Annotated in this window: 122 protein-coding genes and 3 pseudogenes (1 of these 125 cut by a window edge); 78 read left to right on the forward strand and 47 right to left on the reverse strand. The window is 50.7% G+C overall.

Annotation, left to right across the window (positions count from 1 at the left end; translation table 11 throughout):
- Positions 1-611: 611 nt before the first annotated feature.
- A complete protein-coding gene (locus FHW71_RS20910; protein ID WP_008101740.1) occupies positions 612-809 on the forward strand; it encodes a hypothetical protein in 198 nt (65 codons plus the stop codon).
- A 37-nt stretch (positions 810-846) separates the two neighbouring features.
- On the opposite strand, the gene FHW71_RS20915 is transcribed toward FHW71_RS20910, so the two are convergent.
- On the reverse strand, positions 847-1,116 hold the full coding sequence (locus tag FHW71_RS20915; RefSeq protein WP_008101739.1) for a hypothetical protein: 270 nt from the start codon (positions 1,114-1,116) through the stop codon (positions 847-849).
- Between the two features lie 402 nt (positions 1,117-1,518).
- Here FHW71_RS20915 and FHW71_RS20920 point away from each other — a divergent pair, with 402 nt between their 5' ends.
- The 3 genes from FHW71_RS20920 to umuC all read left to right on the forward strand — a co-directional run bounded on the left by FHW71_RS20920 (position 1,519) and on the right by umuC (position 3,502).
- Entirely contained in the window at positions 1,519-1,752 is a 234-nt protein-coding gene (locus tag FHW71_RS20920; RefSeq protein WP_008101736.1) for a hypothetical protein, read from the forward strand.
- 65 nt (positions 1,753-1,817) lie between these two features.
- On the forward strand, positions 1,818-2,240 hold the full coding sequence (gene umuD / locus FHW71_RS20925) for a translesion error-prone DNA polymerase V autoproteolytic subunit (RefSeq protein WP_008101733.1): 423 nt from the start codon (positions 1,818-1,820) through the stop codon (positions 2,238-2,240).
- The gene (gene umuC, locus FHW71_RS20930; RefSeq protein ID WP_008101732.1) at positions 2,240-3,502 is read left to right on the forward strand and encodes a translesion error-prone DNA polymerase V subunit UmuC; all 1,263 of its coding nucleotides are present in this window, start codon (positions 2,240-2,242) and stop codon (positions 3,500-3,502) included. Before umuD ends, umuC begins: the two co-directional genes overlap by 1 nt.
- A 119-nt stretch (positions 3,503-3,621) precedes the next feature.
- Here the strand turns inward: umuC and FHW71_RS20935 are convergent, their stop codons facing one another.
- The 3 genes from FHW71_RS20935 to FHW71_RS20945 all read right to left on the reverse strand — a co-directional run bounded on the left by FHW71_RS20935 (position 3,622) and on the right by FHW71_RS20945 (position 6,247).
- The gene (locus FHW71_RS20935; protein WP_008101731.1) at positions 3,622-4,980 is read right to left on the reverse strand and encodes an MFS transporter; all 1,359 of its coding nucleotides are present in this window, start codon (positions 4,978-4,980) and stop codon (positions 3,622-3,624) included.
- A 192-nt stretch (positions 4,981-5,172) separates the two neighbouring features.
- Entirely contained in the window at positions 5,173-5,352 is a 180-nt protein-coding gene (locus FHW71_RS20940; RefSeq protein ID WP_008101727.1) for a hypothetical protein, read from the reverse strand.
- 616 nt (positions 5,353-5,968) lie between these two features.
- On the reverse strand, positions 5,969-6,247 hold the full coding sequence (locus FHW71_RS20945) for a hypothetical protein (RefSeq protein WP_036647553.1): 279 nt from the start codon (positions 6,245-6,247) through the stop codon (positions 5,969-5,971).
- Between the two features lie 321 nt (positions 6,248-6,568).
- On the opposite strand from FHW71_RS20945, the gene FHW71_RS24165 reads away from it, so the two are divergent.
- The 8 genes from FHW71_RS24165 to FHW71_RS20985 all read left to right on the forward strand — a co-directional run bounded on the left by FHW71_RS24165 (position 6,569) and on the right by FHW71_RS20985 (position 10,396).
- A complete protein-coding gene (locus tag FHW71_RS24165) occupies positions 6,569-7,165 on the forward strand; it encodes a LuxR C-terminal-related transcriptional regulator (protein ID WP_008101725.1) in 597 nt (198 codons plus the stop codon).
- Between the two features lie 74 nt (positions 7,166-7,239).
- On the forward strand, positions 7,240-7,524 hold the full coding sequence (locus FHW71_RS20955; protein WP_052025980.1) for a hypothetical protein: 285 nt from the start codon (positions 7,240-7,242) through the stop codon (positions 7,522-7,524).
- Between the two features lie 66 nt (positions 7,525-7,590).
- Complete coding sequence (locus FHW71_RS20960; RefSeq protein ID WP_008101723.1) at positions 7,591-8,292, forward strand: antitermination protein; 702 nt, start codon at positions 7,591-7,593, stop codon at positions 8,290-8,292.
- 324 nt (positions 8,293-8,616) lie between these two features.
- Positions 8,617-8,859, forward strand: coding sequence for a phage holin (locus FHW71_RS20965; protein ID WP_008101721.1), 243 nt, complete (start codon positions 8,617-8,619; stop codon positions 8,857-8,859).
- Positions 8,860-8,862: 3 nt separating this feature from the next.
- Positions 8,863-9,366, forward strand: coding sequence for a lysozyme (locus FHW71_RS20970; RefSeq protein WP_008101719.1), 504 nt, complete (start codon positions 8,863-8,865; stop codon positions 9,364-9,366).
- Positions 9,356-9,820, forward strand: coding sequence for a lysis protein (locus tag FHW71_RS20975; RefSeq protein ID WP_008101716.1), 465 nt, complete (start codon positions 9,356-9,358; stop codon positions 9,818-9,820). The genes FHW71_RS20970 and FHW71_RS20975 overlap by 11 nt, the downstream gene beginning before the upstream one ends.
- A 38-nt stretch (positions 9,821-9,858) precedes the next feature.
- On the forward strand, positions 9,859-10,110 hold the full coding sequence (locus FHW71_RS20980) for a bacteriocin immunity protein (protein WP_008101714.1): 252 nt from the start codon (positions 9,859-9,861) through the stop codon (positions 10,108-10,110).
- Positions 10,111-10,237: 127 nt separating this feature from the next.
- Complete coding sequence (locus tag FHW71_RS20985) at positions 10,238-10,396, forward strand: hypothetical protein (protein ID WP_157179230.1); 159 nt, start codon at positions 10,238-10,240, stop codon at positions 10,394-10,396.
- A 292-nt stretch (positions 10,397-10,688) separates the two neighbouring features.
- On the opposite strand, the gene FHW71_RS20990 is transcribed toward FHW71_RS20985, so the two are convergent.
- The gene (locus FHW71_RS20990) at positions 10,689-11,135 is read right to left on the reverse strand and encodes a hypothetical protein (RefSeq protein WP_101761623.1); all 447 of its coding nucleotides are present in this window, start codon (positions 11,133-11,135) and stop codon (positions 10,689-10,691) included.
- A gap of 60 nt (positions 11,136-11,195) precedes the next feature.
- On the reverse strand, positions 11,196-12,095 hold the full coding sequence (locus FHW71_RS20995; protein WP_179452924.1) for an EcsC family protein: 900 nt from the start codon (positions 12,093-12,095) through the stop codon (positions 11,196-11,198).
- 168 nt (positions 12,096-12,263) lie between these two features.
- On the opposite strand from FHW71_RS20995, the gene FHW71_RS21000 reads away from it, so the two are divergent.
- The 18 genes from FHW71_RS21000 (at position 12,264) to FHW71_RS21085 (ending at position 28,859) form a co-directional block, all read left to right on the forward strand.
- On the forward strand, positions 12,264-12,836 hold the full coding sequence (locus FHW71_RS21000) for a terminase small subunit (protein ID WP_179452925.1): 573 nt from the start codon (positions 12,264-12,266) through the stop codon (positions 12,834-12,836).
- Positions 12,823-14,295, forward strand: coding sequence for a DNA-packaging protein (locus FHW71_RS21005; protein ID WP_179452926.1), 1,473 nt, complete (start codon positions 12,823-12,825; stop codon positions 14,293-14,295). Before FHW71_RS21000 ends, FHW71_RS21005 begins: the two co-directional genes overlap by 14 nt.
- Before the next feature lie 72 nt (positions 14,296-14,367).
- A complete protein-coding gene (locus FHW71_RS21010) occupies positions 14,368-15,708 on the forward strand; it encodes a DUF4055 domain-containing protein (protein ID WP_179452927.1) in 1,341 nt (446 codons plus the stop codon).
- Positions 15,709-15,812: 104 nt separating this feature from the next.
- A complete protein-coding gene (locus FHW71_RS21015; RefSeq protein WP_179452928.1) occupies positions 15,813-16,565 on the forward strand; it encodes a DUF6651 domain-containing protein in 753 nt (250 codons plus the stop codon).
- A 13-nt stretch (positions 16,566-16,578) separates the two neighbouring features.
- On the forward strand, positions 16,579-17,727 hold the full coding sequence (locus tag FHW71_RS21020) for a P22 phage major capsid protein family protein (RefSeq protein WP_179452929.1): 1,149 nt from the start codon (positions 16,579-16,581) through the stop codon (positions 17,725-17,727).
- 46 nt (positions 17,728-17,773) lie between these two features.
- Positions 17,774-18,166: a hypothetical protein gene (locus FHW71_RS21025; protein WP_179452930.1), complete on the forward strand. Its 393-nt coding sequence runs from the start codon at positions 17,774-17,776 to the stop codon at positions 18,164-18,166.
- Between the two features lies 1 nt (position 18,167).
- Positions 18,168-18,812, forward strand: a complete 645-nt coding sequence (locus FHW71_RS21030; protein ID WP_179452931.1) for a hypothetical protein — start codon at positions 18,168-18,170, stop codon at positions 18,810-18,812.
- A gap of 1 nt (position 18,813) precedes the next feature.
- A complete protein-coding gene (locus FHW71_RS21035) occupies positions 18,814-19,617 on the forward strand; it encodes a hypothetical protein (protein WP_179452932.1) in 804 nt (267 codons plus the stop codon).
- 67 nt (positions 19,618-19,684) lie between these two features.
- Positions 19,685-21,238 carry a phage tail protein gene (locus FHW71_RS21040; RefSeq protein WP_179452933.1) on the forward strand — a complete coding sequence of 518 codons (1,554 nt, stop codon included), beginning with the start codon at positions 19,685-19,687 and terminating at the stop codon, positions 21,236-21,238.
- Between the two features lie 31 nt (positions 21,239-21,269).
- Entirely contained in the window at positions 21,270-21,701 is a 432-nt protein-coding gene (locus FHW71_RS21045; protein ID WP_179452934.1) for a hypothetical protein, read from the forward strand.
- Positions 21,702-21,710: 9 nt separating this feature from the next.
- Positions 21,711-22,088 carry a hypothetical protein gene (locus FHW71_RS21050; protein WP_179452935.1) on the forward strand — a complete coding sequence of 126 codons (378 nt, stop codon included), beginning with the start codon at positions 21,711-21,713 and terminating at the stop codon, positions 22,086-22,088.
- Positions 22,089-22,257: 169 nt separating this feature from the next.
- Positions 22,258-22,746: a hypothetical protein gene (locus FHW71_RS21055; protein ID WP_179452936.1), complete on the forward strand. Its 489-nt coding sequence runs from the start codon at positions 22,258-22,260 to the stop codon at positions 22,744-22,746.
- A gap of 114 nt (positions 22,747-22,860) precedes the next feature.
- Complete coding sequence (locus FHW71_RS21060) at positions 22,861-23,520, forward strand: thioredoxin domain-containing protein (RefSeq protein WP_179452937.1); 660 nt, start codon at positions 22,861-22,863, stop codon at positions 23,518-23,520.
- A gap of 90 nt (positions 23,521-23,610) precedes the next feature.
- The gene (locus tag FHW71_RS21065) at positions 23,611-23,982 is read left to right on the forward strand and encodes a hypothetical protein (RefSeq protein ID WP_008101689.1); all 372 of its coding nucleotides are present in this window, start codon (positions 23,611-23,613) and stop codon (positions 23,980-23,982) included.
- A 296-nt stretch (positions 23,983-24,278) separates the two neighbouring features.
- Entirely contained in the window at positions 24,279-25,088 is an 810-nt protein-coding gene (locus FHW71_RS21070; RefSeq protein ID WP_179452938.1) for a TIGR04255 family protein, read from the forward strand.
- A gap of 19 nt (positions 25,089-25,107) precedes the next feature.
- Positions 25,108-25,794 (forward strand): helix-turn-helix transcriptional regulator, encoded by a 687-nt coding sequence (locus FHW71_RS21075; protein ID WP_179452939.1) that lies wholly within the window; start codon positions 25,108-25,110, stop codon positions 25,792-25,794.
- 9 nt (positions 25,795-25,803) lie between these two features.
- Positions 25,804-26,652, forward strand: coding sequence for a hypothetical protein (locus FHW71_RS21080; RefSeq protein ID WP_179452940.1), 849 nt, complete (start codon positions 25,804-25,806; stop codon positions 26,650-26,652).
- Between the two features lie 56 nt (positions 26,653-26,708).
- Positions 26,709-28,859: a hypothetical protein gene (locus FHW71_RS21085; RefSeq protein WP_179452941.1), complete on the forward strand. Its 2,151-nt coding sequence runs from the start codon at positions 26,709-26,711 to the stop codon at positions 28,857-28,859.
- A gap of 256 nt (positions 28,860-29,115) precedes the next feature.
- On the opposite strand, the gene FHW71_RS21090 is transcribed toward FHW71_RS21085, so the two are convergent.
- Complete coding sequence (locus FHW71_RS21090; protein WP_071531635.1) at positions 29,116-29,301, reverse strand: general stress protein; 186 nt, start codon at positions 29,299-29,301, stop codon at positions 29,116-29,118.
- 724 nt (positions 29,302-30,025) lie between these two features.
- Between FHW71_RS21090 and FHW71_RS21095 the strand changes: the two genes are divergently transcribed.
- The gene (locus FHW71_RS21095) at positions 30,026-30,241 is read left to right on the forward strand and encodes a DUF2767 family protein (RefSeq protein ID WP_175501707.1); all 216 of its coding nucleotides are present in this window, start codon (positions 30,026-30,028) and stop codon (positions 30,239-30,241) included.
- Positions 30,242-30,399: 158 nt separating this feature from the next.
- Here the strand turns inward: FHW71_RS21095 and FHW71_RS21100 are convergent, their stop codons facing one another.
- A complete protein-coding gene (locus FHW71_RS21100) occupies positions 30,400-30,942 on the reverse strand; it encodes an ATP-dependent Clp protease proteolytic subunit (RefSeq protein ID WP_179452942.1) in 543 nt (180 codons plus the stop codon).
- 84 nt (positions 30,943-31,026) lie between these two features.
- Here FHW71_RS21100 and FHW71_RS21105 point away from each other — a divergent pair, with 84 nt between their 5' ends.
- From FHW71_RS21105 to FHW71_RS21140, 8 genes are all read left to right on the forward strand, one after another.
- Positions 31,027-32,016 carry a hypothetical protein gene (locus FHW71_RS21105; protein ID WP_179452943.1) on the forward strand — a complete coding sequence of 330 codons (990 nt, stop codon included), beginning with the start codon at positions 31,027-31,029 and terminating at the stop codon, positions 32,014-32,016.
- A 2-nt stretch (positions 32,017-32,018) separates the two neighbouring features.
- Positions 32,019-33,134: a type IV secretion protein Rhs gene (locus FHW71_RS21110; RefSeq protein WP_179452944.1), complete on the forward strand. Its 1,116-nt coding sequence runs from the start codon at positions 32,019-32,021 to the stop codon at positions 33,132-33,134.
- The gene (locus FHW71_RS21115) at positions 33,131-33,742 is read left to right on the forward strand and encodes a phage baseplate assembly protein V (protein ID WP_179452945.1); all 612 of its coding nucleotides are present in this window, start codon (positions 33,131-33,133) and stop codon (positions 33,740-33,742) included. Before FHW71_RS21110 ends, FHW71_RS21115 begins: the two co-directional genes overlap by 4 nt.
- 3 nt (positions 33,743-33,745) lie before the next feature.
- Complete coding sequence (locus FHW71_RS21120) at positions 33,746-34,111, forward strand: phage tail protein (protein ID WP_179452946.1); 366 nt, start codon at positions 33,746-33,748, stop codon at positions 34,109-34,111.
- Positions 34,080-35,243: a baseplate J/gp47 family protein gene (locus tag FHW71_RS21125; protein ID WP_286176387.1), complete on the forward strand. Its 1,164-nt coding sequence runs from the start codon at positions 34,080-34,082 to the stop codon at positions 35,241-35,243. Before FHW71_RS21120 ends, FHW71_RS21125 begins: the two co-directional genes overlap by 32 nt.
- Positions 35,244-35,906 (forward strand): hypothetical protein, encoded by a 663-nt coding sequence (locus tag FHW71_RS21130; protein WP_179452947.1) that lies wholly within the window; start codon positions 35,244-35,246, stop codon positions 35,904-35,906.
- Positions 35,907-35,972: 66 nt separating this feature from the next.
- Positions 35,973-37,388 (forward strand): hypothetical protein, encoded by a 1,416-nt coding sequence (locus FHW71_RS21135; RefSeq protein WP_179452948.1) that lies wholly within the window; start codon positions 35,973-35,975, stop codon positions 37,386-37,388.
- A 17-nt stretch (positions 37,389-37,405) separates the two neighbouring features.
- Entirely contained in the window at positions 37,406-37,828 is a 423-nt protein-coding gene (locus FHW71_RS21140; RefSeq protein WP_179452949.1) for a tail fiber assembly protein, read from the forward strand.
- 74 nt (positions 37,829-37,902) lie between these two features.
- Here the strand turns inward: FHW71_RS21140 and FHW71_RS21145 are convergent, their stop codons facing one another.
- Together FHW71_RS21145 and FHW71_RS21150 are read right to left on the reverse strand one after the other, a co-directional pair.
- Positions 37,903-38,511 carry an Ail/Lom family outer membrane beta-barrel protein gene (locus FHW71_RS21145; RefSeq protein WP_179452950.1) on the reverse strand — a complete coding sequence of 203 codons (609 nt, stop codon included), beginning with the start codon at positions 38,509-38,511 and terminating at the stop codon, positions 37,903-37,905.
- A 76-nt stretch (positions 38,512-38,587) separates the two neighbouring features.
- Complete coding sequence (locus FHW71_RS21150) at positions 38,588-39,187, reverse strand: Ail/Lom family outer membrane beta-barrel protein (protein ID WP_179452951.1); 600 nt, start codon at positions 39,185-39,187, stop codon at positions 38,588-38,590.
- 388 nt (positions 39,188-39,575) lie between these two features.
- On the opposite strand from FHW71_RS21150, the gene FHW71_RS21155 reads away from it, so the two are divergent.
- The gene (locus tag FHW71_RS21155) at positions 39,576-41,096 is read left to right on the forward strand and encodes a recombinase family protein (RefSeq protein ID WP_179452952.1); all 1,521 of its coding nucleotides are present in this window, start codon (positions 39,576-39,578) and stop codon (positions 41,094-41,096) included.
- A 660-nt stretch (positions 41,097-41,756) separates the two neighbouring features.
- Here the strand turns inward: FHW71_RS21155 and FHW71_RS21160 are convergent.
- The 3 genes from FHW71_RS21160 to FHW71_RS21170 form a co-directional block, all read right to left on the reverse strand.
- Positions 41,757-42,359, reverse strand: coding sequence for a LysE family translocator (locus tag FHW71_RS21160; RefSeq protein WP_179452953.1), 603 nt, complete (start codon positions 42,357-42,359; stop codon positions 41,757-41,759).
- A 366-nt stretch (positions 42,360-42,725) separates the two neighbouring features.
- A complete protein-coding gene (locus FHW71_RS21165; RefSeq protein WP_179452954.1) occupies positions 42,726-43,178 on the reverse strand; it encodes a GNAT family N-acetyltransferase in 453 nt (150 codons plus the stop codon).
- A 138-nt stretch (positions 43,179-43,316) separates the two neighbouring features.
- A complete protein-coding gene (locus tag FHW71_RS21170) occupies positions 43,317-43,769 on the reverse strand; it encodes a GNAT family N-acetyltransferase (protein ID WP_179452955.1) in 453 nt (150 codons plus the stop codon).
- A 321-nt stretch (positions 43,770-44,090) separates the two neighbouring features.
- On the opposite strand from FHW71_RS21170, the pseudogene FHW71_RS21175 reads away from it, so the two are divergent.
- Both FHW71_RS21175 and FHW71_RS21180 read left to right on the forward strand, forming a co-directional pair.
- Positions 44,091-44,575 (forward strand): annotated as a pseudogene (locus FHW71_RS21175) (DUF1203 domain-containing protein).
- A gap of 77 nt (positions 44,576-44,652) precedes the next feature.
- Positions 44,653-45,009 (forward strand): DUF4440 domain-containing protein, encoded by a 357-nt coding sequence (locus tag FHW71_RS21180; RefSeq protein ID WP_179452956.1) that lies wholly within the window; start codon positions 44,653-44,655, stop codon positions 45,007-45,009.
- A gap of 105 nt (positions 45,010-45,114) precedes the next feature.
- On the opposite strand, the gene FHW71_RS21185 is transcribed toward FHW71_RS21180, so the two are convergent.
- The 3 genes from FHW71_RS21185 to FHW71_RS24095 form a co-directional block, all read right to left on the reverse strand.
- Positions 45,115-45,330: a YdgH/BhsA/McbA-like domain containing protein gene (locus tag FHW71_RS21185; protein ID WP_008102115.1), complete on the reverse strand. Its 216-nt coding sequence runs from the start codon at positions 45,328-45,330 to the stop codon at positions 45,115-45,117.
- Between the two features lie 288 nt (positions 45,331-45,618).
- Positions 45,619-45,966: a cupin domain-containing protein gene (locus FHW71_RS21190; RefSeq protein WP_179452957.1), complete on the reverse strand. Its 348-nt coding sequence runs from the start codon at positions 45,964-45,966 to the stop codon at positions 45,619-45,621.
- Positions 45,967-46,089: 123 nt separating this feature from the next.
- Positions 46,090-46,212 carry a hypothetical protein gene (locus tag FHW71_RS24095; protein ID WP_286176388.1) on the reverse strand — a complete coding sequence of 41 codons (123 nt, stop codon included), beginning with the start codon at positions 46,210-46,212 and terminating at the stop codon, positions 46,090-46,092.
- Between the two features lie 108 nt (positions 46,213-46,320).
- Between FHW71_RS24095 and FHW71_RS21195 the strand changes: the two genes are divergently transcribed.
- Positions 46,321-46,695 carry a VOC family protein gene (locus FHW71_RS21195; protein ID WP_154182749.1) on the forward strand — a complete coding sequence of 125 codons (375 nt, stop codon included), beginning with the start codon at positions 46,321-46,323 and terminating at the stop codon, positions 46,693-46,695.
- Between the two features lie 133 nt (positions 46,696-46,828).
- Here the strand turns inward: FHW71_RS21195 and FHW71_RS21200 are convergent, their stop codons facing one another.
- A complete protein-coding gene (locus tag FHW71_RS21200) occupies positions 46,829-47,269 on the reverse strand; it encodes a GNAT family N-acetyltransferase (protein WP_179452958.1) in 441 nt (146 codons plus the stop codon).
- A 242-nt stretch (positions 47,270-47,511) separates the two neighbouring features.
- A complete protein-coding gene (locus FHW71_RS21205) occupies positions 47,512-48,534 on the reverse strand; it encodes an AraC family transcriptional regulator (RefSeq protein WP_179452959.1) in 1,023 nt (340 codons plus the stop codon).
- Between the two features lie 64 nt (positions 48,535-48,598).
- Here FHW71_RS21205 and FHW71_RS21210 point away from each other — a divergent pair, with 64 nt between their 5' ends.
- Positions 48,599-49,801 (forward strand): MFS transporter, encoded by a 1,203-nt coding sequence (locus tag FHW71_RS21210; RefSeq protein ID WP_179452960.1) that lies wholly within the window; start codon positions 48,599-48,601, stop codon positions 49,799-49,801.
- Between the two features lie 45 nt (positions 49,802-49,846).
- Here the strand turns inward: FHW71_RS21210 and FHW71_RS21215 are convergent, their stop codons facing one another.
- Positions 49,847-50,752, reverse strand: a complete 906-nt coding sequence (locus tag FHW71_RS21215; RefSeq protein WP_179453064.1) for an alpha/beta hydrolase — start codon at positions 50,750-50,752, stop codon at positions 49,847-49,849.
- A gap of 209 nt (positions 50,753-50,961) precedes the next feature.
- On the reverse strand, positions 50,962-52,137 hold the full coding sequence (locus tag FHW71_RS21220; protein WP_179452961.1) for a glycosyltransferase family 4 protein: 1,176 nt from the start codon (positions 52,135-52,137) through the stop codon (positions 50,962-50,964).
- A gap of 294 nt (positions 52,138-52,431) precedes the next feature.
- Between FHW71_RS21220 and FHW71_RS24170 the strand changes: the two genes are divergently transcribed.
- Positions 52,432-52,563, forward strand: a complete 132-nt coding sequence (locus FHW71_RS24170) for an ATP-binding protein (protein ID WP_154182757.1) — start codon at positions 52,432-52,434, stop codon at positions 52,561-52,563.
- A gap of 66 nt (positions 52,564-52,629) precedes the next feature.
- Here FHW71_RS24170 and FHW71_RS21230 read toward each other — a convergent pair.
- Positions 52,630-52,722: pseudogene (locus FHW71_RS21230) on the reverse strand (LysR family transcriptional regulator); the annotation flags it as partial.
- Here FHW71_RS21230 and FHW71_RS21235 point away from each other — a divergent pair.
- A pseudogene (locus FHW71_RS21235) lies at positions 52,720-52,954 on the forward strand (hypothetical protein); the annotation flags it as partial. The pseudogenes FHW71_RS21230 and FHW71_RS21235 sit on opposite strands and share 3 nt — an antisense overlap.
- Positions 52,955-53,003: 49 nt before the next feature.
- Here FHW71_RS21235 and FHW71_RS21240 read toward each other — a convergent pair.
- On the reverse strand, positions 53,004-53,939 hold the full coding sequence (locus FHW71_RS21240) for a LysR family transcriptional regulator (protein ID WP_179452962.1): 936 nt from the start codon (positions 53,937-53,939) through the stop codon (positions 53,004-53,006).
- Between the two features lie 99 nt (positions 53,940-54,038).
- Here FHW71_RS21240 and FHW71_RS21245 point away from each other — a divergent pair, with 99 nt between their 5' ends.
- A complete protein-coding gene (locus tag FHW71_RS21245; RefSeq protein ID WP_154182761.1) occupies positions 54,039-54,473 on the forward strand; it encodes a DMT family transporter in 435 nt (144 codons plus the stop codon).
- Positions 54,474-54,482: 9 nt separating this feature from the next.
- Entirely contained in the window at positions 54,483-54,974 is a 492-nt protein-coding gene (locus FHW71_RS21250) for a DMT family transporter (protein ID WP_154182763.1), read from the forward strand.
- A gap of 159 nt (positions 54,975-55,133) precedes the next feature.
- On the opposite strand, the gene FHW71_RS21255 is transcribed toward FHW71_RS21250, so the two are convergent.
- A complete protein-coding gene (locus tag FHW71_RS21255; RefSeq protein WP_179452963.1) occupies positions 55,134-56,276 on the reverse strand; it encodes a phytanoyl-CoA dioxygenase family protein in 1,143 nt (380 codons plus the stop codon).
- 9 nt (positions 56,277-56,285) lie between these two features.
- Positions 56,286-57,116, reverse strand: coding sequence for an SDR family oxidoreductase (locus FHW71_RS21260; RefSeq protein ID WP_179452964.1), 831 nt, complete (start codon positions 57,114-57,116; stop codon positions 56,286-56,288).
- A gap of 114 nt (positions 57,117-57,230) precedes the next feature.
- On the opposite strand from FHW71_RS21260, the gene FHW71_RS21265 reads away from it, so the two are divergent.
- From FHW71_RS21265 to FHW71_RS21285, 5 genes are all read left to right on the forward strand, one after another.
- Positions 57,231-58,244 (forward strand): LacI family DNA-binding transcriptional regulator, encoded by a 1,014-nt coding sequence (locus FHW71_RS21265; protein ID WP_179452965.1) that lies wholly within the window; start codon positions 57,231-57,233, stop codon positions 58,242-58,244.
- A 63-nt stretch (positions 58,245-58,307) separates the two neighbouring features.
- Entirely contained in the window at positions 58,308-58,790 is a 483-nt protein-coding gene (locus FHW71_RS21270; RefSeq protein ID WP_179452966.1) for a glutathione peroxidase, read from the forward strand.
- Between the two features lie 158 nt (positions 58,791-58,948).
- Entirely contained in the window at positions 58,949-59,707 is a 759-nt protein-coding gene (locus FHW71_RS21275) for a MurR/RpiR family transcriptional regulator (RefSeq protein ID WP_179452967.1), read from the forward strand.
- A 117-nt stretch (positions 59,708-59,824) separates the two neighbouring features.
- Positions 59,825-61,333, forward strand: coding sequence for a PTS transporter subunit EIIC (locus tag FHW71_RS21280; protein ID WP_179452968.1), 1,509 nt, complete (start codon positions 59,825-59,827; stop codon positions 61,331-61,333).
- Between the two features lie 13 nt (positions 61,334-61,346).
- On the forward strand, positions 61,347-62,783 hold the full coding sequence (locus FHW71_RS21285) for a 6-phospho-beta-glucosidase (RefSeq protein WP_353621013.1): 1,437 nt from the start codon (positions 61,347-61,349) through the stop codon (positions 62,781-62,783).
- Between the two features lie 40 nt (positions 62,784-62,823).
- On the opposite strand, the gene FHW71_RS21290 is transcribed toward FHW71_RS21285, so the two are convergent.
- Entirely contained in the window at positions 62,824-63,510 is a 687-nt protein-coding gene (locus FHW71_RS21290; protein ID WP_154157189.1) for a hypothetical protein, read from the reverse strand.
- Positions 63,511-63,688: 178 nt separating this feature from the next.
- Between FHW71_RS21290 and FHW71_RS21295 the strand changes: the two genes are divergently transcribed.
- The 3 genes from FHW71_RS21295 to FHW71_RS21305 all read left to right on the forward strand — a co-directional run bounded on the left by FHW71_RS21295 (position 63,689) and on the right by FHW71_RS21305 (position 65,492).
- Complete coding sequence (locus FHW71_RS21295) at positions 63,689-64,042, forward strand: DUF1428 domain-containing protein (protein ID WP_008102079.1); 354 nt, start codon at positions 63,689-63,691, stop codon at positions 64,040-64,042.
- Between the two features lie 205 nt (positions 64,043-64,247).
- Positions 64,248-65,111 carry a substrate-binding domain-containing protein gene (locus tag FHW71_RS21300; RefSeq protein ID WP_179452970.1) on the forward strand — a complete coding sequence of 288 codons (864 nt, stop codon included), beginning with the start codon at positions 64,248-64,250 and terminating at the stop codon, positions 65,109-65,111.
- Positions 65,112-65,141: 30 nt separating this feature from the next.
- Positions 65,142-65,492 carry a DUF3147 family protein gene (locus FHW71_RS21305; RefSeq protein WP_008102074.1) on the forward strand — a complete coding sequence of 117 codons (351 nt, stop codon included), beginning with the start codon at positions 65,142-65,144 and terminating at the stop codon, positions 65,490-65,492.
- A gap of 44 nt (positions 65,493-65,536) precedes the next feature.
- Here FHW71_RS21305 and FHW71_RS21310 read toward each other — a convergent pair whose 3' ends face one another.
- The 4 genes from FHW71_RS21310 to FHW71_RS21325 form a co-directional block, all read right to left on the reverse strand.
- Positions 65,537-66,073 (reverse strand): cysteine hydrolase family protein, encoded by a 537-nt coding sequence (locus tag FHW71_RS21310; RefSeq protein ID WP_179452971.1) that lies wholly within the window; start codon positions 66,071-66,073, stop codon positions 65,537-65,539.
- Positions 66,074-66,361: 288 nt separating this feature from the next.
- Positions 66,362-66,652, reverse strand: a complete 291-nt coding sequence (locus FHW71_RS21315; RefSeq protein WP_179452972.1) for a hypothetical protein — start codon at positions 66,650-66,652, stop codon at positions 66,362-66,364.
- Positions 66,653-66,769: 117 nt separating this feature from the next.
- Positions 66,770-67,021 carry a regulatory protein YcgZ gene (gene ycgZ / locus FHW71_RS21320; RefSeq protein ID WP_008102068.1) on the reverse strand — a complete coding sequence of 84 codons (252 nt, stop codon included), beginning with the start codon at positions 67,019-67,021 and terminating at the stop codon, positions 66,770-66,772.
- 286 nt (positions 67,022-67,307) lie between these two features.
- The gene (locus FHW71_RS21325; RefSeq protein ID WP_179452973.1) at positions 67,308-68,141 is read right to left on the reverse strand and encodes an oxidoreductase; all 834 of its coding nucleotides are present in this window, start codon (positions 68,139-68,141) and stop codon (positions 67,308-67,310) included.
- 111 nt (positions 68,142-68,252) lie between these two features.
- Here FHW71_RS21325 and FHW71_RS21330 point away from each other — a divergent pair, with 111 nt between their 5' ends.
- Both FHW71_RS21330 and FHW71_RS21335 read left to right on the forward strand, forming a co-directional pair.
- Entirely contained in the window at positions 68,253-69,188 is a 936-nt protein-coding gene (locus tag FHW71_RS21330) for an AraC family transcriptional regulator (RefSeq protein WP_179452974.1), read from the forward strand.
- A 54-nt stretch (positions 69,189-69,242) separates the two neighbouring features.
- Positions 69,243-70,445 (forward strand): FAD-dependent oxidoreductase, encoded by a 1,203-nt coding sequence (locus FHW71_RS21335; protein ID WP_179452975.1) that lies wholly within the window; start codon positions 69,243-69,245, stop codon positions 70,443-70,445.
- 158 nt (positions 70,446-70,603) lie between these two features.
- On the opposite strand, the gene yddG is transcribed toward FHW71_RS21335, so the two are convergent.
- Together yddG and FHW71_RS21345 are read right to left on the reverse strand one after the other, a co-directional pair.
- Positions 70,604-71,491, reverse strand: a complete 888-nt coding sequence (gene yddG, locus FHW71_RS21340) for an aromatic amino acid DMT transporter YddG (RefSeq protein WP_179452976.1) — start codon at positions 71,489-71,491, stop codon at positions 70,604-70,606.
- A 178-nt stretch (positions 71,492-71,669) separates the two neighbouring features.
- Positions 71,670-72,521, reverse strand: a complete 852-nt coding sequence (locus FHW71_RS21345) for a Vmh family MBL fold metallo-hydrolase (RefSeq protein ID WP_179452977.1) — start codon at positions 72,519-72,521, stop codon at positions 71,670-71,672.
- 122 nt (positions 72,522-72,643) lie between these two features.
- On the opposite strand from FHW71_RS21345, the gene FHW71_RS21350 reads away from it, so the two are divergent.
- Entirely contained in the window at positions 72,644-73,522 is an 879-nt protein-coding gene (locus FHW71_RS21350) for a LysR family transcriptional regulator (RefSeq protein ID WP_179452978.1), read from the forward strand.
- Between the two features lie 121 nt (positions 73,523-73,643).
- Here the strand turns inward: FHW71_RS21350 and FHW71_RS21355 are convergent, their stop codons facing one another.
- On the reverse strand, positions 73,644-74,408 hold the full coding sequence (locus tag FHW71_RS21355; RefSeq protein WP_179452979.1) for a helix-turn-helix transcriptional regulator: 765 nt from the start codon (positions 74,406-74,408) through the stop codon (positions 73,644-73,646).
- 117 nt (positions 74,409-74,525) lie between these two features.
- Here FHW71_RS21355 and FHW71_RS21360 point away from each other — a divergent pair, with 117 nt between their 5' ends.
- Positions 74,526-75,314: a sulfite exporter TauE/SafE family protein gene (locus FHW71_RS21360; RefSeq protein WP_179452980.1), complete on the forward strand. Its 789-nt coding sequence runs from the start codon at positions 74,526-74,528 to the stop codon at positions 75,312-75,314.
- Positions 75,315-75,482: 168 nt separating this feature from the next.
- Entirely contained in the window at positions 75,483-76,808 is a 1,326-nt protein-coding gene (locus tag FHW71_RS21365; RefSeq protein ID WP_286176392.1) for a hypothetical protein, read from the forward strand.
- On the opposite strand, the gene FHW71_RS21370 is transcribed toward FHW71_RS21365, so the two are convergent.
- From FHW71_RS21370 to FHW71_RS21380, 3 genes are all read right to left on the reverse strand, one after another.
- Entirely contained in the window at positions 76,795-77,523 is a 729-nt protein-coding gene (locus tag FHW71_RS21370) for a substrate-binding domain-containing protein (RefSeq protein WP_179452982.1), read from the reverse strand. The two genes, FHW71_RS21365 and FHW71_RS21370, sit on opposite strands and share 14 nt — an antisense overlap.
- Entirely contained in the window at positions 77,492-78,562 is a 1,071-nt protein-coding gene (locus tag FHW71_RS21375) for an ABC transporter substrate-binding protein (protein WP_218889495.1), read from the reverse strand. The genes FHW71_RS21370 and FHW71_RS21375 overlap by 32 nt, the downstream gene beginning before the upstream one ends.
- Positions 78,563-78,649: 87 nt before the next feature.
- Positions 78,650-79,258: a TetR/AcrR family transcriptional regulator gene (locus FHW71_RS21380; RefSeq protein ID WP_179452983.1), complete on the reverse strand. Its 609-nt coding sequence runs from the start codon at positions 79,256-79,258 to the stop codon at positions 78,650-78,652.
- A 133-nt stretch (positions 79,259-79,391) separates the two neighbouring features.
- On the opposite strand from FHW71_RS21380, the gene FHW71_RS21385 reads away from it, so the two are divergent.
- From FHW71_RS21385 to FHW71_RS21395, 3 genes are all read left to right on the forward strand, one after another.
- The gene (locus tag FHW71_RS21385) at positions 79,392-79,649 is read left to right on the forward strand and encodes a YdgH/BhsA/McbA-like domain containing protein (protein WP_008106912.1); all 258 of its coding nucleotides are present in this window, start codon (positions 79,392-79,394) and stop codon (positions 79,647-79,649) included.
- Positions 79,650-79,725: 76 nt separating this feature from the next.
- A complete protein-coding gene (locus FHW71_RS21390; protein ID WP_179452984.1) occupies positions 79,726-80,169 on the forward strand; it encodes a DUF417 family protein in 444 nt (147 codons plus the stop codon).
- Positions 80,170-80,217: 48 nt separating this feature from the next.
- Positions 80,218-80,553, forward strand: coding sequence for an SMR family transporter (locus tag FHW71_RS21395; protein ID WP_008106908.1), 336 nt, complete (start codon positions 80,218-80,220; stop codon positions 80,551-80,553).
- A gap of 38 nt (positions 80,554-80,591) precedes the next feature.
- On the opposite strand, the gene FHW71_RS21400 is transcribed toward FHW71_RS21395, so the two are convergent.
- The gene (locus FHW71_RS21400) at positions 80,592-81,644 is read right to left on the reverse strand and encodes an SDR family oxidoreductase (RefSeq protein WP_179452985.1); all 1,053 of its coding nucleotides are present in this window, start codon (positions 81,642-81,644) and stop codon (positions 80,592-80,594) included.
- A gap of 97 nt (positions 81,645-81,741) precedes the next feature.
- On the opposite strand from FHW71_RS21400, the gene FHW71_RS21405 reads away from it, so the two are divergent.
- The 4 genes from FHW71_RS21405 (at position 81,742) to FHW71_RS21420 (ending at position 86,292) form a co-directional block, all read left to right on the forward strand.
- Positions 81,742-82,641, forward strand: coding sequence for a LysR family transcriptional regulator (locus tag FHW71_RS21405; protein ID WP_179452986.1), 900 nt, complete (start codon positions 81,742-81,744; stop codon positions 82,639-82,641).
- A gap of 199 nt (positions 82,642-82,840) precedes the next feature.
- The gene (locus FHW71_RS21410) at positions 82,841-84,289 is read left to right on the forward strand and encodes an amidase (RefSeq protein ID WP_179452987.1); all 1,449 of its coding nucleotides are present in this window, start codon (positions 82,841-82,843) and stop codon (positions 84,287-84,289) included.
- Positions 84,282-85,592, forward strand: a complete 1,311-nt coding sequence (locus FHW71_RS21415; protein ID WP_179452988.1) for a cytosine permease — start codon at positions 84,282-84,284, stop codon at positions 85,590-85,592. Before FHW71_RS21410 ends, FHW71_RS21415 begins: the two co-directional genes overlap by 8 nt.
- Positions 85,585-86,292, forward strand: a complete 708-nt coding sequence (locus FHW71_RS21420) for an isochorismatase family cysteine hydrolase (protein ID WP_008106898.1) — start codon at positions 85,585-85,587, stop codon at positions 86,290-86,292. Before FHW71_RS21415 ends, FHW71_RS21420 begins: the two co-directional genes overlap by 8 nt.
- On the opposite strand, the gene FHW71_RS21425 is transcribed toward FHW71_RS21420, so the two are convergent.
- Positions 86,289-87,191: an alpha/beta hydrolase gene (locus FHW71_RS21425; RefSeq protein WP_179452989.1), complete on the reverse strand. Its 903-nt coding sequence runs from the start codon at positions 87,189-87,191 to the stop codon at positions 86,289-86,291. The genes FHW71_RS21420 and FHW71_RS21425 overlap by 4 nt on opposite strands.
- A 287-nt stretch (positions 87,192-87,478) precedes the next feature.
- Between FHW71_RS21425 and vapB the strand changes: the two genes are divergently transcribed.
- Positions 87,479-87,709 carry a type II toxin-antitoxin system VapB family antitoxin gene (vapB, locus tag FHW71_RS21430; RefSeq protein ID WP_179452990.1) on the forward strand — a complete coding sequence of 77 codons (231 nt, stop codon included), beginning with the start codon at positions 87,479-87,481 and terminating at the stop codon, positions 87,707-87,709.
- A 236-nt stretch (positions 87,710-87,945) separates the two neighbouring features.
- Here the strand turns inward: vapB and betA are convergent, their stop codons facing one another.
- Genes betA through betI form a run of 3 tightly spaced genes read right to left on the reverse strand, consistent with a single transcriptional unit; the run spans position 87,946 to position 91,733 of the window.
- Entirely contained in the window at positions 87,946-89,625 is a 1,680-nt protein-coding gene (betA, locus tag FHW71_RS21435) for a choline dehydrogenase (RefSeq protein WP_008106893.1), read from the reverse strand.
- Between the two features lie 28 nt (positions 89,626-89,653).
- Positions 89,654-91,126 (reverse strand): betaine-aldehyde dehydrogenase, encoded by a 1,473-nt coding sequence (gene betB / locus FHW71_RS21440; protein ID WP_179452991.1) that lies wholly within the window; start codon positions 91,124-91,126, stop codon positions 89,654-89,656.
- Between the two features lie 13 nt (positions 91,127-91,139).
- Positions 91,140-91,733 (reverse strand): transcriptional regulator BetI, encoded by a 594-nt coding sequence (gene betI, locus FHW71_RS21445; protein ID WP_008106889.1) that lies wholly within the window; start codon positions 91,731-91,733, stop codon positions 91,140-91,142.
- A 256-nt stretch (positions 91,734-91,989) separates the two neighbouring features.
- Here betI and FHW71_RS21450 point away from each other — a divergent pair, with 256 nt between their 5' ends.
- Together FHW71_RS21450 and uvsE are read left to right on the forward strand one after the other, a co-directional pair.
- Complete coding sequence (locus FHW71_RS21450; protein ID WP_008106887.1) at positions 91,990-94,020, forward strand: choline transporter; 2,031 nt, start codon at positions 91,990-91,992, stop codon at positions 94,018-94,020.
- A 218-nt stretch (positions 94,021-94,238) separates the two neighbouring features.
- Positions 94,239-95,213 (forward strand): UV DNA damage repair endonuclease UvsE, encoded by a 975-nt coding sequence (uvsE, locus tag FHW71_RS21455; protein ID WP_179452992.1) that lies wholly within the window; start codon positions 94,239-94,241, stop codon positions 95,211-95,213.
- Here the strand turns inward: uvsE and FHW71_RS21460 are convergent.
- From FHW71_RS21460 to FHW71_RS21470, 3 genes are read right to left on the reverse strand one after another with little or no spacing between them, the layout of a single operon-like run.
- Positions 95,200-95,673 (reverse strand): OmpA family protein, encoded by a 474-nt coding sequence (locus FHW71_RS21460; RefSeq protein WP_179452993.1) that lies wholly within the window; start codon positions 95,671-95,673, stop codon positions 95,200-95,202. The two genes, uvsE and FHW71_RS21460, sit on opposite strands and share 14 nt — an antisense overlap.
- Entirely contained in the window at positions 95,670-96,884 is a 1,215-nt protein-coding gene (locus FHW71_RS21465; protein WP_008106879.1) for a diguanylate cyclase, read from the reverse strand. The genes FHW71_RS21460 and FHW71_RS21465 overlap by 4 nt, the downstream gene beginning before the upstream one ends.
- 1 nt (position 96,885) lies before the next feature.
- Positions 96,886-97,446, reverse strand: coding sequence for a YfiR family protein (locus FHW71_RS21470; RefSeq protein ID WP_179452994.1), 561 nt, complete (start codon positions 97,444-97,446; stop codon positions 96,886-96,888).
- Positions 97,447-97,918: 472 nt separating this feature from the next.
- Between FHW71_RS21470 and FHW71_RS21475 the strand changes: the two genes are divergently transcribed.
- Positions 97,919-99,979 carry an FUSC family protein gene (locus FHW71_RS21475; protein WP_179452995.1) on the forward strand — a complete coding sequence of 687 codons (2,061 nt, stop codon included), beginning with the start codon at positions 97,919-97,921 and terminating at the stop codon, positions 99,977-99,979.
- 29 nt (positions 99,980-100,008) lie between these two features.
- Here the strand turns inward: FHW71_RS21475 and FHW71_RS21480 are convergent, their stop codons facing one another.
- Both FHW71_RS21480 and ascF read right to left on the reverse strand, forming a co-directional pair.
- Entirely contained in the window at positions 100,009-101,445 is a 1,437-nt protein-coding gene (locus FHW71_RS21480; RefSeq protein ID WP_179452996.1) for a 6-phospho-beta-glucosidase, read from the reverse strand.
- An 11-nt stretch (positions 101,446-101,456) separates the two neighbouring features.
- The gene (gene ascF, locus FHW71_RS21485; protein WP_179452997.1) at positions 101,457-102,908 is read right to left on the reverse strand and encodes a PTS cellobiose/arbutin/salicin transporter subunit IIBC; all 1,452 of its coding nucleotides are present in this window, start codon (positions 102,906-102,908) and stop codon (positions 101,457-101,459) included.
- 251 nt (positions 102,909-103,159) lie between these two features.
- On the opposite strand from ascF, the gene FHW71_RS21490 reads away from it, so the two are divergent.
- The 3 genes from FHW71_RS21490 (at position 103,160) to FHW71_RS21500 (ending at position 107,330) form a co-directional block, all read left to right on the forward strand.
- Positions 103,160-104,179: a LacI family DNA-binding transcriptional regulator gene (locus tag FHW71_RS21490; RefSeq protein WP_179452998.1), complete on the forward strand. Its 1,020-nt coding sequence runs from the start codon at positions 103,160-103,162 to the stop codon at positions 104,177-104,179.
- Positions 104,180-104,382: 203 nt separating this feature from the next.
- Complete coding sequence (locus tag FHW71_RS21495) at positions 104,383-105,453, forward strand: acyltransferase (RefSeq protein ID WP_179452999.1); 1,071 nt, start codon at positions 104,383-104,385, stop codon at positions 105,451-105,453.
- 515 nt (positions 105,454-105,968) lie between these two features.
- Entirely contained in the window at positions 105,969-107,330 is a 1,362-nt protein-coding gene (locus tag FHW71_RS21500; RefSeq protein WP_179453000.1) for a GntP family transporter, read from the forward strand.
- Positions 107,331-107,443: 113 nt separating this feature from the next.
- Here FHW71_RS21500 and FHW71_RS24175 read toward each other — a convergent pair whose 3' ends face one another.
- Complete coding sequence (locus tag FHW71_RS24175; protein ID WP_179453001.1) at positions 107,444-107,725, reverse strand: zinc ribbon domain-containing protein; 282 nt, start codon at positions 107,723-107,725, stop codon at positions 107,444-107,446.
- A gap of 12 nt (positions 107,726-107,737) precedes the next feature.
- Entirely contained in the window at positions 107,738-108,055 is a 318-nt protein-coding gene (locus FHW71_RS21510) for a DUF1471 domain-containing protein (RefSeq protein ID WP_008106864.1), read from the reverse strand.
- Between the two features lie 297 nt (positions 108,056-108,352).
- On the opposite strand from FHW71_RS21510, the gene FHW71_RS21515 reads away from it, so the two are divergent.
- The 3 genes in view from FHW71_RS21515 to FHW71_RS21525 are tightly spaced (each overlapping or abutting the next) and all read left to right on the forward strand, a layout consistent with a single transcriptional unit that may run on beyond the window.
- Entirely contained in the window at positions 108,353-110,260 is a 1,908-nt protein-coding gene (locus FHW71_RS21515) for a heavy metal translocating P-type ATPase (protein WP_353621006.1), read from the forward strand.
- The gene (locus FHW71_RS21520) at positions 110,260-110,895 is read left to right on the forward strand and encodes a carbonic anhydrase (RefSeq protein WP_179453003.1); all 636 of its coding nucleotides are present in this window, start codon (positions 110,260-110,262) and stop codon (positions 110,893-110,895) included. Before FHW71_RS21515 ends, FHW71_RS21520 begins: the two co-directional genes overlap by 1 nt.
- Positions 110,892-112,105, forward strand: partial view of a SulP family inorganic anion transporter gene (locus FHW71_RS21525; RefSeq protein WP_154157037.1) — the 5' portion only. 274 nt of this gene lie beyond the right edge of the window; the window shows 1,214 of its 1,488 coding nt (coding positions 1-1,214); it begins with the start codon at positions 110,892-110,894; its stop codon lies off the right edge, out of view. The genes FHW71_RS21520 and FHW71_RS21525 overlap by 4 nt, the downstream gene beginning before the upstream one ends.

Here is a 112,105-nt window from a genome sequence, read left to right on the forward strand (position 1 = left end):
GGTATGAGAGTATCAGGCACCGCGCCCGGTCGCGAGTTGTGAATGCATTTGTATAATGGTCAGTCACCGACGGTAAGGTCCGCTTTTCGCTCATAGCGGACCTGGCACGCGTATCCGCTTCGCGCCATAAGCGAAGATGAGCAGTATTAAGTTTTCAGTTATTCCAGTAGTCAGCTCCAAACTACACTGTCTTAGTGGGGGATGCTCGTTGTTGATACAAGCCAAAATTACAGCCAGAAAGTGTAGGTAAAAAGCCCGGAGCAATGGATTCCGGGCGGCAAAAAATGGAGCCTAACATTTCCAACAGGTTGACAGTCGTCTCGGGAAGAAAGTGAGACAAATTGAGCTTAGACAGCCGTTTAGGATTTGTCAGTCCGTCGATAAAAAAAGCCCGCCGGAGCGGGCTAATAAGTTCTCAGGCTAAGTCATTTCGTACGCAACACGTTTGCTGTGTGTTACGGATTAATCATAATCGAGCGGGACTGTTTTGCTATAAGGCGCGCGCAAAATTTCATCGCAAAACCTCAACTTCAGAATTCTGCCATTGAGCCGTTTCTTATATCGAAGCTCAGCTGCGGGCGTACCGTAGAGAAATTACAACAGGAGGATGCATGGACATTGAGGTTTGTGACCTGGCGATGGATGCAGTACGCAGCGTTATGGGGCAGGCTGTTATAAACATGCTTGACGAAGGTATACCGATTACGAACGATTCACTGGTCGGTTATATGGCCGCAATGTTTGAGGATGAGGCCAGGAGTTGCGTGGCAGAGCTGGCAATGTATCTTTATGGAGTCAGCAAACACTGAGCCAAAAGAAAACCCGGCACGGCGGCCGGGTCAGTAATTACGCAACGTTTTGTAGCTTCAGTCCATGCTCGTATCCCATTAGGTATGCAGTGAATGCATCCTTGTGGCGAACATAACTTGCCTGACTTTCTGCTAGGTCGGCGAGCACACCGTCATCACTAGCTTTTGGAACGCCAATCATTGCGTGCCACTTACCTAAATCATACGCACAACCAGCGCATTTATGGCGCCCAGTTTGACCTTGGTTCTCCGGAAGAACCTCGAACATCTGATTGCGGCGATGGCCTTGTTTACAAATAATTTTCATAAAGCACCTTGAAAAATAAGGTGCCGAACGCTTTACACGGGATCTCGCTTGAGATAATCTCAAAAACGAGATCTCAAGAAAACATTCAAGCACTGACTGTTTTTATCGGCCCCATGTTGTTGACGCAACTTGGGGCTTTCCCTTATGTGGCGCACACTTACTGACCACATCTTCGGATAATATCCAGGCAGCACAAAAACCTCAATAAAAAGATCAGCTTAACTGCTGTATTTTTTCACATCTGTGTATTCAGCCAGTTTTTGCCCCTCATAAAGTCAACTGCAATATAAATTTCTTTGCCTGCCAGTCCCTTCGCAAAAACCTCATGCAATTGACTTGATCGATCCTTGCGATCGATATTACTGTATTTATGTACAGTATCTATCAGGGAGGGTTATAACCATGCCCCGCGACTACGAAATCAAAGACGCCTTTAGGTTCGCAATCAAACGCGATGCCGCTGGCCGATACACCGTCAGTACACTCGATTTTGTCACTGAGCTTAAGCGGCTCAACTGGCATTACACACCGCGCGAAGCCAACAACTGGATAGAAGCGCACAAGTCAGTTTTCCGGGATATTTCCACAGCGGAAGGTGATGAGCGGGTGTTTCAGGTGTTCAATCCAAACGGTTGAGAATAAATAAAATATTAAATTTTCTTTTAATTTTGTTCTGAAATTCATCAATTGAGACTACAGCCATGAAGTTCTACAAGCCTGCAAAAATCCGCGCCATATTAGCGCTGCCATTATTTATTGAGCGCGTCCCATGTGGGTTTCCTTCTCCTGCACAGGACTATGTTGAACAGCGAATCGATCTTAACAGTCTGCTTGTCAGCCATCCCAGCTCAACTTATTTCATCAGGGTAAGCGGTGACTCCATGATTGAAGGTGGCATCAGTGATGGCGATATGCTGGTGGTGGACAGCTCAGTGAAAGCTGATCATGGCGACATTATTGTGGCGGCCATCGAGGGAGAGTTCACGGTGAAACAGCTCATGACCAAACCTTGCCTGCACCTGAAGCCAATGAATCCAGCGCACGTTATCATTCCGGTCAACGATCCTGACCAGTTTGAAATTTTTGGAGTGGTCAAATACTCGATTAAATCGATGGCCCGGTAATGTTCGCGCTGGTGGACGTTAATAATTTTTATTGCGCCTGCGAGAAGGTTTTCCGACCTGACTTATGGGGAAAGCCAGTGCTGGTTTTAAGTAATAATGACGGCTGTGTCATTGCACGCAGCGCGGAAGTCAAAGCGCTGAATATCCCCATGGGCGCACCTTACTTTAAGCTTAAAGATGAAATACGCAGACACAAGATTCAAGTGTTTAGCTCCAACTACGCGCTGTATGCAGATTTTAGCAATCGCGTAATGACAACATTGGAAGCTATGGCGCCATCCGTCGAGGTGTACTCAATCGATGAGGCCTTCCTGGACCTGACAGGTCTGAGAAATTGCCGGGTTCTTGAAGATTTTGGGCGAGAAGTTCGTGAACGCGTCAGACGCAACACGCATCTGACAGTAGGCGTCGGTATCGCGCAAACTAAAACGTTAGCAAAATTAGCAAATTACGCTGCCAAAAAGTGGACGCAGACCGGCGGCGTTGTTGACCTGTCAAACATTGAGCGCCAGCGGAAGCTGATGGCGCTGGTTCCGGTCGAAGAAGTATGGGGTGTTGGCCGGCGCATAAGTAAGAAGCTAAATGCTATGGGCATCATCACCGCGAAAGACCTGTCGGAGCAAAGCACATATATCATCCGTAAGCACTTCAACGTTGTGCTGGAGCGAACGGTGCGCGAGCTGCGGGGCGAGCCTTGCCTCGCGCTGGAAGAATTTGCGCCTACCAAGCAGCAAATCGTCTGCTCACGATCCTTCGGCTCGCGCATAACCGAGTATATGGATATGCGTCAGGCGGTTTGCTCGTATGCAGAGCGCTCGGCTGAGAAGCTGAGAAGGGAACGCCAGTACTGTAGTCAGGTAGCGGTGTTTGTCCGGACCAGCCCACACGCTGAAGGTGAAGTGTTCTATGGAAACCAGGCGATGGGTAAGCTGCTAACTCCCTCCAACGACACGCGCGACATCATCAGAGTTGCTATGCAGGGGCTCGACCATATATGGCGGGACGGGTGCCGCTATATGAAAGCAGGGGTGATGCTAGGAGATTTTTACAGCCAGGGCGTTTCTCAACTCAATCTCTTTGATGAATTTAAGCCTCAGGCCAACAGTGAGGCGCTGATGCGTGTTGTTGATGGCCTAAACCAGAGCGGGAAGGGGAAGTTATGGTTTGCAGGTCAGGGGATCCAGAAATCCTGGGAGATGAAGCGTGAGATGCTGTCACCGGCATACACGACGCGGTATGAGGATCTGCCCGTAGCGAAGTGAAGTTTACTACTGACCGCTGCAGTAGTCTGAAACGATAACAGAAACCCGGAACCACTTAGTAATGCCTTTATGATTGAAGTCACCCGGCGACAAATCTCATCTTCCCAGGTTTTATGGCTTTAATGAGGCTTTGCCGATATGTATCGCCAGTAGCTGACTGCAAGAGAAAAGAAGGAAAAGCACGCTCCTGTTATGAGGCTGCAGTTGATTGGATCATTCACATTGATGTTAAAAAACAGTGCAACCAGTGCCGAACCCACAATCTGACCCAGGAGCCTCGAGCTTCCTAACAGACCGCTGGCGACGCTGGTATTTTCATCGTTTACTGAAGTCATGATGAGATAGTTATTCGGTGACTGAAAAAGTCCGAAGCCCGCACCACATAGCGCGACTCGCCAGATAATATCAATATTTCCGGGTACCACCGGCAGGGCAGCGGTCAGCAGCATGCCGGCAAACAACAACCCAAGACCTGCGGCTCCAATGATATTACAGTCATATTTTTTCAGCAGGTTGCCTGCCAGAACCGAAGTAAACATTGTTGCCAGTGGCCAGGCAGTCAGAAGTAACCCTGTTGACACGATATCGCGATGGAGCACATTGTGAAGGTAGAAGGGAAGCGATACATAGGCCAGCAGTTGTGTTGCATAGGAGAGCGCTGACATCAGAAGTGAGAGGCTTAACGTTTTACTGTGGAAGACGGCTAGAGGTATCAGCGCCTTTTCAACCTTGTGTTTCTGGTTCAGGTAAAACGTTTCCAGCAACAGTACAAATACAATCAGGCTCACCATCGCAAAAAACATCTTTTGCCGCGTCATGCCGAAAACAGTGCATGAGAAAAGGAGACCAAGCATAAATACGATGATGGCTCCTGTGCGATCAAACGTTCCCTTTTCAGCCGGGCTCTTATTCAGAAAGACTACGCTAATCAGTAACGATACCGCCGCAACAGGTACATTGATGGTGAAAAGCCAGTTCCAGCTCGCCACAGCAAGGATGGCAGAGGCAATTGATGGCCCGGCCGCTGCGGCAACGGAGACCAGCATAACGTTCACGCCCAAACCTCTGCCCAGCAGGCTTGCGGGATAGATAGCTTTGATCAGTGCCGCATTCACGCTCAAAATCGCCGCTGCACTGAAACCCTGTACCACGCGAAATACCGTCAGCATTTCCAGACTTTCAGATAACGCGCAGCCCAGTGATGACAGCGCGAATAAGAGTACGCCTGTATTAAATACGCGCGTGATACCCACGGATTTTCCCAGTGCCGCCAGTGGAAGCAGTGATGCGACCACGGCGAACTGATAAGCATTGACGATCAGAATGGAGTTGGACTCACTGATTGAAAACTCACGCGCAATCACAGGGAGCGCGACATTAGCGATTGTACTGTCTAGCATCGCAATGACCGTGCTTAACGATACTGCAATGATGGCCATCAGGTTCAGTGTGTTACCCGTGCTAACATCCTTATTCATGGGTTTTCCTTGGTCTTATCGGCTTACTGAGAGAAATATTAAAACCAGAATGTATCCCTTTCGGACACATGTAGCCGGTTCTTGCACTGGCAAATGATGTCGGGAAAATGCACATATTTGCGCACACGAGATGCGTAATCCTGAATTTATCCGGTTCTGCATGAAGGAATAGTTAACTCATGGAGCTGCTGGTTATTCTCGCCCGCGATTAGGGTATGAGAAAAGCATGACGTTGAGGGCGACATTGAGGCATATGCCAATAATACAAATCGTGAGTTGTTTATCAGGAAACATCTGGCATAGCTTTTCACTTACATTGAGGCAGGTATAGATTGTCGCTGCAATAGTCCAGCCTTTGATAAAATAATCCATGTGTGATTCTCCTGCAGAGTGCCAGAAATTCTGATTTCTGATATTGAAAACCTCCACCTGTTAAGCAAAGGCAGTGAAATTTCTCAGGGTTGTGTTAATTAACGCTGTTATGAGCTCCCTCACTTTTTGATGCTAATTTTTTTCGGGTTTTATCGTTTTTGTCTGAAGAGGCTAGTGTGAGTTATTTCTGGTTAAGTTATCTGAATTTTCTTTGAGGGTAAATATTGAGTGCTCGTGGCAGTGCTGATGTTTTGTTGTTGGTTTTTTTATGCGGAATTAAATAACCTGGGTGTGTTACTGTTGTCTGGGGGATATTATGCTAGGCCTGTAAAGCCTCATGATTTGAAGTCTTTAAGATAAACTTAAACTCATTTATTAGTGTGCCCGGCTTGATGCCGGGTGGATTGGACAGTGGACTATGACGGCACAGGTCAGATGATGTCTGTTATCTGGCTGCAGATGTTTCTATGGGGGCGTGCAGAGCATAACGGCATCAGGGCTCTTGCCGGGCAAGATAAATTGTTCATCCTCGGCAGCACTACATGCTTAATCTAAAAAATATTCCCCGAATGCACTTTCTTCACACCCGCGCTTTGTCATGAAGCGAAAAGCGCAGTTATCCTATGTAACTACTGCTTTTTTGATTTTGTCCCTTTTTTAAAGCTTTAAGTTTTTGGTGCTTTCGGTTGGGATCCAGTCGATGGGATTTTGCCTCATCGCCAGAGATGTTTTTATCAGGCACTGCAAAGATAAAATTTTCATACCCTTCAATGTAACCGGAATGGACCGAATGAAAAGCGTCAGGGTTTAGCCATAAATTATTATCAGGCTCGGCAGTGCATTTAGTCAGTGAATATAATGAAAGAACGAGCGTGTAGACCATTTTTTTAAACATGATAATTCATCTGGTTACTATTAATGGGCGAAGGGATTTTATGTCAGAGTTATGCTTCTGGTCAATTCATCATCCGATGTGAATTATTTAAGAGTTACACCTGTATGTTTCTCTTAAAAACCTCATAGATAAAGTTTGATGTTTTCTGTAATGGCATGAATTCAATATCCTTAAATTTTTTTATAAATGATGCGTCAGGATGTAACAATTGGTCAGGCAACCTCAAGATGTATTGATTGAGTGGAATTATCATGTTCTCATCATTATTCCGGGGCAGTATAAATAAGCTCTTCAACTCGACAGGTTAGGGAAGATATTATAGTGCTCAGCAAAAATGGTTACCTTCTTGTGCTCGGTGAACGAAATATTGAAACATTGGGTTTTTTCAGTCTTATCGATGACCTGAGTTATCTGCATTCAACGCATGCCGTTTATGTCCGGGATGAGCGTGATTTTTTTAGAAGGCAGCCTTGTTTTCGCGAAGATGTTAGCTTCAGCGCGATCGTATGCATTTCAGCGAACATATTCTTTCCAGGATGGTTTAATACTTTCCTCTTTCTGCAAAGAAAAACGCGTGGACGGATTTTGATTTATATCAATGATGAACGTTATCTGTGTGACAAAAAAAAACGGCTTATCAGTAGAATAGCTAACACTGAATGTACGCTTTATTCATCTATGCCGGTAAACAGCCTCAGAGTTGCACTCGTGGATGCATTGAATGGCCGAATAAGAAACGATCACGCATGCCACCTGTCGTTGCGCGAACTCTCGATTATCGATGGTTACATCAAGGGGATGAAAGCCCCTGCGCAGTCCCTCCAGTTGAACGTAAATGTCAAAACCATATATCAGCACAGAAAAAACTGCGCTAACAAACTCGGCCTCAAAAGCCTTAAGGACCTGACCAGGATGTAAGACAGTCCAACCCTTACATCCACGATTTCCGGTTAACGTTTTCATCAGAAGTTATGCGTGTTCAGGAGAGCATCGTGCCTTTAGTCAACATCTATAAGACAGACTGGTTCAAAGTGCTTTGTGACATCAGCAGAGCCGGGTTCTCGCTTCAGGCCATTGCTTACGAACTGGATGTCGCTGCCTCAACACTCATCGGCTGGAAGCAGGGCGCAAGCCCTCGCCATCATACGGGTGAAGCTTTGATAGATATCTGGATGAACGTGACTGGCAGGGACCGATCAGAGTTACCCAGGGTCGTCTGCAAGAGGGCATTTATCCACAAACCGCTTTGCATCGTTTCACCTCATTCAGAAAAGTGAACGTCTCCATCGCTACAGTCCGTTGCCTGTATCACTTCATTCCTGATGCAGTGCAACGGAGTCAACATGAATCTCGAACACCTGATCAAATTTCACAACCCAAAATCTGTATCGCGTGGAGATGTGCCGTCGAAAGGCTCATGTTCATCGCTTACCACCAGTGATGTGATGACTGCAGCAGGCATGCTGCAGCACCGTGCGGCGCTGGGCTATGCAGCCTTTGCAGGAAAAATGAATCTGAGCAAAACTGAATCGCAGCGTGCGGTGAGCCTTCTGAGTATTTATGCGCGGGAGCAGGCGCAACATATTCCTGCGCTCAATAAACTGACGCCGGCAGTCAGAACATCAGTCATTAACCACCTGTCGGTGTGTGCTTTTATGGAGTTTGCACGCAGTGCTGCCACTGAGAATCAATGTCCTGTCTGTCGTGGAAAAGGCATTCTTGATAATGGCCTGTGCCCGTGCTGCAAAGGTAAACGGAAAGTTCGCGCTGCCTGTCCATCCTGTAAGGGCCGTGGCGAAGCCGTCAATCGCCGCGAGTCAAAGCTCCGGGGTGTACCCGTTTACCAGCCCTGCAAGCGTTGTAGTGGGCGAGGGTTTAGCCGGATCCCTTCAACCCATATTTTTGGCATTATTAGTCACATCACTGCCGAAATATCGCTGGATACATGGCACAAAAGCGTCAAATCATTCTATGAAAGTCTCGTAACCAAACTACTGACGGAAGAATCATGGGCGGAGAAGCAACTAAAACAAATCACTAAGTAGTAAGCGATATGTTTTCTGGCGATTATATAGCTCACTATTTACATTTCCATTTTATGTGGTATCTTGCGCCCAACCGTGGGGTATTGCCATTCAGAAAACCACGCCGGATAAGGTAGTGTGCCTGATAATCTTTTTAATCACGCCTTCGTTTTCATCATAATACTCTGCACAACTACTCTCGATGCCAATTCCCTCATGGCATCCACGAACAGAGCCTCGCTTGAAAGCGGGGCTTTTTGCTTTCTGCATCCAGCAAATGATATGGCCTGAGGCGATATTCATTTTCCTGGTGTATCTGCGCCTCACCTTAACGAGTTAGGGCTCATGACTTTCACAATGGACAGGCTTACCTCTGGCGCTGCTTACAGTACTTCGGCAGGGCTGGTATCCAAGGGCATTCTGACCTGGCTCAGCCCGGATGAATGGAGTGCCTTTGGCGTGCTGACCGGGATCGCACTTGCACTCCTCACACTAATGATTAACTGGTTTTATAAGCGAAAAGTAGCCCTCGCACAGATTGAGGCCTTACATCACAAATCTTGCGATAAAGATCCGCGCGAGGAATAAACCTTGGCCATACCACAAGCACTGCGTCGAAAACTGATTGCTGCTGCTGGCGGCGGGGCGCTGATGATTGCCACCGTATTGCTCAGTGGCAGAACCGGTATTGAAGGGCGGGTTTATGAGCCTTATCTTGATGTGACTGGCGTCCTGACGGTTTGCGACGGGCATACCGGTGCCGATATTGTCATAGGTAAAAGGTACACTGACGCTGAGTGCGATCGCCTTATATGGACTGACCTGCAGCCAGTCAGGCGAACGGTTGATAACCTGGTAAGCGTGCCGCTAAACGAGTATCAACGGGCAGCACTTTACAGTTTTACCTATAACGTCGGTACTGAAGCCTTCTCAAAATCCACCCTTCTGAAAAAGCTCAATGCAGGCGACCAAAGCGGAGCGTGCGATGAATTACGCCGCTGGAAGTTAGCTGGCGGTAAAAAGTGGAAAGGGCTTATAAAACGCAGAGAGATTGAGCGTTCCCTATGCCTGGCGGGTGGTGCAGATGACCTTTAATTCCGGTGTACTTATCACCTCGTTTGCCTTAAGCAGCGTACTGGCGGCAGGCTCAATAGCCATTTATTACCGCAGCAATGCCATCATCTACCAGAGCGAGCGCGACAAAGCGACAGATGCACTTCAGTCAGCAAATGCAATGATAGATGACATGCAGGTACGCCAACGTGAGGTTGCTGCACTCGATGCCAAATATACTAGGGACTTAGCCGATGCTCAGGCGACTATTGACCAGCTGCACGATGATGTTGCTACTGGCAAGCGCCGGTTGCAGCTCAACGTCAAACGTTACAGGGCAAAAGCCACCGGCACCTCCTGCGTGGATGATGCTGCCAGCCCCCGATCTGATGACACCCTTGAACGCAATTATTTCACTCTCAGACGTCGAATCGAAGTTGCCGGAAAGCAAATAGCCGGCTTGCAGCAGTACATAAACGAGCAATGCTTAAAATGATATCTTGAGTTAACATCACCCTAACATGAGGGTGCCCAATGAACTTAAAGCCAAGATTCGAAGATTACTCGGAAGCAGAATTTACTCAGTTGGTCAGTGAGATTTGCAACGCTGAGGGCAATGAAGCGTACCAAGATGAGTTGTTGGATAACTTCATTGCGGTGGCGGAGCACCCGGAAGGCTCCGACCTGATTTATTATGACGACGATGATGATCTCACTCCGGAGAAAATCGTTGCAACCGTCAGGGCATGGCGTAAGAGCGAAGGGTTAGCCGACTTTAAGAGCTGAGCACATCAAGGCGCATTTACGAGTGCGCCTGATGATGAATATCTTCGACAAGGGATAGGGTTAGCTACGCTGTGAAGCGCTGCGACATCGGTTTATACTCCAATGAAATACAAACATTGGTGGTAAGATGGCAGATTTAAAGCGCTTTATCGTTTTTGCTTACGATGATTATGAGCGTGGTGGTGGATGTAATGACATTCACTGCGTGACTACGACTTTCGAGGAAGCAGAACAGGCCGCATACAGTGACGAAGCGAGAAATAACAACGATACTGTAGAGATTTAAGACATACAGAAAGAGAAAGCTGTATGCTCATTTTATCGCACCGTCCAAGGTGAATGAGTTAGAGACGAATAACCCTGTAACACATTCACTGATAATCAAGCCGCCTCCGTGCGGTTTTTTTATTGGAGCCAATATGACAGACACCTACCGCATCACAGTTGTAACAAAGTCAGGTGAAACTCACATCGGCCTGATGAAAAGTTCGCTACCTAAAATAGTAAACTGAATCATTTGTGTTGCTGAGGTGCTAAGGAAGATGGCGCTTGGATTAATCTCGCGCCGGAAGATTTGCTTAAGATGAAGTACGTGCCAGTGCAATCTGAATAAGATCCCAGCGATTTAGATAATTATCGTCGTCTGATTTAGATATTTTGAAAAGCGGCACCTGATGATGCCATGTCGATAAAGCATCTACGTCGTGGCTCGGAACAACATATATCGTAGGGGCTGTTGTGTTGTTAATATCCTCAGACATGTTACAGAAGACATAAAACAAGTCAGGGGAAACTATTGGTCTGTGGTTGCCAACAGTCCATTGCCTTGGAGCAGACCTGGCCCAAGAACCTTTAACCTGAATGCTTATGCTCTTAGAACCGTCAATGGTCGCGATTATATCTACTCTACTTGTACCGCTGGTTGTTAAAGCTGCGCTTATACCAAGGCGAGATAACATGTAGGCAACATAGTATTCACCAGCATCACCGGCATTTTTTGCTGTGCGTTTAACAATCGCTGACATAATTATTCCTTGGGAAAAAAAGTTACCGACAATTTAGCTTGGATATTAATTGATCTGCTATCAAATCAACTCTCCTTCCAATGTATCCGGTAGGTCAGGCTCAAAAGTGGCAGCAGGTTCGACACTTTGGTCAATGACTGTAGGGCCATATTGCTCAGCCAAGAAGCGCTCTCTGTAAAGATAATATGCAGCTTCACATACATTTGAAGTGAAATAAGCATTAAATCCGCCGCCCACCACCGCGCCAGCTACAGGTATGATTTGAGCCAGTTTTGCTTTGGTAATCTTGACTCCCAAGCTGCTGGCTATTTGCTGAATAATTTTTACGAATGCATGTTGCTCAAGTTGCTTCCAGGTTTGTTTTTTGGCGACTTGTTGTGAGATTTTTACAAGTTGAGCCATCGCCACATTTTTGGATGCTTCTGCAGGCGATGAAGAAAGCGCAAGAATGTTAAAAGCAAAAAGTCTTTCCTCTTGCCTTTCAATGTCAAATCCATAATAGGTTGCATATTCACCAATGGCTCGAAGGTTTAGAGCAATTAGCGTCGGGATATCAATTGCAATTCCAGCTATACCTGCAGCACCGGCACCAGCACCTTCAGCAAGAGCTAAGCTTTTATACTTCGCAGCAAGCCAGCCGACAGTCTTGTCAGCATCTTCCAGCGATAATCCGGAGACGTCTTTTAGAGATTTGACGTGCACGTGTCCATCTGAGCGATATTCCTCAAGGATAGCTTCTGGCCTGACAGACCATTGTGCCGCATCATTGCAAACACTGATAAGCCCTTTAACCGCTTTCTGGATTGCTTCACCCACTAGAGGTGTTGAAAGAACTGCATTACCGGCGGCATTCAAAGGTTCATTAATTACCTTCAGAGCCTTATCAAACCATCCAATCTGTGGGTTTTTCCATTGATGAATCTCTTTAAGTGCCTTCTGATCATACGCCGTAATTTTCATAGCAATCCCTGAGTTGTCCGCATGTTTGTAAAGCAGAATGTATTAACGCCTTGAATGAATATTTATCGGAAGAGATTGCAGATTATTTACTACTAAATTTAGTGGTAGCCCCCTCGTTCGATTCGAGTCAGTTTCTGCAAAGAGCGAGGCGATTATCTGAGGTTTGAATTGAAGACCTTAACTCCTAAACAAGAAATGTTTTGTCGTGAGTACCTAGTTGATCTAAACGCTTCACAGGCCGCCATTCGGGCAGGATACAGCCAGAAAACAGCAAGCCGCATGGGTTCTGAAAACCTCTCTAAACCTGATATTGCGAAGCGCATCATAGAACTTAAAACAGCCCGAAACGAAAGGGTTGAGATAAATGCAGATTACGTACTGCAGCGGTTGGTTCAGATCGATGAAATGGACGTACTCGACATCCTGAAAGACGACGGTGGCCTTAAACTTCTTCATGAGTGGCCAAAAGTCTGGCGCACGACACTGAGTGGCCTGGATGTGCTGACGACAGTCACTAACTTCGACGAAACCACCACTGAAAACATACTCAAAAAAATCAAGTGGCCGGATAAAGTGAAGAACTTGGAATTGCTGGGTAAGCACATTGCAGTGCAGGCCTTCAGAGAGCAGGCCACGCATGCGCTGACGGGCAAGGATGGAGGTCCCGTTGAAGTTAAACTGCTCTCCCGCGAGGAATACCGGCAGGCTCGCCGGGAAATGCTAGAGGATGACGACTGCTGACTATAAGACTGCTGCACGACGTATAGAGTGTGAAGAGGACGGGATGTACTTCGCCCGCTACTTCTTCAGGCAGCGCACCGGCAGCAGAATGATTGTGGCGCCACATCATCAGGTCATACAGCAGACGCTGGACCGCGTGATTGATGGTGACATCCAGCGACTAATCATCAACGTTCCACCGGGCTACACCAAGACCGAACTGGCCACCATCAACATGATGGGCCGGGGGCTGGCGATGAACCGGCGCGCGCGCTTCATGCATCTTTCCTATTCCCACAACCTGGCGTTACTGAACTCCTCTACCACGCGCAGCATCGTGAAGTCGGCAGCCTATCAGGCCATGTGGCCTATGGCACTTCGTGATGATGCGGACAGTAAAGCCATGTGGTGGACCGAATACGGCGGCGGGGTGTATGCCTCGTCAGCTGCGGGTCAGGTTACCGGCTTTCGTGCCGGGCACATGGAGCCAGGCTGGCAGGGCGCGCTCATTATTGATGACGCAGTAAAGCCTGACGATGCCTACAGCGAAATCATCCGCGACGGGGTGAATACCCGCTTCAACGAAACCATCCGCTCTCGTCTGGCCATTGAGACCACACCTATCGTGGTCATCATGCAGCGTATCCACTATCACGACCTGAGCGGTTATCTGCTGCGGGGTGGCAGCGGTGAAGAGTGGCATCACCTGAATCTGCCGGTGATTATCGATAACAGTCAGTCTTACAGCGCGCTTTACCCTGAGAACACCCACGCGTTACCGGTTGAGCATGGCCTGCCTGACGGCTGGCTATGGCCGTATAAGCATAACGAGTCGCACCGGGTTTCCCTGTTTTCACACCGCCGCACTGCCGAAGCGCAGTACATGCAGCGTCCGCGCCGGTTTAATGCCGAAGGCGCACTGTGGACAGAAACCTTGGTGTCGGGTGCCCGAGCGCTGGAGATTGCGCTTCAGCCGTCCCGTACCGTTGTGGCTATCGACCCACAGGCCACCAACAGCGAAGAGAGTGACGAAACGGGCATTGTCGTGGCGAGCAGCTACGGGCGCGGTAATGACCGGCTGTTCTCCGCTGATGCTGATTATTCGGGGAAATACTCGCCCAACGGCTGGGCGAAGCGTGCCATCCGGGCTTATGAGGAGCACCGGGCTGAAGCCATCGTTATCGAAACCAATCAGGGCGGTGACATGGCGGAAGATACGCTGCGTAATGCGGGCTATCGCGGGCGCATCATTCGCGTCCATGCCAGTAAGGGCAAATTTGCCCGCGCTGAACCTATCTCGGCGCTATATGAACAGGGGCGGGTGGCGCACCGTGGCAATCTCTATCAGCTGGAGAATCAGCTGCTGGAGTACGTACCTGCCACCGCTAAAAAATCACCGGATCGCCTCGATGCGCTGGTCTGGGCCATTACTGAGCTGTTCCAGCCAAAAGGCACAACAGTCCGTCCATTCACTGCATAACTGAATATCATCATGAACAACGACGTCCGGAAGCGATCGCCCAGAATTGAGTCGATGGCCGGATGCTGGCCCATGATCAGCGCACTGCTGGGTGGCACGGCGGCAATGCGTAAGGCAGGAAAAACGTATCTGCCACGGTGGCCCAACGAAGAAGATGCGTTCTATCAGAACCGCCTGAGTACGGCCACGCTGTTTCCGGCGTTCAGCCGAACCGTTGAAGTGCTCAGCGGCAAACCCTTCTCCCGCCCGGTGACCTGGGATGAAAAGGTTGTGCCTGCCCGCATATGCGAAATGTTCGCCGATATCGACCTGCAGGGTACAAATCTGCACTCGTTTCTGGCTGACATTTGTGAAGAAGCGATGGCGTATGGCCTGTGTGGCATTCTGGTTGAGCACCCGCCCTCGAATAAGCGCATTTCTCTGGCTGAGGAGCGTCACCGGGGGCTGCGTCCTTACTTCGTGAAGGTGACCGCCAACAGCCTGCTGGACTTCGACTCCGAACGAGTCAATGGTCAGGAGACGTTCACCATGCTGCGCTTTGTCGAGACGGTGAGCGAGCGCGATCCGGACAATGAATTTGTTGTTAAAAGCATTGAACAGGTCAGGGTGCTGAACCCCGGCCGCTGGCGTGTTTACCGTGAAAAACCCAATACCATAACCGGTACTCTGGAGTGGCAGCTGCACGATGAGGGTAAAACCAGCCTGCAAAAAATCACCTTTGTCCCGGTGTATGGCGATAAGCGAGGTTTCATGCACGGCAGGCCGCCGCTGACTGAACTTGCATGGCTCAATGTCGAGCACTGGCAGTCCCGCAGTGACCAGCAGACCATTTTGCACGTGGCGCGGGTGCCGGTCCTGTTTGGTAAAAAACTCGGCGATGGGCCGATATCTGTTGGGGCTGCGTCTGCCATTATGGCTGAAGAAGACGATGCAGACCTGCGCTATGTCGAGCACAGCGGTAAAGCCATCGAAGCCGGGCGCACGGACATCCTCGACCTTGAGGAGAAGATGCGTCAGATAGGGGCGGAACTGCTGGTGATTAAACCCGGCCACCGAACCGTGGTGCAGACGCTGGCAGATAACGAGGCGGGTACCAGCGCTCTGCAGCGTATGGTCTGTGACCTGACCGATGCATCTCGTCTGGCGCTGCAGTATCTGGCGGAGTGGATGGGTGAGAAAGATGGTGGCCATGTCACCATCTTCAGCGACTTCGGTGCCACCACACTCGCCGAAGCCTCAGCAGACTTCCTGGTGGGCATGCATAAAGCCCGGGCTTTGTCAGATGAAACGCTGTTCAACGAAATTCAGCGCCGTGGTTTGATAAACAGCGAACTCCGCTGGACGGATGAACTGCTACGTATCCGCGCCATGCCGCCACCCAATAAAGATAAGCCGGTACCAGACCCGGTTTAACCCTCTCAGGCCTGTGCAAACGCATGGGCCTTTTTATTGCCTACTGCTGCGGATGCAGCTCGGCGCCACGAGCCGGATGGCTCTTACCCGGTTGGATGACCTGTATGAAACTTAAACTCGATGAGAACGGCAATGTTGTCGTGAACGAAGGTAAACCTGTATACACGCAGGATGACGGCAAAGAAATCGTATTCGATGCGCCGGGCACTCTGCAGACCATCTCGCGCCTGAATGGCGAGGCGAAGTCGCACCGCGAACGTGCGGAGACGGCGGAGACCGCGCTTAAGACGTTCGAAGGCATCACTGATCCGGCCGCTGCTCTGGCGGCGCTGGAGACCGTAAAAAACCTGGAAGACAAAACGCTGGTGGATGCTGGTGAAGTCGAAAAGGTGCGTACAGAAGCGGTTCGTGCAGTAGAAGAGAAATACGCCCCGATCGTCAAAGAGCGCGACGACCTGAGCGAAAAGCTCACTGCGGAAAAAATCGGTGGGAGTTTTGCCCGTTCTAAATTCATCGCCGAGAAGATGAGTATCCCGGCTGACCTCGTGGAAGCCCGTTTTGGCAGTAACTTCCAGTTAGACGGTGACGCTGTCACGGCATGTGATCGTGAAGGCAACAAAATCTTCAGTGCAATCAAGCCAGGCGAAGCAGCCGGCTTCGATGAAGCGCTGGGCATTCTCGTCGAGCACTATCCCTACAAAGACCAGATCCTCAAAGGTACCGGCGCATCAGGCGGCGGCTCCAGTGGAGGCAATGGGAACACCAACCCGAATACGCTTACCCGTGAACAGTTCGAAACACTCAGCCCTCAGGAGCAGAGCGAACGAGCGTGCGCGGGTGTGCAGATTACTGATTAACAGGGCACTCTGAATGTCTAATACCCTAACGCAACTTATTCCCGACCTGTATCAGTCGCTCGATATTGTGTCGCGTGAACTGGCAGGGTTTATCCCCTCCGTCACGCTTGATGCATCGGCAGAACGTGCGGCTCTTAACCAGCCGATCCGTATTCCGCTGACGCCTGCATCCAAAGCTGGTGATGTGACGCCCGGCCAGTTACCACCCGATAACGGCGACCAGATTATTGATAACGTGCCGCTGACCATCACCAAATCCCGCATGGTGCCGTTCCGCTGGGAAGGTGAGCAACAGAAAGGCATCAAATCGGGACCAGGCTACCACGGCATTCGTCGCGACCAGATTGCGCAGGCCATGCGCACGCTGGTGAACGAAATCGAAGACGATCTTGGCGATCTCTTCCGTCGTGCCTCCCGTGCTGCCGGTGAAGCCGGTAAAACACCGTTTAAGGACACACTGACCGACACGGCACAGGTGCGTAAAATCCTCACCGATAACGGTGCACCGCTCAGTGACCTGCAATGTGTTATCGACACAACTGCAGGTGCAGCACTGCGCACCATGGCGCAGCTGACCAAAGCCAACGAAGCGGGCACCACATCGCTGCGTGCGCAGGGCACACTGCTCGAACTGCATGGCTTCACATTGCGCGAGTCTGCAGGTGTGGCAGAGAATACGGGGGCGAAAGCAGAAAAATTGTCAGTCAGTGACGACCTTGAAACCGGAGCCTTAATCATCCCTGTGGCTGGTGCAAGTGCCAATGTAAAACCTGAAATACCTGCTTCTGTTGAGCCGGGTAGTGTTGTGCTGCTCGGTAAGCATAAATATGTCGTTGCAGGGGTCTCACCTGGAGAAGCCATCATAATTCATCGACCGGGACTGATGGACAATGTGAAAGCAGGTGCCAAATTCGACGTAATAAGTGAATTCAGTGCCAATTTTGCCTTCAGCCGTTCTGCGATCATCCTGGCCACTCGTGCCCCGGCGCTGCCTGAAGAGGGGGATATGGCAGACGACCGTATCATGATCACCGACCCACGCACCAACATGTCATTCGAAGTCTCGATGTATAAACAATACCGCCGTGTTCGTTATGAAATCGCCGCTGCGTGGGGCTGTCAGAACATCAAACCAGAACACACCGCCGTTTTGCTGGGCTAGCCTGCAGCTGCCATTTCCGGTGGCATTTCACTGAATGAGGTATCTCATGCTGACTCCCCAACAGCAGGCGGACGCACGCCGTTACATGGGCTATCCGATGCTGGGTGATACCACTCCCGACGATCGCTCAGATGTGTCGTACGCACAGGTCACCTCCGGACGCTATCAGACGCTGGCGCATCGAATGAACACGCTGCGGGATGAGGAGGAACTGATAGTGGCAAGTTTCCTCATTACGCTGGCGGGGCTGGAGAGTGGCATTGCACGCGCTGCGGAAAATCTCGATACGGATAAAGCAGCGGTATGGCAGCGTAACCGATCTGAAGTGGCCGATCGCACACGCCTCTACAACCAGTGGCGACGTCAGCTGTGCGGCTTGCTGGGCATCACTCCCGGTCCTTCGCTGGGCGATAGCTCAGCACGACTGGTCAGGAGCTGATATGGATGCGTTACAGCTTTCAGCCAGGGTAAACATGGGTAATCGCAAGGCAGCAAAACGTCTTGGCAGTATCGCCCGTCATTACCGGGCAGTGAACCCGTTCAGCCCGCTCAAAACGGAGCCATTGCAGGTGCTTGCGGCGTCCTTCACGACTGATTACGGCTACATGCGCGCTGCGCGTTTTGGTCAGGCCGCCCGCATTGGTATTTTTGATGCAACCGGATTTAAAACGGGTGATATCCTGGCCTCAGATGAAGAAGGTACATTTTATGTGGCTGCCATGCCTCTGTTGCAGCCCATCCTGTGTGTGAAAGCAGAACGGCTGATAACTTTACGACGCACCGCTGCAGCCAGGGCGAGTGGAGGGTTACAGGATTACGGCGGGACGTCCACAGCGGATGAAAAAATTATCATGTCTGACTGGCCTGCGAGTATTCTGCACAATCGAAATGGTGAGCACAGCCCGTTAAAATTGCCCGGTGAAACACGCGGTGCGTGGTACAACATTCTGATGCCGGCCTTCGGTGATCTGCATATTCATCCTGGGGATTTTGTTACGGATGATACTGGCCTGCGCTATGTCATTAGCGGTACCGAACTGACAGATATGGGCTGGCGTCTGACGGCAATGCGGTTGACTGCTTAAGATGGCCAGTGTTGATGATGTCACTCATTATCTGGCTAAGCGGGTCGCGGACGTGCTTTATCCTGGTGGTCCTCTTTTGCCCTGTATTGTTAATACCTCTGTCAGGATTTATCCCGGCTGGCCGGTGTCAGGCGCATTACAGACAGATACCGAAGCAGGCGGTGCGCACGTCTCCGTGTGGCCTCTGCCATCTGAGCGCAAGGTTAACTGTGCGTTAGGCCGACCCTATCAGACGCTGGCAAAAGGCAAACCTACACTGCAACTGAGGGTAACTGACAGTGCGATTACAGTTTCGGGAGTTGCATCGTCTATAACGAATGTGCAGATTCACCTGAATGGCAAAAAATTTATCTTTCACTTCTATACAGGTACAACAGCAGAACAGGTAGTCCACATCCTTCAGCTGAATCTCCCCCATGCTTTTATCATGATGAGTCGGGTCATCATCCCCGTTGTTAATCATTTGAGTATCACAGTCACAACCGCTGGCACTGCTGTCAGGGAGCTACGCCGACAGATTAAAGACTTTCAGATTACGGTCTGGGCACCCACTCCTCAGCTGAGAAACGCGATAGGCACAGAGATTGATGCTGCTCTGTCAGAGCTTTGTCACATTGACCTTGGCGACGGTGTGCCCGCTCAGATGTTCTATGCACGCCAGTTTGATTCGGATGCTGCTGAAAACTGGTACGTGTACCGCCGTGACCTGATTTTCAGTGTTAATTACGCCACGACTCAGACCATCAGTGCGCCTGAGGTGACGGAGATCGCTGTCACCGTAAATAGCCACAACCTCAGGCATTGATGCCTGCCTTTCACGCATCAGCTTCAACCCGCTACCCGCATTACTGATTTATTACGGAGTAATTCTCATGCCGATTTATCCTTCGGGCAGCCTTAACACGTCTGCACTGACGGCACCCGATTTGTACGTGCAGGTCGTGCCGCCCCGCACACGGTATATAAATGGCGTACCCACAGATGGACTGGGAATGGTGGGCGTGGCCAGCTGGGGACCGGTAAACAGCGCATTCCGCATCAGTTCCGATACTGACATGGCTTTCTTTCTGGGATCACCCAGGAATCGCCAGTACGATTTATCCACCGCTGCGGCGATCTCACTGCAGCTCGGCGCCTCGAATCTGAACTGTGTCCGTGTGACCAACGGACGGGATACGTCTGCCAGCGCCAGGTTCTTTGATAACGGGAGCAAGGCTTCACTGTTGCTTACGGCACTGTACAGCGGCACGCGCGGTAATCAGATCAGCGCAGGCATCAGTAACGGTACCGCCGTCGGTTCACGAAAGCTCACCATCAGCCTGCCGGGTGTCAGTGCTGAGGTCTTCGATAACCTGAAAGGTGAAGGGGATGCGATGTGGAAAGCCATGGCAGAGGCGGTGAACCACGGGCAGATGAACATTCGCGGTCCCAGCCAGCTAGTCAGGGCAAAAGTCACCGAGTCAGAGGCGACGACGCCGTCACCGGCTACTGAGGTCACCCTGAATGGCGGTACCGATGGCGTAACAGGAATTAATGACACAGTTCTCCTTGGTCAGGACGGTATTGATACCCCTCGTAAAGGCATGTTTGCCTTGCGAGGTACGAACTCGCAGGTCATCAACCTGATTGATGTGACGGATAAAAATTGCTGGCCTTCGATGGCTGCGTTTGCGGAGTCAGAAGGGGCATATATCATCACCCAGGGCGGTGTTTCCACCGACTACAAAACCCTGTCTGAAGCGCTTAACGGTTCTGGTGTGGATGACTGGCACCTGAAACTGATTGTTGGTGACTGGCCGTTCTGGAAGGATAGCGCCAACGGTATAAACCGCATGATTGCGCCAGCCACTTTCGAAGCGGCGAATATTGCATCCCGATCACCGCATATCTCTACCCTTAATAAACGTATCCCTGGCATTATTGCCACGGAGCGCCAGCAGACGGGGCGTCCCTATTCTGTAGCGGAAATCGGCGCGATTAACTCAGCGCGTCTTGATGTCATCACCAATCCCTGTCCGGGCGGCCATTATTTTGGCATGCGATCGGGGCGGAATACCTCATCCAACCCGACCCAGAATGATGACACTTACACCCGCATGACCAACTTCCTGTCGCTGACGATTGCGGCAAGCTTTGGTGGCGTGGTGGGTGACAACCAGACGGTGGATTTACGCCGGGAAACGAAAAGCACGCTGGAGTCATTTCTGTCAAACCTGGAAGGGCTGAAGATGATCGGCGATCCGAACGGTGGGCCGGCTTTCTCAGTGCGCCTCGATGCGACCAACAACCCGGATTCCCGCGTTGCGCTGGGCTATATGACGGCCGATGTGCAGGTCAAATATCTGAATGTGGTGCGCTATTTCCTGGTGAATATGGAAGGGGGCGGCAGCGTGTCCATCTCCGTCTCAAACGACTCACACCGCTAGTGCCGCTGCGCTATTAATCCGGAGATAAACCATGCCAACCCTTGGTTATACCGTGGGCCGCGATATCGCTGTTGATATCAATACGCACACGGGCAAGCTGCGCATTCCCAAAATCATGAGCTTTGACTCAAAGCCGCAGGTTTCGACACAGAAGATTACCCCGCTAAACGGCATTACTGATGAATTACAAATCCCTGTTGGCTGGCATGGGACCATTATGGCTGAACGTATGGATGCCACGCTGGATGACTTCTGGGCGAAGTGGGAAGACAACTACTACAACGGTATTGATCAGCCGCGCGGCACCATTACCGAAACCATTACTGAAGCGAATGGCACAGTGAGCGTGTATCGCTATGAAGGGGTGTCATTTCACCTCACCGATGCCGGCAACAAGCAGGGTGAGAAAACCATCAACCAGACGCTGACGTTCACTGCCAGCCGTCGTAAAAAAGTTAACTGAGGTTACTGAGTGAAAGTCACAGTCCATGAAAAACCGAGATCTGATGAACCCTCGGTTGCTGTATCAAATCAGGTAACTGACACTCGCGGTCGCGTTATCCGCTATCGCGAGCTTGACCCGTTACAGGAATCACGTCTGATTCTGGCAATTGGCGCGCAGGCCGCAATGAACCCGGTTTATGTGAATGTGTATGCCATTCCTGCAGCGCGGGTCTCAGACATTGATGGGGATGAGTACGCCATTCCTCAGACGCAGGCTCAGGTAGATGCCATGATCAGCATTCTGGGGCGCGAGGGCATGGACGCGCTGGCCACCCAATTTTTCCCCACCGGAGACTGCAATCAAGGTGATGACATTCCCAGGACCGCCACAAAAAACTCGCCCTGAACCCTGATTTTCGCAGTCGTTGCTGGCTGCTGAAGAACGGGGTTCCATTCTCAATGGTATTTGATGTGACAGAGATGGTGATGCACGAACGGCACGCGATGGCGATCGTCCTTTCGGAGCTGGAAGGGGCACAGTTCAACTGGCAGACATGGGCCTGGGAGAAACAGACGTGAAAGAGTTAGAAGGATTCCTCGGTGCGGCACTGCAATTTGCGGCGCTGGAAGTCGCGCTGCACAAGCGACTGGCTGACGGACTCGAAGACGTCGCAGAATCTATCGCACAGACCGCGAAAGATGAAATCGGTTTTTATCAGCCGGCGGTCGGTCCTTTTCAGGACTGGGCTCCGCTGGCTGAGAGTACCGAAGCGGACAAGGCGAGAAAAGGCTTTCCACTGGAAGCCCCGCTTCTGCGTACCGGTGAGTTCCGCGATACGTGGGAGCATGAGATCAGTGGTTTCGAGGCGGTGGTGGGTTCAAAAGATAAAAGAGCTCCCTGGTTTGAATTCGGTACCGTCAATATGCCTCCTCGTCCGGTGCTTGGCCCGGCAGTTATCCACAATGAGCGCACCATCCGCCGGGTACTGGGGCGTGCTGCAGTTACGGGTATCACTGAAGGCACCGCCATCCACAGTGTTATGGGATATGACCGCCAGATATAAATCCCGCCACGAAACTTCATCGCCAAACTTAAGTCAAATTAGCGCCTCAATGTCATTACGGCCAATAGTTGACCTTCTCACGGGGCCGGCCGATGAACTGTTTCGGGAGTAATTATGCTGAAAGCCCTGATTGTCCCAATGATGTTACTGCCTGCTTTACCTGCACCTGCGCAGATTGTTTCCATCGCACCAGGTCACATCCATCGCGTGCCTGCTCCGGAGCTGGTGGCATATACGCCCGAAAGGGTTCCGGAGACGGAGGCATTAATTCGCAGCAACCTGCTTGATGATCCGCATTCACCGCGACTCGGGGCGCTGCAACCGGCGCTGACGCTGGTATGTTTTACCGATTACAGTTGCAAAGCCTGTAAATGCCTGGATGAAAAACTGCATCGGCTACTGGCGCAGCATCCTCAGCTGGCTGTGACTTACAAATTCAGTCCATCCATGTTTCAGCCACTTAACCCTTCGCGTATGGCTCTGACTTTATGGGAACAACAGCCCTCAAAATTTGAGGCCTTACATCGCTATCTGATGCGTTATCAGGGCTTACTGGATGATTACAGTATCCGGAATGCAGTCCGCTCTGCAGGCTCAACCATTTATCAAATCAGCCCGGATGTCACGCATACCCTGGCGCTGAACAAAGCATTGATGAAAAAACTCAATATCACTCATACGCCCGCGACCCTTATCGGCGACACCGTTTTGACGGGCGATGTGCCTTTCAGTGAACTTGAAGAGGCGGTAAAGCGCGCACAGACGGAAACGTGATGAGTGAAAACGAACGAAAAGCATTTTTGCGGAAAACTTAATGCTGTCAGTGTCAGCTTATAGTCTCGGCATTTTTCGGGGCGAAAGAGTATGAACTCATTATCAGTATTATCTTTACTGGCGCTGACGATGGTTGGCGCTGGCATGGATGCGAATGACAGTGAAACCTACTACGGAGACAGCTGGGACAACACCATGGCTAAAATTCATGGAACATGCACACGTGTAACATGCCCGCCAGGTACACGCGTCGAAGTGGATGTGGTGCCAGGCGATACCGGTATCGCAGAAACCTGGGACAGAAAGGTCGTCGAACTGCTTAACCTGGTTGGAGTGACGTTCGTGGTGATGGGCACAGATGGACACTCTTCGTCTTCGTGGGTACTGGCGCCCGGCGGTGTAGCCTACAGCATTCAGTGGATGTTCCTGAAAAAAGTGGCCGATAAGAAAACTCAAGGCTGAAAACAAAAAGCCCGGGAGTGGTGGCAACCGGGCTGGGCACAATCCTGTGCCAAAGATTTCCAATAAGAGCATGGCCTCATCACAGGGAAGTAAGAGACGATTTGAGCATAGTCGGTGTGCTGGTAATTGCATGCGAAGCGGTATCATGTGCAAGCCTGAATCATTAGGACGGTTAAACTTTCATGAATTCGTTTGATGCCTGACAAAACTTAAAGTGGAGAAAGTGTCAACCTAAGTGTAAACTGCAGGCATTGACATTAAGAGACACCACATGAAAGCAAATCAAGGAGGGCGGGATGAGTGCTGATACGCAACGTATGTCCAATGCGCCCGTTTATTATGCATTGGTACAAGTTAAATTTACTCCAATAGCGGCAATGAGTAAGTATATCCCTGAGATACAGGATGCTTTAAGAGTTAAAGGGTTCCCGCTCTTCGAAGTCAGTAATTCGACACAGTTGAAGTTCGAGATGAAAAGTCCTAATGAACCTCCTGTCCATTCTGTTGAAGCTGTAACTAACTGGTTAATGGTCAGTGCAGACAGAAGATCAGGTTTTGTGTTGGGAAACGATTTTATAACTTTTCAAACGACCGATTATGACACGCGTAAGCCATTTATTAGCTCATTGTTGTTAGGATTGAAAGAGTTACTCGATATTGCAAAGCCGTCCTTGTTAAGTAGGATTGGTATTCGCTACCTTGACGCTGTCTTTCCTGAAGGTGATGAGACCGTTGAACAGTATCTTGTACCGCAGCTACATGGCGTAAACTTTGGATTAAATCAGATACAATCAATACAAGAATCGGTTTATCAAACATCTGTTGAGCCACTCATTAAGTCTGGTTTTATGGTCACGCGCATTCATAAGATGTATGGGCAATTAGGGTTCCCACCTGATATGTCACCTAATGGCGTTCTGCCTTTAGAAAGGTTCAGTAATACAGCCGTCAACAGGCATGCAATCATAGATACAGATCATTATGTTGAAGGCAATATGGAACCTGATTTGCAATTGATTGAAAAGCAGATCCTTTCATTGCATAGTAAAGTTAAAGAAGCATTCACAGGCATGGTTTCAGAGTTTGCTAAGCAGAAGTGGCACTAAAATTTAGGAGGTGATTTACATGTTCGCGACATCAACTGGTAGTATTGCCTCTGCTGAACGTTACGTATCAAGCACGCAGAGTTCCTGTATGCCCAAAGTTGCAGCTGTAGCGGCCACATTGTTACTTGTTGGAACAGGTACTGCTTATAATGTGAATACGTATAAGCTATGGAAGCATTACGTACAGCCTAAGGTTCAAATCGCATTTGAAGATGTTAACTCAAATTACAGTCTTCATAACGCGATTGAACTCAATGATATGACAGATGTTCACGAGTTGGATGTTAGAAACATATCTCAACATCTTTCGAATGTTCGTGAAGTTTTATCCCCATCCATGTCTGAGTTGGCTAAGGATTTGGGAATAACTAGGCAAGCATTGTATAAATGGTTGTCGGGTGAAAACCAACCAGATGATCGTTCAAAAGTTGAGTACATCAATACTCTTAGCAACATTGCTGATGAGTTTTCTCGCGCTAGAATTAGTGATGGAAAGCTGTTAATTAAGATGAAAGCATTTAATGGATTATCGCTGTTAGAACTCGTCAAAAATGGTGATGATTGGCATCGACCTGTCCAAATGTTAGTGGATGAATCTTTAGCTATGAGTTCAGCTGCTGATTCCGCCAACTTTACTTCAAGCAAAGCTAAACCGTCTGACGGATGGAAATCATCTGTTTCAATTCCGGGAATAATTGAGGACTAATTTGCATATATGTTAGGGAGAGGAACGGCCTGGCGTCAAGGGCATATACTTAAGCATGAAGATGCAGTGTCTTTAGAGATATTGGAACCTGACCAAGTTGCTTTCAAAGTGGTAGTTATTACACACGATTGTGATTTACAGAGCGATTCGGAAAAGAACATTGAACTTATGTATGGCCCCTTGAAAAAGGGGTCTTCTCAAATGAAAAGGGCTAAACATCCACGAATACTCGATCTTTGTTTTGAAGAACCAGAAAGTGTTAAGAAAAGCGCAGTTGAACTCCGGCATGAGCGTAAAGTGATTTTGCCAAAAGGTGATTTTAATATCGAAGCCGGAGATAATAAGTATCAAATTTCTGCAGAAGAAAAACAAGCCCTTAAACAATGGCTTGCTGCAAAGTATGGTCGCCCTGCTTTTCCTAATGCTTTTGAAGAACGCTTACGTGCCTTTGATCAGGACAAAGGGTTCAAATTCGAGAAAGCGGTTGCTGAGATCATTTCAGCTAACTCCGAACATGTCATTGGGGTGTTTTTTGACCTAGGTGAAGAGAGAAATAATGATCTTCCTGAAGGTGAGCCATACGAGCTCAAAATAAATGTTGTTTATGATTCACTGGAAGGTGGGCCTGAAGCCAGAGTCTCTGCCGAAAATATCAGTAAAGAGTTAAATGGAATTTTTCACAAATTTTATGGTGACCCGCTTCTTGGAGAGTCGGAACTAATTGAACTGAATTCCTGCTTGGCTGTTGCTGATACGCATTTCTCACTATATTCCCTTCGTAGGATGGACCAGTGGAGAGTTGAGTATATAAGCTTAGAAGATGAAAGTTTTGGTGACTTTATCGGAGCCTGTGTATAGAAAATCAAATGAAACCCGCGAAAGCGGGTTTTTTATTGCCTGTTAACGGAGTGTCGATGGATTTAGAGGCCTATAAAGTCGCAGTCAGGTTTAGTCTGACTGAAAACATCTCCGCTGGTTTACTGGCTGTCTCACGCAGGTTTGCAGACACCCACCAGCAGGCTGCATTGTTTCAGGCGCAGATGAAACAGATCGGGAGAATAACGATTGCTGGTGGAGGTCTAACAGCTGTTGGCCTGGGTATTACAAAGGGACTGGATGCAACCCTTAAGGCTGCACGAGACCTGGTGCGCGCTCAGACTGATTTCCACACGCTTAATCTTTCAGCTCAGGACAATGCCGCAGTGACGGGTCAGGCGCAGTTGCTGGCACACCAGACGCTGGGTACCACGATTGCAGGTAATATTCGCCTGATTCAGGACCTGCATACAGCCTTTGGTGATCTGCACCATGCCGTTGAGACCGCGCCAGAATTTGCCCGCTATGAAGCGACAGTACGTATGGCGCTTGGTAAAGGCGCAACTGACGGACTGGTCAATGCCGCAGCGAAGGCTTTAGAGCACCGTGGCGGTGCGGTGATTAATGATCCCGCCCGATTCCTGAATGAGCTGTCAATGATGTCTCAGGTACAGCTTGCATCACGCGGGCGTGTCAGCCCGAAAGACTTTCTTGCCGCCTCGCAGACGGGCAAAGCCGCTTATATGATGCTCGATCCGCAATATCTTTATGGTCAGTTTGCAGGCCTGATGAGCATGGACAAAGGGGGAAATAAATCCGGTACCGCGCTTATGACAGCATTCAGTTCGCTGATTGGTGGGCACATGGACCGGAAGGCAAAGGGTTTGCTCGCTGAAATAGGCATGCTGGAAGAGGGTGTCAGTCCTGTACGACTGAAGATGATGCGCGAAGCTATGCGCAACATGTCGGCTGAAGAGAGGGATTTATACCGGCAGAGTCTTGGCAGTGAGTCCGTTACCAGTGGCGGTCTGAAGCCGGAGTATGCGAGGTTGTTTTCCCGCCCCGATAAACTTGCTGCCGTGATGGCGGATAAAATCCGACAGCGTTACGGCAGCGGGCTTACCGATGATGAACTCGGAAACATGCTCGGTGAATACCTGAACCGTAACGCCGGACAGTTTTATGGCCAGCACATTAAGAATGCCGCCAAGCTGAGCAAAGACGCCACGGTATTCCACCGTGCGCAGAGTTACAGCGCTGCTTACGACACTTATCTGAATTCACCTGACGGTGCCGCTGTTGGGCTCACGGCAGCCTGGACCAACCTGAAAGCCATCCTGGGCATCCAGCTGCTGCCCACGGTAACCAGCCTGACGTTGGGACTTACACGATTTATCGACAAGCTCAGCCAGTTCGCCGAAGACAATCCATGGGCCACCCGGATTGCGGCTTACTCTGCGACTGCGCTCGCGGGTCTGACACTGCTGTCCGGTGGCATTCTGTTGTTAAGTGCCACCATTGCCGGAGCAAGGCTGGTGGGCAGTCTCGGCGTTATAACTTCTGTTGCCGCCATGCTGGGTGGTCCGGTGACGCTGGCCATCGCAGCAGTTGCAGGTGCCAGCGTACTGATTTACAGCAACTGGGCACGCGTCCGTCCCGCGCTTACGGGAATGTGGAGAGAGTTCAGCGAAGTGGGCAGTACCACCTGGTCCGCAATAAAGGGAATGGGGCAGCATTTCATTGGCTGGTGGGAAGGCATTGAGAGCAGGGCGGATAATTTCGGCGAGCGCGTGCAGTCAGGCTTTAACCGGTTGTTTGACTACATCACCGGCCTGCTCAACAACCTGCCTGGCGTCAACATTCCGACAACGGCTCAACGCCAGCTGAAAAAGAGCGCGTACACACTGTTCAGTGATATTGAGGCCATAACCCGTGGTACACGCGTCTCCGGAACTAATTCAGCATTAGCGATCGCTATGGCAACGCAGGGAAGAAATAAGGGTGGGATAGATTATGCAAAAGGTATGCAGAGCTTGCATCGCGGTAATGACGTCCCGCCAATGCCAGACAGAATTCAGCAGATGGTTCAGGTTCACAGCAAGGTCTATCTGGACAAAAGAGCAGTGGGCGAGGCCGTAACGCAACATCAGGTACGTGAGGCGACTCGTGCAACAGAAGGTAGCAGTAGGTTCGATCCATCTATGCTAATGACTCATCCGGGCCAGGTCAGTAATGTATTTATGCCTTGACTATTGTTAATTAAACTTCCCTTGCGCCGTACGGAACATAAGGAGAATTGCCGTATGATACTTATTTAATGACGAATCGTATTCAACATTAAAAGGTAATAAAGAAAGTTCATTGCCAAAATTGGTGATGAAATTATCAACAATAAAGAAGCTCTCTAATTCCTTAATTGCATATGACTGGAGAATTAAAAGGCCCTAAAAATAGTTAACAGGACAGGTATTTATGCCAATCCATGGCACATATCTTATTAATTCTTCATGTAGATGGGTTTGGAGGGCGACGGCTTATACGTCCTCCTTTACGTCCAGCTTCGATTGCTCGTTCCGGGTTGTTTCTAAAGTTACCACCGCTGACACGTCCTCCTCGCTTACCGGCCTCACTCGCTCTATTAGGATCGTTTGCAAAATTACCTGCACCGCCTCTGAGTTTTACTTCTGCCATAGTTAGTCCTTAATTAATTTTGCATTTAGGTTAGTATTAAGCCACTCACATAAAATATTAGGCAGCTTGTGTGTTTTTTCCACCCTCAGGCAGGGGAATAGAATGATGCAGGTCAAATAAGCAACCAAAATTTGACTTAAGGGGCGGGATTAGGCTGAGTTTCGTATGTATTTTTAAATCCATCGTCATCATTATGTCCAGCCAAACTGTTGCTAATCATTTTTTATGCATCAATTGTAGCGATCGACGACTCATGCGGGCGACAAGCTAAAGCGGCAGTAACGTGAAACAAAACTTCAGTTATCTGATAGCCGTCAATTGCTAATAATCTTGTGAGAAGTAAAGCATCAGATTAAAGACAATGAGGGATGAGAAGGGGTGATAAAAATAAAAGCCCGGTAGTGGTGGCAACCGGGCTGGGCACAATCCTGTGCCAAATTTCCAACAAGAGCGGGTCTCATCACAGGGGGTGATAAAGACAATTATGATTGTAGATTATGTTGAGAGAAGTACATGTAAAGCGGCAAATTTTTATCTTTTATCTGACCAGGGGCCGTGATCATCTCAGGGTGGATGAACCATGAGATGAGGTGTGAATCCTTCTACATGGGATTCGAAAGGGCAGCGCATTGATACTCCTCAACATTTCCTCTTTTCTTATTGGAATTTATCTCATATTCATCCACTCTTAGTTAAGACTAATAACCAGAATTAAGAGCCAATCGTGTCTAAATTAAGTAAACAACTCGAACAGAATTTTGATGATGCGTGTCAGATTATAGGGCAGGTAGCTATACAAAAAGCTGCGCGGGGAGAAGAGACCACCCGCTTACTGTTAGTTGAAGAGATTAAAAAGCTTGCAGCACGTTACAAAATTCTTACCGGAGAGGAACATCAGGCTATGCGGATGGCAATTGAATCTCTGGAGGACAACTTATGATCACAAACTTATTCTGACATTGATTCAGGAACAGCAAACCGCGTACGCACTACATTAATCACCCCACAATGTTCTCTGTGGGCATTCGTGTTAAGTAATTGGGACCTGACTCACTGAACCTTTGTGCATCGCGCGCAATATTGCATTCTCAATAATTTTTAGCAGTTAACCCACCAGTTAGTTATCGAACCTTCAAGCGTCGCCCGGATCTCAGAATCAGCAAGACCATAATTTACGGCGCGCTCAGCATCAATAAATGAAGCACTTTCTATTTTCTCAGACCAGTCTGTACCAGAATTTTTCGTCTCTTCAGTGAGGATATCAATGAAGCGTTTCATATCATTATCGAGACTTCTCACCCATTCTGCTATTCGGGCGTGATCCGCAGCATGATTAGTGAAGCCCCACTGAAGAGGGTGGATCAAGAATCGCGAACCTGGGTTTACCCGGCGGTCGCTTCCAGCCAGATAAATCACCGTTGCAATGGACTCTACGTTACTGAGATTGTGCGTATGCACCGGCACAGGCAGGGATTTTAAAAAGTGATAAGCCGTAAAACCGGCCAACAGCTCACCGCCCGGACTGGAGATATGCAGGTTAATTTGCGTTGCACCATTCCCCAAAGCTTTCAGACATGCGTCCTGAAGCCCTGAAACCGTGGACATGTTAACCGGACACAAAAAATGGACAGTGTGACGCATGTAATCCCCTCAGCCTTCATTAGGCGTAAATCCCTGAACAACGATTTTTAGGGCCACTTACTGGAAAAGTCCAGTCATCATCGTATGAGCATTCAATATAAAAATTTCTCTTTCACCGGTGGTGGAGATCCGACCGCCACACGTCTGATGTTAGGCGAATTCGAATTTATGGAATTCGAAGTGCCGGAACGTGTGGTTATTCCCGGTCGGCAGAAGACAGTCCAGCACCAACTAATCGGTGGGAGGCGCATCATTGATGTGCTGGGTACCGAATACGAACCGTTGACCTGGTCTGGCGTCATCACCGGCTCGCAGGCAGGTGAACGCGTCGGTGCCCTTGAGCGGATGCGGGACGAAGGGCGACCAACAGTGCTCACTTTCGACGATTACCGCTTTACGGTGATCATCACCCGTTTTGCGCCGGTTTATGAGTATGTATGGCGTCGCCCGTATTCCATTGAAGTGGCAATCATCAGCAATGATGGTTACTCCGACAAAGTTGATGCACTGACGGGCGCATTGCGGGGGCTGATTGACAGTGATCTTGGGCACGCGCTGGGTCTGTCCAATATGATCAATATCGATGCTGTCACCAGGGCAGTAAAAGATTTCCATCAGGTGGTAAAACAGATTACGGACTTTGCCCATGTTACCGTGGCGCAGATTCAGTCTGTAATCAGACCCCTCATTGCCGCCCGTAATATTATCCAGCATGAGCTGGCATTACTTGAAGCCGCTGCCAGAGATATCACCTCACTCGGTGGCCTGGTTCCAGGTAATCCGGTATCAAAAACCGTGAGTAACCTGCTTATCCATCTTGACTGCAGCACGCGTATTTTAGCCTTGTATCGGTTACAGGAAGTGCTGGGAAGACTGAATAAAAACGTCAGAACAGGTCAGTTTGCGGAGGGGGTTAAAGCCATTACCCTTGCTGGAGGCAATCTGTATCAGGTGGCATCAGAACAGTACGGGGATGCATCTATGTGGACAAGAATTGCCGAAGCTAACGACCTGACCGATCCGCAACTGAGCGGTATCAACACTCTTCAAATACCCTCAGGAACGACGAGCTAGCTATGGACGTCAACGATCCTCTTGTTTTACCCAGCGCCCGCCAAATCAGCGGGCGTTGTCTTTTAAATGGCACTGACGTGCCTTTCATATCGTTTAGTGTTGAAGCGCATGCCTTTCGCGGCGCTGGGACGTTTGATCTGACGCTGGCCATCACAGCTTTGCCAGCCACCATGCAGATGCTGAACTGGTGGGCAGTGCAGACGACTATCCGGGTTGAACTGTTCATATCGGTAAGCACACGAGCAGGCATTGATGAGAAGAAGCACATCACCGGCAACATTGATACCTGGCACTTCGAACCCGCGCGCTTTGTGATATCGGCTGAAGGACGTGACTTTGCCGCGAAGCTTATTGATGCGAAGACCACAGGGGAAAGCTTTAAAAACCTGACCAGTTCACAGATAGCGACCATGCTGGCCAAACGGCACAGCCTGACGCCGGTTGTTAGCGCAACCAGCAGGCGTGTTGGCGAATTTTACCAGATTGATACTGCACACCTGACAGGTGAGCAGACGGAGTGGGACCTCATCACAACGCTTGGGGCCATTGAGAATTTCTTGGTTTACGTGGATGGCGACAACCTGCACTTTGAGCCGAAACGGGATCCGGCTGAAGCTGAAAACTATGTCATTCGATGGCAGCCTCCCGGATTGCTGGCGTATCCACAGTGCAATACCTCCGACGACCTGTCGTTTTCACGCGCGCTGACCATTTCCCGAGGGATTACGGTTGAGGTGCTGAGCTGGAATGCAAAACTGAAAAATAAGCAGTTTGTCGTGTCCTTTCCGGCTTCGGCTAAAAGTATCGCACCAGGAAAAGCCACATCTCAAAAACAGGTCTATCGGGTCATCCGCAACGGGTTGTCAGAAAAGGGTGCTCACGCGCTGGCGCAATCTATTTACCGGCAGGTGGTACAGCATGAGATGAAGTTCAGTGGATCAACGGCAGGAGACAATCTGCTTATGCCGGGTACACATGTGCGTATTGAGGGTACACAGAGTCCTTTCGACCAGATTTACCACTGCGATCGGGTACGCCGGACGCTGAGCTGGGAAACGGGGTACACCATGGACATATCAGGGAAAAACCACAGCCCAGCGCTGGGAGTCTGGCTTTGAGAGCATTACTGAATATCATGGCGGCGACAGCACACCAGAGTGCCGCCGGTGAAAGTGGCACACGCCAGGGCATCATCACTGCCTATGATCCTGACAATTATGCTGTGAAGGTTCAGTTGCAACCTACGGGTGAAGAAACAGGCTGGATATCACTGAGTTCTCCCTGGGTAGGCAATGGCTGGGGCATGGCCGCTGGACCGATGATCGGTGCAGTGGTGGAGATTGAGTTTGATAGTGGTCTGACAGGCGTCGGCATGGCAGCAGGGCAATTTTATAACGATGAAGACCGTTGTCCTGGGCCGCCATCAGGCGAGTTCTGGCTGATGCATAAGAGTGGCTCCCTCCTGAAGTTCCTGAACAGCGGTGAAGTTCTGCTAAGTGCGAAAATTAAGCTCACCTTTAACGCACCGGCGCATCACTTTACCGGCGGTGATGTGACTGTCGATAGAAACCTCAGGGTCGTTAAAGACATCTTCGACAAAAACGGCAGGTTTGGATCGTTACATCGCATCCGCACTGTTTATGGCGGTCATACCCACCTTGAAAAAGGTCGGGGTAACCGTACTGACCCTCCCGAGCAGCAGATTAAATCAACGCGGGCGCCTTAGTGCATGTACGACATCTATCACTTCACAGGCGGCGACCTCGAGGAGGCGCCTACTGGAGACCTGCGCACAGTTAAAGGAAGCGAGCGCACTAATCAACGAATTTTACGTCGCCTACTGACTAATCCGGGCGACTACGTTTTTCACCCCCAATATGGCGCCGGACTGGCAAAAAAAATTGGTGAAACGGTGAATCCTGGAGAGTGGAAAGCGCTCATCACCGGGCAGATGCTACTGGAGGAATCGGTGGCCAGTAATCCACCGCCGGTAATCAGGCTGACAATTATTGAAGGTGGGGTCAGTGTCTCAATTGCGTACACCGACGCCACGACCAGGGTCAATGAATCTCTCCATTTCGACGTCACGAGGTAAAGCGATGGCTTCCCTTAACACCAGGTCATTCTCTGAACTCGTCAGTGAGCAGGTCACGGCTATTCAGGCCCGAGCTGAAAAACTGCTGGATTTTTCGATCGGTAGCATCCTGCGATCGCTTGCGGAATCCAACGCTGGGGTGGCCATGTGGATACAGCAGCTGATAGTGAAGTTGCTGGTCACGACACGTGCAGCAACATGCTCTGGCGAAGACCTGGACAGCTGGATGGCGGACTTCAGTTTTTTCCGCCTTCAGGCCGTTCAGGCCAGTGGGATAGTGACGTTTAGCCGGTTTACTCCTGGCAGCGAGGCATTGATTAAGGAAGGCGCGCAGGTGACAACATTTGACGGCTCTCAGACCTATTCAGTCATACCCAACACTTTGATTAAAGAGTGGGATGCAGCACGGGCTGCGTATGTCATCGCCCCCGGTGTCAGTTCACTAGCCGTCCCGGTGCGTGCGAATATTGCCGGGACTGCAGGTAACGCGCAGGCGAAGACCGTAACTATCATTACTGGCTCGGTAATGTCGGTTGATGCCGTGACTAATAACGATGCTTTTACAAACGGTAAGGATGCTGAATCCGATGACAGCTACCGCGCGCGCTTTGTGCTGTGGATTGCTTCACTGTCCAGAGCCACGAAAGCGGCTATTGGTTTTGCGATAAGTAATCTGCAGAGCGGTATCAGTTATACGCTGACTGAAAATGTCACGCCGGAAGGAGAGTATAAGCCCGGCTATTTTTATGCTGTGGTGGATGATGGCACGGGGCTGCCCGCACCTGCATTACTGAAAAAAGCCTATCAGGCTATCGAAAATACCCGGGGATTCACGGTGTCGTTCGGCGTGTTCCCCCCAGAAACCATCGAAGTCGATGTCGTCTTAATGGTAACTACCGAGGCCACTGCTAATCACGCGGAGATCGTCAATCAGGTGCGCGCTTCTCTTAATCAATACCTGTCGAGCCTGTCACTGGGCAAATTGCTTGCCTACACCCAGCTGGTAAGAGTGGCCTATTCCGCCAGTCCATGTGTAATCAACGTTACTTCACTGACGGTAAACGGTGGCATGGCGGATTTTGCGGTTTCTGCCAGACAGATTATTCGTGCCGGGAAAATCGTGGTGAGCTGAATGGCCAAAGGTGATCAGAACGACTTTTACACCAGACTCAGGGTGTTGCTTCCTCCCGCATGGTTTGCAGAGGAGAGCACCATTCTGAATGGACCGCTATCAGCATGCGCTGCGGCGTTATCCTGGTGCTACACCCTGTATCTTTACGCCAAAACACAGATCCGTATCTCTTCCGCCAGTGATGGCTGGCTGGATATGGCGGCGTATGATTTTTTCGGGAACTCTCTTACGCGGCCTGTGGATATGACTGATGACGTCTTTCGCACGGTGATTAAACGGGCACTGTTACGGGAGCGGGGAACACGACAGGCTATCCACGATGTTCTTGCAGAACTGACGGGCAATTCACCGACGATATTTGAGCCGCAGCGGCTGCAGGACACGGGAGCATATAGTCGGCCGACAATGGGTTATGGCGCGGCTGGTGGTTATGGTTCATCCCTTTTACCTTACCAGGCATTTGTTACTGTCCAGCGTTCAAAGAAGGCGGGCATTCCGTGGGTAGCGGGCTACCGGACTTCTACAGCGGCATACGGGCAATCATCTCAGGGGGAGTATGTTTCTCGTGAGATGGTTGCCGGCAGTATCACGGATGCACAGATTTACGCTGCCATTGAAGCAGTGAAGATGGAAGGCACCCTCGTATGGGTGCGACTGCAGTAAATAGTCAATTCAGATAAATGGCGTCATTAAGGACACTTAAGCAAATGCCATTTCTATGGGGAAATCATGGATCGTCTCATCGTTTATCCGGGCGCAATTCCGCTCGAAACTGACCTGCTTAACACCAACAAATTCGCCATGACAGGGATGGCCAAACTGGCATCAGTCATTATGGGAAATAATACCTATCTTTATGGACTCGTCTGTACACCAGATGTTGCCGAAACATTGGCAGTGAGCATAGGAGAAGGGCAGATTTACAGTCTGCACAACACAGACGGTACGCCGTATTCATCGCTGGCAGCTGACACGACACACACACTGCTGAAGCAGGGACTTAATCCTGATCCAGTTACATTCCACCTGTCTGCACCAGCGACGCCCGGGCATAGCATCAACTATCTGATTCAGGTTACCTATAACGATGTGGATGGCGGCCAAACCGTTTTGCCCTACTACAACGCTGCAGATCCTGCTATGGCATTTAGCGGTCCTGATAATACCGGCAATGCTCAGAGTACGGTGCGTTCAGGTGCCTGCATTGTTCGTCTCAAAGCTGGAGTTGCTGCTGCAGCCGGCTCTCAGACTACGCCTCCTCCAGATGCAGGCTATACATCTGCCTGGGTCATCACGATTAACTATGGCGATCGTCATGTTAATGCGGAGGATATCCGTCCCGCTGATGGCGCTCCCTTCCTACCCGTAAATGGTCTCATCGGTGCGATTCAGCAGGGTAGGCTAACTTACGGAATGGATTCGGGAACCGTAAATCACTATCAGGTCTCTTTTCAGCCAGCAATTGGCCATATCAGCGACGGTATGCGATTACATTTTCGTGCGAAGAATACAAATTCGGGTCCGTCGGCACTGGCGGTAAGTCATTTTCCAGCGGCCAGCATCCTCACTGCTGAACACCAGGAATTGCCGGCTGGTCAGATTTCTCAGGGAAATACTGCGGAAGTTGAATGGAATAGCGCGATCGGCGCCTGGATTCTCAGTTCACCTAAAAGCAGCTACACCAAAGATGAATCGGATCAAAAGTATTATTCCCGCGACGGAGGACATATTGGCGGCGATGTCGTTGTACAGGGCAATCTGACAATCGAAAAAAGTTTGAATGTAGGGGAGGCCGAGCTGACTGAGGAAGGTGATGTAAGAGGTAAACTTTGGGAGGGGAGTCTGGAAAAATGGCTTAAACGACAGTTGCCTTTTACCTCAGGCTCTCAGAAAGCCTGGCACTATAAATCACCCAATAATCAACTCATTATTCAGGGGGGAATGTTTGATCGCGCCAGCACCACCACCAGTGTTAGCTTTCCCATCGTATTCCCTTCTGGCTGTTTCAATGTCCACTTTTCGTTGAACAAAACATATAAAAAAAGTGTCGTGAACCCGTATATTAGTGTCATTGATAATACACACTTTGAGCTGAATGCCGGTTCTGGTGAATCTGGATTCTACTGGGTTGCGTTTGGTCAGTGAGAGCATGGTGGAATGATATGAATATTGGATTCAGTGCAACAACAAAAGCCTTTTATGACCTGGATGAGAAAGCGGTATACATTCAGAATGGTTCATGGAGTGATGATGTCATAAACATATCAGAAGCGCTCTGGCTAAATTACAATGGGCAGCCTCCACAGGGAAAAATTCGTGGTGCCGATAAGAATGGTATGCCTTGCTGGGCTGATGCTCCTGAACCTTCCGAACAGGAGCGTATAGCGGATGCAGTGAGTAAAAGAAATGCGATGTTAATGACGGCTGACACCGAAATTCGACAGCTGAAGATTGTTGAAGAATTTCATGCATTAACGGATGAAGAAACCCAAAAACTGTTGTCATGGAAGAAGCATTTTGTTGATGTATACCGCATTGAACCGGGAAATGTTGGTTCCATTCGCTGGCCAGACGTCCCGGTATAAAAGAAGACACCAGTCCGGCAATTCCAGCTGAAAGAGCTGATGTAATCAGTTTGATGCTTTGAGATATGAATTCGTTAAAAATGATAACCCATACTCAGTGATGCAGCATTCAGGCTGCGGTAATCCTGATTTTTTTCGGCTGACGCCCTTTCATATCCAGCTGCCAGCGTGAGCGTATCCGTCACATTCAGGATAACACCGGCACCATAGGCAACATTATTAAAAGAGTGGGAACCATTCCTTGCCGCCTTTTTCGTAGCCGGGTCGTGTATGAGTGGGTTATCTATTTTCAGATGATATAACCCAAAAATGCCATATACGGTCAAGAGATTGTTTACACGTAATGATGGACCAAACATCGCAGAATAATACTCCGTATCCTGTGTGGCTTTTTTTTCTGTTCTGACTCTGATACGTTTGCCGTTGATATTCTTTTCAAAATGAAACTCGTCAGTGTTATCCCATATATTTCTGAGGGCCGTCAAAGAGCCGACAATACCAAACAGGCTCTCAGGTTCGTAGATTATCTTAAAGTTGGGTCCGTGGAGGCTGCCATAGCCTTCTATTGACCCATGCTCATAACCAAATAACATCGTGGTACGGTCTGGAATATTTTCCGCTCTTGCAGTTATGCACAAAAAACAGGCCAGTGCGTAGATCATTTTAATCAAATTATTTTTCATTTCTGGTTCCGTAGAAATCCAACATGATATGAATGATAAAAGCCCCCATTACGTGTACTAAGGGGACGTAATGTAATCAGAAGCGATAGCCGGCACGCAGCATGACGGTATTGATCGGATGTGATTCTTCATCAAACCTGACCCTGGAACCTTCATATCCAATACTGAGATTAAGATGGTCTGTTACATTAGCAGTCATGCCAATACCGTAAGCGAATCTGTTACTGTCTGAGGTGGCAGGGTATATTTTATCGCTATTTGACTGAGTGACTGAGTAATTATCGACTTTGCTATGCGATATGCCAGCCAGAGCATAAATGCTTATGTTCTCATTCAAACGAAGAGTTGGCCCAAACATGGCCGAGTAGTACTCAGCACTCTCAGCTAATTTATTAGGCGATGAGCCATGATGTTTTTTCAGTCTGTCAGAAATTGCGTCAAGGTCTGAACGCAGAGCTGTCACTGACCCCATTATCCCCACAGGAAAATCGGGTTCAAACTGTACCGTAATATTCCCTCCATAGAGTGAACCGAAGTCCCGAAGCTCTCCTTGTGAGTAGCCCATGGAAAGAGTCGTTCTGTTAGCATTAATATTGGGATTAAAAGGTGAGGCAAAACCTGAACCACTTGTCATAAAAGCCAATGTTATACATGCGAATTTTAATTTAATGTGCATTTGGATACCCTGGAGTTAATAGCTTGATAAATGAGTGATCTTATCCATTTGACAGGTTACAGATATCTTCATTCATAAAAGTGAATCTTTATGGATTGAATTATTACAAATGCCACCAGTTATGCTCAGCGATATTAATCGCTTGAGATATAAAATTACATTCATTATAAATGTGAGTGTGATGTCATTGCCTTTGAGCGTAATGTTGTTTTTCTCAGAGGGGCTGAAGGCTTTAATGTAAAACAGGGCTGAATAAGTGACTCACGCATTCGTCACCATAATTTTCATATTTTTCATTGTCATGTTAATGTGACTCAATCAATCGTCAAATTTGATTTTTGGAAATGCCAAATGTCAGTTGTCTCTATCAGGATAAAGGGGGGGAGGTATGAAAAGGGCTATAGCTTATCTACGTTTTTCATCTTTACAGCAGGTCCAGGGAGATTCAGTGAGAAGACAAAAGAAACTAATTGATGAATGGCTTAAACATAATGCTGATTATTACCTTGACCCTGTAACATTCGAGGATTTGGGGCTAAGCGCTTACAGAGGACAGCATGCGATTTCAGGCGCATTTTCAGAGTTTATGGAGGCGGTGCAAAAGGAGTTGATTGAAGCGGGCAGTGTACTCCTTGTTGAAAGCCTGGATCGTCTCTCACGAGAAAAAATAGGTGATGCGTCAGACAGGCTTCGTACAATTCTTAAGGCGGGAATCGATGTGGTTACCCTCACTGATGGCACACATTATACCCGCGATTCACTTGACGACCCCTATTCAATCATCAAAGCAATTCTGATAGCCCAGCGCGCTAATGAAGAAAGCGAAATCAAATCTAAACGGCAGCGAGCAGTCTGGGCCGAAAAGCGTAAACAGGCCGCTGAAAAGGGGGAAATAATGACCCGCCATTGCCCCTCCTGGTTGAAAGTAAACGCTGCTGGTAATGGTTTTGAGGTAATTGAAGACAAAGCAGACATTATCAGAACCATTTTCGAAATGAGACTCGATGGCCGCTCCTTTGAGAAAATCAGTCAGGCACTGAATGTTCAGGGTAAGAAAAATCTTCGGGGAAAAGTTTCACAATGGAATTCAGCTTCAATTGAAAGACTGGTTAAATCTAAAGCTGTGATTGGCGTTCTTTCTCCGTCATATCGCATAACAGTTCCCGATGTTGAGGACATTTCTAATTATTACCCTGCAATCATTAGTATCGAAGATTTTGAGCGGGTAAGACGTGTAAGTTACGAACCTGAAAGCAGAAGGAACACCAATTTTAATCCCCATCTAATAAATATTTTTAAAGGGCTGATGCACTGTAAAGAGTGTGGGCATGCCATTATATTGACGGGGATCAACACTAAGGGTTATGGCTACTATGTTTGCTCAATGCGGCGTCAGCACAGATGTAAAACTGAAGCTGTCAGAAGAGATCTAACCGATCGCTACCTGATTACTGGGGTAATAAGAGGTGCTTCAGGAATGGACCTGCATTTATCAAACGAAACTGCATTAACTTCAATGACAGCCAGGCAGCTGGAATTAACTGGTAAGCTTCAGAACGTGATTAAGGCGATAGAGCTTGCGCCAGATGTCAGAGAGCTGACAGTAAGAGCTGCTGAAATTTCTGCTGAAATAATTAAGTTAAAGAGTGACATGGCTGAAATACAGGATGAGCGCGACATGAAGGCTGCTTCTGCATTAAATGTACTCAACGTAGCCGACCGCAAGGAATTTCAATTAATAGCTCGCAGAATAATACTGGATATCAAAATTGATGGTAAATCAAAAACCTGTGATATCTATTTGCATAACGGGATGAAAGTTCTGAATTATCCCCTCACAAAGTCTACAGGCTGGTCATCTATACTTGATGCAATGGCATATTTAGAACAGACTGAAATTATTCTCTGATAAGCCACATTATTAGAGATTTATTCAAAAAATAACATCGAGAAAATTTAAGTGCCTTAATTAAAATAAAGGGCTAAATCATTCTTAATCTGTGAGTCATTAAATATGTCAAGTTTAGGTTTTAGGTTAAGTCACCATGAGAGTGGTGAAGGTTGCATAGTAACTTTTTTGGTTTCTGCAAAATGATAAGTAACGTCTTGATATCTTAGCAATAAAAATTCAACAAAAAGCATCCGGGACTTAAGTTTTAAATGATTTATTACCCTTTAAATACAGTGAGTTATATCAATACTTAAATCCTTTAAAAGTGTGAGTAAACAAACAATTCACACGATGGCATAGTAATCCTCCTTAGTTATCAGTGGGTGAATAAGTGAGCTGATAATAGTGTCGAAAATCGAGACTTTCCAGTGAAAAATGCCTGAAGTGTGGCGGCACTTGTTATGACTTACCGGGCAGGGTGTTGGCATCCATGATGAGCCTCATCGTTGAAAATCGACGTGAGAGGTCTTCTGCAAAACTCCAGCAAAACTCTTCTGCAAAACTGGTTAAAAAATGAGTTTCCTTTGAGTTTGGGTGTTCTTATTAGATTGCAGATCAAAATAAAGTGGGGAAGGCCGCTTCGTGCTGTGAGTTCAACGGATGGCTCTGGCTGAGGAGTTAATAGATAAGGCTGTGCAGAGAAAAAGCAATGAGCATCATCCCGCCGACAATGTTGACGTATTTTTTCAGCATTAATGGGTTGGTTTTTTTGGCTGAGAATATGAGCATTTGAGTGATTGCAAAAAGCCAGAAGCTCATAACCACTATATGAACTGATGCCAGTATAAGGTAGTTGCAAACGCCACCCTTCGCGCCTGCGAACTGTGAAACGACTGTCAGATAAAAAAGGATGGCTTTAGGGTTCAAAACATTAGCCAGCCAAGCCTCTTTTAAAGTCACGGACTGCCTTGCACCATTAAACCCGCCTGAATTTACCGTTATCGCACTGCGGATGAGCATCGAGCCTAACCAAAGCAGATAGACAGTTCCGGTTACTTTAAGCACAACAAACGCTGCTGGCGACGAGATGAGCACTGCCGTAATACCAAGCCCTATAAAAAATGCATGGGTATATATGCCCAGAGCTGTTCCGGCGAGGGTTCTGAATAAACCTTTGTTACCTCCTGTCAGAGAACTGTTCATAACGAGAGTAAAGCTCGCTCCGGGAGACAGTGCAACAGGGAGTAATGCTGGCATAAAGCCAAAAATGTTCACATCCATAGATTCTGGATAGTAATTGGGACTCTCTGAAATTGCCAGTCCAGGCGTTTCGCATATAGGTAATGTTCAGCTAAGCAAAAACAGGTAATCGTCATGAATCAAAAGTCCGCTTCACGCCCTGAGACATACGACAAGCTTTTTATGGCTGCCAGTCAATTCCTTTGATTTCCTGAAGATGTTTAAGCCGCCGTACTGCATGCCTGGTTAGAAAACGCAGTGTGTCCAAGGCGGCGCGGATTTAACTGTAATGGCTCTGATTTGCCTGAAAGTGGTACGGCTTGGATGCGTCAAGGCTGTATCTGGGCAGGCGCTGCTGAAAATTGGTTCACTGGACAAGATATGCGGTCTGTCCAGGACGTGACTGAATTAACGCGCTGGGTCTCTGAGGCATAGATGGTGCGTGACTTTTTCTATACCAGTTAAAGCAATAAAGCCAGCTCGTTCATAGAAGGTGAATGCCGATGGAGGAGCGTTTGTGTTGATAAAATCAAACCAGTGGCCAGAATCCTTAAGTATTTCACTGAGCAGGGCGCTGCCAACCTGCCTTTTTCTCCATCCTGAGTCTACATAGAGATGTCGCAGACGTCCGATGCAAGTTTTTAGCGTAAATGGATCAACGTTGAGTCCACAGACGCCAACGATCAACCCATTTACAGAAGCCCCAATTAGTTTTTCTCCGGGTCTGTCAAAGCGGTTCAGTCCGCTAAGCCAGTTATCTTCCAGTCGTCGTAACATGTTAAATCCTTCAGCCATGCTCTGCGATTTTAACTCAGCAAATCCTGGGCTCTCCGGGGTAACGTTTGTGAGTTGGATATCCATGATTCTCCCACTGATTTCAATCTGCATATTCCGGACAGAATTAGGATTGTGTCCAGTATGACAATGGCACTCTCATACTTCTAATGCCATCAATGCCCGCTCTGTGCCAGAAGCGGAAGTGAGGTCTGATAAATATAATCAGCACAATACCTTTGAGAAGCAGATAGCCTCTTCTCTGCCTACGTATGGGCCATAATTCTCAATTTGGATGTATCCATTTCTCTCGTAAAAACTGATGGCCCGATGGTTGATATATCGTGTTTCCAGCTTTAGTTCACGATATCCCATTTGTTTTGCGGAAGTTTCCAGAAAAGTGAGTAAAGCAAGACCTACTCCTGGCTCGCTTCGGTCTGAAAACATTCTTTTAAGCTCAGCTATGTTTTGTGTAAATGGGCGGATTGCACCGCATCCTATCGCATCGCCATGTGCATTTTTTGCTAATACCCATAATGCTTTGTCATTGTTCATAGCTTCAACGGTGAAGTTGGTTTTGCCATTATCGCCAGTAATAGCGGCAAGTTCAGCTGACAGCATTTCGATTAAGCGATGGGATTCTGAAGAAAATGGATCTGATTTCTCTACGATTATCATGGTTAGATCCTGCAAAGGAAGTTTAAACAGAATAAAGTACGCTGCCTGAAAAATCACCATTTCAGAACAGATAATGGGACAACACTGATCCCTGACTTTATTGGGGATGCAATGTCCGTTCTTCGCTCATAGTAGACGTGGCATGCGCGTCCGCTTCGTGCCAAGAGCTGAAGTAGCTAACAACAATCTGTGTTGATCAAAGGGGAGCGGCCATTATGCGAAAATTTCATACTCGCCAATAACCAATATTTCCCTGACCGGAAACAGCGAGTTTCTTCTTAGAAAAACCACTAAGGTGATGCTGATACTACTGGAGGCATCATGAAATATAGAATTTCTGGCTTAGAGCCGAGCATTTTACTCATCTTTTTGGGCGTAGTGATGGCTATCTGGGAAGATACGGAGCAGTAAGACAAACTGTCACTAGTTACCCTGGTTATCCTGACAGAATCTCATTATGCGATATACCTGTTGGCGAAACCGCTCTGCTAATCAACCACATTTATCAGCCAGCAGATACACCCTATCGCGGCTCTCATGCAATATATATTTGGGAGGGATGTACCGAGCAAGGAATTTATATCAACGAATTACCTGAAGTTATGAATGGCAGAGTCCTTTCATTACGAGCATATAACGAAAAGCACTTTCTAATTAAGGCAGATATTTGCGAGGGCCAATCTGTAGAAAATTTTATAGAGATTTTCTTTGCCGACCCGCATATTAGCTATATCCAGATACACAATGCGAAACAGGGATGCTACGCATGTTTGGCTGAGCGTTTTTTAAATGAAGTCACAAAATAGAAGAGCCTACAGCGGTTCAGCGAAGCACATTTATGTTAGAAGAGATCATCCGGTAGGATCACTTGAGGATAAGCAGAATGCTTCTGGAAAAGCTCAGGTTGCTGGAATGCAGCCTTCACGATGACAGGCGAAACGACCGGGAGTGGCTTGAGCGGCTTCTCCACCCTGAATTCCTGGAAATCACAAGGTCAGGCGTGATGGTTGATCGTGCAGAGACGATCGCGTCGCTATTAAACGAGAAAACTGCATCACCTATTATCAGCAGTAATTTCCGACTCACCGAAATGGGGGTAGGCTGCGCCATGCTTCACTACCGGACGTCTTATGATGACGGCAGTCGTCCTGCATTGCGTTCTTCCTGCTGGCTGTATTCGGATAAAGGACACTGGACTCTGGTTTTTCACCAGGGAACGCCAGCTGAAGACACTGCTTAGGTTCGCTGCTGAGATGTTCTGTTCAATGTGCCTGTATAACGGTTCAGATACAAAAAAGGCCGCCCGTGGGCGACCTTTCCTGGCACTTCCTTTTGCGACCATCCGTTATTTGTATAGCTCAGCGGTCATGTGAACGACGTTGCCGTTGCTGGCCTCAATGATTTTGTACTGCGCGCCCTGCTGCTGGGCCTGCGCGGCGATTTTGGCCTCGGCACCGTCCATAGTCAGGGACGTTGCGGTAACGCTCTGCGCGAAGCTGGCTGCTGACATCAGTGAAAGAGCTGCAACGGCGGCGATAGACATAGCTTTGATAGTTTTCATGGTCTTTATCCTTGGTTTTTATGGTTGAAAGCGTGTTTGCTTTCGATGAGATAATGATAACGAAGGTTACTATTAGTATATTAACAATAAGTGCTGATATTGTGATCGTGATAACTATCAAGGCAATAGGTGTACTCGATGAATGGTTCGGCGCTGGGTTATTATGTTTAATGCGGAGAACATCCCTGTAGCTATCATTTTGACGTCCGCTATTCGCTCACAGTGGACCTTCAGGTCTGTCAGATAACCGCTTCGTGCCAGAAGGGACTGGCAAATACTCGCGAGCTGTCAGTAGGGTGAAGGAAGGTCAGAACGATCCCCTCGTGTTGTCGGATGCGAAATTACAATAAACTCTACGGGAGACCCAGTGTCATTTCTGGCTTGATGCTTTGAACCCGGTGGGATTTCCAGGCCCTGCAGAGCCTTAATATTATGAATTTCTCCTTCCAACTCCATGGAAAGAATGCCAGTAATAACAAAGAAAAACTGCCTTGAAACGGAGTGAAAGTGTCGTTTTTCAAAAGTGCCTGGCGGCATTTGTTCATGAATAACCAGCATGTCCGGGCGGTTTAACAGATACCAACCGTCGCAATCGTCGCCCCAGACATAATGCTCTGCATTATCCTTTGAAATCATTATCCTTCTCCTCTATACCTGTGTGCGTCTCTCTATACCTTAAGAAGGTTATACCGAGAGATTCTTTAGATTCACAATAGGTTATGCTTTTTGTTAATTCCTTTAAGTCCCGAACTGCATCATTCAACCTATCTGGCCGTCATGAATGAAATGGTATAGCAGTGTCCAGGCAGCACCGTAACGTCCGTTCTTCGCACATTGCAGACCGTGCAGCGCACAGGTCAGCTTCGCGTCAATAGCGGACATTTTGTAAGCTCTCCTGGATAAATTGAAAATATGATCATGTGTAAACTTGAGCTGAATTTTAACGCTCAAGAAAAAGCTTCAGCGGAGAACATCTAATTGTTTACTCATATGCGTATTGCCAAACCCGTCTCCAATCTTGAACGCTCTTTTCTGATGTACAGTCAGGGACTGGATTTACACAAAATAGCTGAATTCAATGATCATGACGGTTTCAATGGACTGATGTTAGGACGGAAGGGCTTAGACTGGCACATTGAATTCACCTTTTGCCTTAGTCATCCCATTCAACCTTTGCAAACTGAGGAGGATTTACTCGTTCTTTATTATTCAGATGAAAATGCGTGGATAGATGCCTGTGCAAGGATGATAGAAGCCGGATTCAACATGACGAATTCATTTAACCCTTACTGGGATATCAACGGAAGGACATTTGTTGACCCAGATGGATACAGAGTGGTTATCCAAAATAAGGCATGGGTATAATTTCAATTATTATTGCCAGTTCACTGGCCGTCTTGCTGCAAACCTGACGGTCTGCTCGTCGCTCACAGCGGACGGTGTTCAAATTAGTTGTCCGCTAAGTGCCATGAGCGGAAATCGATGAAAATTCTGTGAATTAAACGTCACGAGATTTCTCTAATTTGATGTCTGTGCCATTGAGATCTGTTTCATTACCCCAACCGAGTTGCATATAAAATTTCGCCGCGCGACTATTCTTATCGGTTTCCAACCAGGCAATTTCATGATGTTGGAATAACTCCTGCTCGGCGAGCATAACAAGCCTGCGACCTATTCCTTTGCCTTCATATTCAGGCAGAACAAAGGCCGCAAACAGACAGCCTTCATCCGGAAATATCATGGAGAAGCCAATGATTTTATTATTTTCAGTCGCAACCCATGCGCAAAGACTTTTTTCAACCATATCGCCTACGACGCTTTCGGTAATACCCATCTGCCGCATCTCTTCACGGCTCAGGTGATTCTCGATTACCGATGTTCTGACGTCGAACATACCCTCGATATCAGAAAGTCGAGCTGTTCTTATGTAGATACTCATTAGTCTTACTCCATGTATGACGAAATAATTTTGATAATAATATCAAAAAAACCAACGGAAAATAAAATTTAAGGCGGCTAATTAAGTCAGCTTTTCGCTCACAGCAGACGTCGTTTTCCTCGGGTTTGGCCGCTTTGTGATGTGAGTTCAACCGATGGATGCAACACACTTATTGAACCGCTCAGTTTTTAATGTAGAGAACGGCCTCCTAAAGTTAACCCAGCATATGATAAAAATAATATTCACTCATTTACAGTATTAGCGCCTCTCTCTGGTCGCTGACGCATAGCGCCCGGCGGATAGCCATTGATGCGCTTAAAAGCTCTGCTAAACGCTGCCTGTGAGGCATAACCGAGGCGTAGAGCAACGGTATCGATTGAGATCTTATCGTGCATAATCCAGTGACCTGCGATGCGCATTCGCACTTCCCTTACATAGCGCAGAGGAGGTATGCCGATGATTGATTTGAAGCGTTCAGCAAAAACAGAACGCGACACATGCGACTGGGCCGCAAGCTCAGCAACAGACCACTCGCGACTCGTATCGCGATGAATGGACAGAATAGCCTGGGCAAGTCGTGGATCACGTAACGCAGCGATCAGGCCAGCGGCGTTCTCGCTGCCGTTTTCGATCCATCCACGCACAATCATGGCAGCCGCCACTTCTGCAAGGCGTGCCAGGATGCCCGCGAAGCCAGCGCGTCCGGAACAGATTTCAGCTTTCATCGCGCCCAGAATGGGAACCAGCCCCGGATAAATCTGTTCATTTGCCTCAACCACTATCGCTTGCGGCATCAGTTTACCAAGGCCCTGCATTCCACCGAGATCGAACTCCATACAGCCATAAAACAGAACCGTGCTGGGTGTTGGATGCGAACTCGGGCAGGTATCAATTCCGCTGACGGCCTCGCCTAAAGGAGCAGAGCCGAACGTATCGATATGTTGAAATGAGCAGCTGACATCCGATAAAAGCTGATGTTCCTCACCCTGCGGCATGAACACCATGCTGCCGGCGTTCAGTTCGTGCAACGTACCATCGCTGGTGCGAAGCAGAGCAGTACCCACGGCGATGTAATGAAAATAGGCGTGTCCCGGCCTGTTGCTAAAACCGACGCCAAACTCAGAACCCGTCTGCAAACGGCGATACTGCACACCACGTAGCCGCATTTCCAACAGCAATTCACTGATGAGCTCGGATGACAGGGCAAAATGTTTGTTCACATGCATATTCGGAGTTTCGGGTAAAAAATCAGGGTAAGGCATCATAGATCGTCCAGTTGCTCGACTCTAGACTTGGAGCTGTGATTTTTTACTCCAGAAAGAGTGTGTTATGAGAAACGAAGCAACTAAAGCTGTATCCGCGAGTTTAACGTGTTCTGAACCCAAAGAATCCGCATGGATGGCTGTGATATCACTGACTATGGGCGTATTTGGCTTACTGACAGCAGAATATCTTCCTGCCAGCCTGCTGACACCCATGGCCGCCGATCTCGGTGTCACGGAAGCGCTCGCTGGTCAGGCTGTGACGGTAACGGCTGTGGTGGCCCTGTTTGCGGGTCTGATGGTTCCCCGCCTGACGCGTAATTATGATCGCCGAACTGTTTTGCTGGGTTTTACCGTGCTGATGATTGCCTCTAACCTGCTTGTCGCACTTTCATCCAGTCTGGCTGTTCTGTTAATCATGCGCATTTTGCTGGGCATCGCGCTGGGAGGCTTTTGGAGCATGGCAGCTGCTGTAGCTATGCGGCTGGTCCCTGCTCAAAGCGTCCCGCGTGCTCTCTCCATTATTTTTAGCGGTATTGCTGTCGGAACCGTAGTTTCGATCCCACTGGGAAGCTATTTAGGTGGGCTTTATGGCTGGCGTAGCGCTTTTATCGCTGCAACCGCAGTAGGTGTGCTGACACTGCTCTTTCAGCTATTTACCCTTCCCGGAATGGCTCCGCGTAAAATGATGGTAACGGCATCTGTCATGGATTTACTCCGCCGCCCAGGCATTGCGATGGGAATGACGGGGTGTGTAATTGCCCATACGGGTCAGTATGCGCTGTTTACCTATATTCGGCCGGCTCTTGAAAATATTGTTCAACTTGATGTGGATCGTTTGTCTTTGATATTGCTTGGATTTGGCGTCGCTAATTTTATCGGAACGCTGCTGGCCGGGTGGCTGATGGAGAAAAGCCTGCGTCTTACCCTGATACTGATGCCAGCGCTTGTTGGTGTGGCGGCATTAAGTATGATTTTGCTGCCGCTGGAGGAAACAGGATTGATGTTGTTCGTCGCGTTGTGGGGGATGGCATTTGGTGGCGTACCCGTTGCGTGGTCAAACTGGGTAGCGAGTTCCGTTCCCGATCAGGCTGAAACCGCTGGCGGCATGGTAGTCGCAGCCGTTCAGTCTTCGATTGCTGCGGGTGCAGCGTTGGGAGGTTTACTCTTTGGTATCAGCGGCGTAACAGGTGTTTTCATCACCGCGGGTTGCATAATGTTTTTTGCAACGCTAGTTATAGGACTAAAGGTGAGGGAAACGCTGACCTGAACATTTCCCTACAACAACGCGTCAAATGAAGGCCAGTTGCATCCTTTATTGATTTAAGAATGACGTTACCGCGCGGGAAAACTGTTCTGGCTGATCAAGCATGACAAAGTGAAAGCTGTCATCGATGCGCGTGAAATGGATATCGGATGCAGATGCATAGGCTTGACGGTACATGGCATCCACGCTGGCTGCAGGAACGCCGAATAAAGCGTCATACGCGTACACGATCTCCATCGGCGCTTTGATGCGGGCGAGTTCGGGGCGCAGATCGGTAATCATCAATTCATACACGGCATCCGCAACTGTTTTACGATCAGAATTGAGTCCCGCAGTCACCAAAGCTGGTCTCACCGCCTCAGTCTTCACTAAACGGATGATGGATGTTTTCTGAAACTCTTTGAATTGCCGCGGCGACTGTCCCAGTAGCCAATCCCGCGTCGCTGTGGCATGCCGTGCAGCAGTCTCGGTGGTCGCCGCAGGATCAATCATCAACGTATAGAATGGCAAGGCATCGACGATCATCAAACGACTGACCTGGTCGGGATGACGGGCCCCGATCATCAGTGCAATCTCACCCCCAAGCGAATGGCCAATGATCGCCGGTGCTGTGATGTGCTGCGTTTGAATGTAATCCGCGATGGCATCAACTGCCGGAGCGATGACCTTTCCCTCTGGATTGGAAAGTGCAGGTGTGCTTGCAAAGCCAGCAAGTTCAACAAGATGAACTCGGTGGCTTTTACGTAAAGTTGCTGCTAAATCAGTCCAAACTTCGCGAGACGACGCCAGCCCCGGAATCAATATGACATCCGGTCCTGAGCCTTGCGTCTCTACAGAGATGCGTTGCGAGTTTGAATGCACTGCAGGTATCGGCTGAGTTTCTGACGCTGAAACTAAGACGGACATCAATAGAAGCGCCCCTCCGAGCGTGGCACGTATATTTGCGCTAGGAATGAATTTAGTCCTTTATATTTTATCCCTGATAAACCGGGTTTGGCTGACATAAGAGTATGTCATAAAAGGTAAAATTATTAAGGGATGGATACAAAGGTTTTTAATGTGCCGGTTACAGTATCGTGTCAAAAATGTGGGTAACTGACAGTATTCTGAGTTGAATAAAAGGGAACAATTCACCCGCCATAAGCAATATGGCCTGTATCCGATTAGATAAACGTTTTATTTTTGTCGGTTTCAAAACCCATATATATCGCATTGAGTCGCTTCCTGAACAACACGGGATCGTGATCCAGACATATTCGCGCGAGTGAGTTTTTAGCGCGCTCTGATACGATTTTTCTGCCGCTGATGATTTGCAATATGTAGGTTTTCAATTGAGATATGATGGCACTTCTCAGAACGGTTTTGTCCTTCAATGAGGATACTGTTAGCTCTGACATCGGATTCAGGGGGCAGCGGATCAACCAGCCGGCATTTTCTGGATTGATTTCTGGCAGTGCCCGGACATTCGTCGTTATAACCGGGCAGCCACATGCCTGCATCTCCAGAACGGAAAAGCCGTACGTCTCCTGCCAGGTTGGTAGTAGCCCGACATCAGAGGTCTTAATTAACGCCAGCACCGCGTCGTTGGTCAACGACGTGTGGTGACGGAATATCGGGCAATCACGCAGCTTATCTTCCACGCATTTTCTAAAAACGTCGTCGTCCTGGAATGCCTGGTGAGCCACGTTATGCGTTCTACCAAGATCACCAACCAGATTAACGCGCACGTCGTTCACACTTATCAGGTTTTCCCTTAATAGCTGGGTAAAGGCCAGCACAACTTCTGCACCTCCCTTGCGATAGAACTCATTACCCACGAAGGTGAAAGTCACCGGTCCTTCCTGAACCACCACGCTTTTTTTATGCAGTATCGGCTGCGGAGGATGGAGTACGTGCAGTTTGGGCCCAATTATGGCCTGCTCTTCAGGAAAATGTTCCAGCAGCCTCAGCTGGATCTGCCGTGTGGCTTCTGAGATGGCGATAATGCCCTTGCAGTGCGAAGAGCAGACATACCGTAGTTCCCGCGCCAGCTCGGGGTTGGCAAATTTCTGTATTCCGCCAACGGGCAGAACACGGGGCAGTTCGGTTTCAAAGGTCGCCACCCAGTCACCTGACCCCGCAGAGACTTCATTAAAAAGGTGGATAATGTCCGCATCAACGGAAGAGATCAGGGGCAATGGACGGAAAATAAAGAGCTTATTTTTATGTAATAAGCGCTGCCTTATGACGTTAATCCAGGTCCAGATGTTTCTGGGACGGTAATCAATATAGCGATGTGAAGGGTCTGTAATGATGTTTCTCTTTTCCGGGTAGCCATTACCACCCACGATAATCTTCATGCTTCCCCCTGCTGGCGAGTGCAAAAAATTAACAGGATTAATTGAAATATTTTTGCAATTAAAAAGGGTAAATAGGTATTTGCGATCTATATGTAGTTATGGTGTTTAAGAAAAAGTCTGAATGCGTCATGGTTACACAGGTTGTTGATAACAAATAAAAATCCGCCCGATGCTGCTGCTTCCCGACACGCTTAATTATGCACGGACATGCAGACAAAAGACGTGTATTTGCAGATGTTTAATGGCTTTCCAGAATACTTCGGGAGAGAGAGTACCAATGCTAATTAAAAAGTTATGTGGCTGATAATCGATGAAACAGGATATCTGCTTTGCATTAAGCAAGAATCCAATCTGTTTTATCAGGTAATAGAAAATTATTATGAGAAGAGTGCAATAAGCCTGAAAGCTGGGAAAGCCTCTAATTAAATATTGTCCCGATCCTTTTGATCTACACAAAAAAAAGAGTCTGCGGATGCCTAGGGCTCTTATCCCCTAAATTCTCAGCGTATCAATCACCGCGCGCAAAGCGGGCGACACATTGCGATGTGGATAATAGAGAAATGAACCTTCCAGACGTTGGCTGTACCCGAAGATGCAGAGGCCGGTGGTGGCCTGATGGTTGCTGTCATCCAGCTCTCCATTGCGCTGGGTTCAACAGTAGGAGGTCTGATATTCGACAGCCTGGGATGGCAAAGTGCTTTCGGCTTGAGTGGTTTATTACTTCTTGGTGCGGTGGCAATGACGTTTGTGATATTCCGTCAAGATTGCAACACGCGCTAGCGCAATTAAATTCTTTCAAGCGTGCTCTTTGCCATAGCATTCGGCGTAAAGCCGAATATACGATTTTCGCTCATAGGGGACATTCGTCAGTCAAATTGCCAGTAAGGTTTGGGGCCATAAACCTCCAGAAAGTAATCAATAACCGCTCTGACATTCAGCGGTGGATGACGGGCATTAGGATAAATAGCGGCAATATGTTGCGGCTCTGTTTTTATGGCAGCTTCAAGATTGGGCATAATTCTGACTAGTTCCCCTTTATGAATGCTGTCTCCAATCAGCCAGTCCGGGAAGAGCACCATCCCCATTCCACCTAACGCGGCGGTAAGAAGCGTCTCTGCATTGTTAGAAATCAGCAATGCAGATACCGGGTAGTGAACCCAGCTGTCATTCTGTTCTCTGAATAACCATCGGTTAGGGCCGGATGAGCCCGCATAAACCAGACATTTATGCTGCGCTAAATCTGAAGGGATAACTGGCTTTCCCCACTTTTGAACGTATTTAGGAGACGCAACAAGATGGTAGCGCTGGGTGCATAATACGCGAGCGTGAAATGATGAGTCGGTAAGTGTCCCAATGCGAAAAATAATGTCGGAAGCATCGCGGTGGGGATCGATGTAGTCATCTGTCTGAGCCAACTCGATCAACAGCTTAGGGTAGCGCTCGCATAGGCCTGTCAGCCAGGGCGCAATGTGCCGCTGTCCAAAAAAAACTGGCGCATTAATTCTTATTAACCCTGAAGGCTCAAGCGATCTGTCCTGCAGTTCTTTTCTTGCTTCGCTGAGCTGCTCACACATTATTCGGGCATATTCTACGAACAATCGTCCAGCTTCGGTTGGAATGACAGCGCGGGTATTACGATAGAACAGCTGCTGTCCGAGAGTATCTTCCAGCTGCAGAATCACTCGCGACACCATCGACGCTGATACTCCTTCTCGCCTGGCAACCTCTGAAAAACTTTGCGAGTCAAAAACACCAATAAAAAACAATAGACTACGAAAGTTTATTGAACTGGCATCATACATTATCTCGATTCCTGCAAAGGTGTTTCACGGATTATACTGTTTTTCATTACTTTGAGCGCCATTATCATCAGCCTCCTAAACCAAGTTGGAGACTGTTTTATGCAGCTTTTATTCATATTACTCGTCGTTGCTGGCGGGATGGGATTATCCGTTGAAGCAGGGTTATTAGGACCGCTGGGGAGTGAAGTTGGAGATTTGTGGGCCACATTCAGTATTTTTGGTGTCGGTGCCGCGCTGACATTCATGCTGATGCTTTTCTTCAGTCCGCGTAATAGCCCCTCTTTTTTCTCGCAACCTGCGTGGACGTTAGTCGGCGGCATCCTTGGACCGGTATATGTGGTGATTCTCACCATTGCTGTTCCCAGTATTGGTATTGCGATGACCATGATTGGCATTTTAGCCGGGCAGGTGTTTAAAAGTCTGGTGATTGACCACTACGGACTTTTTGGTACCGCTCACCGCAAAATTGACCAGAAACGAATCATTGCACTTATTTTTATTGTTGCTGCGCTGGCTCTTGTGGCAAAAGGCTGAGGTGAAATTATGAATATTTTGATGATCATTCTTGCAGTGGTTGGTGGAGCATTTCTGAGTATGCAGGCCGCAATTGGTGGAAAGTTGGGCAGCAATGTCGGCGTGTTCCGAAGCGCATTCCTGACGTTTTCTACCGGGGCATTGGTAACTGCTCTGTTGATCTTTTTCTTTGAACCAAAGCATGCACTTACGCTGCTTGACGTACCAAAATGGCAATTACTGGGCGCGCTCTGTGGTGTGCCTTACATCGTTATTATGGTTATTGCAGTCCAGCGGATCGGCTCAGCGGTAGCAACTGTTGCGGTTATCTTTGGGCAACTGGCAATGAGCATGCTGATCGATAACTTCGGTTGGTTGGGAAATGAAGCAATTCACTTCTCCTCAACACGACTGGGAGCAGTAATGTGCTTGGGGATTGCGCTGTTCTTTATCTACTCGAGCAGTAAAGCCAAAACAGCGCCGGTGGATAAGTCACTGAAGAAAGCCGCCGTACGCGACTGAGAAAACAGCAGCGAGTCAGGCACTATTGCACAACGTTTATTACCGGATTAGCGGTACAGGATCTATTGCTAATCCGGTTCATCAGACCAGATACATACTCATCGATATGGCGTAACACCCAACGTCAGGGCATTACGCCATACCCGTTGCAAAACACGCCTACGCTTTTCTCTTACTCTCGTGGTTGTCTAATTGCTGGCTGAACTCTTCCGCTGAACAGCGTTGCTGTAATGCTTCCAGTAACAGTTGCTGTTGTGTTTTTGGGACGAGGCCTCCCAGCGGTGGATCGGTATCCAGATTGGTCGGGAAGGAGTAGCCTTCACCGCTCGCCGCCACAATTGCTTGTAACTCTTCATCGCTCAGATCTTTACTCAGCAGGGTTGGATAAATCGCTTCCATCACTTTAACGTGATTCACTTTCTCCATGGTTTTGCCAAAAGCGGATGAGACCTGCAGTAAATTGGCCGTACGCACGTGATCCTTCGTGACATTATTGCCGGCGGCATGGAACAGAGCCGGATTGAAGAACAGCCCATCACCTTTTTTCAGCGGCAACTGAATGGCATGCTGCTGGAAGAATTCAATAAAGCGCGGATCGCGCCACGCCAGATAACCCTCAGCATATTGCTGCGACCAGGGCAAAAGTTGCGTCGGACCTGATTCAATCGGCATATCACTGTGAGCCACCGCGCCCTGAAGCGTCAGATATTGCGACAGGATCTGCAACGGCAGCGGGAAGCGAGCAACCACGTCATTTACCTGAAAACCGAGATGGTAATCCCGATGCGGCTGCTGCGCTTTGCCGCCCGGACGCACCTGATTGACCTGCGCCGTAATTTCATATCCCGGCCCAACCCAGGCTTCACAAATCAGCGCCAGCAACGGATTGCTGTAGTAATCGATGAAGGCATCAGCATCCCGCTCCGCCACTTTTTGCAGCGCATTCCAGATACGCCCGTTGCTGCCCGCTTTGGCAAAGTGATCGCCACCGCCGCCGTTTGCCGCTTCACTGGCGAGGATATCCTCAAAGACTTTACTGCTGCGATCAACGGCTGATAGCTCATCATATAAGCCCTGAACCACCAGGACGCCGGGCCCGCTGGACAATGCACGATGCAGTTCACCCAGCATGGTTTGACGGTCTGCTGTTGCAGCCGCCAGCAGGTCGTCACGATGATAGATCAGCACATTTTTATCAGCCGAACGTGCCAGCGGGAAATCGTCTTTACGTAGCGTTTGCGCGCAAATCGTGGCGAAATCATCGAGAGAAATGTGGCTGTCATTAATGTAGATATTATTCATTTTTTTGCCTCACAGAGTCAGAGCATGTGATGGCTGGAAGCCACCGTTATCACCACAACCAACCACACTTTGATCAAAATCGATCACCGCACCCGTCATCATTCCTGACTCCTCAGAAAGGAGAAATGCTACGCCACGCGCGACTTCGGCGGGTTTCAGCAGGCGGCCAAAAGGCTGCGCCTGCTCAGCGTTGCGAAGCCAGTTTTCATCAGCATCATGATATTGCCGCTGGATGTCGTGTTCGTGCGGCGTATCCATCCAGCCAATATTCAGACCATTTACCCGGATGCGATTGCGCATGGCGCTGAAGGCCACGTTTTTAGTCAGCGTGACCAGCGCACCTTTGGATGCAGCATATGCCGTTAAGAAGCTCTGGCCGCCGTGGGAAGTCATGGTGATGATATTGACGATACTGCCTTCAATGCCTTTGGCAATCATCAGTTTGATCGCTGCCTGCATCAGGAAAAAAGGCGCGCGAACGTTGACAGCCATAATCGCATCAAACAATTCCGGGGAAGTGTTGAGGATGGTGCCGCGATCGGACATGCCTGCGCAGTTCACCAGCCCGTGCAGGGTTCCAAACGCCGTTTCTGCGGTCGCCACTACTTTTTCGCAGGCTTCTGGCGAGCTGATATCCGCTTCAACAAATATCACTTCACAACCGGTTTGGCTGAGGATATCCACCTGTTCGTGTCCGGCTTTAACGTTACGACCGCAAATCACAATGCCCCGGGCTCCGCGAATTGCCAGAAGACTGGCAACGGCTGCGCCTAATCCCTGTGTTCCGCCGGTCACGACGAACACTTTGTTTTTTAATCTGCTGCTTTCACTCAGGCTCATTCGTTGTCCTTTGTTATTTTGGGTGAGGTAAGGTCTGTCTGCTTGCTCACAATGACCTTAGCAATTACATTCGATTAACAATACGGCCACATAACCTCAAAAAGACCTCAACTTATGGCAAGGTCATTCTCCATTAAGCAAATCGCGGCACAGTCTGGCGTCAGCAAAGCCACGGTCGACAGAGCATTGCATCAGCGCGGCAGTGTCAGTCCACGCACTGCCCGACGCATTGCTCAGGCGATCCGCGACCTGGAATTACAACAACGCGCCAGCCTGGCAAGCGGTCGCACGCTACCGATCGATCTGGTGATGCACGCGCCAGAGCGATTCAGTTCGCTAGTGCTGGCGGCACTGCTTAGTCAAATCAACAGCTTCGCACCTTTCCGACTGGCGCTGCGCTGCCATATTTTTGAAGAAATCTCGCCTGAAGAGCTGCAGCGTGAGCTGCGCCGCTGTGGCAATGACAGTTATGGCGTGCTGCTCAAAGCAAGCGATCACTCTTTGCTGCAGAGTACGATTGCGGAGCTGGCGGCGCTCAATGTTCCGGTGGTCACGCTCGTTACTGATTTACCTTCAAGCGAGCGCATCAGCTATGTCGGCATGGATAATGAAGGTGCCGGTCGAACGGCGGCCTGGCTGATGTCGCGGTGGCTGCCTGCTGCAGTGCAAACGGTCGCCGTAGTGATCAGCAGCACGGGTTTTCGTGGAGAAGAGCAGCGAATGGAGGGCTTCATTCAGGCGTTAAGTCAGCGAGCGCCGTATTTGCAGATTAAAGCTGTCAGTGAAGGTTACGGTATCGATTCACTCACATTTACGCAGATGTGCACAGCGCTGGAACAGGATCCCTCAATCCAATCTATTTACAGCGTGGGGGGCGGAAATAGTGCCATTTTGCAGGCTTTTTCAGCGATGCACCGCGAGGTAAACGTTTTCATTGGCCATGATCTGGATGAAGAAAATCGCCGGCTACTGGCTGCTGAAGAGATGGATGCGGTGATTGACCATGATCTTCATGAAGATGCGCGATCGGCGTTTAAAGCAATCCTGCGTTTTCACGGCTTTTTGCCCGAAGCCGAAGATGAAACGGCATCATCACGCGTTATTGTCGTCACGCCGTTCAATATTTGAGGCACTAGCGATTGCTAAGTGACAATATCGACGCCAAACCGCTATTGCTCTAAGGATTCTGACATGACCACCTTTTATCAACTCAATGCCATCAGCCTGCGTGGCCAGCCCATCGCTATGAGCGATTTCGCCGGCAAGCTGGTTCTGGTGGTAAACACCGCCAGCCATTGTGGATTCACGCCACAATACGCCGGCCTCGAAGCACTCTACAAAAAGTACGCTGCCCAAGGTCTGGTGATTCTGGGTTTCCCCTGCAACCAGTTCGGTAAGCAGGAACCCGGCAGTGCCGATGATATCGCGCAGACCTGCCAAATTAACTACGGTGTAAGCTTCCCGATGTTTGAGAAAGTGGAAGTTAACGGCGCCGCAACGCATCCGCTATTTCGCTATCTAAAAGAAGAATTGCCCGGCGTGCTGGGTGGGCGCATCAAATGGAACTTCACTAAGTTTCTCATCGGACGTGACGGCAAACCGCTCAAGCGTTTTGCGCCGATCACCACTCCGGAGAAAATAGAAGCCGCAATCCTTGCTGCACTAGAAAGCTAATAGTGATTCCTTCTCTCGCCGTCCGAAATGTGCGAGCTATCACAATTAACAACATTTCTTTTTGAGCACTAAGCCTGTTTTCACGTTAAACATCACCTGCATGTCACGTTTTGTGACATGATAAGCGTCATAAATCGTCTAATTGGATATTTAAATATATGTTTGACGCCAGAAAACTATCCACTTTAAATGCCCTCGAAAGCAGCGTGCATAATTATATTATCAAAAATATTAACGCTGTTATTTATATGACCATAAGGGAGCTGGCCGATAATTCAGGTGTGTCTACCGCAACTGTTCTGAGATTCTGTAAAAAAATGGATTTCAAGGGTTACTCAGAACTCAAAGCCAGTATGAAGTTGCACCTGAACAGAAATAGCACATTACTTATTCCTCATGGTGCTGAGGAAATATTAACCTTTTTTAAAAGCATCAGAAACGATGAGTTTGATGAGATGATTAATCAGGCGGCAGAATACATTCGTGATGCAGAACGGGTGTTCTTTGCAGGCGCAGGCAGCTCTGGCACGCTCGGCAGGTATGGTGCCCGTTTCTTCTCTAACATGGGCAAGTTCAGTAATCACATTGACGATCCCTATTATCCGGTGAGCTCGGACATGGTGCAGAGTTCAGTGGCCATCGTGCTTTCTGTCTCTGGCGAAACCCCAGAAATAGTGAAACTCGCCAGACAATTTGTCATTCACCATTGCAAAGTGATTGCGATAACCTGTAACCCGGATTCAACCCTGGCAAAACTCGCTGACTTTATTGTTCCCTATCATGTATCCCGCATTTTGATTGATGACGAATATGACATTACCACGCAGGTTCCGGTTATTTTTATTCTCGAATCAATAGGCAGAAAGCTGGTGGTGAATAATGTCAGTGAGATGTCACGTGGTGTGACATTTTTGTAATTATCGACCAGTTATAACATATTGTGACTTCGTGACATTGCCGAAGCGATTTTCTAACATTGCCGCGATTAGTTCGCCTCTGACGGACTGAATTCCCTCTGGCAATGGAAGAAAACCATGGCAATAAATTATGCGGATTCTGCAAAAGAGATCGTAAAGCTGATAGGTAGCGATAATAACGTGATAAGTGTCACGCATTGCGCTACGCGTCTGAGGTTTGTACTTAAAGATTATGCTCTGGTCGAGGTTGAATCACTCAAGCGGGTTAAAGGGGTGATTACTGCGATGCAGGCCAGCGGCCAGATGCAGGTGGTTATTGGCAATCACGTCGGTGATGCTTACCGCGAAGTGCAGAATCTACTCAATATCGACGAAAGTGTTGCGGTAACACCGCCTAATGTCGGTATCGTAAGCCGCGTTATGGATATCATCTCCAGCATATTTGCGCCTTTCCTCTATCCGCTGGCAGCCTGCGGTGTGCTGCAGGGGATCATTTCGCTGCTGACCGCCATCGGCTGGATGGATCCGGCAAGCGGCACCTATCGCATTCTTAATTTCGTTTCCTGGACCGGCTTTACCTTCCTGCCCGTCATGGTGGCTTTTACCGCCGCAAAAAAATTCAACGTAAATCCTTTCACAGCGGTAATTGCTGCCTGTGCGCTGGTGTCACCGGATTACCTGAATATGCTGACGGCCAACAAAATACTCACCGCCAACTCAGCCGATCCGGCGGTGCATGCTTTGATGCAGAGCGCGGTTGAAAACCCGGCTATTTCAAAGGTGCTGGTGGAGATTGCAGGCATTCCATTGGATGCCGCGCCGCTGACCTTTATGGGCTTGCCGGTAGAATATTTGAGTTACACCTCATCGGTGATCCCGATTATTTTGATGGTTTGGGGCATGTCGTATGTGCAGCGGTTCTTTGAGCGCCTGCTGCCGATGGTGATACGCAACCTGTTTACGCCGATGTTCTGCCTCGCCATCATGGTTCCACTCACGCTGCTGGCATTCGGTCCGGTCGGTAACATGATTGGTGGCGCTATCGGTGGCGTCTACAACACGCTTTATCACTTGAGTCCTTCCATTGCCGGATTTGTGGTCGGTGCTTTGTGGATGCCGCTGGTTACGTTAGGCGTGCATTGGGGCATCACGCCCGTGACCGTCGGCAACTATGCAACCTTGGGCTACGACACCTTTACCGGCTTACAAGCCTCTGCCGTATTTGGCATGGCGGGTGCGGTGCTTGGCGTCTACCTGAAGGCGAAAGACGCTGAGCTGAAGCGCATGGCGCTCTCTGCAGGTGTGACGGCGTTGTTCGGCATCACGGAACCCGCCATCTACGGTGTTGCATTACGCCTAAAACGGCCAATGATTTGTGGCTGCTTGGCCGGCGCTGCTGGCGGCATGATCGCCGGCGCCTTCAACGCGGTTTCCTGGAGTTACTGCATTCCAGGCATTGCCGTCCTGCCGGTGTTCTTTAAAGAAGGGCACATGACACAGTTCCTCGGCTTCCTGATATCCATTTTCGTTGCATTCGTTTTGGGCATGGTCTTCTCCTGGGTAGCGGGATTCAAAGAAGACAGCCAGCCTGACGTTCGCCCTGTGCCGCAGCCTGGCACCATCTGATCAAGAGATACTTATTATGAATAATCAATTCCCGGAAAATTTCATGTGGGGCGGCGCGGTTGCGGCTCACCAGGTCGAAGGTGCGTGGGATAAAGGCGGAAAAGGCCCGAGCATTGTCGATGTGCTGACCAGCGGGGCGCACGGCGTTGATCGCGTTATCACCTCGGGCATTCAGGATGACTGCTTTTACGCCAATCATGAGGCATCTGACTTTTACCATCGTTATCCTGAAGACATCGCGCTGCTGGCCGAAATGGGCTTCCGCTGCTTCCGTACATCGATCGCCTGGTCGCGTATTTTTCCGCGCGGCGATGAAGTCGAGCCGAACCAAGAGGGGCTGCGTTTTTACGATGCGTTGTTCGATGAGCTATTGAAATACGGGATTGAACCGGTTATTACGCTGTCCCATTTTGAAATGCCCAATTTCCTGGTCACCGAATATGGCGGCTGGAAAAGTAGAAAAGTTTTGGACTTTTTTGTCCGCTTCAGCACGGTGGTGATTGAACGCTTCCAGCACAAAGTAAAATACTGGATGACCTTCAATGAAATTAATAATCAGCGCAACTGGAAAACCCCACTTTTCGGTTATTGCTGTTCCGGCGTTATTTTCACCCACGAGCCTAATCCTGAAGAGTGCATGTATCAGGTGCTGCATCATCAATTTGTTGCCAGTGCTCAAGTGGTGAAATTAGGACACGACATTAATCCTGAACTGAAAATTGGCTGCATGATCGCCATGGTGCCGCTGTATCCGTTTTCCTGTCACCCAGATGACGTGATGTATGCCCAGGAAGCGATGAGGGAACGATTCCTTTTTAGTGATGTTCACATGCGCGGTCATTATCCGGCTTATATCCTCAATGAATGGCAGCGCAAGGGATACCACATTGCGATGGAGCCCGGTGATGCGCAGATCCTGCGTGAAGGATGTGCCGATTATATCGGGCTGAGCTATTACATGAGTAATGCGGTGAGTAAAGAAAATGCCGGCAGCGGGACCGCACTTTCAGGATTCGAAGGAAGCGTGCCGAATCCACACGTTAAAGCCTCCGATTGGGGCTGGCAGATCGATCCGGTCGGCCTGCGTTATGTGCTGAATATTCTCTATGAGCGTTATGAAAAGCCGCTTTTCGTGGTTGAAAACGGTTTTGGTGCCATCGACAAATTGGATGAAAACGGCGAGGTCAATGATGACTACCGCATCGACTATCTGCGCGCGCATATTGAACAGATGAAGAAAGCCGTGACTGAAGATGGCGTCGATCTTATGGGATATACCCCATGGGGATGTATTGACTGTGTATCCTTTACCACCGGCCAATACAGCAAGCGTTATGGCTTTATCTACGTAAATAAAAACGATGATGGTAGCGGAGATTTTGCCCGCTCGAAGAAGAAGAGTTTTGACTGGTATCGCCGGGTCATCGCCAGCAACGGCGAAGAACTCTAACCAAATTAGGTGCGACAAGGATGTCGCACCTACAAAATTTTTAAGGCTTCTCTTTCTCGTCTTCAGCCGGAATCAGCGGTTCATCAATGGCGATGGATGAATTAGATTTCAGCAGCTGAATATCCAGAATCACGTAGGTCATGGTGGTGATGAATAACGAAATCACGCTGCCAATCACGCCGCTGGTGGTGAAGGTGAAATAGTTATACATCACCACCCAAGTCACACAAATAAACAGCGCCAGCGCAACGTTAATTGCCGACTGCGAATAATCTGTGGTGCGTGAACCCATTTCATTAATTTGCCGACTGAAATTCGCGCCGCTGTATTTCTCCAGCACAAAAATTCCCTGTTCCCAATTACGCAAACGACGAGCGCCGCTGCGGGTGAGAAATACGTAGAGCAGCGAGACAAATAAACCGGAGAAGGCGATCAGTACCGGCACCGCTTCCAGCGCGTAAGCGAGGCTTTTATGGCTGGATGCCTGCGGCGTGAGATCCAATGTTAACGACGCACCCAGCGCGGCATATAAAAACACAAACAGCAGCAGAAATAGCGCGTTGCGTCGCCAGTCGAGATCGGCTTCGTGATCCTTCTGCTGACGTGCGCTGTGCAGCGCCTGCTGTAATAACGTGGCATTGGTGGATGCGGTGTCAATACTCTCAATCTCTTCACCCAATAAGCGGTGAATAAACGGCTGATCGGCCGGTTCAATGGTGATGCGCATAGATTTCTCGGTAACTTAACGATCAAAGGCGTCAGTGTAACGTAAATCGTCTGGCACGCGCAGAATCTGCGAGTAAGCGCGCAATTTTCCATCTATGTTTCGGCTCGTATTGCACATCATTTGTACAATTAATGGGCGGTTATTACTGACCGCGCAAATCACAACGGAGTAACGAGCTATGTCGTATGTTGATGGTTTTGTCGTAGCGGTGCCGGAAGCCAATAAGGAGGATTATCGTGCCATGGCGGCCAAAGCCGCACCGCTGTTTAAAGAGTTTGGCGCCACCCGTATTGTCGAGTGCTGGGCAGACGATGTCCCCGAAGGCACGCAGACCGATTTCTATCGCGCGGTAAAAGCCGAAGAGGGCGAAACGGTGGTATTCAGCTGGATCGAATATCCCTCGCGAGAAGCGCGTGACGCCGCCAATGCCAAAATGATGTCCGATCCGCGCATGAAAGAGATGGGCGAGAATATGCCGTTCGATGGCAAACGCATGATCTATGGCGGATTCGCGATTTTGCTGGATGAGTAGTTGAGATCAAAGGCGTTGAGATGGTCGCCATGAATGGCGACCCTACGACTTGGTGCTGTATCACCGTCCGATATCATTTATGATCTTCAAAATCTGAACTGACCTCTAAGCGATTGGCGCTCGCGGATTATTCGGGTAACGTGGAATGCTTAACTTTGTTACCTACAAATAATTACCGCACGCTAAGTTGCAGGAGAGTCAGTCCATGGCCGTTAATTCCAACATCGTCGGCATTGTCAGCGATGAGTTCACTAATCCCAATACCGTAAAGCTGCTCAATGAAGTTACGCGCCAGCTGAATGAACGCGGCTTGATTACGCTGCTGCTCAATGCCAATTCCCGTGAAAGTTATCAAAGCGCGCTGCATAACGCCGCGCAACTACCTGTCAGCGGTTTAGTGTTTCTGACCTCGCTGTTTAGCGATGAATTGAGTGTGGCAGCCGATATTCTGCCGCAGGCGACAACCGTCCATCTCAGTCACAGCGCCAGTGCGGATGCCAACGTCGTGATTGCCGATGGCTTTGACGCAGGCGCAGAGATGGGATTATTGCTGCTGTCGCAAGGTCATCAACGGTTCGGCTTTATGCACAGCCAGGAAAACAGCGCGCCTGTGCGCCAGCTGGACGGTTTTGTCGCCAGCCTGCAAGCAGAACAGAAAGAACTGAAAATCGAGCTCTCCGCCGGTGGCAACGATCGCGAACTGGCTTATCAGGCGATGATGGCGTATTTAAAGAAAACGCGGGCTGCCGAGCGCATCAATGCGCTGTTCTGCGAAAGCGATGTGCTGGCGTTTGGCGCGTTACAAGCGGTGCGCGACTTCGCGCAGGGCGCGCATGTCGCGGTGGTGGGTTTCGATGATGTCGATGAAGCTCGCGCGTCAACCTGGCATCTCACCAGCTGGGCGCAGCGTCGTGATTTGCTGGTGGCCGAAGCGCTTAATCGTTTACTGGAAAACCGTGCCGATACCATTAACGCCTGGCAGCAGGGCGAATTGCAGGTGCGCCATTCGCATCACGGCAAGCATGTGCCGGGCGAAATGTCGCAGTGCGGATGTGCGATTCGGCATTGATAGCCGAAACAGGAACGGAAGGAGATGTTAATGCTGTGGCTTATCGCCAAATATGCCATTACTGCCGGCATGGTGGTGCTGATATCTGAAGTGGCTAAGCGTAGCGATCGCCTCGGTGGGCTGATAGCCGCGCTCCCATTGGTGACCGTGCTGGTATTGATCTGGATGAAGCTGGAAGGACAAAGTCAGGCCAAAATTGCCAGCCACGCCTGGTACACCTTCTGGTATGTGGTGCCGACCTTACCGATGTTTGTCGCCTTTCCGTTTCTCTATCAACGCCTCGGATTCTGGCCGACGCTGATTGCGAGCTGCGTGCTCACCATCTTGTTATTTCTGCTGTGGGCCACGCTGCTCAAGCGCTTTGGTATTGAGCTGATGTAATTTTGCTAAGTGAAAAGAGGGCGTTTGCCCTCATTTCCAGCCACTCAGAAAGCATATGCGGCGCTTGAAACTAGCTGTACAAAGGGCCCAGCAAGGGTTTGATTATGGTGCGCAATAATCTGCTCAGCGCTCAGCACGCCGTTATCCACCGAAGTATGTCCATCCTCAATCAGCACCACGCGAAAACCTAAATCTGCGGCAGCGCGACAAGTGGTATCCACGCAGTATTCGCTCTTCATTCCAACAATTACTAACTCTTGAATATCAGCACTTTTTAGCGCTGCCAGTAATTCAGTGTCGCGAAAACAGTTGGGATAGCGCTTCACAAATACCCGATCGCGCGATGCATTCATCTGCAGTTCAGGAATCAGCTGAGTCAGCGGGCTGCTTTCGGCGAAGGGCGATCCATCCGGTCCGATGTGGCGCGCGAAGAAAATGGGCGCATGCGCTTGATGGGCTAACGCGATTAGCTGATTGATATTGGCTAGAACAGTGTCCGCAGCAAAGGGCGCTGGCGAAGCGTGAAATAACCCATTCTGCATATCAATGACTAACAAGGCTTTGTGTTGCGATGGCTGCATGGTGTGTCTCCTTTCTGCATGCTATGAACGGAGACCATTCCCCGTCCAATGATTGACGGGGCTGAGGATGCTGGAGCTTATCTCTTCGCTACAGATGCACACACGCCGCCGCCATATGCGGTGGTGGTTGTGGTCTCTGTGGTTAATGCGTTGAAGATAGACATAAAAGCTCGCCAGAATGTGGTGTGAGTTTTGAATCTAACAGAGTGCCGCGAGAAAACAAGCGTGAAGTGTTAACAGCTGTGAAACAAAAAGGCGAACGCGGATTAACCTGCGTTCGCCTAATGTTTAATGCTTGGTTCCATTACCTGAACCGTCACGATTGCGGAAAATATGCGTCACGTTGTCGGTATTCTTGATCGCCACTCCGCTCGACTGCGGTGTTTCAATATGATTCATCACTTCCGACATCGCGCGGCTTAGTGCTTGCTGGCGCGGAAGGTCGCGCTCAATCGACGCCATCCCACGCAATTTATCCAGCAGCGCGCGAGGTGAAAGCGGGCCGGATTTTTTCAGCAACTGTAAAATTGCATCGCCCATGATGATGTCGGTGAGCCGTTCTTCATCACTTCTGTACATAGATTCTCTCTGGTTACTGCGGCAGACCTGCGGCAAATAACAAAGTGGATTCAGTCTTACCAGTATGCGAATGAGGCGGAAACCACTTGGTTAATTCTCAGGCCAGCTGCGCCTGGTTTAGGATTCTCGTTCTACGGAAAACATCAGTCCAATTAATTGCTGATAGTGAATTTCTGCTTCAGTACCGCGCGCTTGTTCCATGCGGCACAGCAACTTAGTACACAGCGTTTTACGGCTAAGCGTCCTTCCGGAACGCAAGATTTCAACCACAATCTGCCCCAGCGTTTCCTGCTGTGAAGGCAAAGAGGCTTCTTTGAAGTAGCGCGCAATAGCTTCCGACGCTGTGGAAAAGTTACGATCCTGACGCATGGTTCCATCCTTAAGGTTGACGTATAACTTTAGCCAACAAACTTATACAAGTTTAATTAATATGTACAGGAATATGGCGAATCAGTTTCGCAGTGATTTGGCCAAAAGTGCTAATTTATTGTTAACAATAACTTAAGAAATGGATAGGGCAATGCTGAGTGTATTCCGCGCAATAATCGTCACTTTATCGTCTTTCGGTCGCCATAAATGGCGACCCTACAAAGGCTTGGCGCGTTTTTGTAGGGTGCGCATTCATGCGCACCTGCATATTACCGTTTATAGTTCATCAGCCATCCGTCGATCGCGTCAGCGTTTCCCAGCGATCAATCTCTGCGCTAAATGATTCAATCTTCTGCCGCACCAATGCCAAAGCATCGCTTCCTAACAACAGATGCGCCGGGGGATTGCTACTTTCGATCACATCCAGTATCGCACTGGCGGCTTTGAGCGGATCGCCCAGCTGTTTGCCGCTTTTCTCCTCTCGCGCCTGCCGAATCGGGTCGAAAAGCGCGTCATAGTCGGCGATGCTGCGTGCGCGACGCACCATCGAACGGCCAGCCCAATCGGTGCGAAACGATCCCGGAGCAACGGCGGTCACGTGAATGTTGAAAGGTGCCAGCTCTTTGCTCAGGGTTTCTGAAATTCCTTCCAGCGCAAACTTGCTGCCGCAGTAATAGCTGATGCCGGGCATGGTGATAAAACCGCCCATCGAGGTGATATTGATGATGTGGCCGTGACGGCGCTGGCGCATAAAGGGCAGCAAGGCTTTAATCATCGCCACCGCGCCAAACACGTTGACGTCAAACTGGCGGCGCATCTCATCCAGCGATGACTCTTCCATCACGCCTTCATGACCGTAACCGGCGTTATTCACCAACACATCTATTGGGCCAACGTGGGATTCAACATTGGCAATCACCGCATCAATGGCGGCGAAATGGGTGACATCCAACTCATAGGCGAAAGCATTTTCCGCATGCAAACTTTCAAACTCAGCCTTTGCGGCAGCATTGCGCACCGTACCGACCACGCGATAGCCACGACTTAGTGCAACTTGTGCCAATGCGCGACCAAATCCGCTGCTGACGCCGGTAATGAATAAAGTTTTAGTCCTGGACATTTGCGGTTTCTCCTCAAAAAGTAGAGGATGCATAATATTCTGGCGATTAAACGGCTTTAAGACCTTATCTTGTGTATTCCTTGCCTAATCTTATGAGAGTGATGTTGCGCGATGAAAGAAACGCTCCAGCAGCAAACGGTAGAACTGCTTAAAACGTTAGCGCCGCAGGAAGGTTACAACCTCACCGCGCTGCCGGACGTGCGCATCCTGCGTTCCGATCGGCCGCTGGCGCGCACGCCGGTGCTGTACGATCCGGGCATCGTGATTGTGTGTCAGGGATCGAAGCGCGGTTTCTTTGGCGATCAGATCTATCTGTACGATGAGCAACATTATCTGGCGGTTTCGGTGCCGGTGCCTTTTACCATGGAAACGGCGGCGTCAGCGGAACATCCGCTGCTGGCGATTTACCTGCATCTCGACTTCAATGTGGCGACTGAATTGCTGTTGCAGCTGGAGCAGCAGGATGTGGCGTTTGAGAGCCAGGCGGCGCAGAGCATGATGTCGAGTCCGATGGATCAGACGCTGCGCGAGACGGTATTGCGCTTTCTCACCACGCTAAATCATCCGCTGGATGCGAAGATGCTCGGCCCCGCGTTGGTGCGTGAACTCTATTATCGCGTGCTGACCGGTGCGCAAGGCAGCGCGCTGCGAGCAGCGCTAACTTTGCAGGGTCAATTTGGCAAAGTGGGCAAAGCGCTGAGCCACATTCACGCACACTATGCGGAGCCGCTAACGCTCGGACAACTGGCAGCGTTGGCGGGCATGAGCGTGCCCACATTTCACACCCATTTCAAAAGCATCACCAATCAGCCGCCGATGCAGTATGTGAAGTCGGTACGACTGCATCAGGCGCGCATGTTGATGGTGCGCCAGGAGATGACGGCGGCTGCGGCCAGTCACGCGGTGGGCTATGAAAGCGCTTCGCAGTTTAATCGCGAGTTCAAGCGTCTGTTTGGATTACCGCCAGCAGAAGAGATCAAACGCATGCAGCGTAACTTTGCCGTGCCGCCAGCGCACCAAGCTTCGCTGTTCGTTTCCTCACATTAACGCCAGTCTATGCTATAAATGATAACCATTATCATTTTTGGCGTGAGGCACAGGATGCAGTCAGCACAGGAAAATGCGTTAAGCGCGGATTGTTGTATCGTTGGCGGCGGTCCGGCGGGATTGATGTTGGGCTATTTACTGGCGCGCGCGGGTTTACGTGCGGTGGTAATCGAAAAACATCCCGACTTTCTGCGCGATTTTCGCGGCGACACCATTCATCCCTCAACGCTGGAGATCATGCGCCAGCTTGGCTTGCTGGATGAGCTGCTAACCTTGCCACATCAACGCGCGGAGAAGCTGCAAGCGGAAGTGGCTGGCGAAGAGATCACCATGGCCGATTTCTCACGTTTGCCGGTTCAGTGCCGCTTTATCGCCTTTATGCCGCAGTGGGATTTCCTCAACTTTCTCGCTAAAAAAGCCTCTGAATTTCCGGGGTTTACTCTGCTGCAATCCACCGCATTTGATGACTTCGTTTATGAGGATGGCGCAATCAGCGGTGTGAAAACGTTACAGGGTAACGAGCGTCACATTATTCGCACTTCGTTAGTAATAGGTGCAGATGGCCGCAATTCGCAGGTCAAAGCCAAAGCCGGACTCACCGGAAAAAGCTTCGGTGCGCCACGCGATGTGTTGTGGTTCCGGCTGGAGAAACATCCCGATGATCCGCAGCTGGGCATGGGCCATAAAGGGCCGAAGCAGAACTTCATTGTCATTGATCGCGGTGATTATTGGCAGTGCGGCTACACCATTCAGAAAAACCAGTTCGACGAGTTAAAACTGGCGGGATTGGATGCACTGAAAAGCACCATGGCGCAGGTGGCACCGTTCAGTGCAGAGCGCATGGTGGAAGTCGATGAGTGGGACAAACTCAAGCTATTGTCGATTCGCATCGACCGCCTCGATCACTGGATGAAACCCGGCGTGCTCTGTATCGGCGATGCTGCGCATGCGATGTCGCCGATTGGTGGCGTTGGGGTTAACCTGGCGATTCAGGATGCGGTAGCAGCGGCCAATATGCTGACCAAACCGCTGCAGCAGGGCAAGGTTGCCTTGCACGATCTGCAAAAAGTGCAGCAGCGCCGCCAGTTTCCAACGGTCGCAACCCAGTTCCTGCAAATCAAGATGAGCAGCAACAAACGCAAACGTTCTACACCGAGCAAAGTGCCACAGATGATCAGCCGCTTTCCGTTCCTGCGCCATCTGTTTGGCCGCTTAATTGGCCTGGGATTCCGCACCGAAAAGCCGCGTTATTTATAACCGGCAAAAAAAAGCCCGCTAAGCGCGGGCCAGGTAAACGTTACCAATCTGAAATTCTCGTAGCAACGCATTGCTGTGTGTTGCGTCGCTATAGTAGCAACAGATCGCTATCTGTGCAGGAAATGATCAATGAGTAAATTTTGTGCTAAGGATTAGTATTACGCTTTCCGCACGCGCGTTGACCACCAGCACATTAGCGATCCGAGGCTAACCATCGCGGTGCCTTGCCAGAAGGCGACGGTGAGATGCGAGCGCAGAATAAAGGCGGCGAGAAGCGAGGAGATGATCGGAATGAAGTAAGACGCGGCGGCCAAAATGGTGACGTTACCATGTAGAATACCGACATTCCATGCGGCATAGCCAAAGCCCATCGCCATCGCCGCTAGCGCCAGACTGACGCAAACCCCAACGGATAATACAAACGGCGGCTGTGGCGAGAGCAAAAACTTCAGCCAAAGCGTCAGTGCGGTTAGGATAAAGAACAGCGTTATGCCATTGCTGCCATTAGCAATTTTTTTGGTTACCACACAATATACCGCCCAGATCACCGCGCCGCTTAATGCCAGGCCGTAACTCAACGGATTATCCATCACGTTATTGGCGATCTCGCTGAATGAAAAACCCTGATCGCCGCCCAAAACGCGACAAATGCCCGCAACCGCCAGCAACACGCCCGGAATAATCAGCGGATGGGTTTTTTGCCGATTCACTATCACCGCTAAAACGATGGTCAAACTTGGCCAGAGATAATTGACCATGCCGACTTCAATCGCCTGGCGTCCGCTGTGGGTAAAGCCTAGTGAAAGCGACAGGCAGAGTTCATAACAGACGAACAGTACGCTGCCGATAATCAAATAGCGGCGCGGAAAAGAGCGCAGTTTTGGCAAGCCTACGGTGAAAATCAGCAAAACCGCGCTGGCGCTGTATATCAGTGCCGCACCGCCCACCGGGCCGAATCCTTCACTGACATTTTTAATTAGTCCTACAATCGCGCTCCACAGCAGAATGGCCATTAAACCAATCAGCGTCGCTCTCTTTTGGGGCATGACCCGCAACCTTATTTCGCAAATTCGGGCCAAAATCCTATCAAATCAAACGCGCTTTGTATTTGCTGGATTATCTGCGGTCTTTCGAGAGGTCGCCATGAATGGCGACCCTACAAGGGATTGGAGCAGTTTTTCGTAGGGGCGCCATTTATGGCGACCTCACTCACTGAAACATCCATTACCACTTCATCTCGCCGGTATTCACTTTGGCGCTCAGATCCAATGAACTCTCCTCCGGCAGATGCGGATAAGCGGCTTTCATGGTCTCGATCACCTGCGCCGAACCTTTATGCTGCTGTAACGCTTTCTCAAAGGTTTGCAGGTAGTTCAAGGTAAAGGTAATCGCCTCATCACCCGCCGGGCGCTCGCCAAGATAATGGCCCGGAATCACCTGTTTAGGTTGCAGTTTTTGCATTTCGCTCAGTACATTACGCCACTGCTGACGAATAACTGGCGTTTGTGTATCGGCGGTCCAGACGTGAATGCCGGAAGCCACGCCGGTGCCACCGAGAATCGCTTTGTTGGCCGGGATCCACACGTAAGCGGCGTAATCATCGGCGTGACGCAGTTCCAGCGTTTCACCGTCGATTTTAAAGCTGGTTGCATGCGTAACCTGCGGAACATACAACTGCTTTGGTGCGCCGTTCTTCATCTGCGGACCCCAATACGCCAGTTTGGCGGCTTTGGTCGCTTCGATGTGTTTCACCACGTCCGACGTCGCCACAATCTTCACCTGCGGGAACGCTTTTACAATCGGTTCCAGACCGAAATAGAAGTCAGGATCGCCGGAGGTGATGACAATCTGCGTCAGCTTTTTGCCGCTGGCTTTAATCATCTGCACCAGCTTTTCACCGTCTTTGGTGCTGAACTGCGCATCAAACAATATTGCTTCATGCTGTCCGGAAACCAGCGTGGAAGAGACCGGGAAAATGCCGTTCTCCTGCGGGTTATACACCTCTAAATGGAGCGGCGCAGCGAAGGCAGGCAGGGCGGCAAAGGCCAATGCCAGTGTCAGCGTTTTCATTTTCATCGAATTTTCCTTTATCCGGCACCTCGCCGTATTTGTGGGCTCTATTGTAGGGAAATCGCTGGCTGGTAGAATTCCCGAAACTGGATATGATCAGTTTCATAAAACGATCAGATGGAGCCAACATGGACAGAGTCACGGCGGCAACAGTGTTTAACCGCATTTGCGAGCTGGGCAGCTTAAGTGCTGCGGCGCGTGCGTTGGATATTTCGCGGCCGATGGTCAGCCGCTATCTGGATGAAATGGAGAAGTGGGCCGGCGCGCGTTTACTGCACCGATCATCGCGCAAGCTAACCATCACGCCCGCTGGCGAGAAGATCCTCGAAAAATCGCGCGCGCTAGCCAGATTAGCCGAAGAGATTGCCGATCAGGGCGCGGATAGCGAGCCGCACGGCACGTTGCGCGTCGCATGTGCGCACTCCACCGCCACGCATATTCTGGGGCCAATGATCCCGGCATTCCTGGCGCGTTTCCCGGCGGTGCGCATTGAGCTGGAGATCAACAATCAGCCGGTGAGTTTGATCGGTGAGCGCATTGATGTGGCGGTGCGCATTACCGACGATCCCGAACCTGGCGCCATTGCCCGACGTTTAGGCGAGTGTGTTTCGGTGGTGTGCGCGTCGCCGGACTATCTGCAGGCGCATGGTTTGCCGCACACGCCAGCCGATCTCGCGCAGCATAACTGTCTGCATTACAGCCGTTTCGCTGGGCAGAGCTGGCAATTTTTAGATGCGCACGGCGAAACAATCTCCGCAGCGGTGCACGGTAATTTCAGCGCAGGCATCTCGTCGGTGTTGTGTGATGCGGCGATTGCCGGTTGTGGAGTGGCGATGGTGCCGGAGATGGAAGCGCGCAACGCCATCGACAACGGACAATTGCAAACCGTACTGCCGGCTTATCAGCCAAAAACGCTGGCGATCTATGGTCTTTACATGTCGCGTGAAAGGCAACCGGCGGCGCTGCGTGCGTTTTTAGATGCGGTGCAGCAGCAGTTAAGCGCCTGAATGTTCGACATGCATTTGGGCTTGAAGGAATGACCAAATAATCAGTGTGTTAGGCAAATGATTCTGGCTAAGAAAAGCCGGTTTTCAGCCTGAAATCGCCAAAGTGGTGGCGAAACTTTGCTCAATTTTGGTCGATATAAAATGATGGCACCTGACCGGTGACGCGACGAAACATAGTGGAGAAAGCGGAGCTGCTGTCATAGCCGAGCGATATCGCCACCTCATTAACCGATTTGCCCGCCACCAGCCACGCCAGCGCCGTCACCACGCAGGCGCGTTGTCGCCAGGCTGAGAAGGACAAGCCGGTTTGCTGCAGGAAATGGCGGCGGAAGGTGCTGGGGCTCATAAACAGCGCGCTGGCCCAACGATCGGCGGCATCATGAATGGTTGGCGCCATTAAAAAGTTCTGACATTGCTCCAACAGCGCCGGATGCTGCGGCAGCGGAATATCGAATTCCCGTGCTGGCATCGCCGCCAGCTCCAATAGCAGCAACTGCACCAGCGTTCGATCGCGATCGGATGCATATAACAGCGGTAAATCAACCGCTTCAATTAACAGCTGTCGCAGCAGCGGCGAGACGCTGATGACGCTACAGCGATCGAGCAAGGCTGCCGCACAAGCCGGCTCGATATACAAACTGCGCGTCGAGACGCCGATAAACTTCACGCTGTGCGCAGTGTTCGGCGGAATCCACACCGCATGCTGCGGCGGTACCACCCATTCGCCCGCCTGCGTTGCGACGTGCATTAAACCTGTCGCGCCATACAGCAACTGCGCGCGGCGATGGCGATGCTCTGGCAGCACAAATCCCTGCGCGTAGTCATTGCCCAGCGCCACCACGTCACGATCAATATGGTCGTATTCATCAATGTGACTATTTCGCATCCCCGACATCCACCGCAAATTGACTGATTTGCAAGGGTAAATGAGCGCTGCGCAAATGGGAAGCGGGCTGCTTGCTGCGTAAGCTGCATCACTCTTTTCATGATGCAGAGAAAGGCGATGAACGAGCTGTTAATTATTGGGTTGGCGGGTTTTGCCACCGGCATCACCACGGTGTTGTTTGGCTTTGGCGGCGGTTTTGTGGTGGTGCCGTTTGTCTATCAATTGCTGTTGCAGCAGCCACTGCTGGCGGCGCAGGCGATGCATATCGCGGTGGCAACCTCGACCGCCGTGATGATTTTCAACGCCAGTTGGGCCAGCTATCAAAACTGGCGGGCGGGCAAATTGCATGATGTCCCTTTGTTGCCGCTAATCTGGTTTATCGCGCTCGGTGCGGTGATCGGATCCTGGCTGGCGGGCGTGATGAGCGACATGTGGGTGCGCAGGCTGTTTATGCTTTACATGGTGGTGACTATCGCTGATTGCCTGCTGCGGAAAGGCTTTTTTAGCCGCACTACACCGCGAATGTTGTCGCAGCTGACCGTCAGCGCAGGCGGCACAGTGATTGGTGTGATCGCCGCCATGCTCGGCGTTGGCGGCAGCGTAATGACCGTGCCGCTGCTGCGTCGTCATGGTTATGCCATGCGCGATTGCGTCAGCGCGGCTAATCCGCTGTCGCTGCCGGTCGCCATTTTTGGCGCGATAACTTACGCCATCAGCGGCTGGCAGCAGATTCCTGCCAGCGGTTATCTCGGCTTTATCAGCCTGAAAATTTTACTGCTGCTGGTGGTCGCCGGTTTTATCGGGATGGTGTTTGCCCGCCGCTGTATTCCGGCGGTGCCCGATGTCTGGCATGCGCGTACCTATGTTCTGCTGTTGTGCCTGGTATTGTTGGCTATCACTGTGTAAACCGGTTAATCGTTAAGCCAATTTTAAGCTTCGCCACGTACAGTGCCCTCATTGTTACAACCATCAGTAAACGAAGTCAGAATTAGAGGGCGATCGCCGAACTCCTGCAGATTGCCCGCGTCTACAGAGCGTACTGAGCTTTGAGTTAAGCGCTGGAGTGTTCATTTGTTGCGATTACTGTTTCTGCTGATGGGTGGGCCGGCACTCAGATCCGGCTGGCCTTATCTCGCCGCGTTAGGTGTGATTTGTCTTGGGGCCAGTGCCGGGATCGTCATGGATCTGCTGCAACATGGAACGGTCTCCTTTCCTTTGCAGCTTTTAGGCATGTTTTTGGCATTAGAGGGTGGAGCGGAAGCGTTAAATGCGTTTTATGCCCCCGCCGGTATCGCCTGGCCGTCTTTGATGAAATCGACGATATTGCTGATCTTTGGCGCGCTGGTGTTTCTCGCTCCCCACGACAGCGGCGTTTGCCTTTCCCTGGCATTCGCTACGGTGTTTTTACTCGATGGCGGTTTTCGCGTCATCTCATGTTGCCTGATGCGCTGTCGGCGCTGGACGCGCAAATTAACGCTCGGCTGTAGCGAGTTGGTGTTCAGCGTGCTGATTGCCACCAACTGGCCGCTATCACCGCATGTGATTGTGCCGCTGTGTTTTGCGTTGTTGCTGTTGGGTTGGGGCATCAATCTGTTGGTGATGACGGCACAAATCCACGCTTTACCCGCCAACACCAGCGTCACTGCATTGCCAATGTTTACGCGTGCCGGTCTGCGTGCGCCGCACGGATTAGGCTATGTGCATCCGCCGATGAGTCAGAATGCGGTGAGCACGCCACTTAACGTCTACATCTGGACGCCGGTGGGTTCCGGCGATGTGGCAGGTCGTCGTCCGTGGTTTGATCGCTGGGTGGCGGCGATTGACCATCGCGGCGAAGTCTCTACCGGCCATACCTCGCTGGAAATGGGCGAAGAGATTTACATCAGCCTCTATCCTGCGGATGACGTTTCCCGCGATTTTCGTGGCTTTCTGAAAACGTTACGCGCGAAAGAGGAGTTTGATGTAGAAGGTTGTTTCCTGCCTTCACTGGAGAAAGAGATCAAAGCGTGGTGTCGGCCCGACAAACGCCTGACGCTGCCACATTATAATCAGCAAGCGCTGCGTAATTTCTGGCTCAGCAACGCCAGCGACACGCGCTATAACCTGACCTCACGTAACTGTTCCACCAGCGTGATTCAGGCGCTGGATGTCGCCACCGAAGGTTTGCTCGGCGAGCGCGGTTTACAGGGTTTATGGGTGCTGTTTAATCCTGACTTCTGGCTGTTGAGCCTGGTGCGCAGTCGCGCCGAAGGCATGACCTGGACGCCGGGATTGGTGATGGATTATTGCCTGCTGCTGCGTCAGGTTTTGGCACCGGCACAGCGCTTGAGTCGCTATAAAAGGGCGGCGAGTTGGCTGCAGCAGCAGCTTGGAAATAAGCGTTCGGCTACCGATCCGTAAACGGTATAAAACCGTGCTGCTGCAGAATTGTTTGCGCCGCAGCGGATGAGAGAAATACCGCGAAAGGCTGTGCGGCAGCTGAGCAGCTCGCCCAGCCGTATTTGGCCTGAACGTTGAAGGGCGCGGGGATGCTTATCACCTGTAGCTGCGGGCAGCGCCGCAAGCGCGGCGCATAGCTGGCGTAACCGATAAACATGTCAGCGCGTTGCTGCTCAATCAACCATTGTGCCGCCAGTTCACCAGCGGGCACCACCAAACTGTCTGGACCGCCGACCAAAGCACGCGCTTTGGTTTTCAGCATGATTCCTAATCCGGGATGCCGTTGCTCAATGTTATCAAACAGTTGCCAGGCGTAATCACCCGAGGGATCGCTGAGAGGTGTTGAGGTCGCTAAGCGCAAATCATCCCGGCACAGCAGCGATAACCAATCATCCGCTTTCGTGACAATGTCACGCCGCGCCGTCAGGCACAGCGTGTTGGCGGCAAATAATCCCACTTCTATTGCGCGTCCCGACTGCAATAGCGCTTCAGGATGCCTTCGATTGGCGGAAGCAAAGAAGTCGCAGGGTTCACCTGCTTCGATGCGCTGACGCAGCAGGCCCGCTGGAGCGAAATTGGTGGTGAGTGAAAGGCCGGAAAGCGCGCTAAATGCCGCCACCAAATCCGGCCACACGGCGCGTAAACTACCGGCGGCCAGAATCTTCAGCGTGGTCATGATAATGCGTCCGGTAGAAGCGCTGATACCAGCGATCGGCTTGTTGTTGTATATCGATGTCGCGGAATTTTTCCGGGTAGAGCTTTTTCGCCATCCACAGTTCACCGAGGCCAATCGCTTCTGGCATCGGATAGCCCCACGCTTTGGCGTATTCCGGCATTAGCCACACCCGATGATTTTTCACCGCGTCAATGGTTTGCCAGCGCGCATCCTGCTGGATCTCCGGCACCACGTTAGGATAGCGATCCTGCACGAAAATCACCTGCGGATTCCACGCCACAACCTGTTCCATGCTGACCTGTTTGAAACCCTGCACGGGCGCGGCCGCCACGTTGAATGCGCCCGCATGCGCCATCATCAAGCCAGTGTATTTACCCGATCCGTAAGTGGTGAGATCGGGATTCGCCATATAGGCACGTACGCGCTGTTGTTCGGGCAGATTCTTCAAACGATCGCTGACGATTTTGCGTCCCGCAAAGGCGGCATCAATCAATTCCTGCGCCTGTTTTGGCTTATTAACCACATTGCCAATCAGCGTGATGCCTTCCTTAATGCCGAGATCGTAAGCCTGATCTTCATTCTGCATGCTGGGATTAATTTTGCCTTGCTGACCGGCTTCATCGTGACGCAGTGAAATCGCCAGCACCGGAATGCCCAAGGCAGAAATCTGGTCGATCATCTCTTTCGGCGCATAGTTGGTGACAAACACCACCTGCGGATGCAGCGCCACCAGCTTTTCCAAATCAACATGCGTCAAATCGCCCAGCATCGCTTTTTGCGTTAGTTCCGGCACCAATTGCGCATAACCCTCACCTAATTGCTGCTTCCAGTTCGCCAAAATCCCGACGATTTTATCGGTGGCGTTTAGCTGCACCAGCAGGTTCAGGGTTTGATGTTGCAGTACCACTACGCGATCAATCTTGTCCGGAATCTCCACCTGACGGCCAATTTGATCGGTGACGACGCGGCTGGCATAGCTGTGCAACGAGGCGAAAGTGAGTAATCCCGCGAGAATAATCCGCTTAAAAGAGATGTGCATAAAGGCTCCTGAATTCGATATGCACCGGAGTATATAGCGATTAACCAGGCGGAGATATGGCTGTTTTTAACATCACAATATCTGGCCTCACTCGCACATCACTGCATCGATCATCTTATCGATCATACTGTTAATCACCTTCTGGTCGGGATTATCCAGCGCCATCAGGGCTAAACCGCTTTCGAAAGTCAGAATAAATTCAGCGGTTTCTCCAGGAGATAATTTGCCTGAAAGGGTGTTGTTCTGCTGTGCACGCTGCGCTTCCTCGATGATCCACGCTTTAAATGCATGACGTTCGTTGAATAACTCAGCACCTAACGATGAGGCTTCAGGGCGAAATGAGAGCGAGGAGAACACCAACAAGCAGCCTGGCGGTTTGCCTTCGCAGGAAAAAAGGTTAAACGCCGAAAACAGGAACTGCTTAATCTTATTGTTAAAACTCAATTCCTCTGAGGAAAGAATCTTCTCCAGATCCGCCAGCCACGTCGTTTTGTAGTGTTCAAGCGCAGCAATAAACATCCCTTCTTTATTGCCAAAGGCCTGATACAAGGTGGCGGGTTTGGTACCCGTTGCCTGGGTAAGATCGTTGAGTGACGTGGCTTCATAACCTTTGTTCGCAAAGATCGAGAACATGATCGCCGCCAGCTCTTCTTTGGGTAACAGACGCGGTCTGCCTGATTTTTTGTTGACATTCATTTACATAACTCCCTTGCGATCTGAACTTTCTGATAAAGCCATCACATATTTTAGTGATCACTAATAAAATGTGGTGCGTTTGCTCTTCAGCTGCGTTATATATTTTAGCGAACACTAACAAAAGGAAGATATTATGAAAAGCGCAATCATCGCAGTTTTGGTTTTGATCCCATTTTTCTCCAACGCAGCTCAGGAACTCACGCGTAACAGCAGTGAAAATGTGGTGCGTACCGGCAGTATCAGTGTACAGGGCGGTACGCACAGTGAACTGGTGACAAAACTGGCGGCGAAAGCCGAGATGAAGGGCAGTGATTTTTATCGCGTGACCTATATCAACACGCGTAATCAGGGTTATGCCACCGCCACCTTATATGACAGCGTTGAGATGTAATCGACATCATGAACCATGACTTTATGCCAGCTCATTTCTTATTGAGCTGGCTGCATAAATCACTGGAGAGTTTATTATGACAACAGCTAAACAAATCTGTACTTCACGAGTGGTCCATTTCCTCGCGAGCAAAGAACCGATGGTGTTGAGATTATCGGTGATTATTATTTTCCTGGTTTTTGGTATGGCAAAGTGGTTTGAATTTGAAGTTCAGGCGCTGCAGCCCATATTTACCAAAACATGGCTGAGTATTTTTCCCTACTTCCTTGGCCTGCACGGCAGCAGCTATTTTCTTGGTGTGGTTGAACTCATCACGGTTATTCTGCTTATTGCGGGTTTTAAGCGTCCGGATTTAGGCATGATAGGCGCTGGATTGTTGATTCTTACCGGATTAGTCACGCTAAGCCTGTTACCGCAGTTGGGCGGACTCGATTCGTTTATTTTCAAAGATATTATGGTGGTGGCGATTGGTCTGACGTTACTGAAGCGCGATTTAATCCGTTGGAAAAACAACCTCTAACAGCTACTCTATAATGCGTGTTTACTCTCGGGCATTTAAGAGGGCTTTATGAATAATGTTTACGTGATACTGGCGATATCCATCGTCGCTGAGACGATTGCCACAACCATGATGAAGGCTTCGCAAGGATTCTCACGCCTTATTCCCAGCGTGGTTGTGGTAATCGGTTATGCCATTTCATTTTATGGATTATCTCAAGTGGTTAAACAGATGAATGTCGGCATTGCTTATTCTATCTGGGCTGGAATGGGCATATTTTTGGTGTCGGTCATGTCTTATTTTTTCTACAACCAGAAACTGGATTTTGCTGCAATGGCGGGCTTAATGTTAATCGGGCTGGGCATTGTAGTGATTCAGGTTTTCTCTAAAACTATTTTGCATTAATCGATTAATAACAGGGAAGCGCAGGCTTCCCTGTTGGCTTAAGGGATAATGCGTGCTGCGCGTAACTGCGTAAACAGCGTAAAGAACATCTCATCCGTTGCCTGATATCCGCTAAAACCCGCGCGCCGCAATTTGCTGCCGTCACCAAACATGTCGTAATCCCAGCCAAAGACAAAATCGGCAAATTGCCCATCATTCAGTTGCAAGATATCCGGCTCGATCAGCTGATATTGTTCAGCGATGTTTTGCCATTGGTCGCGGTAATCCTGGAAAAGCTGATGAAACGACAGATTTACCGCTGGCGCGCATTCCAGTTCAAACCAGCGGGCGATCGCCGGCCATAATTCGCTCCAGCGCCACAAATCGCCGTTGTTGACGTTGAATGCCTGATTGTGGGCGCCAGGCGCATTGGCCGCCCACAGCGTGGCCTGCGCCAGCAATCCGCCATCGGTGTGATCGACCATGCTGTGCCAGGCGAGTGAAGAACCGGGAAAACGTAGCGGCAAACCCTGAGATTTACACAGAGAGGCATAGAGCGCGATGCTCAGCGCCAGGTTCATGGCATTGCCGGGCAGCGCGCTGCCGACCACGCCGGGTCGCAGGGCATGCCAGTGCCAGCTTTTTCCGCGTTGAAAGTCACTGAGCCAGCGCAGCTGTTCCGCATTGAATTCGGCTCCCGCCACGCCGGGATCGCTCTCACGCGCGGGCGTTTTGAACGGCCCCAAATGCGCGCCATATACTTTATATCCCTGCATCAAACTGACGCTGCGCAGCGGCGCGACCTTATCGATGTTAACCACCAGATTGCGCAGCATCGTCACGTTAGGCTCGACCATCTCGCGCCAGCTGGCGGCATTCAGCCACGCGCTGTAGAAGATATGCGTGACCTGATTGAGCGGGGCCAGCGCTTGCGCGCTCTGTTGCGCATCCCGCAGATCAACGTGGATGAAAGGGATATCTTGCGTTGAGATTGCGGGCTGGCGCGTCAGACCGATTACCTGCCAATCCTGCTGACGCAGTGCGGTGACCAGCTGACTGCCAACAATCCCGGTCGCGCCTGCTACCAATGCGACGTTATGTGTTTGCGACATGATGATTCTCCTGTGAATAAGACAGCTGCAGTGTTATCTATTATTTTTATTGCTGATATCCCACAATTTAGATGTCACTTATCAAAAAAATCATTAAATGAATAACAAACTCAACGCCATCAACACCTTCATTCGCGTGGCGCAAGCCGGATCGTTTTCGGCGGCGGCGCGCCTGTGCGGCATGAAACAGTCCGCCGTGAGCCAGCAAATCGCCGCGCTGGAGGATGAACTCGGCATCGTGTTGCTGCACCGCACTACGCGCGCCATGAAATTGACCGAGCAGGGCGAGCGTTATTTGCAGCAGATGCAGCCGCTGCTTGCTGCCATGCAGGAAGTGGAGAGCCAGTTGCGTCCGGCGCAGCAAGCGTTGCAAGGCAGCGTGCATATCCAGCTACCCAGCGGATTAGGCCAGCGCTTCCTGTCGCATTTGCTGGCGCTGCAAACAGCGAACCCTGAACTGCATCTGACCATAGCGCTCGACGATCGTGTGGCTGAACTGGTGAGTGAAGGCGTGGATATCGCGTTGCGCCTGAGTGAAACGCCGCCTGAGATGTTTCCAGCGCGATTACTGGCGCGTATTGAAACACCGCTGTTCGCTGCACCTGAACGGGTACATGCGACGCCGATTACCACGCTGGCAGAGTTGGCGGCGCATCCGCATGTCCGCTTCAGCGGCATCGATAAAGAGGCGCCGCTGCGCCTGATTTCCCATCAGGAAAGCGTGGCGCTAGCGGTAAATACCGTGTTTCGTGCCAACAGCAGCGAAGGATTGTTGCAGGCGCTGCAGGCGAATATTGGTGTCGGCGGCATGCAATTACCGCTGGTGCACGAAGCGTTGCAATCAGGAACGCTGGTGCGCATCTTGCCGCAATATCGTCTGCCAGACCGTTTTCTTTACGCGGTGTTTCCCGACGCGCGCTTTATCCCGCTACGCGTCAGACGCGTGGTTGAGGTGATCGAACAGGTTGTGGTGGATTTAATCCATGCGGCTGATTAAGCCGCTCTCCATCGTGGCGCACCGCTGCGCCATTTTCGTGCTTTTGGTCTTTACGCCTGCATTGTAAAGAAACATAAGTATTCGATCTTGTATCCAAGAGCGTATCCCATCTGGCCTGGCAGCCAGCACTCTTATTTTCGGCGTTTATTGGCACGCAAACTGCAACGTTTCCGATAAGTCATAAATCGGGAGTATTCGCATGTTTGATGCACTGTTGGATGAAGATGCCACCACGCTGGCGGCGCTAATCCGTAGCGGCGATGTTTCGGCGCAAGAAATGACGCAAGCCGCAATCGATCGCATGGAGCAGCGCGAGCCGCAGATTCAGGCGTTTTGTACCACTACACCACAGCTGGCACTGCAACAGGCGGCTGCCGTTGATGCGAAACGTGCGCGCGGCGAAACGCTGGGTGCGCTGGCTGGCGTGCCGCTGGCGGTAAAAGACCTGATTTGCACCGCCGGAGTGAAAACCACCTCGGGATCGCATGCCTACGCCGATTTTGTCCCGGAAGAAGATGACATCACGGTTGAACGCCTGCTGGCCGCTGATGCGGTGCTGCTGGGGAAAACCACCGCGCCGGAATTTGGTTACAGCGGCGTCGGGCATAATCCGCTGTTTCCATCACCGCGCAATCCGTGGGATCTCAGCAAAACGCCGGGCGGATCCAGCGCCGGTTCCGGTGCGGCACTGGCAGCGCGCCTGTGTCCGATTGCCTTAGGCAGCGACGGCGGCGGTTCGGTGCGCATTCCTGCTGCGCACTGCGGCGTGTTTGGCCTAAAAGCGTCAATGGGGCGCGTACCTTTGTGGCCGGGCTGTCGCGACGAGCGTTATCCCGGCGTTTCCAGCTGGGAATCGCTGGAGCATATCGGCCCGATGACACGTTCGGTGCGCGACAGCGCACTGATGATGTCGGTGATGGCGGGGCCGGATATGCGCGATCGCCACTCGATTCCATGCAGTGATGTGGATTGGCTGGGCTCGCTGAATAAGCCGCTGAGCGGTCTGCGCATCGCCTTCAGCGCGGATTTCGGTTACATCGCTGTCGATCCTGAAGTGCGTGACATTGTCACACAGGCCGCACGCCGTTTTGCCCGTGAACTTGGCGCCGAGCTGGATGAGGTCGATCCCGGCATCGCCGATGAAGGTGCCACTTTTGCCGCGCTGGTGGCCTTTGAGAGCGATCTTTCCGGCATGCGTCACATGCAGGCTGAACTCGGTTCACGTATGTCACCGCATCTCAGCGCCATGCTGCAACGCGACTGGCGCGCTGAAACCTTTACCGACGCCAACACCACGCGCAAAAAGCTGTGCAACCAGATGTGGCGCTTTATGCAGCACTACGATCTGTTGCTGTCGCCGACGCTGGCGGTGCCGCCGTTCCCGCTCAACATGCAGGGACCCGAGATCATCGATGGCCGCATGGTGCGTAGCGATCACTGGCTCTCATTCTGCTTCCCATTCAATTTTACCGGCCAACCGGCGGCGTCTGTTCCTGCGGGCTTTACCGCCAGCGGATTGCCGATTGGCATGCAAATCGTGGGTCGTCATCTGGACGATGGCCTGGTGCTGGCGGCGTCTGCCGCATTCGAGCGCATTCAACCCTGGAATCACATCAAACCTGTTTCAATCGGAGTTGCCCATGACTAACAAAAATTCACCGGCGTTAGAGCAGGAGTTCGAGCACGAACCGGTTCCGCTCAGCCATCGTCACTCGACCGGTTCGGTGTCGGCGGTGTGGTTTGGTTTCCCGATGATCCTCACCAATGCGCTGTTTGGCGGCATCATTACCTGGCATCTCGGTTTCTGGCCAGCGCTGATCGCCATCCTGCTGGGCAATCTGGTGCTGTTTGCCTATGTCGGCGCGCTGAGCTGGTTCGCCGGTAATACAGGTATGAACTTCGCGCTGCAGGCGAAACGCACCTTTGGTACCAAAGGCTACATTTTGGTTTCGGGCTTCCTTTCTACTGTGGTGATCGGCTGGTACGCCTTCCAGACCGGCTTAACTGGTACAGTGATCAATCAAACCTTTGGCTGGAACGCGCTGGCGGTGACGGCGTTTGCCATGGTGCTGTATACCGCGATCACTTTCCTCGGCGTGCGCGCTTTATCTGTGCTCGGCATGATCGCGGCACCGCTGTTCGTGGTGTTGGGATTGGTGGCGCTGTGGCTGATTGGGAAGGATCACGATTTCAGCACCATCACGCAGTTTACCGGCAGCAGCAGCGCGGTGGGCGCGATGAGCATGGGCACCGCAGTCACCATGGTGGTGGCCGGTTTTGCCGATTCCGGCACCATGACGGCAGATTTTACCCGCTGGTCAAAAGACGGTAAATCGGCGGTGATTGCGGCGTTCTCCGCGTTCCCGGTGGCGAACGTCATCTCTTATCTGTTTGGCGTGGTAATTGTGGCGGTGGGCGCGGCGGTCGATCCGGCGAGCAACGGCGGCAACTTCCTGCCAATGCTGATGGGCCACGGCATGCTGCTCTCGGTGATTGCCTTCCTGTTTGTCTTCATCAATCTCGGTTCGGTGTGTACGCACTGCCTGTATAACGGCGCGGTCGGCTTTAGCCATCTGTTCAGCAGCAAAATGCGCTTATGGACGGTAATCCTCGGTGTGATCGGCGGTGCGCTGGCGCTGGCTGGCGTGTGGTCCTATTTCCTCGAATGGCTGAGCTTGCTTGGCATCGTGGTGCCGCCGTTTGGCGCGGTGATGATTGTCGATTTGATCTTCATGGCCAAAATCAGCGAGCAGCGCAAATTGCGCCGCATGCGTGGCAGCGCCTTTGCCGCCTGGGCGATAGGCAGCTTGTGTGCGGTGATTGCGCATATCGCCTTCCCGCAGTTTGGTGAAGCGGTGATTGGCTTAGTCACTGCGGCTGCCAGCTATACGCTGATTGTGAAACTGAAACGTGAAAGTAAGGTAAATGTGATGGAGGAAAAAAATGCCTGATTACGCCATTGATTCAACCCCTTACTCGTGGCCGTATGACGGCCGATGCAGCCCGCAGGATACCGCGCTGATTGTTATCGATATGCAAACCGATTTCTGCGGCAAGGGCGGTTACGTTGATAGCATGGGCTACGACATTGCTTTAACGCGCGCGCCGATTAAGCCGCTGCAGCAGGTGCTGGCAACGATGCGCGAATTGGGCTTCCCGATCATCCATACACGCGAAGGGCATCGGCCGGATTTAAGTGATTTGCCTGCGAATAAGCGCTGGCGATCAAAGCGTATGCAGGCAGAAATAGGCGCGCCCGGCCCGTGCGGGCGCATTCTGGTGCGCGGTGAACCGGGCTGGGAGATTATCCCGGAACTGGCGCCGCTGCCGGGTGAAGTCATCATCGATAAACCGGGCAAAGGTTCGTTTTATGCCACCGATCTCGAACTGATTCTGCGCAGCCGTGGCATTCGGAATCTGATCATCAGCGGCATCACCACCGATGTCTGCGTTCATACCACGCTGCGCGAAGCCAACGATCGCGGCTTTGAGTGTTTAGTATTGTCAGACTGTTGCGCGGCGACCGAGCTGAAACACCACGAGGCGGCGCTCAGCATGATCCACATGCAAGGCGGGATTTTTGGTGCGGTGGCCAGTTCGCAGACCTTGCTGGCGGGGTTGGCCAGCAAACAAACGGCTGAAGTCGGTTAACTCTTTAGCCACCTTTCATAGTGTTCCGGCCACGCCATGGTTGGCGTGCCGGGCCTGCCCATACCAAATCCATGTCCGCCACTGCTGTAGCGATGCATCTCCACGGGCACATGCTGGCGCTTACAGGCGTCAGCCATAATCAGCGTGTTATGCGGATCGGAAATCGGATCATCCTCTGCCTGCACCAGAAAGAAGGGCGGCGATTGCGGATTAACAAACTCCTGCACCGACCATGCGGCATCTTCACTGGCGGGCGCATTTTTTCCAACCAGGATTTTGTGGGTTGAGGTGTGCGTGTAAGGCGGCTCCAGCGTGATGATGGGATAGATCAGCGCAGCGCGATCGGCCGTGGCGGGCAGATTATCCAGTGCATCGGTTGCCATATACGAGCGGAAATCCGCGCGCGTGACCGCCATACCAAGCAGATGCCCACCGGCGGAAAATCCCAGCACGCTGACATGTTTTTCACGCTGCCGCATTACGCGCAACGCGCGCTGTGCATCCTGCAGTGAAACCATCGCGCCATCTTTCCAGCCTTCATGCGGCAAACGATAACTCAGTACGTAAGCGGTATATCCGCGCGCCGTCAACCAGGCTGCGGCGGGCCAGGCTTCTTTGCCCATTTCAATGCGCGTATAACCTCCACCGGCGGCGATCAATACCGCTCGGCCATTGGGCGAGGGCGGCGTCATTACTGTGAGCGTCGGCTGCACGATATTACGCTGCGCGCCTTTGGCTGAAATTACCAGCTCGCCAGCAGGACCGCCGCCGCCCGGCGGTAAATCAGGCCACAACGGCAAAACCTGGGTTGTTACGATCGCTGGTGCAGCAAAGGTTAGCCCGCTGCGAAAGGCCAGCGTGGAAAGTGTCAGATACGATAAAAAGTGGCGGCGGTTCATGGCGAATCCTCATGAAATTAGAGGCTTATTGAAGCAGATAAATCAGTAGAGAAGATGAAGAGGGCGTTGCTTTGTATTACCAAATGCGACGAGGCGAGAATTAAGGTTTGTAGTTACAACATACTTAAATTGCTAACTTTAATTGCTTGGTTTGGCAACAGTGCGGTTATCGTTCTAACAATGAAAATGGGATTACCTGGAATCTATATCAATAAATCATTACTAATAGATAGTTACATACAAATCATGCACGTATAAAAGGTTGAAATTTTTAAGAGGACAAAATTATGCGTGTTGTCTCAATATTTAAATATGGCAATGAACGCGCTATCTGTCTGCCGCATGACATGGATTTGGATGGTATCAACGAACTCGAAATCACTCGTGAAGGGGATACATTATTGCTGCGTCCGGTAAAGCCGAGCTGGAAGAGCTTTGTGCATGAGGGAAAGGAAGAATTAGATTTCCTGAGCGAGAGAGAAGATGTATTTGATAAGAGACGATTTGAACTGTGGTGACAATCGAAATTTTAGGGTCAATTAGACGCGGTCAAACATGTAACCTGAGGAGTTAAACCCATTGACGTAGCTGCGCAATTTATTAATACCTAAGGAATAAGCTGCATCTGTATGCAGGTGCGCATGAATGCGCACCCTACGAAACCCTCGCCAAACATTTGTAGGGTCGCCATTAATGGCGACCGTTTTATGCTTAACAGATAGGCACCGTGACCAACGTCGCCCTTAAATCAATCTCACCCACGCATCGGTTCAGCGCGCACCGGTTTATCACCGGCAACAAAGTAATCCGCTTCGCTGCGCGGCAGCGGCTGGCGGCCACGAATGTTGTCTGCGATTTTCTCGCCGATCATGATGGTAGTGGCATTGAGGTTACCGGTGATGATCAACGGCATGATTGAGGCATCCACCACGCGCAGCGCTTCAACGCCGTGAACGCGGCCTTCACCATCAACCACGGACATCTCGTCAGTACCCATTTTACAGGTGCCGCACGGGTGATAAGCCGTTTCGCCGTGATTGCGCACAAACTCATCCAACTGCTCATCGGTCTGGCAATCCAGGCCTGGGCTGATCTCTTTGCCGCGATATTTATCCAGCGCCGGCTGGTTGATGATCTGGCGCGTGATACGAATCGCATCGCGGAATTCCTGCCAATCCTGTTCGTGTGACATGTAGTTGAACAGAATCGCCGGATGGCGGCGTGGATCGCGTGATTTCAGACGCACATGGCCGCGGCTCGGTGAGCGCATTGAACCAACGTGACACTGGAAACCGTGCGCTTCCACCGCATTCGAGCCGTTATAGTTAATCGCTACCGGCAGGAAGTGATACTGAATATTCGGCCAGCTGAACTCTTCACGGCTGCGAATAAAGCCGCCGCCTTCAAAGTGGTTGCTGGCGCCAACGCCGGTGCCGTTAAACAGCCACTCCGCACCGATTTTCGGTTGGTTCCACCACTTCAATGCAGGATAGAGCGAAACCGGCTCTTTGCACTCATATTGCAGGTACATTTCGAGGTGATCCTGCAAGTTCTCGCCCACGCCCGGCAAATCATGCACCAGCGGGATATCGAACTGTTTTAGCAGTTCAGCGGCACCGACACCGGAGCGCTGCAGAATCTGCGGCGAAGCAATGGCCCCGGCGCACAGCAGCACTTCACGGCGCGCATGCGCCTGATGCGAGGTGTTGCTGGAACCCAACAAATACTGCACGCCGACCGCGCGTTTGCCTTCAAACAGAATGCGGTCAGTGGTCGCATGGGTGACGATTTTCAGGTTCGGACGCGTTTTCGCGGTATCGAGATAGCCGCGCGCGGTGCTGGAGCGGCGACCTTTCGGCGTCACAAAGCGATCCATTGGCCCGAAGCCTTCCTGCTGATAACCGTTGAGATCGTCAGTGCGCGGATAACCCGCCTGCACGCCAGCTTCAATCATCGCGGCGAACAGCGGATTGTTACCTGGTTTACAGGTGGTGATGCTCACCGGACCTTCGCCGCCGTGATAATCATTGGCACCGATATCGCGCGTTTCAGATTTACGATAGTAGGGCAGGCAGTTCAGGTAGCTCCAGTTTTCCAGACCAGGTTCATTGGCCCAGTTATCGAGATCCATCGCGTTACCACGGATGTAGCACATGCCGTTGATCAGCGACGATCCGCCCAAACCTTTACCGCGTCCGCACTCCATGCGGCGATTGTTCATGTACGGCTCAGGTTCGGTTTCGTACGCCCAGTTGTAGCGTTTTCCCTGCAGTGGGAAAGCCAGCGCCGCAGGCATCTGCGTGCGGAAGTCGAAGCGGTAATCTGGGCCGCCCGCTTCTAAAAGCAGCACATTGACGCTGCTATCTTCGGTCAGTCTTGTTGCCAAAACGTTCCCTGCGGATCCGGCTCCGATAATGATGTAATCAAATTCCATTAGTCGTTCCTCAGGTTAAAAGCCAAAATTAAAATACGGACTGAAAACGGGTCATTTCGAGCTGCACAGATTTCACCTGCGTGTAGTTTTGCAGCGTCATCAGGCCATTTTCGCGGCCGACACCCGAATGTTTGTAACCGCCGACAGGCATCGCGGCGTCAGATTCGCCCCAGGTATTGATCCAGCAGATACCTGCTTCAATCTGGTGAATCACGCGGTGCGCGCGGTTGAGATCCTGGGTTACTACACCAGCCGCCAGGCCAAATTCGGTGGCGTTGGCGCGGCGAACCACTTCTTCTTCACTTTCATAAGTCAAAATCGACATCACCGGCCCGAAGATCTCTTCGCGCACAATGGTCATCTCATCACGGCAGTCGGTGAATACAGTCGGCTCTACCCATGCGCCGTTATCGAAAGCTGCGCCACTCAGGCGTTTACCGCCGCACAGCAGACGCGCCCCTTCGCTGATGCCGGATTCGATGAAGCGCATCACGTTGTCGCGATGTGCGAAGCTGACCAGCGGACCGAAGTTGGTATCAGGATGGTTGAGATCGCCCGCCTTAATTCGCGCCACGCGCTCGGCGATTTTCGCTTCAAACGCCGCTTGCAACGTAGCCGGGATAAACACGCGCGTGCCGTTGGTGCAAACCTGGCCCGAGCTGTAGAAGTTGGCCATCATGGCGATGTCAGCGGCGAGGTCGAGGTCGGCGTCATCAAAGATGATCAGCGGGGATTTACCGCCTAACTCCATGGTGACGTCTTTCAGCGTGGAACCGGCGGCATTGGCCATGACTTTCTTGCCGCTGGCAACACCGCCGGTGAAGGAGACTTTATCGATGCCCGGATGATCGGTGAGCAGCTGGCCGGTAACCGCGCCGCGACCGTTCAACACGTTGAACACACCATTCGGCACGCCCGCTTCGGTGTAAATTTCTGCCAGTTTCAGCGCGGTGAGCGGCGTGACTTCACTCGGTTTGAAGATCATCGCGTTACCGGCGGCCAGCGCAGGTGCGGATTTCCACAAGGCGATCTGAATCGGATAGTTCCACGCGCCGATACCGGCCACCACGCCGAGCGGTTCACGGCGGGTATACACGAAAGAGGTATCGCGCAGCGGGATTTGCTGGCCTTCCAGAGAAGGAATCAAGCCCGCGTAGTACTCCAGCACGTCGGCACCGGTCACGATATCCACGTATTGGGTTTCGCTCAGCGGTTTGCCGGTGTCGAGGGTTTCCAGCGCGGCCAATTCATCATTGCGCTCACGCAGAATATCGACCGCACGACGCAGAATGCGTGAACGTTCCATGGCGGTCATCGCCGCCCAGACTTTCTGGCCTTTCTTCGCTGCAGCAACGGCGCGATCAACGTCTTTGCGATCGGCTTCATGCACGTCGGCCAGCACTTCGCCGTTTGCCGGATTGATGGTCTGGAATGTGTTGCCCGCCGCAGCGGGAACCAATGCGCCATCAATATAAAGGTGTTGCTCGGTGAATCGGGACATGATTTCTCCTTCCTCAGTGATTCTGGTCAGCCAATTGCTGACGAATGAATTGGGTGGTGAGCTGTCTGGCGATAGCCAAATCGAACGGTTTGCCACTGAGCGCCGCGCGCAGCCACAGGCCATCAATCAGCGAGGCGAGGCCATGTGCCGCCAGGCGCGCCTTTTCGCGCGGAATAACGCGACGAAATTCGGCTGCCAGCGTGGAAAACAGACGACGGCTGCTTACGCGCTCTAAGCGGCCCAACTGTGGCTGATGCATGCTGCTGGCCCAGAAATCCAGCCAGGCTTTCATCGCGGCGCTGTGCACCTGCGAATCATCAAAGTTGCCTTCCACAATCGCCAGCAGGCGCGCTTCGGTGCTGGCGTCGGCCAGCGGTTTTAACCTTGCTGCTACCGCATCACGCAGCTGACGGGTTACGTCACGCATCGTGGCTTCCAGCAGACCGTTCTTGTCTTTGAAGTAGTGGCTGATGATGCCTGTCGATACACCAGCACGTCGCGCAATCTGCGCAATGGTGGCGTCGTTGATCCCGACTTCGTTAATGGTGCTCAGGGTCGCATCAATCAGTTGCCGACGACGTATCGGCTGCATTCCCACCTTTGGCATAACACTCCAGCTCCACCGCAATGTAAGGACACTATTAAAACTTTTTTTGATTGCACGTTCAATATAAAAAAGAAATTTGTTAGGATGCTGTGCTTGGATTGTTACAAAAACGAAGCGGTGAGTTGAAGGGATCTCAGCAGGTGCGCACTCACGCGCACCCCACGAAAACCGCACTTTCCCTCGTCGGGTCACCATTAATGGCGACCTGATTGAGCTTTTTTGGCACGTACTACAGGAAATTAACCAGAGGTAATCGATGATTAATCCACCTGCCAGTGAAAAAGACAGAATCAATCCTGTGGTGTTTTACACCTCAGCCGGACTGATTCTGACATTTTCACTTGTCACGATTTTTTACAGCGAACTCGCTGCCAGCTGGCTTCTGACCGCCGTTAATTGGGTCACTTCCACGTTTGGCTGGTACTACATGCTCGCTGCCACGCTGTACATCGTGTTCGTCATCTATATGGCGTGTTCTCGCTACGGCGCGATCAAGCTTGGGCCGGAGCAATCTAAACCCGAGTTCAGTTTGCTGAGCTGGTCGGCGATGCTGTTTGCCGCCGGTATCGGTATTGACCTGATGTTCTTCTCGGTTGCCGAACCGGTAACGCAATATATGCAGCCGCCAGAAGGTGCAGGGCAGACCATGGAAGCCGCGCGTCAGGCGATGGTGTGGACGCTGTTCCACTACGGCGTCACCGGCTGGTCGATGTACGCATTGATGGGCATCGCGCTCGGCTACTTCAGCTATCGCTACAACCTGCCGCTCACTATCCGTTCAGCGCTCTATCCCATTTTCGGCAAACGCATTAATGGCCCGATTGGTCACACGGTGGATATCGCTGCGGTGATCGGCACCATCTTTGGTATCGCCACCACCTTAGGGATTGGTGTGGTGCAGCTTAACTACGGCCTCAACGTGCTGTTCGATGTGCCGGAAGGCTTCACGGCCCAGGCCGCGCTGATTGTGCTGTCGGTGATCATCGCCACCATCTCAGTGACCTCCGGCGTGGATAAAGGCATCCGTATTCTTTCTGAATTGAATGTCGCGCTGGCGCTGGGCTTGATTCTGTTCGTGCTGTTTATGGGCAAAACCGATTTCCTGCTCAACGCGCTGGTGCTGAACGTCGGTGACTACGTCAATCGCTTTATGGGTATGACGCTGAACACCTTTGCCTTCGATCAGCCACGCGAGTGGATGAATAGCTGGACGCTGTTCTTCTGGGCGTGGTGGGTTGCCTGGTCGCCATTCGTCGGCTTGTTCCTTGCACGTATCTCGCGCGGGCGTACCATTCGTGAGTTCGTGTTGGGTACGCTGATTATCCCGTTCACCTTTACGTTGCTGTGGCTGTCGGTGTTTGGTAACGCGGCGCTGTATGAAATCATTCATGGCGATGCCGGTTTTGCCCAGGAAGTGATGGCGCATGCTGAACGCGGCTTCTACAGCCTGCTGGCTCAGTATCCGGCGTTTAAGTTCAGTGCTTCGGTGGCCACCATCACCGGCATGCTGTTCTACGTGACGTCGGCGGATTCCGGTTCGCTGGTGCTGGGTAACTTCACCTCGAAGCTCAAAGACATCAACAGCGATGCACCAAACTGGCTGCGTATCTTCTGGTCGATTGCGATTGGTGTGCTGACGATGGGTATGCTGATGACCAACGGTATTTCTGCGCTGCAGAATGCCACGGTGATCATGGGCTTACCGTTTAGCTTTGTGATCTTCTTTGTGATGGCCGGACTGTATAAATCGCTAAAGGTGGAAGATCATCGCCGTGCCAGCGCCAGCCGCGACACTGCGCCGTACATTCCGGCCAGTAACGATCGCCTGAGCTGGAAAAAACGCCTGTCGCGTCTGATGAACTATCCGGGCACGCGCTACACGCAGAAGATGATGGAAGAAGTGCTGTTCCCGGCGATGCAGGATGTGGCGAAAGAGCTGGAACTGCGCGGTGGACGTATCTCGCTGGAGCGTGCCGAGCCAGAAGAGGGGCAGCCGCTGGGGCACCTTGATCTGCGTGTATTGCTGGGCGAAGAGCAGGATTTCGTGTATCAAATCTGGCCGCAGCAGTATTCGGTTCCGGGCTTTACCTATCGTGCACGCAGCGGTAAGTCGACCTATTACCGTCTGGAAACCTTCCTGCTGGAAGGCAGCCAGGGCAACGATTTGATGGACTACAACAAAGAGCAGGTGATTATCGATATACTCGATCAGTACGAACGTCACCTGAACTTTATCCATCTGCATCGCGAAGCACCGGGCAGCAATATGACGTTCCCGGACGTGTGATTTATCCAGGTCGCCATAAATGGCGACCCTACAAAATACTGCTCATGTCACCTTGCGGTCGCCATAAATGGTGACCCTACAAAACCACTTATCTCACCGTAGGGTCGCCATTCATGGCGACCTTCTCATATCGCTCGTAAATGCTTCATTCCTGGCTTTGGCCCGTGCACATTCTCCAATCACAGCTACACTATCAGGCTGATTAAATGGGGGATGAAATGAAATTAGGCTTTGCTTGTAAGTATCTGGATCAACAGGCTAAACAGCCGTATCCCTTCAAAAGCACCACCCGCACGCGCTTTCTCGGCCTTGACGATGATTCACGTATCACACTGCTGAACCAGCTGGCGCAAAACAATCTGCACAATCTCCTTCTGACGCTCGAACAGCTTGCCACTCAGCCGAACGCGCTGCGCATGATGCGCATCGGCAGCGATCTGTTGCCACTCTATACGGTGCCGGAAGCCATGCAGCTATACGGCGAATTATTGCCCGATCTCACGCCGTTATTTCGTCGTTGTGGCGAGCTGGCGCGTGCCAATAATATCCGCCTGTCATTCCATCCCGGCCAATATACGGTGCTGGCATCCGATAACGATGGTGTGGTCGATCGTGCAATTGAAGACGTGGAGTATCACACCACCTGCGCGGTATTAATGGGTTATGGCCGCCAGTTTCAGGATTTCAAAATCAATATCCATATGAACGGTAAAAAGGGTTTCGAGGGATTTCGCGCTGCATTTCTGCGGCTGAGTCCTGAAGCGCGCAATATGCTAACGGTGGAGAATGATGAAATATCCTGTTCACTGGACGATGTGTTGCAGGCGCGTGAGCTGTGTCCGGTGGTGTTGGATATTCACCATCATTGGGTGAAAGAGAATCACTATATTCAGGCAGACGATACGCGCATCGCGCTAATCAAAGAATCGTGGCGCGGAGTAAGGCCAGTTTTGCACTATTCAATTGCGCAGGAAGGTCTGATTCCCGATTACGGTTTTCCGGACCAGCAGGATTTGGCGGTATCGAAAAGCAAACTTCGCGCCCATGCCGATTATTACTTTAATCAAAGCTTAAATGATTGGGCGCTGTCGTTTAACGCCTTCGATATTATGTGCGAAGTGAAGATGAAGAATTTAGCGCGCGACCGCCTTTATGATTATGCGATTGCGCGCCAGATTATCACGGCGCCGTAATCACAATCGCCACGCGGCGATTTTGTGCGCGGTCCTGCGCGTTGTTATTGCTGGCAATCGGTGCGCTCATGCCTAATCCGCGCGTAATAATATTTTCGCGCGGAATCGCGGCGCCTGTTGCCCATTGTGTTGCGACGGCGTTGGCTCTTTTCAATGAGAGTTGCTGGTTGTAATCCGCTTTGCCGTAATTATCGGTATGACCATCGATACGCACATGGTTAATACCGGTCGCCGCCAGATTTTTCGCCATCGACTGAATATTCTCTTTGCTGGCGGGAGTGAGTTGCGCTTCATTGACGCCAAACAGGATTTTGTCCGACAAGCCTAATCCCCAGCCTTCAGTATTTTGGCTGAATCCGGCATTGCGCATTGCCGCAATCTGTTCGTCACTGAAACGTCCCTTTGTCTGGCAACCGACCAGCGCTAACACACACACCATCAGGAAAATTTTCATCTTCATATCCGCACCTTACTCATTCCCTTGTTTTTGTACATGTTCATATCTGCGCGTTCCAGAATCGACTCAACGGTATCACCGTGCTGCGACCAGGCGTAACCAATGGTCACCGAAGTAGAAATCGGTGTGCCTTCCGCAATAATGATTTTCTGGCTGATCGATTCGCTAATATCCTGCATCAACAACTGCAGTTGTGCGTCGCTGGCGCGGCTGCTTATCAGCATGGCAAACTCATCGCCGCCTAATCGGGCGACCAGATCCTGCTTATAAGCCAATGTCGAAAGCCGTGAACCAATGGCTTTCAGCACCTCATCACCGGCCGCATGGCCCCAATTATCGTTGATGCTTTTAAAGCGATCGCCATCGAGAAACAGCAAAACGAAGCGCTCTTTCGCCAATTGCTGATCGAGCAACTGTGTTAAGCGCGCCACAAAGGCGGCGCGATTGGCGAGGCCGGTTAAAGGATCTTCCAGCGCTTTAGCCGCCAGCGTGCGGTTATCGCGCATCAGAGAAGCCTGCAGCGTCTGCATCTCGGTCAGCAACGAGTTGAGGTCATTTGAAAACAGCTGAAACTCGCGCGTTGGACTCTCCGGAATACGTAAGGAAAAATCACCGGAATGGATCACATAGTGAATCGAGCTGGTGATGTTGCGCAGCGAGGCGAGAATGCCGCGATGGAGAAACTCACTCAGCAGGAATGAAATGATTAATACACATAGCATGCCGCTGGTCAGAATCATCAGCGAATAACGAATGAAATCAGCCGCGCCGGTCACCGTACCTTCCAGCGTCAGCGTACCGACATTGGTTTCAGAGTGGATAATATTAACGCTAAACGGTTTGAGATAAATCCACTCACGTAATAAACGCGGATACCAGCCGGTTTGTTCCTGTTGATCATGCCAGTCCACTAAAACGGTTTGATCGTCAGTCACTAATTTCGCCGAATCAAACATACCTTCATTGCCGAGACGCGCGATTTTATTATGCGCGTCGTAGCTGTCTTCAAAAACCGTGGCGGCGGTCAGCGTGGTACTGAGCGTGGCGGCAATTAATTCGAGGTTTCTTTTCTCATAGCTTTTAATAAACAGCAGGGAAGTTGACGAGAGCAACAGCCAGCACAGCAATAAAATAACCGCCGAATTAATGGTGCTGATCTTGCGTAACTTGTTGCGAATCGATGATTTATCGTTGATTGAATTTTCTAATTTCATCTTATTTGCTTCCATTGCGGGACAGCAACAGCACGTCCGGACTCACCTTGACGCCACTCCTGGCAAGCGAATCAAGGTTGACTGAGAACAGCGTGTGATCTGATTTAAAAATCAGGCAGAAAGCCGCCCCGACGGTACATTCCGCATTGTTCTCTGCAAGGGTTAATACCGCTTTACCCTTGAAGTGATTTAACAGTTCTAACTGTTGTTCTGGTGTCTGATCGCCAAAATAGACCGCATCGCACTGTTGCGTCGTTAGTTCGCTCTCGCTGGCAAGATAAACCACGCTGAACGGTACCGCTGAGGGCACTTTATTTTGTGGCAGCGAAAGATGCTGTGCAGAAGAAAATACGCAAAGCTGAGGCGCGCGGGTTAATCCCGGCCAATGGGTAAAACTAATAATGCCGCTGACAATGCGATTAGCTTTATCGTCTTTTATTTCAGCGATTGCTGAGCGAGAAATAAACAGCAGCAGAAAAAGGGCCATAATGACGATTTTGCAAATGTGGAGCAGGGAAAGCAGCACGTCGGCTTCCCGATGAATTTGATGTTTACGTAACATACTGCGTTCCCGAAAGTTCTTCGCATTATTCAGCGCGCAAATATTACCATCGCTGCGGTTAAAAAAGTACACATGTCCCCCGTAGGGTCGCCATTCATGGCGACCTTGCATGCATAAATGCACACCCTGAGAAAATCCCAGTGATATTAGTACCTGTCGATGCGCGAAATTATTTTATGGATAAACGGCCAAAAAGGGCGCATTTCGCGAAAATGTGATCCAGCACACATTTATCGACCTGATAACTAATGTGCGTTAAAGCGGCTCAAAACGCTGATGATGAGTAAATTAGCAACAAAAGCGCATCTTTACCGTGCGTTTCCATTAGCAGAACTTACACTTCCCAGCCACGTACAAACCGCGCGATGAACATGGTTTTCGATTACGAAACAATTCGACATATTTATCGAGGTGAGGCTTTTTCACATTCTGGCAGGATACGCAACATTCAGTACATCCTGGTCACCGTGTCATGCAGTGGTTTTCAAAAAACGCCGTTTTTTTTGCTGTAAAAACCTGTCTGGCCGCCTTTCTGGCACTCTATTTCGCACTCGAATTGAACCTGGATAAACCGGCCTGGGCGGTGACCACGGTATTGCTCGCGTCGCAGCTCTATTCCGCCTCAACCATTTCCAAATCGGTGTTCCGCTTGCTGGGCACCTTATTAGGTGGCGTGTTCGTTTTCTTTATTTTTCCGCCAACCGTGCAGCATCCGCTGCTGTTCTGTTTCTGCATTTCGCTGTGGGTCAGCGTTTGCCTTTATCTGTCGCTGCACGACCGCACGCCGAAAAGTTACGTGTTTATGCTGGCCGGTTACAGCGCGGCGATCATGGGTTTTCCGGAAGTCACCACGCCACTGTCTATCACCAGCACGGTGATTTCACGTATTGAAGAGATTACGCTCGGCATCGTCTGCAGCAGCCTGGTGCACGCGCTGCTGTTTCCAGTGTCGATGCGCAGCCTGCTGGAGCAGAGCGTCAGCCACTGGTATCTCAACGCGCGCAAACTGTGCAGCGATCTGCTTTCTGGTATTCCCAGCGACAGTTCGCCCGAGCGTGACGACATTCTGATCCGCATGGCGACCCATCCGCAGCAGGTAGAAGTGCTGATCACTCATTGCGTCTATGAAGGTGATGCCGCGCGGCGACTGATTCGCCTGGTCAGCGTGCAGTATCAACATCTTTCCTATTTGATCCCAACGTTAACGGCTATCGAGATGCGCCTGCAGCGGCTCTCGACACTGCAAATCGCTTTTCCGGAAAACGTGGCGCAGACCTTTCAGCTGTTTCTGCAGTGGCTCAACGACGGTGAAGCGGTAGGGGAAACCAGCGGCATTCAACAGACGTTGAGTGATTGCCAGGCTGAAATTAATCTCGCCTGGCAAAATGGCGAATTGCCCACCGAAAACTGGCTGCTGTTTACCGGATTAATGGAGCGGCTGGCGGATTTCGTGCGCATTGCGGGTGCCTATCAAAGCGTCGGCGGATTGGTGAGCGATCTCTCGGGCGACACCACACTGGCGCGCGGCAAACGCACGCACCGCTTTTTCGATAAAGGATTAATCCGGCTGTCGGCATTAACCGCGTTCTGTGCCACCTTTGGTTCCTGCTTGTTGTGGATGGGAACGGGTTGGCGTGATGGCGCATCGGCGCCGGTGATGGCGGCAATCCTCTGCTCATTGCTTGCCAGCCAGGATACGCCGCTGACGTCGATGAAGCTGTTTGTGCGTGGCGTGATCGTGGCGATCATTATCAGCGTGATTTACGTGGCGCTTTTGATCCCGCAAGCCACCTCGTTTGAAGCCCTGATGATTTGCCTCGCGCCCGGCCTGATGCTGCTGGCGCTGATGATTGCGCGTCCCTCCACCAACATGATTGGCCTGAGCGTGGCGATTCAGATCCCCGGCTTTATTGGCCTTGGCCACCATTTAAAACCCGATCTGGTGCTGCTGATCAACAACGCGATTGCAACCATGGCGGGCGTGATGTTTGCGGTAATCATCACCGCCATCATGCGCAACAAACGACCTTCATGGACCGCGCGCCGCGCCGTGCGGCAAGGTCTACGCGAGCTGCTGCGCTTTATTAAAGAGACCGAGCGCAATGGTTCGTCACTGCTGGGACGTCAACGTTTTATCAGCCTGATGCTGGATAAAGTGAACGTGGTGCTGCCGCGTTTACGCCTCGATCCGCATCCCGATATGCGTTCGGCTGGCATGTTGCTCAAGGAAGTGTGGCTGGGCGTTAACAGCTTTGACTATTACGCGCGCCACAAGGAGTTGCTGCAGCAATATCAGCTGGATAGCGGTCAGATGTTTCATGAGCTGGCGCTGTTTCTCAAGCGCCGCCTGAAGTCGCTGCAAACGCCGCCACATGCGGATTTGCAGGAGGAGCTGGATTTGCTGCTGCTGAAGCTGGAACAACTGGCGAAACGCGACGAAAGGGTGCTAACGCCGCTGTTCCATCTGTTCAGTATTCGGCTCTATCTGTTCCCGCAACAAGCGTGGCCAACCGCAACGCCGCGCCGCACTTAGTAGGGTCGCCATTCATGGCGACCACCTATTTAAATCGCGTCCAGATTCCGCCCGTTGCTGGCGATCACTTGCTTGTACCACCAGAACGATTTCTTGCGGATGCGTTCAAGGCTGCCGTTGCCTTTATCATCACGATCGACATAAACAAATCCGTAGCGCTTACTCATCTCGCCAGTCGATGCCGCCACCAAATCAATGCAGCCCCACGTGGTATAACCGATCAGCGGAATACCATCGGCAATCGCTTCGCCCATCGCCTGAATATGCTCTTTCAGATAGCTGATACGGTAATCATCGTGAATCTCGCCGTCGGCGTTGATTTCATCGTGCGCGCCGAGCCCGTTTTCCACCAGGAACAGCGGTTTTTGGTAGCGGTCATACATCATGTTCATGGTGATGCGCAGGCCGAGCGGATCGATGCCCCAGCCCCAATCGCTGCGTTTGACATGCGGATTGGTCAGCGATTTCACCACGTTGGCGGCGCTGCTGTTTTGCTCGTTCATCTCTGCCGAGGCGCAGCGTGAAGCGTAATAGCTGAAGGAGACGAAATCGACGGTGTGACGTAGCGTGGCGGCATCTTCCGCTTCCATCGCAATCTCTACGCCTTTCTCGCGGAACACCCGCGCGGCATAGGAAGGATAAGCGCCGCGCGCCTGCACATCGATAAAGAACAGGTTTTCGCGATCCTTCTCCAGCGCCGCCCACACGTCTTCCGGCTTGCACGACCACGGATAAAAGTTGCCGCCCGCCAGCATGCAGCCAACCTGGTTTTCCGGGTTGATTTCATGGGCGATTTTAGTCACCAGCGCGCTTGCCACCAGCTCATGATGCGCCGCCTGATACTTCACTTGCTCCGGGTTTTCGCCCGGTTCGAACACCAAACCTGCGCCGGAAAACGGGCTGTGCAGTAGGATATTGATCTCGTTAAAGGTCAGCCAATACTTCACCAGACCGTTGAATTCTTCAAAGCAGGTACGCGCGTAGCGGCTGAAAAATTCGATCATTTTGCGATTGCGCCACGAACCGTATTCGGTCACCAGATGCATCGGCACATCGAAGTGGCACAGCGTCACCAGCGGCGTGATGCCATATTTCTGGCACTCTTCAAACAGGCTGCGATAGAAGGCGATGCCTTCTGCGTTGGGCGTCAATTCATCGCCCCGCGGATAAATACGGCTCCAGGCAATCGAGGTGCGGAACACGGTGAAGCCCATTTCCGCCATCAGCGCGATATCGTCTTTGTAGCGACGGTAGAAATCGATGGCGTCATGGCTTGGGTAATATTCATCGCTGCGCAGTGCGAAGCGCTTCTCCTGACCCAGCTTTACCGGCATGCGATGCGCGCCGTGCGGGATCATATCCACCGTAGTTAAGCCTTTACCGCCCGCCAGATAGCTCCCCTCTGACTGATTGGCAGCTAACGCGCCGCCCCACAAAAATCCCTCTGGAAATGTCACTTCAGACATAAAAACCTCTTTTACACCTTGGATAAATTAACGTTGCCGGGTTTGGCCTCATCCGTTACCGGCTTAGCCTGCACGGGCTCGGTGACCGGAATATCTTCAAAGCCGAGAATCAACGTAAGAATGAAGGAGAGCACCACCGACAGCACCATCACGCCGCCGACCCACACGATGCTCATCGGATTGGTGGGATCGAAAAACTGCACGCTGGTGAACAGGCCGGGCGAGGCCATCGAATGGCTGGCGAGTCCGCCAATCCCGGCCACCGCGCCGCAAATAAAGCCACTGATCAGGCTGGCGATCAGCGGGCGTTTCAACCTAACCGCTACGCCGTACAGCGCCGGTTCAGAGATGCCCGCGACAATCGCCGATGCCGCCGCGGCAAACGCGGTTTGACGCAGTTCAGGGTTCTTGGTTTTGAACGCCACCGCCAGCGAGGAACCGCCCAGCGACAGATTGGCGCCGATTTCTGACGGCATCACCATGCCTTCTTTACCGGTTTCAGCAATGGTTTGAATGATGGTTGGGGTAAACACGCGATGCATGCCGGTCATCACAAGCAGCGGCCACAGCGCGCCCATGATCGCCACCGACAACCAGCCAAGATAGCCGTGAATGGTGTAAACCAGCGCTGAAATACCACTACCGATCCAGATGCCGAGCGGACCGATCAGCACAATGGCGATCGGCGCAGCCACCAGCACAATCAGCATCGGCTTAAGGAAGTTCTTGGTAACCGCCGGCGTGATGCGATCGATCCAGTATTCGATGTGCGACAGGATCCACGTCATCACTAACGCCGGAATCACCGTGTAGGTGTATTTCACCGCCGTCACTGGAATGTAGGCAAATTCCACCGCCTGGCCTTGCGCCGCTTTCGCCATCAAATCGACAAAGTTGGGATGCACCAGCACGCCCGCGATAGCAATCGCCAGCGACATGTTGGTTTTGAATTTCAGCGCCGCTGAAGCGGCCACCATAATCGGCAGGAAGAAGAACGCGCCGTCACCGATCACGTTGAGGATGATCAGTGTGGAAGAGCCTTTCTCCAGCACGCCGCTCATCTCCAGCACCATCGCCAGCAGTTTCACCATCGAGCCACCAATGATCGCCGGGATCAGCGGCGACATGGTGCCCACCAGCGCATCCAGAATCCCGGCACCGATGCTGCGCAGGGTGATTTTGCGTTTCACTGGCGGCGCGCCGTCGCTGTCTGGTGTGCCGAGTTTCAGGACTTCCTGATAGGCGAGGTTTACGTTGTTACCAATGATCACCTGACATTGCGTATCGGTATGCACCACGCCCATCACGCCGGTAATGGCTTTCAGCACGGCGTTATCAATGTGCGCGCTGTCTTTGACCACGAAACGCAGGCGCGTCATGCAGTGCGTCACCGCTTCGATATTGTTCAGGCCGCCGAGCGCAGCCACGATGGCGCGCGAGACGTCCGCATAATTTTTAGCCATGGATTTTTGATCTCTGATTATTTGGTAGAGGTACAGCGGTTTTCTGCGTGATTTTTAATCATGAGAAACCGGTTTCACAAAATCATGAAGATGTGATGTAAACCAGGCAAGAAATTTAAAAATTCAATGATTGAAAGTGTGAAGTTGATCGGCGTGAGTGAAAGGGCGCTCATAAGGCGATGGCAGAAAAATTGCCGTACATTTCGTCGCTTAGGTACACTGATGCGATGAGCATGGAAAAAGAGTGAAACATGGCGACCATAATTGAGGTGGCAAAAGTAGCCGGCGTATCAAAAGCAACCGTTTCGCGCGTGTTGTCTGGCAATGGTTATGTCAGCCAGGAAAAACGCGAGAAGGTGTATCAGGCGATTGCCGCCACCGATTTCCGCCCTAACTTGCTGGCGCGCAACCTGGCGACCAAATCCAGCCAGACGATTGGGCTGGTGATCACCAACACCCTGTATACCGGCAGCTACTTCACCGAGTTGATGCAGCACTCCGCGCGCCTGATGGAACAGCAGGGCCGTCAGCTGCTGCTGGTGGATGGTAAACACAGCGCCGAAGAGGAGCGCGCGGCCATTCAGTTCCTGCTCGATTTGCGTTGCGATGGCGTGATCATCTATCCGCGTTTTCTCAGCACCGATGAAATGGACAGCATCATCGCGCAGCACAAACACCCGATATTGGTGATTAACCGCCGTCTGCGGCAGCACGACAGTTACTGCATCTACTCCGATCAGCAGCACAGCAGTAGCGCTGCGGTGGAGCAGCTGATTGCGCTAGGTCATCGCGATATTGCCTTTATCACCGGTTCGCTGGATTCGCCGACCGGGCGCGAACGTTTGGCGGGCTACCAGGCAGCGCTGACCAAACATGGCATTCCAATTAATGATGCGCTGGTGGTCGAAGGAAAATGGCAGGCGCAAAACGGCATGACAGCGGTGGAACAGTTGCTGAAGCAGGGCAGGAATTTCACGGCGCTGGTGGCCAGCAACGATGATATGGCGGTAGGCGCGTTAAAAGCGCTGGCGGCAGCGCAGATTGCGGTGCCTGCTCAAGTGGCGGTGATTGGGTTCGATGATATCCCGTTGGCGCCGTTTACCATTCCAGCATTATCCAGTGTGAAAATGCCGGTCACCGAGATGATTCAGGAAACCATTGAACGCCTGATTTCTATGCTCGATGGCGGCGAAATGCGCAATGACAAAACCTTTACCGGTGAATTAATTGTGCGTGAATCTGTCGGGCCGGGACCGCATTACAATCTGTAATGGAAAGTTTTGGTTTCTGATTCCATTAATTTAGTTACTGATATTTGATGGGAATCTTTTTATTTCTCCATTAATGAGTGGCTTTGTTTTTTTAAAGAGACTCTTATTTTAATCTGCGTTAATCAGAATTAGCCTGATTGATTGTAAAACTCTGTCAGTGCTAATTTGACTTTACTCTTCCAGTCATCTTTCCTGAGGGAATTATGCACGCACGTATAACGCACCTTGATGGTATGCGCGGCCTGGCGATCCTGTTAGTTATCGGTTACCACGCTTACGCACGATGGCCGGAATTATTGCCTTATGTCGCGCAAACACAACATATCCCACTTTTCAGCTTTGGCTGGCTCGGCGTAGAACTGTTTTTCATGATCTCGGGATTTGTCATTTTTATGACGCTGGATAAATCGCAGAGTTATGTCAGCTTCCTGAAGAAGCGCTGGCTGCGCCTGTTTCCCGCGATGTTTATTGCCAGCATGCTGCTGTTCGCGGTGGGCGGTTTCTTCCCGGAATGGTCAGCGATGACGCCTTACGTCAGGAATCTGCTGCCTGGCTTGATATTTACCAATCCGGAAACCCTGACGCAATTAACCGGCATTGAATTTAAATCGATGGCGGGATCGTTCTGGTCGCTGTATGTCGAAGCAGTTTTCTATCTGATTATTGGCGCCGTCTACTTTACCCTGGGCCGGAAATATTGTTTGCCTGCTTTGCTGGTGCCAATGCTGCTGTTATCTGCTTCGTCGGTATTAAAATCGCTCGGCCATCCGCTGCTCATCGATATTATTTCTAAGTTTGGTTTTATTCATTATTCCTGGTTTATGGTCGGCTGCCTGGTTTATGAACGTATGCACGGCCGCGATAAACTGTTCCATTACGCGATTGTGGTGCTGGCGATGCTGATAAACTTGAGCTATTTCGTGAAGAATGCTGGCGCGATAACCGTAATTCCGTTGCTGATGGTGATGTTGTTCTTTGTCGCCAGTTTCTACTCAAAGCAGATGGAGCGCTGGCTTTCGATACGCTTCCTGACAGCCGTTGGATTCGCCAGTTACGCATTTTATCTGATTCACGAAAACCTGATGATCGCCACGCTGATTAAACTTAACGTTTATATCAAAAGTGAAGTTGTCATGCTGCTGATGCCTATCGTGGTGGCCAGCGTGCTGTACTACATCGCTTTCCTAATCACCAAATATGCCGAACCGGCACTGCGAAATATGCTGAAGGGGAAACGCATCCCCGCGGCACCGCAATCTGGCGCGGGCGCTTAGTACAAAACATATCCTTCTTCCCCATCCCTGGCGTGATTATCGCCGGGGATTTTTTTTTCACTTCTTGCGCTCCGCTATCAACACTCATCATCTCCCATCTGCGCTTTAACATATTTTCACATGCTTAAGAACCTTCACCCTCGCCATCGTGCAAATCCAAACTCACCCCTTTGGGTTAGGCGTTGCAGCGTGCGGCTGTGCGGGTTTGTAGAGATATGAAAGGTAATGTGAAGAATTGTTATTTCAAGCGCTTTACGGTGGGTTTTGTGAAGCCTGACACGTTTATTTAACAACAAAGATGTCAGGATTCACACTAACAAACAAATATTAACGTAATTTAACAAGGAGGGTTGCGAGTGTTACTGACCTACATGTTTGAAAACGGTTTGGGTTCATCGATAGATAAAAAGTAACCCAATGAAAGATTCATATCCCGTTGGGATGAGTCGTTTTTAGCTTCACATTGCGCCAACACCATTTTTACCTGCTGAAAAAAATTATTAGAGGTCTTACTGATGTCTACGACGTTGTTGTTAACCATCGCGCTGGCAAGCGTGATTTTGCTGTTACTTCTGGTGATAAAAGCAAAAGTTCATCCCTTGATTGCTCTGCTGGTTTCCAGCTTGTTTGTGGCGATAACCACCGGAATTCCTAACGGCGAGATCATGAAGGTGATTCTCGGCGGCATGGGCGGTTTGCTCGGTAACATCGCGCTGATTATTGTTCTGGGCGCGATACTCGGAGCGATTATTGAAGCATCAGGCGGTGCGGATGCGCTGGCCAATCGCTTCGCGAAGCTGTGCGGACCACAGCGCATGGTGGCGGCATTGACCACGGTCGCCTTCATCCTTGGCTTGCCGGTGTTCTTTGATGTTGGCTTTATCATTGTGGTACCGCTGATTTACGGTTTCACCAAGGTGCTGCGGGTATCAACGCTGAAGTTCGGTTTACCGATGGCCGGCATGATGTTGATGGTACATGTCACCGTGCCAACCCATCCAGGCCCAGCGGCGGCCGCTGCGCTACTGAATGCGGATTTGGGTTGGTTGATGCTGCTGGGAATTGCGCTTTCTATTCCCGTCGGTGTGGTTGGCTACTTCGCGGCCAAAGCGATTAATCGCAAAAATTACGCGTTGTCAGTTCAGGTGCTGGAGCAGCTGCAATTAACGGAAAGCAGCGAGAAGACATTATCCAGCGAGGAAAAACAAAATGTGCCGGGCGCATGGGTGATCTCTGGCTTGATCGTTCTGCCTATTTTCCTGATTACCTTGGGCACGCTGCTACCGCCATACTTAACCCCAGATAGTGTGTTACTGAACACCTTAACCTTGCTCGGCTCGCCAGGCATTGCTTTGCTGGTGACTGTGGCGTTAGCCGCATGGTTGCTGGGTATTCGCCGTGGCTGGACGAAAGACAAACTGGAAAGCCTATCGAATAACGCCATTTCAACTGCGGCAGGCGTAATTTTGGTATCCGGCGCGGGCGGTGCATTTGGCCGCGTGCTGGTTGAATCTGGCGTCGGTAAAGCGCTAGCCGGTTCGCTGCAAACCATTAATCTGCCGCTCATCCCAGCCGCATTTATTCTTTCGTTAGCGCTGCGCGCCTCGCAGGGTTCCGCCACCGTTGCCATCGTCACCACCTGCGGCTTGTTAAGCACCGCTGCCGCCGGGCTGGGTGACATGCAGCTGGTATTGGTCGCGCTGGCAGCATGCTTCGGTGCGCTGGGCTTGTCGCACGTCAATGACTCTGGCTTCTGGGTGGTCACGCGCTATCTCGGCTTGTCGGTTGCAGATGGCTTGAAAACCTCGACGGTGCTGACCACGATCATGGGATTATGTGGTTTTGCGCTGACCTGGCTGATTTGGTCGTTTATTTGATAGTAAGGGCAGGATGGCTCATCCTGCCCATTACGCTTATCTCACCCTGAATAAATAAAAAGAACAGACTCTTGCTCGCTGGCCTTTTTATCTTATAGCTCAATGAATATCAGTTAACCTTTGCGCTTCTGCAATCCGCACCTATTGCAGAATGTCGCCACCGGTGAAATCACATTGTTGCAGTTGGGGCAGATGGCATTGGTTTCGCCACCACACTTTCCGCAAAAGCGATCGTCTTTATTGCATTGGTATTGGCAATATGGGCAAGGTAGCGTCAGGGATTCATTAGCAGAGGGGGAATATCTGCTGGAATCACTACCCTTGTGATGATGATGTCCATTTCCGCCATGGTGCCCACTTGCAATGCCCGCAAAGAGTGATTTGAATAATCCCATTACACATCATCCCTAATTATTTTTCGCCATATTATTTCTCGGCGAATAAATGGCTGCATTCGCACTCCAGAAACCATTGTTCATCATTTGCAGACGAGTCACATAATACCCAACGGCGCCACGTTTTTGCGCTTCAATTCTGATTGACTCAAGCACTTCTTCAGATGTTCTTCTTTGGTTGGTAAAGGAGATGTCACCAATATGCTCCCAGTTTCCCCCCTTTGTTTCCTTGTAAGAAATTTCAACCGGAAAATTATCCTGCGCTTGAGAAATTACAGGTAAAATCAATGTGGTAGCAAACATCGCGACAGCAAGCATCATTTTTTTCATATTACACTCTCCATTTACGCCTGGTATTCAGGCTTCCGCTTTTAGTTTTGCATTAAATATACCCGGTCGGGCAACATGCAAACGTCGTTATTTACATGAATTTAGTAATTGCATTTATTTTATCGCGTAAAACAATTTATACTTCGTTTAGTGATGGGGTCTTTATTTATTTAATTCATGTCGTTATGTTTGTTGTAATAAAACCTTCATGTAATTATTTGTAATTCACATTGAGCGATTGGAATGATCTGTTGTTTATCTTCCCTCTCGACATGTGTCGCTAATTTGGAGCTGAAGGTGAAAAAGAACATAATATTTAGATCTGGTTTAAATAATTTATTTAAACCTATTGCTGGATTTTCAATTTTGCTGCTGATTGCCTGGTCGATGCAGATTCTCTCAATCAGATTTTCACAACTGCTCTTTATATTTTTTGTACTCTTTGCGCTGTGGCCAGTTGCCCGCAAAGCATGGAGGAAATCTCTTGAAGGCAATATTTTCAGCATGGAAACCTTAATGAGTTTCGCATCGCTGGGGGCATTGATGATCAATGCCGTATACGAAGCGGCGGTGGTGCTTTGGCTGTTTCATATCGGTGAAAGTCTTGAGCATTACGCTACGCAGCGAGCTCGAGCGGGGGTTTCTTCTCTGATGGCCATAATGCCGGAAACCGTCATGCTTTTGGATGATGGAATCTTGAGGGCGGTACCCGTTAGTCAATTGAAGCCAGGTGATGAAATTGAAATTGCGCCCGGCGGTAGGTTACCGGCTGATGCCATTTTGCAGGACAGCATGGCCGCATTCGATGAGAGTGCATTGACGGGAGAATCTCTTCCGGTGGAATACGCAAAAGGACAACAGATTTATGCCGGTAGCGTGATCGTTGATCGTGTTTGTCGGTTCATCGTCACCTCTGAACAAGGCTGTAACGCCATTGATCGCATTCTGAAATTGATTGATGAAGCCGATGCGCATAAATCACCGACAGAACGATTCATTGATGTGTTCAGCCGCACCTACACGCCGATCATTGCTCTGCTTTCCATGATGGTGATGATTATTCCTCCCTTTTTCTACGACCAACCCTGGGATATGTGGCTCTACCGGGGATTGGCGGTGATGTTAATCGGCTGTCCCTGTGCGCTGGTGATCTCAGTGCCTGCCGCGATTACCTCCGGTTTGGCAGCGGCAGCTCGTCGCGGGATTCTGATTAAAGGGGGAGCCGCATTAGAGAAGTTGGCCGAGATAAAAGTTATCGCCATGGACAAAACAGGCACGTTGACAGAAGGGCGTCCAACAGTGGTTTGCATTATCACTGATAAACCCGACGATGAAGGTCGGGTGTTAAGCCTCGCCGCGGGTGTAGAGGAAGGATCAACCCATCCGCTGGCGCAAGCCATTATCCGTCAAGCCAGAAAGCGCTTTAATGATTATCCGATTGCTGGCAATCGCCAGGCGTTATCTGGTCAGGGGGTAAAAGGCGATATTGATGGTCGGGACGTCAACGTCATGGCACCTCCGTTTGCGCCGCCATTCGCACCTGATAGCATCTTGCAGGGTGAAATTGAACGTTTGCAGGACGCCAGATTAACGGTGGTGGTGGTCGCATTAGAGAATGTGCCGCTGGGCATTATTGCACTGCAGGATACGTTGCGTGTCGATGCCAAAAAAACCATTCAGGCTTTAACCGCTATGAATGTTGAGAGCCTGATGCTGACAGGTGATAACCCACGAGCGGCTGCGGCTATCGCCGGACAACTTGGGATGAAATATCAGGCAGGTTTGTTACCCAGGCACAAAGTGGAAGCGGTCTATCTGCAACAAATCGTAGCGCCAACGGCCATGGTTGGTGACGGTATCAACGATGCGCCTGCATTGCGGGCGGCAGATATTGGCATTGCGATGAGTGGCGGAACCGACGTCGCCCTCGAAACCGCCGACGTCGCGCTAACGCATGATCGCCTTGCTGGATTACCTGAGCTTCTGCATTTAGCCCGCCGCACCCGAACCATCATTGGTCAGAATGTGACGCTCTCAATTGGCTTAAAAATCATTTTTCTCCTGACCAGCATGCTCGGTGTTACCGGGCTTTGGGTGGCTATTCTGGCCGATTCGGGTGCCACGGTGGTGGTAACGTTTAATGCGCTCAGATTATTACGCACTGAGAAAACGCTGCCACAAATGATCCTAAAGGAGAATAGCTAATGCCTAACGCCACATTAGAACTCCTGCTGGCGCGTAACCGCATCCACGCGGCGCGCGTCAGTCGTCACGACGCCGAATACTTTTCCCGTCATGAGGCGGGGCAAGCGCCACGTTGCCTGTGGATTGGCTGTGCTGATAGCCGGGTGCCGGTAGATACCCTGGTTCAGGCATCGCCGGGTGAATTATTTGTGATGCGTAATGTCGCGAATCAGGTGCTGGCAGAGGACGACAGCATTATGAGCGGCATTGAATATGCTCTGAATACGTTACGCGTCGATACCGTGATCATTTGCGGCCATACCCACTGCGGCGGTGTTGATTTTGCCGGATTGATGGCAGTGGTACCGGGCGAAGAAAAAAAAGATACGCCACTCACCCGACAGATGTTCCCTCTCAGCCAGGCCTTGCGCCAGCAGATCAAACAGCATCCGGAGTGGAGGCAGTTATCCAAAGATCACCTCAAACGATTCTTTGTAGAAGCTAACGTGCATCAGCAGATTGTCCATTTGCAGCAAACTTCGCTGTTTCAATCGGCAAAACGGCAGCGTTCGCTGGAGATATTTGGCTGCATTTATGATTTGAAAACAGGGATTCTGGACGTTTTGTCGGACGAGAACGGTGAGGTCACGCTATGAAGACGCCGCTTTTTTCTCATTTAGCGACGGTGAAACAGGATGTATTTGCTGGCGTGGTGGTGTTTTTGGTTGCGTTACCATTATGTTTGGGTGTGGCTCAGGCAAGTGGCATGCCACCTTTGGCAGGGCTGCTCAGTGGAATTATTGGCGGTTTATTGATTACAGCCATCAGTCCTTCTCCGCTCTCCGTCAGTGGGCCAGCAGCAGGAATGATAGCGCTAGTGGTGACGAGCATTGCAACACTCGGCAGCATATCAGCCATGTTAGTTGCGCTGATTCTGGCGGGAGCACTGCAGATTGCGGCGGGGCTATTTCGTTTAGGCCGGTTGGCTGGCTTAATCCCCGGAACCGTGATTCGTGGTTTGCTGGCGGGCATTGGCATTTTACTTATCGTTCAGCAGATACCTGTCGCGTTTGGTTATGTACCAGACAGACCAGCAGGCAGTGAGATTTCGCTGCACTTTTTCCATGACATCACCGGCGGATCGGTGCTGATTATGGCGGTGAGTTTGGTGTTGCTTGTCCTGATGGAGATGCCACGATTTAAGCAAAGCCGATGGTCTGCGCTGCCAGCACCACTGGTCGTTGTATTGTGGGGAATAGTGGCGCAATTTTTATTATCCACTTCAGAAGGTTGGCAGTTACCATTATCGCAGCGGGTGCAGCTGCCTGACTGGTCATGGGATGAAGCATGGCCACTCTCAGCGCCCGATTGGTCGGCATTATCACAGCCTTCGCTCTATCAGATTGCTTTCAGTCTTGCTCTGCTGGCAAGTCTGGAAACCTTACTTAGCCTTGAGGCGACGTCACGTATTGATCCCCTCAAGCGCGCACCGCACTCCGATCGTGAACTGGTTGCGCAGGGCGCAGGTAATATGGTGAGCGGCTTATTGGGAGGTCTGCCGCTAACGGCGGTTATTGTGCGTAGTTCTGCGAATGTGTATGCCGGCGCTCGCACGCGTTTTTCGGCGATCTTTCACGGTCTGCTCCTGGCATTGAGCGCGCTGTTACTGGGCCCGATATTGAATACGATTCCCTTTGCCAGCCTTTCCGCCATTCTAATTTTCACCGGTTTTAAACTCGCGTCTCCGTCATTGTTCATCAGAGAATGGCGGCAAGGTAAGACGCTGTTCATTCCCTTTATGGTTACGGTGACTGGAATTGTCGGAATAGGCCTGCTGCAAGGTATTGGTCTTGGCGTATTGTGCCA

The organism is Enterobacter sp. Sphag1F (assembly GCF_014193275.1).
Lineage (GTDB): Bacteria > Pseudomonadota > Gammaproteobacteria > Enterobacterales > Enterobacteriaceae > Pantoea > Pantoea symbiotica.

Excerpts from the sequence above, each read along its gene's own strand:
- FHW71_RS20910 (WP_008101740.1), top strand. The coding sequence starts at position 612 with ATGGACATTGAGGTTTGTGACCTGGCGATGGATGCAGTACGCAGCGTT.
- FHW71_RS20915 (WP_008101739.1), bottom strand. The coding sequence starts at position 1,116 with ATGAAAATTATTTGTAAACAAGGCCATCGCCGCAATCAGATGTTCGAG.
- FHW71_RS20920 (WP_008101736.1), top strand. The coding sequence starts at position 1,519 with ATGCCCCGCGACTACGAAATCAAAGACGCCTTTAGGTTCGCAATCAAA.
- umuD (WP_008101733.1), top strand. The coding sequence starts at position 1,818 with ATGAAGTTCTACAAGCCTGCAAAAATCCGCGCCATATTAGCGCTGCCA.
- umuC (WP_008101732.1), top strand. The coding sequence starts at position 2,240 with ATGTTCGCGCTGGTGGACGTTAATAATTTTTATTGCGCCTGCGAGAAG.
- FHW71_RS20935 (WP_008101731.1), bottom strand. The coding sequence starts at position 4,980 with ATGAATAAGGATGTTAGCACGGGTAACACACTGAACCTGATGGCCATC.
- FHW71_RS20940 (WP_008101727.1), bottom strand. The coding sequence starts at position 5,352 with ATGGATTATTTTATCAAAGGCTGGACTATTGCAGCGACAATCTATACC.
- FHW71_RS20945 (WP_036647553.1), bottom strand. The coding sequence starts at position 6,247 with ATGTTTAAAAAAATGGTCTACACGCTCGTTCTTTCATTATATTCACTG.
- FHW71_RS20960 (WP_008101723.1), top strand. The coding sequence starts at position 7,591 with ATGAATCTCGAACACCTGATCAAATTTCACAACCCAAAATCTGTATCG.
- FHW71_RS20965 (WP_008101721.1), top strand. The coding sequence starts at position 8,617 with ATGACTTTCACAATGGACAGGCTTACCTCTGGCGCTGCTTACAGTACT.
- FHW71_RS20975 (WP_008101716.1), top strand. The coding sequence starts at position 9,356 with ATGACCTTTAATTCCGGTGTACTTATCACCTCGTTTGCCTTAAGCAGC.
- FHW71_RS20980 (WP_008101714.1), top strand. The coding sequence starts at position 9,859 with ATGAACTTAAAGCCAAGATTCGAAGATTACTCGGAAGCAGAATTTACT.
- FHW71_RS20985 (WP_157179230.1), top strand. The coding sequence starts at position 10,238 with ATGGCAGATTTAAAGCGCTTTATCGTTTTTGCTTACGATGATTATGAG.
- FHW71_RS20990 (WP_101761623.1), bottom strand. The coding sequence starts at position 11,135 with ATGTCAGCGATTGTTAAACGCACAGCAAAAAATGCCGGTGATGCTGGT.
- FHW71_RS20995 (WP_179452924.1), bottom strand. The coding sequence starts at position 12,095 with ATGAAAATTACGGCGTATGATCAGAAGGCACTTAAAGAGATTCATCAA.
- FHW71_RS21005 (WP_179452926.1), top strand. The coding sequence starts at position 12,823 with ATGACGACTGCTGACTATAAGACTGCTGCACGACGTATAGAGTGTGAA.
- FHW71_RS21010 (WP_179452927.1), top strand. The coding sequence starts at position 14,368 with ATGATCAGCGCACTGCTGGGTGGCACGGCGGCAATGCGTAAGGCAGGA.
- FHW71_RS21015 (WP_179452928.1), top strand. The coding sequence starts at position 15,813 with ATGAAACTTAAACTCGATGAGAACGGCAATGTTGTCGTGAACGAAGGT.
- FHW71_RS21020 (WP_179452929.1), top strand. The coding sequence starts at position 16,579 with ATGTCTAATACCCTAACGCAACTTATTCCCGACCTGTATCAGTCGCTC.
- FHW71_RS21025 (WP_179452930.1), top strand. The coding sequence starts at position 17,774 with ATGCTGACTCCCCAACAGCAGGCGGACGCACGCCGTTACATGGGCTAT.
- FHW71_RS21030 (WP_179452931.1), top strand. The coding sequence starts at position 18,168 with ATGGATGCGTTACAGCTTTCAGCCAGGGTAAACATGGGTAATCGCAAG.
- FHW71_RS21035 (WP_179452932.1), top strand. The coding sequence starts at position 18,814 with ATGGCCAGTGTTGATGATGTCACTCATTATCTGGCTAAGCGGGTCGCG.
- FHW71_RS21040 (WP_179452933.1), top strand. The coding sequence starts at position 19,685 with ATGCCGATTTATCCTTCGGGCAGCCTTAACACGTCTGCACTGACGGCA.
- FHW71_RS21045 (WP_179452934.1), top strand. The coding sequence starts at position 21,270 with ATGCCAACCCTTGGTTATACCGTGGGCCGCGATATCGCTGTTGATATC.
- FHW71_RS21060 (WP_179452937.1), top strand. The coding sequence starts at position 22,861 with ATGCTGAAAGCCCTGATTGTCCCAATGATGTTACTGCCTGCTTTACCT.
- FHW71_RS21065 (WP_008101689.1), top strand. The coding sequence starts at position 23,611 with ATGAACTCATTATCAGTATTATCTTTACTGGCGCTGACGATGGTTGGC.
- FHW71_RS21070 (WP_179452938.1), top strand. The coding sequence starts at position 24,279 with ATGAGTGCTGATACGCAACGTATGTCCAATGCGCCCGTTTATTATGCA.
- FHW71_RS21075 (WP_179452939.1), top strand. The coding sequence starts at position 25,108 with ATGTTCGCGACATCAACTGGTAGTATTGCCTCTGCTGAACGTTACGTA.
- FHW71_RS21080 (WP_179452940.1), top strand. The coding sequence starts at position 25,804 with ATGTTAGGGAGAGGAACGGCCTGGCGTCAAGGGCATATACTTAAGCAT.
- FHW71_RS21085 (WP_179452941.1), top strand. The coding sequence starts at position 26,709 with ATGGATTTAGAGGCCTATAAAGTCGCAGTCAGGTTTAGTCTGACTGAA.
- FHW71_RS21090 (WP_071531635.1), bottom strand. The coding sequence starts at position 29,301 with ATGGCAGAAGTAAAACTCAGAGGCGGTGCAGGTAATTTTGCAAACGAT.
- FHW71_RS21100 (WP_179452942.1), bottom strand. The coding sequence starts at position 30,942 with ATGCGTCACACTGTCCATTTTTTGTGTCCGGTTAACATGTCCACGGTT.
- FHW71_RS21105 (WP_179452943.1), top strand. The coding sequence starts at position 31,027 with ATGAGCATTCAATATAAAAATTTCTCTTTCACCGGTGGTGGAGATCCG.
- FHW71_RS21110 (WP_179452944.1), top strand. The coding sequence starts at position 32,019 with ATGGACGTCAACGATCCTCTTGTTTTACCCAGCGCCCGCCAAATCAGC.
- FHW71_RS21120 (WP_179452946.1), top strand. The coding sequence starts at position 33,746 with ATGTACGACATCTATCACTTCACAGGCGGCGACCTCGAGGAGGCGCCT.
- FHW71_RS21125 (WP_286176387.1), top strand. The coding sequence starts at position 34,080 with ATGAATCTCTCCATTTCGACGTCACGAGGTAAAGCGATGGCTTCCCTT.
- FHW71_RS21130 (WP_179452947.1), top strand. The coding sequence starts at position 35,244 with ATGGCCAAAGGTGATCAGAACGACTTTTACACCAGACTCAGGGTGTTG.
- FHW71_RS21135 (WP_179452948.1), top strand. The coding sequence starts at position 35,973 with ATGGATCGTCTCATCGTTTATCCGGGCGCAATTCCGCTCGAAACTGAC.
- FHW71_RS21140 (WP_179452949.1), top strand. The coding sequence starts at position 37,406 with ATGAATATTGGATTCAGTGCAACAACAAAAGCCTTTTATGACCTGGAT.
- FHW71_RS21145 (WP_179452950.1), bottom strand. The coding sequence starts at position 38,511 with ATGAAAAATAATTTGATTAAAATGATCTACGCACTGGCCTGTTTTTTG.
- FHW71_RS21150 (WP_179452951.1), bottom strand. The coding sequence starts at position 39,187 with ATGCACATTAAATTAAAATTCGCATGTATAACATTGGCTTTTATGACA.
- FHW71_RS21155 (WP_179452952.1), top strand. The coding sequence starts at position 39,576 with ATGAAAAGGGCTATAGCTTATCTACGTTTTTCATCTTTACAGCAGGTC.
- FHW71_RS21160 (WP_179452953.1), bottom strand. The coding sequence starts at position 42,359 with ATGGATGTGAACATTTTTGGCTTTATGCCAGCATTACTCCCTGTTGCA.
- FHW71_RS21165 (WP_179452954.1), bottom strand. The coding sequence starts at position 43,178 with ATGGATATCCAACTCACAAACGTTACCCCGGAGAGCCCAGGATTTGCT.
- FHW71_RS21170 (WP_179452955.1), bottom strand. The coding sequence starts at position 43,769 with ATGATAATCGTAGAGAAATCAGATCCATTTTCTTCAGAATCCCATCGC.
- FHW71_RS21180 (WP_179452956.1), top strand. The coding sequence starts at position 44,653 with ATGCTTCTGGAAAAGCTCAGGTTGCTGGAATGCAGCCTTCACGATGAC.
- FHW71_RS21185 (WP_008102115.1), bottom strand. The coding sequence starts at position 45,330 with ATGAAAACTATCAAAGCTATGTCTATCGCCGCCGTTGCAGCTCTTTCA.
- FHW71_RS21190 (WP_179452957.1), bottom strand. The coding sequence starts at position 45,966 with ATGATTTCAAAGGATAATGCAGAGCATTATGTCTGGGGCGACGATTGC.
- FHW71_RS24095 (WP_286176388.1), bottom strand. The coding sequence starts at position 46,212 with ATGTCCGCTATTGACGCGAAGCTGACCTGTGCGCTGCACGGTCTGCAA.
- FHW71_RS21195 (WP_154182749.1), top strand. The coding sequence starts at position 46,321 with ATGCGTATTGCCAAACCCGTCTCCAATCTTGAACGCTCTTTTCTGATG.
- FHW71_RS21200 (WP_179452958.1), bottom strand. The coding sequence starts at position 47,269 with ATGAGTATCTACATAAGAACAGCTCGACTTTCTGATATCGAGGGTATG.
- FHW71_RS21205 (WP_179452959.1), bottom strand. The coding sequence starts at position 48,534 with ATGATGCCTTACCCTGATTTTTTACCCGAAACTCCGAATATGCATGTG.
- FHW71_RS21210 (WP_179452960.1), top strand. The coding sequence starts at position 48,599 with ATGAGAAACGAAGCAACTAAAGCTGTATCCGCGAGTTTAACGTGTTCT.
- FHW71_RS21220 (WP_179452961.1), bottom strand. The coding sequence starts at position 52,137 with ATGAAGATTATCGTGGGTGGTAATGGCTACCCGGAAAAGAGAAACATC.
- FHW71_RS24170 (WP_154182757.1), top strand. The coding sequence starts at position 52,432 with ATGTGGCTGATAATCGATGAAACAGGATATCTGCTTTGCATTAAGCAA.
- FHW71_RS21240 (WP_179452962.1), bottom strand. The coding sequence starts at position 53,939 with ATGTATGATGCCAGTTCAATAAACTTTCGTAGTCTATTGTTTTTTATT.
- FHW71_RS21245 (WP_154182761.1), top strand. The coding sequence starts at position 54,039 with ATGCAGCTTTTATTCATATTACTCGTCGTTGCTGGCGGGATGGGATTA.
- FHW71_RS21250 (WP_154182763.1), top strand. The coding sequence starts at position 54,483 with ATGAATATTTTGATGATCATTCTTGCAGTGGTTGGTGGAGCATTTCTG.
- FHW71_RS21255 (WP_179452963.1), bottom strand. The coding sequence starts at position 56,276 with ATGAATAATATCTACATTAATGACAGCCACATTTCTCTCGATGATTTC.
- FHW71_RS21260 (WP_179452964.1), bottom strand. The coding sequence starts at position 57,116 with ATGAGCCTGAGTGAAAGCAGCAGATTAAAAAACAAAGTGTTCGTCGTG.
- FHW71_RS21265 (WP_179452965.1), top strand. The coding sequence starts at position 57,231 with ATGGCAAGGTCATTCTCCATTAAGCAAATCGCGGCACAGTCTGGCGTC.
- FHW71_RS21270 (WP_179452966.1), top strand. The coding sequence starts at position 58,308 with ATGACCACCTTTTATCAACTCAATGCCATCAGCCTGCGTGGCCAGCCC.
- FHW71_RS21275 (WP_179452967.1), top strand. The coding sequence starts at position 58,949 with ATGTTTGACGCCAGAAAACTATCCACTTTAAATGCCCTCGAAAGCAGC.
- FHW71_RS21280 (WP_179452968.1), top strand. The coding sequence starts at position 59,825 with ATGGCAATAAATTATGCGGATTCTGCAAAAGAGATCGTAAAGCTGATA.
- FHW71_RS21290 (WP_154157189.1), bottom strand. The coding sequence starts at position 63,510 with ATGCGCATCACCATTGAACCGGCCGATCAGCCGTTTATTCACCGCTTA.
- FHW71_RS21295 (WP_008102079.1), top strand. The coding sequence starts at position 63,689 with ATGTCGTATGTTGATGGTTTTGTCGTAGCGGTGCCGGAAGCCAATAAG.
- FHW71_RS21300 (WP_179452970.1), top strand. The coding sequence starts at position 64,248 with ATGGCCGTTAATTCCAACATCGTCGGCATTGTCAGCGATGAGTTCACT.
- FHW71_RS21305 (WP_008102074.1), top strand. The coding sequence starts at position 65,142 with ATGCTGTGGCTTATCGCCAAATATGCCATTACTGCCGGCATGGTGGTG.
- FHW71_RS21310 (WP_179452971.1), bottom strand. The coding sequence starts at position 66,073 with ATGCAGCCATCGCAACACAAAGCCTTGTTAGTCATTGATATGCAGAAT.
- FHW71_RS21315 (WP_179452972.1), bottom strand. The coding sequence starts at position 66,652 with ATGTACAGAAGTGATGAAGAACGGCTCACCGACATCATCATGGGCGAT.
- ycgZ (WP_008102068.1), bottom strand. The coding sequence starts at position 67,021 with ATGCGTCAGGATCGTAACTTTTCCACAGCGTCGGAAGCTATTGCGCGC.
- FHW71_RS21325 (WP_179452973.1), bottom strand. The coding sequence starts at position 68,141 with ATGTCCAGGACTAAAACTTTATTCATTACCGGCGTCAGCAGCGGATTT.
- FHW71_RS21330 (WP_179452974.1), top strand. The coding sequence starts at position 68,253 with ATGAAAGAAACGCTCCAGCAGCAAACGGTAGAACTGCTTAAAACGTTA.
- FHW71_RS21335 (WP_179452975.1), top strand. The coding sequence starts at position 69,243 with ATGCAGTCAGCACAGGAAAATGCGTTAAGCGCGGATTGTTGTATCGTT.
- yddG (WP_179452976.1), bottom strand. The coding sequence starts at position 71,491 with ATGCCCCAAAAGAGAGCGACGCTGATTGGTTTAATGGCCATTCTGCTG.
- FHW71_RS21345 (WP_179452977.1), bottom strand. The coding sequence starts at position 72,521 with ATGAAAATGAAAACGCTGACACTGGCATTGGCCTTTGCCGCCCTGCCT.
- FHW71_RS21350 (WP_179452978.1), top strand. The coding sequence starts at position 72,644 with ATGGACAGAGTCACGGCGGCAACAGTGTTTAACCGCATTTGCGAGCTG.
- FHW71_RS21355 (WP_179452979.1), bottom strand. The coding sequence starts at position 74,408 with ATGCGAAATAGTCACATTGATGAATACGACCATATTGATCGTGACGTG.
- FHW71_RS21360 (WP_179452980.1), top strand. The coding sequence starts at position 74,526 with ATGAACGAGCTGTTAATTATTGGGTTGGCGGGTTTTGCCACCGGCATC.
- FHW71_RS21370 (WP_179452982.1), bottom strand. The coding sequence starts at position 77,523 with ATGACCACGCTGAAGATTCTGGCCGCCGGTAGTTTACGCGCCGTGTGG.
- FHW71_RS21375 (WP_218889495.1), bottom strand. The coding sequence starts at position 78,562 with ATGCACATCTCTTTTAAGCGGATTATTCTCGCGGGATTACTCACTTTC.
- FHW71_RS21380 (WP_179452983.1), bottom strand. The coding sequence starts at position 79,258 with ATGAATGTCAACAAAAAATCAGGCAGACCGCGTCTGTTACCCAAAGAA.
- FHW71_RS21385 (WP_008106912.1), top strand. The coding sequence starts at position 79,392 with ATGAAAAGCGCAATCATCGCAGTTTTGGTTTTGATCCCATTTTTCTCC.
- FHW71_RS21390 (WP_179452984.1), top strand. The coding sequence starts at position 79,726 with ATGACAACAGCTAAACAAATCTGTACTTCACGAGTGGTCCATTTCCTC.
- FHW71_RS21395 (WP_008106908.1), top strand. The coding sequence starts at position 80,218 with ATGAATAATGTTTACGTGATACTGGCGATATCCATCGTCGCTGAGACG.
- FHW71_RS21400 (WP_179452985.1), bottom strand. The coding sequence starts at position 81,644 with ATGTCGCAAACACATAACGTCGCATTGGTAGCAGGCGCGACCGGGATT.
- FHW71_RS21405 (WP_179452986.1), top strand. The coding sequence starts at position 81,742 with ATGAATAACAAACTCAACGCCATCAACACCTTCATTCGCGTGGCGCAA.
- FHW71_RS21410 (WP_179452987.1), top strand. The coding sequence starts at position 82,841 with ATGTTTGATGCACTGTTGGATGAAGATGCCACCACGCTGGCGGCGCTA.
- FHW71_RS21415 (WP_179452988.1), top strand. The coding sequence starts at position 84,282 with ATGACTAACAAAAATTCACCGGCGTTAGAGCAGGAGTTCGAGCACGAA.
- FHW71_RS21420 (WP_008106898.1), top strand. The coding sequence starts at position 85,585 with ATGCCTGATTACGCCATTGATTCAACCCCTTACTCGTGGCCGTATGAC.
- FHW71_RS21425 (WP_179452989.1), bottom strand. The coding sequence starts at position 87,191 with ATGAACCGCCGCCACTTTTTATCGTATCTGACACTTTCCACGCTGGCC.
- vapB (WP_179452990.1), top strand. The coding sequence starts at position 87,479 with ATGCGTGTTGTCTCAATATTTAAATATGGCAATGAACGCGCTATCTGT.
- betA (WP_008106893.1), bottom strand. The coding sequence starts at position 89,625 with ATGGAATTTGATTACATCATTATCGGAGCCGGATCCGCAGGGAACGTT.
- betB (WP_179452991.1), bottom strand. The coding sequence starts at position 91,126 with ATGTCCCGATTCACCGAGCAACACCTTTATATTGATGGCGCATTGGTT.
- betI (WP_008106889.1), bottom strand. The coding sequence starts at position 91,733 with ATGCCAAAGGTGGGAATGCAGCCGATACGTCGTCGGCAACTGATTGAT.
- FHW71_RS21450 (WP_008106887.1), top strand. The coding sequence starts at position 91,990 with ATGATTAATCCACCTGCCAGTGAAAAAGACAGAATCAATCCTGTGGTG.
- uvsE (WP_179452992.1), top strand. The coding sequence starts at position 94,239 with ATGAAATTAGGCTTTGCTTGTAAGTATCTGGATCAACAGGCTAAACAG.
- FHW71_RS21460 (WP_179452993.1), bottom strand. The coding sequence starts at position 95,673 with ATGAAGATGAAAATTTTCCTGATGGTGTGTGTGTTAGCGCTGGTCGGT.
- FHW71_RS21465 (WP_008106879.1), bottom strand. The coding sequence starts at position 96,884 with ATGAAATTAGAAAATTCAATCAACGATAAATCATCGATTCGCAACAAG.
- FHW71_RS21470 (WP_179452994.1), bottom strand. The coding sequence starts at position 97,446 with ATGTTACGTAAACATCAAATTCATCGGGAAGCCGACGTGCTGCTTTCC.
- FHW71_RS21475 (WP_179452995.1), top strand. The coding sequence starts at position 97,919 with ATGCAGTGGTTTTCAAAAAACGCCGTTTTTTTTGCTGTAAAAACCTGT.
- FHW71_RS21480 (WP_179452996.1), bottom strand. The coding sequence starts at position 101,445 with ATGTCTGAAGTGACATTTCCAGAGGGATTTTTGTGGGGCGGCGCGTTA.
- ascF (WP_179452997.1), bottom strand. The coding sequence starts at position 102,908 with ATGGCTAAAAATTATGCGGACGTCTCGCGCGCCATCGTGGCTGCGCTC.
- FHW71_RS21490 (WP_179452998.1), top strand. The coding sequence starts at position 103,160 with ATGGCGACCATAATTGAGGTGGCAAAAGTAGCCGGCGTATCAAAAGCA.
- FHW71_RS21495 (WP_179452999.1), top strand. The coding sequence starts at position 104,383 with ATGCACGCACGTATAACGCACCTTGATGGTATGCGCGGCCTGGCGATC.
- FHW71_RS21500 (WP_179453000.1), top strand. The coding sequence starts at position 105,969 with ATGTCTACGACGTTGTTGTTAACCATCGCGCTGGCAAGCGTGATTTTG.
- FHW71_RS24175 (WP_179453001.1), bottom strand. The coding sequence starts at position 107,725 with ATGGGATTATTCAAATCACTCTTTGCGGGCATTGCAAGTGGGCACCAT.
- FHW71_RS21510 (WP_008106864.1), bottom strand. The coding sequence starts at position 108,055 with ATGAAAAAAATGATGCTTGCTGTCGCGATGTTTGCTACCACATTGATT.
- FHW71_RS21520 (WP_179453003.1), top strand. The coding sequence starts at position 110,260 with ATGCCTAACGCCACATTAGAACTCCTGCTGGCGCGTAACCGCATCCAC.